This is a genomic window from Lysinibacillus sp. FSL W8-0992, from assembly GCF_038008685.1.
In the GTDB taxonomy this organism is placed as follows: Bacteria; Bacillota; Bacilli; order Bacillales_A; family Planococcaceae; genus Lysinibacillus.
This window is the reverse complement of the sequence record NZ_JBBOZQ010000001.1, coordinates 1-115,343: the sequence shown is the minus strand read 5'-3', so window position 1 is coordinate 115,343 and position 115,343 is coordinate 1. Positions and strand designations below refer to the sequence as shown.

Sequence of the window (115,343 nt, the reverse complement as noted above, 5' to 3'; positions counted from 1 at the left end):
TCCAATCGAAAGCCCAGCTTTCGGTGTAATGGCTCGTAAATCAGTACACGAACCACTACAAACTGGTATCAAAGCGATTGACGCACTTGTACCAATCGGTCGTGGTCAACGTGAATTAATCATTGGTGACCGCCAAGTTGGTAAAACATCTGTAGCAATCGATACAATCCTTAACCAAAATGACCAAAACATGATCTGTATCTATGTTGCAATTGGTCAAAAAGAATCTACTGTACGTGGTGTAGTAGAAACTTTCCGTAAACATGGCGCTTTAGATTACACAATCGTTGTGACAGCTTCAGCTTCTCAACCAGCTCCATTATTATTCTTAGCACCATTCGCTGGTGTATCTATGGCAGAGGAATTCATGTTACAAGGTAAACACGTATTAATCGTGTATGATGATCTTTCTAAACAAGCATCAGCTTACCGTGAACTTTCACTTCTTCTTCGCCGTCCTCCAGGTCGTGAAGCATACCCTGGTGACGTTTTCTACTTACACAGCCGCTTATTAGAACGTGCTGCGAAGTTAAATGAAACATATCAAAATGGTTCAATCACAGCTCTTCCATTCGTTGAGACACAAGCTGGGGATATCTCTGCATACATCCCAACTAACGTTATCTCAATCACTGATGGACAAATTTTCTTACAATCTGACTTATTCAACTCAGGTGTACGTCCAGCGATTAACGCCGGTCTTTCTGTATCACGTGTAGGTGGATCTGCTCAAATTAAAGCGATGAAAAAAGTTGCGGGTACACTACGTCTTGACTTAGCTGCATTCCGTGAGCTTGAATCTTTCGCTCAATTCGGTTCAGATTTAGATAAAATCACACTTGCTAAACTTGAGCGTGGTAAACGTACGGTTGAAGTTCTTAAACAAGACCTAAACAAACCACTTAAAGTTGAAAAACAAGTTGCGATCCTTTATGCATTAACTAAAGGTCATTTAGATGATATTCCAGTTCAAGATATCGTTCGTTTTGAATCTGAATTCTTAAGCTGGTTAGATACAAACCACACAAACGTTTTAGATCATGTTCGTACTACTAAAGAACTTGCTCCTGACGCGGAATACGTAGCAGCTTTAAATGCATTCAAAAAAACTTTCGCTAAATCAGAATAAGCAAGAAAAATAGTCGCTTGATTAAAAAACAAAAGGTGGTGAAATACCAGTGGTAAACTTACGCGAAATAAAAGGTCGTATTAATTCAACAAAGAGTACGAAACAAATTACGAAAGCGATGCAGATGGTTTCTTCTTCAAAGTTACGTCGTGCAGAGCAAAACGCTAAAGCTTACGTTCCTTACATGGAAAAAATTCAGGACGTAGTAGGCGCTATCGCTTCAGGTACAAAAGACAGTGGACATCCAATGTTAACTGCACGTCCTGTTAAGAAAACAGCTTACTTAGTCATTGGTTCTGATCGTGGTCTTGCAGGTGCTTACAACTCAAGTATCCTTCGTCAAGTGCAACGTACAATCAACGAGCGTCATAAATCAAAAGACGAATACGTGATTTTAGCAGTAGGTCGTGTTGTTCGTGATTACTTTGTGAAACGTGATCATAATGTTATTAGCAGTGTAGTTGCTCTTCCTGACCAACCAACATTCGCTGATATTAAAGAAATCGCTCGTAATGCTGTTGGTATGTTCATTGACGGTACGTATGATGAACTTTATATGTACTACAATCACTTTGTTAGCGCTATCGCTAACGAAGTGACAGAGAAAAAACTTCTTCCATTAACTGATATTGCAACTGTAAGCAGTAAAGCTTCTTATGAATTCGAGCCATCTGGTGAAGCAATTCTTGAAGTATTACTTCCACAATATGCGGAAAGCCTAGTTTACGGCGCATTATTAGACGGAAAAGCAAGTGAACATGCTTCTCGTATGACTGCTATGAAAAATGCAACTGATAACGCATCTGATCTTATCGGAGATCTTTCATTGCAATATAACCGTGCACGTCAAGCAGCAATTACACAAGAAATTACAGAAATCGTTGGTGGGGCTGCAGCCTTAGAATAGGCTTCAGCTCACCAATGTCGTATAAGAATACGATAGGAGGGTACACAGTAATGAATAAAGGACATGTTATTCAAGTAATGGGTCCGGTTGTTGACGTAAAATTCAACAATGGCCAATTACCAGCAATCTATAACTCATTAACAGTTAAGATTGAACGTCCTAATGAAGAACCAACAACTCTTGCATTAGAAGTTGCACTTCATTTAGGTGATGATTCTGTTCGTACAATTGCAATGTCATCTACTGATGGCTTACAACGTGGAGCAGAAGTAACAGACTCAGGAAAAGCTATCTCAGTACCAGTTGGTGAAGTGACTCTTGGTCGTGTATTCAACGTATTAGGAGAAGTAATCGACTTAGGTGAAGAAATTCCAGCTGATGCTCGTCGTGATTCAATTCACCGCGAAGCACCAACTTTCGATGAGCTTTCAACTTCAGTTGAAATCCTTGAAACAGGTATCAAAGTAGTAGACTTATTAGCACCATACATCAAAGGTGGTAAAATCGGTCTATTCGGTGGTGCCGGTGTAGGTAAAACTGTATTAATCCAAGAATTAATCAATAACATTGCACAAGAGCACTCAGGTATCTCTGTATTCGCTGGTGTAGGTGAGCGTACTCGTGAAGGGAACGACTTATTCTTCGAGATGAGCGATTCAGGCGTTATCAAGCAAACAGCGATGGTATTCGGTCAAATGAACGAGCCACCAGGTGCACGTATGCGTGTAGCTTTAACTGGTCTTACAATGGCAGAATACTTCCGTGATGAGCAAGGTGCAGACGTACTTTTATTCATCGACAATATCTTCCGTTTCACACAAGCAGGTTCTGAGGTTTCTGCCCTATTAGGTCGTATGCCTTCTGCGGTAGGTTACCAACCAACACTTGCAACTGAAATGGGTAAATTACAAGAACGTATCACATCTACTAACAAAGGATCTGTAACTTCTATTCAAGCGATCTATGTACCAGCCGATGACTATACTGACCCGGCTCCAGCTACAACTTTCGCCCACTTAGATGCAACTACTAACCTTGAGCGTAAATTATCTGAAATGGGTATCTACCCTGCGGTTGACCCATTAGCTTCGACTTCTCGTGCATTATCACCAGAAATCGTAGGCGCTGAGCACTACGCAGTAGCAACTGGCGTACAACGTACAATCCAACGTTACCGTGAATTACAAGATATCATTGCTATCTTAGGTATGGATGAGTTATCTGATGAAGATAAACAAACAGTTGAACGTGCTCGTCGTATTCAATTCTTCTTATCTCAAAACTTCCACGTTGCGGAACAATTCACTGGTCAAAAAGGTTCTTACGTTCCTGTTAAAGAAACGGTTCGTTCATTCAAGGAAATCCTTGATGGTAAACACGATCACCTACCAGAAGATGCTTTCCGTTTAGTTGGATCTATTGAAGAAGTAGTTGAAAAAGCGAAAAGCATGGGCGTAGAGGTTTAATACTAGGGACGAGGAGGAAAAAATATGAAGACAGTTACAGTCAATATTGTCACTCCCGACGGCCCAGTATACGATTCTGAAGTATCAATGGTAATCGCGAAAACAACTTCAGGTGAGATCGGTGTTCTTGCTGGCCATATTCCAATGGTTGCTCCACTTGCAATTGGTGCAGTGAAGCTGAAAAAAGAAGACGGTTCAACAGAAGTTGTAGCTGTAAGCGGTGGTTTCATTGAAGTTCGTCCAGAAAAGATCTCAATTTTAGCACCTTCTGCTGAAATTGCTGAAAACATCGATGTTCAACGTGCTAAAGAAGCCGTTAAACGCGCTGAAGGACGAATTCAAAGCAAACAAGATAACATTGATTTCAAACGTGCTGACCTAGCATTAAAACGTGCGTTGAATCGTATCAACGTTCATGAGGGTAATATCTAATTCAATTTTTAACGGGCAGATTCAATATCTGCCCGTTTTTTAAATGGAGGAACACGATGTGGAAATTTATGAAGCAGTAGGGCAAGAAGCTTTAATGGGGATTCTATCGCATCTATTTTTTATTGCTATCACATTTTACGCTTTGCAGGCCTTCATGCTAGAAAAACTATTTAAGAAAAATAAAGTTTTTCAAATACAGTTGATTTATATTTTGTTGAGCATTGCGATAGGCACAGCAGTTTCTAATTTCTTTCTTCAAATTTCAGGATGGTCTGGAAAACTTCCGTACTTATTTTAAATTTAGCGAAGTTAACATAATATATAGACGGAAGCATAATTTTATAGGTACATATTTCGAAGGGCTCCATAAGATAACTTATGTGGTCCTTTGAAATATGTACAAAAGAGGTTTAACAATCCATATAAACGGATATATTTTAGTCACGAACTTTCGTTATGTATAAGAGAATTACATTTTTTTCCGTGTTATTGGTCATTCACAAAAAAAAAAATAATGCGTACAATAAATAAATAGCAAAATATCAATAAATGCATTAAAATAGTGATTTGGACGCTTGAACGAGCGTGTGAAAAGTTGTACTATAAAGTTGTTTGTTTACTGATTATGACATTATACATCTTTTTTTAAAATAAATTTTCGATAGGTTAAGAGATTGAATTCGGAGGGACGTAGGGTGGATAAAATTATAGTGACTGGCGGCCAAAAGCTACAGGGAAAAGTTCGTGTAGAGGGCGCAAAAAATGCAGTGTTACCAATCCTGGCAGCAGCTTTACTTGCTTCAAAAGGAGAAAATGTAATTAAAGAAGTCCCTAACTTAGCAGATGTTTATACCATAAATGAAGTACTTAAAAGTCTAAACGCTGATGTTACATATATACCAGAAGACAATATAGTATATATAGACGCAACAAAGGATCTTTCAAGTGAAGCTCAATTTGAATTTGTGAGTAAAATGCGTGCATCTATTTTAGTGATGGGTTCTTTACTTGCTCGAAATGGCTTTGCACGTGTAGCTTTACCGGGTGGTTGTGCAATCGGTTCACGACCAATAGAATTACATTTAAAAGGCTTTGAGGCAATGGGCGCAAAAATTTCATTTGGGCACGGGTATGTGGAAGCGAAGGTAGAGGGTCGTTTACAAGGTGCGAATGTGTATTTGGATTTCCCAAGTGTTGGAGCTACAGAAAATATTATGACGGCTGCATCTTTAGCAAAAGGAACGACTGTCATTGAAAATGCAGCAAAAGAACCAGAAATTGTAGATCTTGCTAACTTCATTAATAGTATGGGTGGGCGTGTTATCGGTGCAGGTACGAATACGATTCGTATAGAAGGCGTTGACACATTATATGGAATAGAACATCATATTATTCCAGACCGTATTGAAGCAGGTACATTTATGGTAGCCGCAGCGATAACAAAAGGTGATGTAACGATAGAAAACGCTGTGCCAGAGCATATGACGGCTTTAATAGCTAAAATGCGAGAAATGGGCGTTGAAATTACAGAGCTAGATGAAGGTATACGCGTACATGTACCGCAAACATTAAAAGCCGTGGATATTAAAACAATGCCACATCCAGGATTCCCAACGGATATGCAATCACAAATGATGGCCTTAATGTTAACTGCTGAAGGTACGAGTATTATTACTGAAACTGTTTTTGAAAACCGTTTTATGCACGTAGAAGAGTTTCGTCGCATGAATGCAGGTGCAAAAATTGAAGGCCGCTCTGTCTTTATCGAAGGGCCAGTAGACCTACAGGGAGCTGAGGTTATGGCAACAGATTTACGAGCTGCCGCTGCACTAATTTTAGCTGGTCTTGTGTCAGAGGGTATTACGAGAGTTACAAAGCTTCACCATTTAGATCGTGGTTATGTAGACTTTCATGGGAAATTAGCGTCACTTGGCGCTAATATTGAACGTGTAACAACGATGGAAGTTGTACAAAAGGAAAAAGCTTCATTGGAATTACCAACAAACTAATGATATTGAAATCTCTTTGCTTATAATAAGCAAAGAGATTTTTTGTTGTTAAATCAAAATCTACTCTTCAAAACAAGATAATAAGTCTTTTACGTTTAGTAGAACGCTCATATATTAAAGAGTTCTCGCATATTATTCCATATGAAAAAATGGATAATGAGTATTGGTGTTATTTGTTTAATTGGCGCATTATATATGCTTCCTTTAGCATTCAGTGAGAGACGAACGGAAGACAATTTTAACAATTCTCCACAAACGACGGAAAAAGCCTGTGAAATATTCATAGAAGTGGAGGGACAGCAGGAAAAAATTCCTTTAGAAACGTATATAGTGGGTGTAGTTGCTGCGGAAATGCCCGTTTCTTTTAATAAAGAAGCTTTAAAAGCACAAGCAATTGCAGCAAGGACATATGCTCTGAAAACGACAAATTACGGCAAGAATACCATTGCACCTACAGTTGCAAGGCAAGTTTACTATAATAAGGAACAAAGAAAAGCAAATTGGACTAGCAATTTCCCGGGAAATGAAAAGAAAATTGTCGAAGCCATTACAGAAACACAAGGACAAGTACTTCTATATGATAATGAATTAATAACGGCAATGTTTCATTCAACGAGTAATGGGAAAACGGAGAGTGCTTATGGCTACAGCGGTAATGACTTACCATATTTACAAAGCGTTACAAGTATGTCCGATCAAGCATCTCCAAAGTTTGCAACAATAGAAGAATGGACGTTAGCCGAATGGAATGCCTTGTGGCCGGTTAAATGGCAGGCGACAGACTTTGGCCGTATACAATTGTTCCTTAATGATTCAGGACGTGTTGAACGGTTACAGATGGGGAAAAACGTCTGGTCAGGTAGAGAGGTTAGAACACTCTTACAATTACCGTCAACAGATTTTAAGATTTCATATAGTAGAGATACTGGAAAAGTTCAAGTAGCAACGAAGGGATATGGTCACGGAGTTGGTATGAGTCAGTATGGTGCAAATGCGATGGCAGGTGAAGGAAAGACCGCCTCAGAAATTTTACACTATTATTATCAAGAAGTTGAGATAAAAAAAATAGATGCATGTTTAAAATAGCTTCTAGTTGTTCACACTGCAACTAGAGGTGATGAAAATGAGAGAGGATAAAAATAGTAAAACTTCTCAAAATGAAAAAGGACAATTGCAGAAAAAACCTTGGTTTTGGCCGGTAGTATACGGTGGGGGTGCGTTAGTGTTAGCAGGTTTGTTATTTGGTTACAATAGTCTCGTATCAAAAGAAGAGGCGCCTTTACCAGATTTAGCACAGGTAGACCCAGGTCCAGTAGTTGAAACAAATGCACGAACAGAAAACATGAAGTATCCATTCAAAGAAGCTGACTTTAGTAAAGTACAAGTTTCACAGGAATTTTATGAGTTAGAAGCCAATGAAGAGTCACGTGAGAATGCTTTAATGGTATTCAATCAAACTTTTACAACTTCATCAGGCATTTCTCTTTCTATGAATGGAGAGGAATTTGAAGTAGTTGCTGCGTTGAGTGGTAAAGTACTAGAAGTAAAACTAGATGCATTCACAGGCAATAAAATCGTTCTAGAGCATGCAAATGGTATGCAAACACATTACAGCTCTGTGAAGGATATTGTCGTAAAAGAAGGCGATGAAGTTACACAAGGTCAGGCACTTGGAAAAGCGACTGACAATGAGTGGAATCAAGCAGCTGGCGTACACATGCATTTTGAAGTACTAGAAAACGGGAAATATATCAATCCTAAAAAATTACTAGCATTTTAAAAAAATCAGCATTTTAACGAGAAAGTGCCAAACGTGTTCTGAATAGCTTTGTCCTCACATAAGGTGAAGAAATGCGCAGACGTGCATCTGATGCCAAAGCCATTTTGTGAAATTGTGTGGAAAGGACGAAGAACGTGCACGAGCACATTCGGAAGCGCTGCATACGCCTCGGTGAATTATTGATTGAGACGCGTGAAACTGTGCGTGTCCTCGCGAAAATGACAGGTTACTCAAAAAGTACGGTGCATAAAGATTTAACAGAGCGATTACCAACAATTCATGAAGGATTAGCTGATCAAGTGAAAGAGATTCTCGCCTACCATAAAGCCGTACGTCATATTCGTGGAGGAGAGGCAACGAAAAACAAGTGGAAAGAAAGAGCGAGTCAATAATGATTCGTTCTTTTTTTGTACTTTGCTACTTGTGTACATATAATTGTAGGAAAACAAGCGGAATAACTAAATTTAGGTGAAATTACCAATGGGGTGTGATAAAATATTCTAGATAAATAGACAATAGGAACGTTATGTAGTTTGAACTGGCGGGAAGGAGAAATTTAAAATGTTTTCGAAGGATATAGGCATTGACTTAGGAACTGCGAACGTATTAATTCACGTAAAAGGTAAAGGAATCGTCCTTAATGAACCTTCAGTGGTAGCAATAGATAAAAAGACAAACAAAGTTTTAGCTGTAGGAGAAGAAGCTCGTCAAATGGTGGGTCGCACGCCCGGTAATATAACTGCAATTCGGCCATTACGCGATGGAGTGATTGCAGATTTTGATGTTACTGAAGCGATGCTTAGACATTTCATCAATAAATTAAATTTAAAAGGATTTTTATCTAAACCACGTATCTTGATTTGCTGTCCTACAAATATTACAAGTGTAGAGCAAAAAGCTATTCGTGAAGCCGCTGAAAAATCTGGTGGTAAAAAAGTATATTTAGAGGAAGAGCCGAAAGTTGCGGCAATCGGTGCAGGTATGGATATTTTCCAACCAAGCGGCAATATGGTAGTTGATATCGGTGGTGGAACTACAGATATTGCAGTACTTTCAATGGGTGACATTGTAACAAGTGAGTCTATTAAGGTAGCGGGCGACGTTTTTGATAATGATATTTTGCAATATATTAAAAAGGAATATAAATTGCTAATTGGTGAGCGTACAGCAGAAGCAATCAAAATGACAATCGGCACAGTTTTCAAAGGTGGACGTAGCGATTCAATGGATATTCGCGGTCGTGATATGGTAACAGGCTTACCTCGTACAATTACGATCCATTCTGAAGAAATTGAACGTGCATTACATGAATCGGTAGCAATGATCGTACAATCGGCTAAAAACGTGTTGGAAAAAACTCCGCCTGAGCTATCAGCTGATATTATTGATCGCGGTGTAATTATTACTGGTGGTGGCGCATTGCTGCACGGTATGGACCAACTGTTAATTGAAGAGTTAAAAGTACCAGTCTTTATTGCTGAATATCCAATGGACTGTGTGGCAATTGGCACTGGCATTATGCTAGAAAATATTGATCGTGTTCCAGCATCCCTATAAAAATACAATGAGGTGATTCCTTTGTTCAAAGGGTTTTATACAGTAGCAACAGGTATGATAGCACAACAAAGACGAACAGAATTACTGACAAACAACTTATCAAATGCAAGTACACCTGGATTTAAAGCTGATCAATCTACAATTCGTTCATTTCCAGATATGCTAATGTCGAGCGTAGGTAAAACAAATGCACCTGCCAATCAGCAATCCGGCTCGCAGTATATGAGCCAAGTTGGTGCATTAAATACAGGAATTTATATGCAAGAAACATTGCCAAATTACATACAAGGTCAAATCTACAGCACTGATTTAACGACAGATATGGCCCTTATTGATGGATACTTACCGCAAAATGAAGATGGTGTTACTGGCTCAATTTTCTTCCGTCTGGCACATCCAGACGGCGGAGAAGCCTATACACGTAACGGGAATTTTACATTAGATGGTCAAGGCTATTTAGTCAATGCGCAAGGTCTTTACGTATTATCAGACAGTGGACAACGCATCCAGCTACCAAATGATGATTTCCGTCTTGATCAGGATGGTACAATTTTTGTAAATAACCAGCAAGTAGCGCGTGTAGGTGTATCATTTGCTGCCAATCCGAACATGCTAGTTAAACAAGACAATGGCTTAATTCGTACAGAAAATGGAGACGCTTTACCTACTGCTTACGGTGCGAATGGCGTATCGTTTACATTAGGTCAAAATTATTTAGAGCGCTCTAACGTAGACTCTGGTCGCACAATGACAGACTTAATGACAGCGTATCGAGCTTTCGAAGCAAACCAAAAAGTGTTACAGGCTTATGATCGCAGTATGGAAAAGGCTGTTAACGAAATCGGCAAACTATAATAAGCGAACAGGAGGCGTTTTCCCATGCTACGAACAATGATTACGGCAACGAATACAATGGGCCAATTGCAAAATAAACTAGATACAATTAGTAATAACATCGCTAATAGTGGTACGCATGGCTATAAGACTCAGCAAGCTACTTTCAATGAACTAATGTATCAGCAATTTAATACTGATAAACAGGACCCTACTGTGCGCCAATCACCAGTAGGTATACGCTATGGCTCTGGCGCAATGCTTGGCCAAGTTCAAACGAATCATAAGCAAGGTTCCCTTCAAACAACAGATCGTGACCTTGATTTTGCTTTTACAAAGCCAAAACAATATTTCAACATTTTAATGCCAGATGGTGAAAATGGTACAAAAACAGTGTATACTCGTCAAGGTGACTTTTATTTATCACCTTTAAATAATGGGACGGTAATGCTTGTTAATACAGATGGCTATCCAGTAGCTGATGCAAATGGACAGCCTATAACATTACCTGATAACGTAAAAGGATTCGCTGTTCGCGATGGAGGCTCGTTAGAAGCAACATATCCAAATGGAGATATTATTCGGACGGATTTAGCTGTAACAGAATTCCAAAAGCCACAGCTAATGGAGCATGTATCTGGCACATATTTAGGCTTACCAAATAACTTAGCAGAGCTAGGATTTACACAAGCTGAAGTTGTAACAGATTTACAAGGCGCAAATCGTCAGCAAATCGGCATGCAAAATGGTACACTCGAATTATCGAATGTAAACTTGTCGAAGGAAATGACAGATTTAATTGAAACACAACGTGCTTATCAATTTAATGCAAGAGCCGTAACACTAGCTGACCAAATGCTAGGGCTAATTAATGGCATAAGATAAGTTACGTTTGAGTAAGTAATGAAGGGGTACAATATCTATGACAAACGATTCACGTCGACGTTCTGTGCCGACACAAAAAACCGATACGCCACCAGAAGAGAAGGGACGTCGCTCAAATGGAGAGCAACGCGAGGTTCGATGGGTGCAAATACGGCTGATTCCGATTTGGTTACGTGTTGTACTTGTTATTGTTTTAATCATTGTTGCTGCTATTTTAGGTACGATGGTCGGCTACAGTGTGATTGGTCAAGGAAAAGCAATGGATGTCTTTAATTTAGAAACATGGCGGCATATATTTGACATAATGAATGGTAAAGAATAATAATATTCTTTACCATACTTTGTGTTATCACATAAAAAGGTTTAATACTGCAATCTGTATATCAAATGCGCGCTTTTGGATTAGAACAAAGGCGAATTGTATTTGAGACCTTCATTCTGTTGTCCGAGCTGGCTCGTTGCTTGCTAAATGGAGAGGATTCGGAATTGGAGGTTTAGTACGTATTTTATGTAAAAAGCCAACTTACATACTTAAGAGGGGGAAAAGAAATGTTAACAGCAGAACAAATTCAAGCAATTTTACCACACCGTTATCCTTTTTTATTCGTAGATCGTATTGTGGAATTAGAGGAAGGCAAGCGTGCGGTAGGTTTCAAAAATGTATCAATTAATGAGGATTTCTTTAATGGACATTTTCCAGGATATCCAGTTATGCCAGGTGTTCTAATTGTTGAAGCATTAGCACAAGTTGGTGGTGTAGCCTTATTAAAATCTGAGCAATATCAAGGACGTTTAGTGTTTTTAACGGGCATTGATAATGCACGCTTTAAGCGTCAAGTAGTACCAGGCGATCAGCTTCGATTAGAAGTGGAATTCATTAAATTGCGCGGTTCTATGGGTAAAGGACACGGAATTGCGACTGTTGATGGCGAGCTTGTTTGTGAGGCAGATATTTTATTTGCAATAGGGCCAGAACAACCAAAACAGCCTTAATTTGCAATTATAGGCTAAAAGTTATAAAATAATCTTGTCGAATAGTGTTCTTATTGTCAATTTTTTTTGACAGATATTAGTATAGTTTTAATAATACGATGGAATTGTATTGAAATACATGAGATTTTAGGTTTTTTAAAAAGTAGGAGGATTATATAGATGTATAAGGAATTGTCTTCAGGTGTTAAAATTAGCATTACGCGTTCGATTTCAACATCTTTCGAATCATACTTAGCAAGTATTGGTTGGGAAGAAGAGCGCTTTTCTATGGAAGACTTCATTGCTAGCTGGCAGTCTTATTTTCAGGAAAATGCCGCTTGGATCGAAAAAATCCCAGCCGATGTTTTGATGAGTACTGAATTCCATGAAGAAATGGCAAAAAAAATCGATGAAGTAATTGCAAAAATTTTAAATGAAGAACCAACCGCTAAACAGATCGAAACAATTGATGCATTACAAAAAGAGTTAGGTACAAACTATTCTTATAATTGTAAAGCAGAAGCAGCTTATATTGAGCAGTTGCTAAAAGAAAAACAAAAATAGTTTTTGTACAAAAAATCGGATAGTTCCCTCCTTTCCCGGGCAATCTATGTAGGATCACAAATGCACAAGTTGTATTTGATGACATAGTACTCAAGAAAGGAGGTTTTTTAATATGTGGAAAATGTCATTTTTAACCATTATTCTTGCTACCGTATTCCTTGGAGGTTGTAACTGGGGTAACAATGCGGCTAATGAAACCCCAATGGAAAATGTGAAGAACGACGTTCGAGAAGGTGTTAACGATGTTGAAGATGTTGTTGATCCAAATAAGAATCATGATGTCTATGATCGCAACGTAAACAACAACACTCGTGGCACTGTGAACGACGGTACAGTAAACGAAGGCACAGTAAATGAAAACACTGTAATGCCTGAAGCGACTACACCAGGATCAAATGCGGATGTAAATGGCTCAAATGGCTATGATAACGTTCCTAATGCAAATGGTGTAAACGGTGTTGAAAGAAACAACAATGCTGTTAATGAACGTAATACCATGACTACTCCATAAATACAAAAAGTGATTCCGTCAATCGGAATCACTTTTTTTATATTGAGCTGGGTGAATCCTGCTGTGCGGAAGGTAGGTGATGAATTCCACGGAAGTGAGGAGTGATTCCGCGAAAGAAGAGTGTGATTCCGCGGAGCAGAGATATGATTCCGCGAAAGCAAGGAGTGATTCCGCGGAGCAGAGGAAGAATTCCGCGAAAGAAGAGTGTGATTCCGCGAAAGCGAGGAGTGATTCCGCGGAGCAGAGGTGTGATTCCGCGAAAAAGAGGAGTGATTCCGCGGAGCAGAGGTAGGATTCCGCGAAAGGTAGGTGATGGATTCCGCGAAAGCGAGGAGTGAGATTCCGCGGAGCAGAGGAAGAATTCCGCGAAAGCGAGGAGTGATTCCGCGGAACAGAGGAAAAATCCCGCGGAAGCGAGGTGCAATTCCGCGGAGCAGAGGTAGGATTCCGCGAAAAAGAGGTGTGATTCCGCGAAAGCGAGGAGATTCCGCGGAGCAGAGGTAGGATTCCGCGAAAGAGGGGTTTAATTTCGCGGAGTAGAGGAAGAATTCCGCGGAGCGGAGGAGGAATTCCGCGAAAGTGAGGTATGATTCCGCGAAAGCGAGGAGTAATTCCGCGGAGCAGAGGAAGAATTCCGCGGAACAGAGGAAGAATCCCGCGAATCACGCAACAAGCAGTCCTCAAAAAAATCTTATGCGGAAGTCCGCATAAGATTTGATCAAAAGAACTGCTTCATATAATCTGTTAAATTTTCAGGGAGATGGTAAACGCGATTTTTAGTCGTACCGATACTAGGAAAATTAAATTTTCGCAATAAGCGATTTGCTGCATCACTTGATTCAATGCCGAAGAATTTGCGCAATTGACTATTGGTTATAGTCCGATTCACAAGCAATTGATAATCCTGTAGTGCTTCTGCAAATATCTCCTTGCTTGTGTGGTGGCATACAGAACATTTCCAAATGCCTCGATAATAAAACATTTGATTTTTGTATTTGCATTTTGGACAAAGTACTCCATGGCGGAAGCGCGAGGAATCTAAGCGAGTTAATAATTCTTGTGGTTGATGTTGAGTTCGAATTAGTTGCACAAAACGGGTTAGTTGTTCATCCGTTAATATTGGTTTGGAGTATTTTTTATAAAGACTTTGAATATGACTCTGCAGTCCGGATACATGGAAAATAGGAACTGTATTCGGATGATTTTCAATGATAGCGGATGGATTAGAAAAAATAACTGCGCCTTCTATAGGGAGAGAATAATTTTTAGATATAATTTTAATGAATTGAATATGCCGTTGGATTTGAGTAATAGCATTTGGAAAGCCTTTAACTGTTCCATCAGGTTTTGTCCGAGTGCATTGATATGTAAGGCCATCGAAATCTAGCTTTCCACTTATATTCTTTATTTCCACAACTAACATGAAATGATTACAAATAAAGAGTGTATCGAGTTGATGAGAATGCTTAGCTGCATTCGCAAGCACAATATTATGCAATACAAAAAAAGTATTTGGACATATTATTTCATACCATTCTTTATCGACTCTTTGTTCACCGGCGAAACCAGCATCGAGCCTCCGAAATTGTTCAATAAAATAGCTAGCCTCAGGATCTCGCTCCCGTAACCGTTTCAATAAAGCTTCGAGCCATAATAATTTTAACGGTTTCTTACGAATGACAAAATTCATTTGAGTTCACCCCTTTTTTACACCATATTTTATTCAAAAATGACAACTTGTCCAGCACAAAAAAACGATACGTTATACAACGCATCGCTAAAATTAATCATTTTTAAGTTTTGGTCGTTCTTTCATACCTTTTGAGAAGCGGTCTAGTAACTCTACTTGCGAAACACCCTCTGTTAGGAGATCAGCGAGTAATTGTTCAGCGTATTTTGAACGCTTAATTTTTAAAGTACCTTTTAATAGCACAGAGATATGCTCGCCAATTTCTTGCACAGTATGAACGACAACTCGAAATGGCGCTGGTTCATTATCTGGAAATGAAATAACTGCTCGCACATTAAATACTGTAGCATTCGCTAATAACTCATCAAAAATCGGTCGATATTGTCGATCGATAAACAGTTCAAGAATCCACGATTGATGGCTGTTTTCCTGGTTAATAATAATGCCATCGACTAAAGGAAATGCTTGCATGCCCTCTTGAGTGACAAGGTCAAAGGAAAGCATTTTAAATGTTTTCATTATGTATCCTCCTAAGTCGGTCATTCATTTTAGTATAACATAATCAATTACAGCTTGTTGCTGATGAGTCTGTTACTTCAATTCTCCATTAAATATGCAAAATTTAATTTTTGTGGAAAGTACTATTTTACTTACAGCCATCAAGACTCTAAACGGAAAAAAATCAATACTATAAAAAATAAACGGATGAAAAAACGATTTTTCGGATTGAATAACGCCTTAAATATTAAAAATCGACTTTTGCCAATATGGACTGCCATCTTGTAAGATGAGAGCAATTAAAAGCAAAGGAGGTGAATTGATGAACCAAGTCGGACTGGTTGGAAGACTTACGAAGGATCCTGTGTTAAGGCAACTATCTAGAAATCGAGTGCAATCTCATTTTTCCCTCGCCATTAATCGCAATTACAAAAACAGTCGTGGGGAAGTAGAAACTGACTTTATACTTTGTACAGTATGGGGAAAGCTGGCAGAGCATATCGTTAGATTTTGCGGAAAAGGCTCATTGATTGGGATTAATGGCCGCATTCAGTCCAGATCATTTATGAATGAAGAAAGCACAAAAATTTATATTACTGAAGTGGTTGTAGAAGATGTCCGCTTTTATAGGCTGAAGCCGCCAGATAGTGACGGGAGCAAAGTACCACCATCTTCATCCGTCAATCAGGAGATTCTTAAGGATTTTGTATTACCAGAGAAAGAGTTGCAATTACCAGTAGTATAACCGACTATCGCAATACATACGGAGCAATGCTAAAACATTTTCTAAATTCGCCATTCTCCTATAAGAATGCTAAGCACTTGCGCCGTAATAAATTAATTAGAAGGGATTGATGTGTTCTTTAAATAATACTTGTCATTGCTGAAGACCGCACAGCAATGAACATTTCACACAACTAAATATTAGAAGTAAGTAGGAAAGAAGAAAAACATTGTTCACTGAAATGTTGTTAATGAAAAGAGCGCCAAGAACGTTAAGCTCTTGGCGCATTTTTAAGATAAATTATAATCCAGTGACATTAGATCACGAAGTTCATCATCATCTAGCTCTGTTAACCACTGGCTCGATTGAATGAGTTCCTCTGATAATGCAGATTTCTGTGCCAGCATTTTATCAATTTTTTCCTCAATGGTCCCTATGGTCACAAACTTATGCACCTGCACAAATTGTGTTTGCCCAATTCGGTAGGCACGGTCTGTTGCTTGATTTTCAACAGCAGGGTTCCACCAACGATCGGCATGCAATACATGGTTTGCAGCAGTTAAGTTTAACCCTGTTCCTCCTGCCTTTAATGAGAGAATGAATATAGGGAATTCACCTGCTTGAAAAGCCTCTACTAAACGGTCACGTTGCTGTTTAGGCATAGCACCGGTTAAAAATGGTGCATCAACATTATAAATTTCGCTGAAACAATGCTGTAGTAATTGTCCCATTCCAATATATTGTGTGAAAATAAGACATTGTTCACCATTGTCCACGATTTCCGCTGCCATGTTTACAATACGCTCTAGCTTGACGGAACGTGTAAGCATCGTTGAAGCATCCTCGAAAGGTTCCTTTAAATAAAGTGCAGGGTGATTACATAATTGCTTTAATTTACTAAGCATCTTTAAAACACGGCCTTTCTTTTGAAAGCCTGTTAGTTGCTCTAGCTGATCAAGCGTTTCTAAAATATAACCTTCATACAGTGATGCTTGTTCTGCGGTTAATGCACAATAGGCATGTGACTCTTGCTTATCAGGTAAATTAAGCTGTAAATTCGGATCTCGCTTTGTACGACGAAGTAAAAACGGTTGAATTTTCGCACGTAGCTTTTGCTTATGTGACTCTGATTCATCGCGTTCAATAGGTAATATAAATTCTTCGTTAAAGCGTCCAAAGCTTCCTAAATAACCTTTATGAATAAAATCAAAAATAGCCCAAAGCTCCGATAATCGATTTTCAACAGGTGTCCCTGTTAGAGCTATATGGTGGCTACCATGTAATTTTCGTATCGAACGAGATTGTAATGTCTGCATATTTTTTATATTTTGTGCCTCGTCTAGTACAACAGTTGCCCAATTAATTTCTTGTAAAAATTCTGCATCCTGTGACACTGTACCATAAGTAGATAAAATAACATGCGGTTTTTCTTGTTCGATAAGTCTTACAAATGCATCTTCTTTCGTTCGATTTGCTTGATAATGCGTATGCACGACCAACGATGGAGCAAAGCGGGCAAGCTCTTTTTGCCAGTTACCAAGTACTGAAGTCGGACAAATAATAATGGTTGGCTCTTTGGCATCCGTTGTTTCATAGACATGCAGTAAATAACAAATAAGCTGCACGGTTTTGCCAAGTCCCATGTCATCAGCTAGACAGGCTCCAAAACCTTGTTCGCGCATAAAGATAAGCCATTCAAATCCTTCTTGCTGATAGGGACGTAAGCTAGCATTTAATGAAAGGGGCACTGGTACTGGTGGAAGACCTTTCTTTTCCTGAAGCTGCTCCATATAAGATTTTAAAGATTGCTGTAACTCAAAGGCGAAAAGTGGATCGTCACGCATTGCATCATCGGCATCTTCTTCTTCCTCAGGCACAGATAAATCTTCAGGTAGCTCGCGGAATAAAAGCTCACGAACAGTCCAACTTTCATCTTCAGCCTGTTGCATTAAAGCACGCATTTCTTGCATCCAATTGGCATCCACTCGGAACCATTCTGTACCAATGCGAATGAATTCTCGTTTTTCATCGACAAGCTTTTTAAATTGCTCGGCTGATATCGATTCACCATTCATTGAAAATTGCCATTTAAACGTCAAAATATCATCAAGCCCAGCAACTTTTTTCGTTGATATATTTCCTGTACTAACACGTACGCGAATTTTTGATTGTTTTAAATCTTTTAGCCACGCTGGTAGCACAACATCAAAACCGAGTGCCTGTAACCGTGCTAAGTCTTCACGTAAAAATTTGCGAACTTCTAAATCGTCTAGCGTAACATGAATAAAGACATCAGGTTGTAAATCTTCAATTGATAGCAGCTCTACAATCTGTGTTTGTTGTTGTTTAATATCAAGCGCAAATGCTTGCCATTTAGTCGGTAATGCATCTGCTAATGGTAATAATTTTTTACGAACAGCGGGTGTCCAGTAATTTTTTGTTGAAACAGTACTTAAAACAGTTTCCAAAAGCCAAACTTCCGAATCTTCCTCAGGCTCACTTAAACGTAGAGAAACAGTAACAGCGCCAGCTTGGCGATCCTGCTCTAGTGGCCAGCCACCACGTTCGAAAAATGGGAGTAGCTTAGGCACATCAGACACAAGTAATCCAGCGTGAGCGAGTTTTTGTTGCACGGCTATTTCAAGTAATTCTGTATCTTCACCTTCTATAGAAAATGACAGTGAAGAAAAATCATCTGCAATTACTGCATGGGACCAAAGTGAAGGTTCCTGCCAGTATTGCTGTAATTTTTGTGCTTGTTCTATCATCGTACTACTTTCAGCATTAATCCCTTGCCAATGGATAAATGGGTGACTGTAGCGCGAAGAAAAGATATCGAGTAATTCGGCAGTAGAAATATCGATGGAAAGCTCTGTACGATTGGTCATTAAGCCATAAGTATTTGCCTCATAGGTGAAAAATAATGAAGAAATAAGTGTCTCTACCTCTATTGCGGTACCACTTGCAGTAAAGCCCTGCACCGTATAATTGCCATTCTGAGCTGATTCAATGCGTAGCTGTAGTCTTTTCGTAAACGGAGAGGGAGCATTTAATGTCATCATACTAAGTTTCCTTTCTCAATCTCTTCCTGTAGTGCACGAAGTCTTTTATATTCTGCACGGATTGTTTGCATGTATGTTTCAAAATAAGCAACTTTTCCTGCTCGTTTTGCTGCGCTTCGCATACTTTTCCATATACGTACAGCTTGCTTATAATTCATACGTGATTTTTGTGTAATCTCTGCCATCGCATAGACATGATACAAAGGTAATACTGCTGCAGGAGCTATGTGTAATACATCCTTTAGACCACACATTTCCAAATAAGAAAATGAGGAAACATTTAACTGATGTAAAGCCGCCCATTCACGGTAGCGTTCTTTTCGAATAAGGAAGAAAGAATATGGCTGTAATCCGTATACACCGAACGCACTATATAACGTAGTTTCTTCCTCCTCAGTCAATTGTATATCTTCATATAAAAGTTGGAATTGTCGCACGTATTGCGCTCGCTGTACGACGGGCACAGTTTCTTGTAAAAAAGCTTCAGCAAATGGGAGCATAGCACGCAAAATTAATGCTTGTGAATGTGACTCGCCAGCTCGCTTTGCAAAAGTAGCTAATTCGAACAAGTCTTGCATCTGTGGTAAGGCAACGTGTGCAATGCTTTCCTGTAATAATTGTTCTTTTTGTAATAGCACATAAAATATAAGCTTTAATGATTGTAAAGAAATCTCGGGTGACAGATTGTCGAGGTTGCTAATAAGTATAAGCTCCTGTTCGCGTCTAGGCTTCTCATAAAAAAGCACTGCCCACAGCAGCATGTAGATTTGCAGTCGATTGGCAAACAGCCCTTCGCGTTCAAGTAAAAAGTTTCGGACGATTTGCTGAAGTGCATCATAAAATGGATCGGTTGCAAAAAGCCGAGAGCGATTCGTTAATTCTGTCAGTATACTTTCAAATGATTGCACACTTTGGTCGATAAAGTATTTCATATAGGGTGAATCTAATGAATGCCCCTGTGTATTGTTTAAATGACGCCAAATCACATTAAAAATGGACAGCTCTATAAATAGCTTATAGATAGGCTGCCATTCACGTTCAAATGGCATATGTTTGCGTAGTCGCTCCAATGCATCAGAACGAATTGCCGAAAGTCCGTAGCCTTCTAAAATGCGACCAGACGGTAACAGACGTTTCATTACTTCATCGACCATCAACTGCCAGCTTTCAGGACTACGTTCATCAGCCAATGATTTTAACTGCACTGATTTTTGGGAACGCCAAGCACTAGACCAGTTTTGTACCGAATCAAAGTACTGATAGAGAGCAAGTAGTGCGCCAACCTGATGTCGACACCATTTTTGTTGGGGACAGTTACAGCTTAAAGTCCCGTGAGCAAAATCAATTTCTACAGTTGCAGGTCTCACATCCTGTACGCTTGCATATAATATAGAACTTGCTCCATTAAAACGATCAAATACGATAGATTTGTTACGTACAGAAAAAACTGCACGACGCATAAGTTCCTCGTCTTCGCTAGAGGACGGATGTAAATCCTGCTCAGCTTCTTTTAATTTAGCAAGTATAAATTGTTGATATTCCTTAGCTAGTTGCGAAATAGACAAAGCCATAACCTCACTCCTCTCAATTGCATTGGCCAATGACTTTAGCTTTAATTTGGATGACAAAAAATGTCATACGTAGTATTAAGGAAAAAAGACTGTCTTTCCATTATACGATTAAAATGCGGACATGATAAGCTGAATGATCAGAAAGAAAAAATTTGAACATAAGATGGTTAACAAGTACGTTTATTTGTGTTAAAATCTGAATAATCAGATAACGAGGAGGGATGAAGGATGATGCAGGTTCAGTACATGAAGCCGTTCTACACGAAAATTTCTGGAGATAAATTGCGTCTCGTATTTGCTTATCAATATTTCTCAATATTAAAAGAGAATGAGATTTTTCATTTCATTCCAATTGAAGGGAAAGAAATGATTATCAACTTGCATACACAACAAATCGAAAATTTATCTGAGGTATTTGTTTTCCAAAAAGGGAATCGTTTTATTCGATTACCACTTTATCAACTATTACTCATTACAAATGTTCATGAACATTTAACGCCAATTCTTGAAAGCGCTACACCAAAGCCACAGTTACCCCTTGTCTCTTCCGCAACTGTTGGTGAGATAGATCAGCTTATTACAGAAATTGAGCAAAGAAATATTGATTATTTAATAGATCAAGCGTTATTAGATTACAATGAAGCGCTCTTTTTTGAGCTATTACATCAAAAGAGCACACAATTCGGAGGTTAACAAAAATTGAATACTAGGTACAGCAAATGAGCACCCACTTTTCATGAAGAAGAAGCGGGTGCTTTAACAGTTTAATTGAGAAAGTTTTAATCGTTCCACCTTCAATTATTTGGATATATTACCAATAGTACTTAAAAGCGATTGGCTGACACCGATATAAATAAAAATACTGTTCGCAAGGGGGTGGGGAGATGCTAGGAAAGTGGTCTGCTACGGGAATGTCGATATTAAATAATATGAATAACCATTATAGTGCAATGAGCAAGGCGATGTTGCGAATTTCTTCGGGCTATCGCATTAATAGTGCAGCCGATGATCCGGCGGGTCTTGCGATATCTGAAAAGATGCGCGCCCAAATCCGTGGATTGAATATGGCATCGAAAAATATTCAAGATGGAATTTCACTTGTGCAAACAGCTGAAGGTGCGCTTAATGAAACGCATGCAATGATACAAAGAATGCGAGAGCTAGCAGTAGAAGCGTCCAATGATACACTAACCGATAGTGATCGTCAGCAACTCGATAAGGAATTTCAAGAGCTAAAAAAAGAAATTCAGCGCCTTTCAAAAGATACTGAGTTTAATACGAAAACATTACTGAATGGTGATTATTCGACGAATGGTCTCAAAATTCAAGCAGGTGCAAATGCGGGGCAAAGCATTGAGTTGTTCATTAATGATATGGGAGCTGGGGCACTCGGTTTAGATGACACTACTTCTATTGCAACACGCGATGATGCAAACAAGGCAATTTCAACGATGGACGAGGCATTAAAGCGAGTATCATCTGAGCGTTCGCGTCTAGGTGCATATCAAAATCGACTAGAACATGCATATAATGCGAATATGAATACAGCAGAAAACTTAACCGCTGCGGAATCACGAATTCGCGATGCTGATATTGCGAAGGAAATGATGAATATGGTGAAATCACAAATTTTGCTACAAGCCAGCCAATATGTACTGGCACTTCACATGCAACAGGCACAATCAATTTTAAAATTGCTAGAAAGCGGAACAATAAGGAATCCCAGATACTAATGGCGATTCCTTATTGTTTTTTGTTTTAGATGGAATCGCCGATAGAATTGCACGAATCGCCGGTAACCCGGAAGAAATCGCCGATAGAAGCCCATGAATCGCCGATAAACCATTTGATTTAACAAATTTAGTACCTGTAAACCACAGTAAATTTTTAATTTCCAACACCCTATTTTTCTACAACTTTTATGCTGTTATAGTAAAAAGAAAAGGAGTGAAGTTATTGATTGTTAAACCTTTTGCACCATCATCGCTGACATTGGGATTGCAAGCGCTTGTTCGACGATTGCATCCTTCACATCCACAGTTAACACTCTTACAACAGGAGCTGAAAAATAAGGAAGCGGGCGATTTTGCAGAACATTATATTTTGAAAGAGCTAGAAAAGTTACCACAGCTCAGTGACTGTCACATCTTCCACAATGTTATGCTTCCTACGGTACTCCCCATGCAAATCGACATTTTAGTCATTACATCAAGCGGTGTTATTATATTAGAAATTAAAAATATACGTGGTACTGTTCATTTCAAAAATGACCCGCGCCAGTTAATTCGTACTTTAGATACAGGAGAAATTCAAGTTTTTACGCATCCTGAAATTCAACTGGAACAGTATATTCAGGCAATGCACCATGTTCTTAACAAGCATGATATTATGATACCGATATATGGAGCAATTGTTTTTCCTTTTAATAATGTAGAAATACATCGTGAGGGTCAAGGGCTGCCAATATTAATGGGAAGAGAACTCCCAATGTATTTGCATAAGTTATTAGCAGGGAATTGCTACGACTGAAATAACAAACATTATTTTGTCACAATTACAACACAGAAAGCCTTATCCGCTTTGCCGATATTATCAAATTGAGGTCAGTGCTTTACAAAGAGGCGTTTTTTGCGAAAATTGTGGGCACTATGAGATGGAAAAGCTGAAAAGAACTTGGTTATGTCAGAGATGCCAGCACCGATGTACTGATGCACATGTACAAGCACTAAAAGATTATTACATGCTTGTTGGAGATACGATAACGAACAGGGACTGTCGTGAGTTTTTGAAAATTGATAGTGAGTATATCGCTAAACGATTATTGCAAAAATCGTTGCCAACACGATGTAACACAGGCAAATATACGAAGTACTACTTGTCTAGATTGTTGGAATCGCCGATAAGAGTCTCGAAATAGCCGGTAAACCAGTATAAATCGCCGATAGAAGTCGATGAATCGCCGTTAACCCGGAAGGAATCGCCGATAGAAGCCCGCGAATCGCCGATAAACCAATCCAATCACTTCCAAAAAGCTACGATAAACCCAACAAAATGTAAAAAGCGCATAGAAAATACTGCAAAATAACAAATTGATTCACACTTTCCCTTGAAAGATGTATACTATAATGCAGAACAAAAATGTGAAAATGCATTTTATTGACCATATAAAAATTTACTACTCGTTTTTGAAACGGAAGGAAGAATAGAGAATGACGAAATCAATTTGTGTCGTTGGACTTGGCTATATCGGATTACCAACGGCTGTAATGTTTGCCAACCACGGCATAAAAGTACATGGGGTTGACGTAAACCCAGCAGCAGTAAAAAGTATTCAAGAGAAAAAACTTCATATTGAAGAAAATGGTTTACAAGAACGCCTAAATAAAGCAGTAGATGAAGGATTCTTAACAGCGTCAACGACACCACAAGAAGCAGATGTTTTCATTGTGGCAGTACCATCGCCAATTAACCCTGACAATACAGCGAATTTAGAATATGTACGTCAAGCAACGGCATCAATTGTGCCTTATGTGAAAAAAGGAAATTTAGTAATTCTTGAATCAACAGTACCACCGAAAACAGTAGAGCACGTTATGCTACCTGAGCTAATCAAAGCAAACCTAGAGTTCGGCATTGATTTATTTGTAGCACATTCACCAGAGCGCGTAATTCCTGGTCGTATTTTTGAAGAATTAGTGAACAACGACCGTATCGTTGGTGGGATTGATGAAAAATCATCTCAAATGACAAAAGAGCTTTACCAAACATTTGTAAATGGCACAATCCATTTAACTGATGCAACAACAGCTGAATTAGTAAAAGTTATGGAAAACACATACCGTGATGTCAATATTGCTTTTGCCAATGAGCTTGCAAAAATGGCTGAAAAATTAGACGTAAACATTTGGGAAGCAATTAAATTTGCTAACTATCACCCACGTGTGAATGTACACTTCCCAGGTCCTGGTGTAGGTGGACACTGTATCGCAGTAGACCCATGGTTCCTAGTTGAGCTAGGTGGCGAGCAAGCACAAATTATTCATATGTCACGTAATACAAATGACAGCATGCCAAGATTTACAGCACAAAAAACACAAGCGATTTTAAATGAAAACAAAATCGCAGGTGGCAAAGTAGCAGTGCTTGGACTAGCCTTCAAAGGAAACGTTGATGATATGCGTGAAAGCCCATCAACAATCGTTATTGATGAGCTACAAAATTTAGGCTTAGAAGTGATTTCTTATGATCCACACATTAAAGAAAACAAACATGCAACACAAACACAAAGCTTAGAAGAAGCAACAAAAGATGCTGACATCATCGTTGTGTTAACAGATCACAATGAGTTTAAAGCATATAACGCTGCGGATATTACTGTAAAAACAAAAATCGTCTTTGATACGAAAAACTGCTTAAACCGTGAAAAATGGCAAGAGGCTGGCTTCCAGTTCCACTTACTAGGGGATGCGAAAAACCGATGAAAGAAACAGTACTTGGCATCAACGTCAATACGGAAGGCTACGATGAATTAATGGATATGGCATTTGAGCGCATTGAAAACAAACAAAAAGCGCTCGTCGTTGCCATCAATCCAGAAAAAATTATCAAGGCAAAAGAAGACCCAGCACTAAAGAAGCTATTAAATGAAGCAGAATTTCAAATTCCAGATGGTATTGGTGTCATTCTTGCTTCGAAAATTCAAAAAGGGCAAATACGTGAACGTGTTACAGGCGTCGATATGATGATGAAGCTTTGTGAAGAAGCGGCAAAAAGAAGCAAGCCAATTTTCCTTTATGGAGGCAAACCTGGTGTTGCCGATGCTGCAAAAGCAAAGCTAGAATCACTATTTCCTTCTATTAAAATAGTTGGCGTACAGGACGGCTATGAAAAGGACGAACAAAAGGTCATCGATCGTATTAATGAAGCACAACCGGATTTACTATTTGTCGCGATGGGCAGTCCAAAACAGGAAAATTGGATTAACACTAATCGAGACCGATTGCACCCAACGATTTATCAAGGTGTTGGTGGATCGTTCGATGTGCTGGCAGGTACAGTAAAACGTGCTCCGGAAATTTTCCAAAAGTTTGGTCTTGAATGGTTTTACCGATTAATGAAAGAACCTAAGCGCATCAAGCGTCAGATCGCACTACCACTTTTCTTATTGGAAGTGGCAAGGCAAAAACGTCAATAATTTTTAAAAATTGGTATTGTCGTTTTAAATTGAAAGTGTTAGACTGTAGGTGTATAGGAATTTCCTCTATGAAATAATAGAATTCCCTGCAAGGAAACAACGGTTGGTAGCCCAAGCGAAAAAAGCTCAAGCATTTATATGCTTGAGCTTTTTTCGTTTTATCAAATAACTTAATTATCCAATATTTTATATCATTCTAGAAAATATGAACAACAGAATGGTAGAAAATTAGATTTTGTTGGAAAAGTTGCATATTTTCACTTGAAAAAAAACGCTTAATAGCCGACAATGGTAAAAGAGAGTTCGATGTCCACTATTTTCCGGAAGTGAATTAGTAATTTTCCCAAAATATGATTGACAACTTTTAGGGATACAACTATACTTTTATGTGTAGTTGTTTATTTACTACATAACTATGTAGTAGAGACATAATTTTTTAACTTAGAGGAGGAAATTTTTCTATGGCTAACCAACCAAAGAAATACAAAAAATTCGTAGCTACGGCTGCAACGGCTACTTTAGTAGCTTCTGCTATCGTACCAGTGGCTTCTGCAGCAGGATTCTCAGATGTAGCAGGTAACGACCACGAGGTAGCAATCAACGCACTTGCTGATGCAGGTATCATCAATGGATACGCTGACGGCTCATTCAAACCAAACCAAACAATTAACCGCGGTCAAGTGGTTAAATTATTAGGTCGTTATTTAGAAGCACAAGGCCAAGAAATTCCAGCTGACTGGAATACAAAACAACGCTTCAACGATCTACCAACAACAGCTGAAGCTGAACTAGTTAAATATGCTGCACTTGCAAAAGATGCAGGCGTATTCAACGGTTCAAACGGCAACTTAAACGCTGCTCAAACTATGCAACGTCAACAAATGGCAGTAGTTTTAGTACGTGCTATTAAAGAAATCGCTGGCGTAGACTTAGTTGCTGACTACAAAAAAGCTGGTTTCGTAACTGAAATCTCTGACCTAGAAAAAGCTTACTCTGCTGAACAACGCAATGCTATCGTTGCTTTAGAATACGCTGGTATCACTAACGTATCTAACTTCAACCCAGGTAACAGCGTAACTCGCGGACAATTCGCTTCATTCTTATACCGCACAATCGAAAACGTTATTAACACTCCTGAAGCTGGTGTTGCTGCAGTTAAAGCTATCAACAACACAACTGTTGAAGTGACATTCGACGAAGAAGTGGACAACGTACAAGCTCTTAACTTCTTAATCTCTGATCTTGAAGTTAAAAACGCTGCTGTTAAACAAACAAACAAAAAAGTTGTTGTTTTAACAACTGCTGCTCAAACAGCTGACAAAGAGTACACTGTATCTCTTGGCGAAGACAAAATCGGTACATTCAAAGGTATCGCTGCTGTAATCCCAACTAAAGTTGATTTAGTTGAAAAATCAGTACAAGGTAAACTAGGCCAACAAGTAACTGTTAAAGCTCAAGTAACTGTTGCTGAAGGTCAAACTAAAGCTGGTATCCCAGTAACGTTTAATGTTCCTGGTAACAATAACGACGCAGTTAACCCAACGCTTACTGGTGAAGCTGTAACTAACGATGAAGGTATCGCTACTTACACTTACACTCGTTACTCTGCAAAAGATGATACTGTTACTGCATATGCTACAGGTGACCGTTCTAAATTCTCAATCGGTTATGTATTCTGGGGCGTAGAGCAAATCTTAACAGTTGATGAAGTAACAGAAGGTACAACAATCAATAATGGTGCAAATAAAACTTATAAAGTGACTTATAAAAACCCAACAACTGGTAAACCAGAAGCGAACAAAACGTTTAACGTTGGATTCTTAGAAAATATGAATGTAACTACAGATAAAGTTGCAAATGCTACTGTTAATGGAGTTCAAGCTTTACAATTAAGTAATGGTACTCTATTAGATGCTGCTCAAATTACTACAGATTCAAAAGGTGAAGCAACATTTACAGTTTCAGGTTCAAACGCTGAAGCAACTCCAGTAGTTTATGAATTACATTCAACTACAGGTGGAACTTCAAGCAAAACTTACGTAGCTTCAGCTTTACAATCGGCAGCTAAAAAAGTTACATTCTCAGCAATCCAATCTGCATACACTATTGAACTTACTCGTGATGGTGGAGAAGTAGCTGCAACTGGTTGGCAAAATGGTCGAGTTTACAAAGTTCTTGTTAAAGACAAAGACGGTAAAATTGCTGCTAATGAAGTGGTGAATGTTGCTTTAAATGAAGATGTGGATGGAATTATTGCTACTGATTCAAAAAATGCTGAATTCATAACTTTTGATAATGATGGCGAACAAACTGGATATGCTGGTAAACAAATTACAGTTAAAACTAATGCTAAAGGTGAAGCAACGTTTGCAATTTCTAGTCCTTATTCAAACCAATATGCAACGCCAGTAGCATGGATTGATATTAATACTTCTAATGCTGTAAATGGAAAATTAGACAAAGGTGAACCAACAACTGTTGCTACAATTTCTTACTTTGCTGATGAGTACTTAGATGGCGCATCTCTAACTGTTTATAAAGGCACTAAAAAAGCAACTAAATTTGAAGGTTTAGAAGTTGCAGAGTTTAAATCAGATTTAGTAAACCAGAGTGGTCAAACATTTGGTGGAATTGCTCCTATTACTAAAGCATCTTATACTGTATTCAATACAGGTGCTAATAACGTATTAGTATATGATGAAAATGGTGCTAATCCAGTAGTTGTATCACCAAACCGTAGTTTAACAATTACTTATAACAATGGTGCAAACTTAAAAGTTCGTGCTGAAGAAAACAAATCAAGTGCTGTACGTGTTGTAGCAACAGGTGTTGCAAGATATAATGGTAAAGACTTTGCATTTACTGCTAAAGAAGCGACTGCAACATTTACTTCAACAACTGCAGTAGCTGATACTTTCACTGGTGAAGTAGCAGCAATTACAACTGAAGGCTTAACATATGTTGGCAAAGCAATTGAAAAATTCTCATCAACTACTAAATTCTTTGGTGGTAACGGTGCTGAAATCTTCGGTGCTCAAAACTTCATTAATGAAATTCAAAATTTAACTGCTGGTGGTACTAAATCAGTAAACGTTACTTTAATTAAAGATGCTGATGGCAACAAAACATTTAAAGTTGTAAGTACTGGTAGTGGAACTGCTCCTGTAACTTCTAACGAAATTTACGTTACAGATGTAGCTGTTGCTCCAGTAGGAGACACTTTCAAAATTGGCGATACTGTTTCAGTAACATTAACATTCTCTGGTAATGTTAATATCGCTAATGGTCAAACGGTTGCTTATGGTGGTCAAACACTTGCAACAACTGGTGCTACAAATTCAAAAACAGCTGTATTCACTGCAACTTTAACAGCAGGTACTGATATTGCAGCGACTGCTATTGCAGCGACATCACTTGTTGCTACAGATGCTGTTGGTACAAAAACATTTACTACTAACTTAAAAGCTGCAACAAATGCTGATGTGAAAAAAGCATTTGATTTAACAGCTCCGACTGTAACATCTGTATTACCGAAAGATGGAGCACTTTTAGGAAGTACTACTCTTGTATTTAGTGAAGCATTAAGCCCAGCTAGCCGTACAGCAGTAGAAAATTTAGTAAAAACTGCAGTAACACCTAATGCAGATACAAATGTTGCAGTTGCTTTTGCTGCTGATAACAAAACATTAAATGTTACATTAACTTTAAAAGTAGCTGGAACAGGTACTTTAGGTGCTACATTAGCACCATTAGCACCAGTAGCAAACTTTACAGTTACAGATGTAGCTGGTAACTCTTCTGCTGTATTAGTTGCTGGAGATTTACAAACTCCTTAATAAAACTAAACGAAACGTTACTCTATAAACTGACTAGTTCAGTGAAATGAGTGGAAATGAAAACCCAGGTCTTGTTAATAGCAATTCACTGGGTTTTCTTTCTAACTACAACTACTAATTGAAAGGTGAAAATCCTTTCCTTGTAAACAGTCAATATACAAGTACCTAATCCTCCTGCATCCAATGATGTGCTGATACACAAAAGGGATGAAGTCAGGTGAAGTCGTACTCGGTGAACCGAGGCGGGGTTCTTTAAAAGATTTCTATGGTTAGGCAAACGAATCCATGTAGGCAGGGTAAGCTAGTGTACGGTGCGAAATTAAGCTAGGAGTTCACTGTACATCCTTATAGATGTAATACTATAGTGGCGATTGATGAATTGACTGTTAAACCAGTCGTTCTTACACCTGGATAGTGGAAACCTAAGGAAATCAAAAAGAGGGATGGCAGTTGTGGAACGTTTGAAGTCTTATTAGGTTAGGTGTGTCAGCACCAATGAAACTAATAAGATGGCAGCAGGTTCATAGTAGTGTTGATTGCTAGCCGTTTGGACTTGTATGGTAACATACGAGAAGGGTAAAACTAGCAGGAGCGAAGGAACCTAGTCAGTAGTAGTTCAATAAGAAACTTATTTCCCCAAAAAATTTGTTTCTTACAATCAGTAATTCCATAGGAGTAATCACATATATGTGGTTACTCCTTTTTTTAAGTTATAAATACTGAATAGTCAGACTATTATTGACAGCACGCCGTATGCGGTTAAAGCCGCTTGTCCGGTGTAGGCTCGAATCGAAAGCCATTGTACATGGTATAAGACGAGAATAGCGCAACCACTTTCAATGTAAATAATGCACTATCATTGTCTACAGCAATCTCAACTGTTAAAGATGGAGACACTATTAAATTAACAGCTTCTTTCTCTACTAGCCCCATCACTATTAGTAAATTAGCACACTTAAATTTAAATGGTTATACTTTGACAGGTGATGTAATAATCTCTAGCAATACAGCAGGAACGCTAAATATCTCTGCAGGAAATATTGGTGGTAATTTAACAGTAAATACTGCTAATGCTACTGTAAATAATGCTGCAACTGCTACTGGAACTATCACAATCAATAATGTAAGTGGAAACACATGGAATGAGAATGTATCATGGAATAACTTAATATTCAATGATCCAGATGCAGGTACAAAACTTGTATTAGGTGCAACTGCACGTGTGGCAAGTATTACATTAAATAGACCTGCTGTAGTAACAATTCCTACTGCTGCTTCTGTTGGGGCATTAATAGTGAATACCGCAGGATCAACAGTGAATAATGCTGGAGCGATTATCGAAGTAGAAAAAAATGCGGATGTTGTAATTAACGGAAATGCACCTGAAACGGTTAAGCCAGGTCCAGGTATTGTTACATCGGTAGGAACTCAAGCCGAATTAGAAAGTGCTCTAAACAATACAGCAGTTCACAACATTAAATTCACTAAAGATATTGCAACTTCATCACAAATTCTTGTAAAACAAGCAAATCAAAAGATTGATGGTGGAAACTTTCAGTTAATTGCTAAGCAAGGTATGACTTACACAAATCCAAACAAATCAGTGTTAACGGTTCTAGATGCAACAGGTGTTTCAATTTCAAACCTTACTGTAGACGCATCGGCTGTAAATACTGCCAACAAGTGGGATGGACTCTACGCTCTTCAAGTGTATAATGCAACTGGCGTCAACCTTGATGGTGTCACAGTTAAAAATGCAGATGCAGGGCTGTTAGTAAATGGTTCACAAGTGAAGGTCAATGCCATCACGACATCTGGTAACGAGTTTGGGGGTATTGAAGTATCACAAGGAAAAGATGTTACTTCATCTTCTACATTAACTGTTGCTGGAAACAGTACACATACGAATGAAAATATCTCCATTTGGACAGTTGGTAATAATGCAACTGTAGTAGATTTAGCGAACCAATATAAATTTGCTAAAGATATTAGACCAGGCAAAGAGTTATATACAAACTATATTCTTGCTTCAGAAAATAGAGATATACCTTTTACAATAATAGAGACGCCAAAGAGTTTTACAAGTAAAACACTAACAAATCTAGATTTTTCTACTGTACAAGCAACACAAGCACAACTAGTTAGTAAACCCGTTACAGTAGGTGATTTTACTGGTAGTAAAAAAGATTTTATGATTCGTGTGCAAAAAGGAGCACGAGTGGATGATATTCCTGTAACTGTTTCTTGGAAGTTATCAACTGATTTCTCAAAAGGATTAGCGATGGGAAGTGTAGTAGAAAGTGCAATTCAACAATTTTATGTTGATAAAGACGTGGCGAATGGCGATTCACAATATACGGAGTTAATGTCTCGCCCAGTAATGGCGACAGGGAATTATGAAAATGACCAATTTTATATAGGGACATTTTCTACAGGTTCTCAGGCAACAATTACATTACTAGGAAACGATTGGGCGTATTTCTTTGATAATAATCAAGCGCATGGAACAGATGTCGATACATCTAAAAATCGTACATTTACAATTAGTGATGAAACAAATACAGTAACAATTAATTTGGCTTCTAATTTTGCGACGATTGATGACTTAGTAAAATATATAAATAATCGTCTGAAAAATGCAGATGTAAAAGCAAATGCAGAAAAAGTAGGTACTGCACAATTTAAAATTACATGTACATCAAATCAAGGAAACTTAATAATTGATGGTTTAAACAAAAATGATTTCTTTGAATAAATATTAATATATTTAGTGCCTAAGTAAATATATTTACATTAATAGATATTGATATATTAAGCCCTAACATCTACTACAGATGTTAGGGCTTTTTGTATGTCATGAAGTGAATGTTAATGCCTAGTAGTGAAGCCTGAAACTGCTGAACGGCAGGTATTAATTTATTAATAGGTTATAAAATGATTAATGGCGAAACACGAATATCACTTTTCCAGCTAAATAACCAAGTCTTCACTTGAAGGTGAGATTATACTATTGATGGAATGTAGTGTATACCCGAAAGTCGCCTGTACTGTGTAGGTCAGATTCGAAATCTATATGAGAAAATGTAGTATAAGCAGGGCCAAAATTAAGCTTACAAGATAATGAATCTTTTTATTACCAATGTATAGATAAATTTTTGACCAGGAAATAAATCATGTTTTGTATGTTATGAATCTCCTTGCTGTGTAGGGGGAAGGAAAGCTTTTAGCAATGGACAAAAAAAAAACTCCAATCGTACAATAAAATCAGGTCTAGTCAGCCGACTTTGTACGAAAGGAGCTCCAAATGGATATTAAGAGTTTAGAACATACAACATGGAATTGTAAGTATCATATCGTCTTTGTACCGAAGTATAGAAGACAAGTAATTTATCGTCAAATTAAAGCGGAAATAGGAAGGATACTACGTCAGTTATGTGAAAGAAAAGGTGTAGAAATTGTAGAAGCAGCAGCGTGTGCGGATCATATATATATGTTTGTAAATATTCCTCCGAAATTAAGTATTTCCGCTTTCATGGGTTATTTAAAAGGGAAAAGTAGCGTAATGATTTTCGACCGGCATGCCAGTTTAAAATACCAATTGGAGAATCGTCAATTTTGGTGTCGAGGATACTTAGTGGATACAGTCGGTCGAAATCAAAAAGTGATTTCTAAGTATATTAAAAGACAATTACAAGAAGATATACGCTATGATCAGATTACAATGAATGAAATTATTAATCCCTATAAATTTGAATAGAGTCAGCCGCTTTAGCGGTTTTATTAAAAAAGTAGTACGGTTGGCGGACCTTTCAGAATGTCGTGAGACATGGGGTAGTAAGCGAGCGTTTCACGCGTTGTGAACCCACCAGTTTTACTGGTGGGTTTCTAAGCTTTGATTCTGTTATATTTATTGTTATATTTGAATAAATATTCGCTGTTTTATTCTCATTTCAACTTTTTCATAGCTGATCTCAAATCATCTACTTTCAAATGTTGATATCGTGCAGTGGAGCGAGAGTCAGTATGTCCAAGCAAAGTAGCAATATAATGTTGATCTACACCGAGTAGTGTTAAATGTGTTGCGGTACAGTGACGGATGACATGGGGTGTTAAGCGTTTTGTAATATTGCATTGTGAACCGATTTTTTTTAATTTGATGCGTATTTCTACACCGCTTATTGGCATGTTACGGCTTACGGGAGATGGGAATAAATAGTCTGATCCGTTGTCTTTTGTATTGTGTAAATAATCTTTCAATATTTGATGCAATTTAGGATGTAATGGTAAATGAAGATCTCTTCCGCCTTTAATCCGTGGGAAGTATATTTTATTATTTTTTATATCAACATTTTCCTTTAACAATGTTCGAGCAGCAGTTATTCTTGAACCCGTATAGTAAAGTAAACTGATTAATACATGGTAAAACTCAGAGTATTCTTTTGCTGTAGACATTACTAATGCCATTTCATCCATATCTAATATTTCTGGTAAAGGGACGTAAACAATTCGAGTAGATATGCCAATTGTTGGATCCACCCTAAAGTCTAACTCGATAACAAGATATTTGAAAAATGCCTTCACACCATAAAAATATCGACTAATCGAGCTAGGTTTATAATCTTGATTACCTAAAAAATCTAGATATTCTAGGATGTCATCTTTCGATATTTCTTCTGTTAATATGTGACCATCATATAATTGGTAAATAAAAGAGGAGAATTTTTTTATATCATTTTCATAGCCAATAATGGTTTCTTCTGAATAGTACTTTCTTTTTAGATGTTGAAGAAACTTTTTTGAGTACTTAGGTAAGTCAAAGTCTGAATGGAAAATCAAAGAGAGATCAGCTCCTTAGCTAATGTTTTCTTATATGTCTTGCAGTGAATTATGCTGATCGTAATTATGAACAAACCAATTTAGTTTTGCATCGCAATAATTTAACTCCAAAGAAAGTAGCTCTTTTGTTACTAAATATTCATGTTGTTGTCGATAGGACATATTAGGACTTAGCCATAGTATATTTAATATTTTCTGAGGTTCACTAATGTGCTGCAAATTTTCCTCAGTCTGATAGGAAAAGGAGCAATCACCTAACCAACATTCAAAAAGCGTTCGTTGTTTTCTATCGCTATATAATAACTGAATATGCAGTACACTGTGCTCTACATATAATTGAAAATATAATTGCTCACTCGATAAGGCAATATAGCCCGTGTAGTTTTTCATTTCTATTTGTGGTTCGTCACTTTCAGAAAACCAATCATTTTTTATTTTAGTAATATGTTTTTTTATATCAGAAATATCATACGGGGTCAGAAGGTTATAAAGCGTCTGTTGAATTTGCTCCTTAAAGTCTTCGATAATTGAAGAGCGAAATTCTTCATTTAATTTCATTAATAAACTGTTTAATTCCAATATCTCATCTGTTAAAGGGAGAGGATTTTCTCTCTGGGTAGGGTTTTCTATTTGTAACTGTAATTCAACTAATTCTTCATAAGACACTTCAAAAAAATCCGCATACTTTTTCAATACTTTTTCAGATGCATTTCTTGAGCCCTTTTCGATAAAACCTACATAACTATGCGAAATTCCTAATAAATCAGCTAACCCTGCAATCGTTAAGTGATGCTTATGGCGGAGCCTTTTTAAGCGATTTCCAAGAGCAATGGCTTGTCCTTTTTTGGGCACCATTTCTTCACTCCTTAACCTTCGAATTAAAATTATCTTCCTTTTGTACATTTTCTATTAAAAGATTAGTTAAAATGAATGTTGGAACTATGCAATATATTGCGAGGGAAAAGAAGATAAATTGATGGGTTATTAGAATATGCACTATATTGGATAATTTCAATAAAAGGATTTATTATACTTTACTGGTGTTTATATTAAGAAAGAAAACCCATGTTTTGCTGAAAACATGGGTTTATCTATCAACTCATTTCACTGAACTTCTCAACTTAAAAAGTAAGATCTGGTTCAGGAGTTGGTGCTGGGGGTGGGGTTACTTTCACCGCCGTAGTACGGTTACCCAAAATATCAATTGTAATAGTTGCTGTAAAGTTTTCTTTAATGTAACCAGTAGCTTGAGCTTCGAAGTGAATTTTTAAAGTTCTATTCTTTATATTAGCAGGTTCTTCAGTAGCCTTATTTTCGCCAGTACCACCAAGCGCTTTAGAAACAGTAATTAGCGTATTATTATATTCTGTCGTAATATCAAGTGCATCGTCAATACTTGGTCTGACATTAGCAATTGTGAAACCAGCAAGTGTAGACACGATACCAAGATCTAAATTGTGGCCATTCACAGCAATTGTAGAAGTAATAAAATCAGCAGTTAATTTTTGGCCAAATTGTGGTGTAACAGATACTGTAGCTGTACTTGACCCTTTTGATAATGTAACTGTATAAGTTCCAGTAATAGAAGTTTCTACTACCGCTACATTTATTGAAGAATCATTTACTTCTTTTGTTACATATTCTTTTACAGCTGTAAGTTTATATTCGGCAGTATCTGTAGCAGCAACTGTAGCTAAAGAAGGTGCTACTGTAACTTTGCCTTTTGCTGTATTAACAGCAGCCACATTATTTGCATTTCCTCCAACAGTATCAATCGGCTTAGTTCCACCAGCATTAATAGAAAGAACAAAGAATGATACAGTATTATCTTTTACTTCATATGTTACTTTTACGCCTGTAATTGCTTCCTTAAGAATATTTACAAACTGATTTTTAGAAATTGGTGCACCATTAACGTTTCTGTATACATATGTTTTATCAGTTTCACCCGCATATTTCACAGCATTTTTTAGAATAGAACCATCAGTAAATACGACAGTCTCTTTATCTGTATCGAATGAATGAATGTCACCAGTAAATAGATTTGTTATTTCAGATGTAGAAGTGAATGTTGCAGTTGCTTCTTTTGAAGTAAATGCGAATTCTTTGTTACCGTTAACTTCTTTAGCTACACCAGTAGCAAGAACCTTCACAGAAGAAGTTTTACCATCTACTGAAGTAACAGCGATTTCACCAGTCGGCGCAACTACTGTATACACACGGTTTGGAGCGATTTCTACATCGCCAACTTTTAGATTGTTTGCACCGGTGTTGTAAACAGTGTACGTAACATCCTTAGTTGTGTAACCAGAATTCGGTACTACTTTACCACTTTGGTTTGTAAGTTGTACTTTGAATGTTGCAGTATCACCACCAGCAAACTTGTCAGTTTCAGTAGTTGTATTACCTTTGTAAGATACTAACTTAGAACCATCTAAATATGGTGCTTGGAAGTATGAAATTGGTGCAATTGCAGAAGGTTCTCCTTTGTCCAAGTTTGCATCTTTACCGCTTTGGTTATTAATGTCAATCCAAGCAATTGGTGTAGCATAAGAGTTTACAGCATCACTTGAGATTACAAAGCTAGCTTCACCTTTAGCGTTTGTTTTAACAGTAATTTTTTTACCACCGTAGCCAACTTGTTTACCGTTCTCGATTTTTACGAATTGTGCAGAAGTAACTGTAGAAATTACTCCGTCAAGATCTTCATTAAATGCAATGTTAACTATTTCGTTAGCAGCTAGTTTACCATCTTTATCTTTCACTACTAGGTTATATTTACGGCCGTTTAAAACACCAGTAGCCGAAACTTCGCCACCATCACGAGTTAATTCAAGAGAATAAGCAGCTTGCACAGCACCGAATGTCACCTTAGCAGCAGAAGCTTGTAATGTATCTGCAGTGTATTTTTGAGTGTAACCAGTTGTTGTAACTGTTCCATTTGCATTAGTCACTGTTACTGGAGTCGCTTCAAATACTACTGGAGTTACTTCAGCGTTAGAACCTGAAACTGTGAATGTAGCTTCACCTTTAGAATCAGTTGTGATTTGTGCAGCTCTAGTGTTGTTATCGCTAGTTTGAACTACAGCAAGACCGTTAACAGTAACATTTTGTAATTTATCAACAGTTACGTCAATGTTTTCTTTTACAGAAACGTTAAGTACTTTACCTGATACTGGTTTACCAGTTTCTGGGTGTTTGTAAGTTACTTTGTAAGTTTTGTTCGCACCGTTGTTGATAGTAGAACCAGTAGTAACTTCAGTAATTTCTAAAGTTGTGTCAACTGCCCAGAATACATAACCAGTTGAGAATTTAGAACGGTCACCGTTAGCGTATACAGTTACAGTGTCGTTCGTTGCAGCATAACGAGTGTAAGTATAAGAAGCGATACCTTCGTCGTTTGTTAAAGCTTCAACTGTTACTGGAGTTTTCACGCCATTAGCAGAACCTGGGATAAAGAACGTTACTGGGATACCAGCTTTAGTTTGACCTTCAGCAACAGTTACTTGAGCTTTAACAGTTACTTGTTGGCCTAGTTTACCTTGTACTGATTTTTCAACTAAATCAACTTTAGTTGGGATTACAGCAGCGATACCTTTGAATGTACCGATTTTGTCTTCGCCAAGAGATACAGTGTACTCTTTGTCAGCTGTTTGAGCAGCAGTTGTTAAAACAACAACTTTTTTGTTTGTTTGTTTAACAGCAGCGTTTTTAACTTCAAGATCAGAGATTAAGAAGTTAAGAGCTTGTACGTTGTCCACTTCTTCGTCGAATGTCACTTCAACAGTTGTGTTGTTGATAGCTTTAACTGCAGCAACACCAGCTTCAGGAGTGTTAATAACGTTTTCGATTGTGCGGTATAAGAATGAAGCGAATTGTCCGCGAGTTACGCTGTTACCTGGGTTGAAGTTAGATACGTTAGTGATACCAGCGTATTCTAAAGCAACGATAGCATTGCGTTGTTCAGCAGAGTAAGCTTTTTCTAGGTCAGAGATTTCAGTTACGAAACCAGCTTTTTTGTAGTCAGCAACTAAGTCTACGCCAGCGATTTCTTTAATAGCACGTACTAAAACTACTGCCATTTGTTGACGTTGCATAGTTTGAGCAGCGTTTAAGTTGCCGTTTGAACCGTTGAATACGCCTGCATCTTTTGCAAGTGCAGCATATTTAACTAGTTCAGCTTCAGCTGTTGTTGGTAGATCGTTGAAGTGTTGTTTTGTATTCCAGTCAGCTGGAATTTCTTGGCCTTGTGCTTCTAAATAACGACCTAATAATTTAACCACTTGACCGCGGTTAATTGTTTGGTTTGGTTTGAATGAGCCGTCAGCGTATCCATTGATGATACCTGCATCAGCAAGTGCGTTGATTGCTACCTCGTGGTCGTTACCTGCTACATCTGAGAATCCTGCTGCAGAAGCCACTGGTACGATAGCAGAAGCTACTAAAGTAGCCGTTGCAGCCGTAGCTACGAATTTTTGGTATTTCTTTGGTTGGTTAGCCATAGAAAAATTTCCTCCTCTAAGTTAAAAAATTATGTCTCTACTACATAGTTATGTAGTAAATAAACAACTACACATAATTGATGGTTTAAAAGGTCGTACTATTTTCTGTAGTTAACTTATGTATGGAATATAGGGGAGGTCTAGCGGCGGATTTCTGATGAAATTCTAATAAGGTATCTTTAATTTAACAAAAGGAATAAAGTTTCCGATTGCTTCTAAGACAAAATTAAGGAGCAATGATTCAATGTAGGATGTTTGACAACATTATATAAGTGCTAGTTGGAGGTAGCGAAAAAGCTAAATCGTTACCTACTTATTATTTAGGAAAAGTGAAGCTACCGTTAACAATTGCACTATTTTTACATAATCATGTATTACTAAAAATAGTATAAATTTACAACTAATAAATATTTTTTAAATAGTGCATTAACACTAATATGGTTTCATATATATGTACTGGGGAAATAAGTTTTACTACTATTGATGGCACGCCGTATGCGATGAAAGTCGCTTGTACGGTGTAGGCCCAAACCGAAAGCCAGATAGAGAGATAGAGAGATGGTACAAGGTGGGAATAGCAAAGGTAATTTTAATTTGTCGTTAATGCATTCTAACGACACGCATGCGAATTTAACTAATATTGCTAGAAAGGTGACAGCAGTCAAGGAGGTTAGAGCGAAAAAACCAAATGCATTACTAGTTGATGCTGGAGATGTATTCTCTGGATCTTTATACTTCAATGAATTTAAAGGACAAGCTGATTTGGCGTTTATGAACTTAATGGGTTATGACGTGATGACATTTGGTAACCATGAGTTTGATTTAGGCTCCAGTTCTGAAGGGCATCAAGCGTTAGTAGACTTTATCGAAGGCGCTCAATTCCCATTTGTTTCAGCTAACGTTGATTTTTCTAAAGATGGTAAATTTACTGGGTTGTTCTCAGATTTAATTTCAAGTGATCCGAAAAACGGCAAAATCTACAATGGAATCATTAAAGAAATTAACGGAGAAAAAGTAGGTATTTTTGGTTTAACTACTGCTGAGACAAAAGATATTTCTTCTCCTGGTAGTATCGAGTTTGAAAACTATATTAAAGAAGCTGAAAAAGCAGTTAAAGCTTTTGAGGATAAAGGCGTTAATAAAATCATTGCCCTAACGCATATCGGGTACGACGATAATCCTGCATATGATAACGACCTTATGCTAGCGAAATCAGTAGCAGGCATCGATGTGATTGTCGGCGGTCATAGCCATACGCAACTTGATAAACCTGTTGTAGTCGATAAGAATATGGGTGGACAAGCGAAAGATAAGACAATTATTGTACAAGCGTATCAATACAATGATTACTTAGGGACATTGGATGTTACCTTTAACCCACAAGGTGTAGTCATTGCACATAATGGGGCTTTATTAAAAGTGGCAGACTATGCAGAGGATGCAAATGCTGTGGCGACATTAAAGCCATATAAAGATGTAGTTGATGCAGTTTCTAAATCTGAAACAGGTGCAACTGCAACAGTAGCTCTGGAAAATCCACGTGATAATGGTGATAAGACAAAGCCGAGTGTTCGTAAAAATGAAACGCCGTTAGGGAATGTTATTACAGATGGCATGCTCGCAAAAGCAAAAAAATATAATCCAGATGTAATTATGGCGCTACAAAATGGCGGAGGTATTCGTACAGCAATTAATCAAGGTCCAATAACGGTAGGTGAAGTTATTTCCGTTCTACCATTTGGTAATACATTAGCAACGGTGACTTTAACTGGAGCGGAATTAAAACAAACACTTGAAAAAAGTGTGAGCCTATATCCACTTGAAAATGGTGGTTTCCTACATGTTTCAGGTGCAAAGGTAGAATTTGATTCTTCTAAACCAGCAGGTCAACGAATTGTTAAAATCTCTTACAAAGATGCTCAAAATAACTACATCGAAATTCAGGATAATAAAACGTATACAATCGCTACAAATGCATTTACTGCAAAAGGCGGAGATGGCTTTGATGTTTTGAAAAAGGCATATGAAGATGGACGCGTAACGGATTTAGGTTTATCGGACTGGGAAAATCTCGCTGAGCATTTAAAATCTTTAGTGAATGTCAATCCGAAAGTTGAAGGTAGAATCGTAGACGTCGCTAATAGTCAACAGCCTGAAAAAGTTGATGGAGCTGATTTCTCTGGAACTGCTGGACAACCAAAAGTTTACGAAGGAAATGTAACAGTAAGTATCTCAAATATTGCTTCTTTAGCAAATGCAGTTGTGAAAGGGAATTTAATTTTAACTGGGACTGTGCCAGCGCAATTCTCATTTAACAATCTACAAGTCGGAGGCAATCTTGATCTTTCACAATTAACGGGAGACCTATTTAATTTTGATGGGGTCGATGTTACAGGAGATACAATTCTATAAGTATTGCAAAGCCTTCTTCTAGTGGGATGGAGGCTTTGTATTTTAATGTTAACTACACTCGTTTGTCCATATTGAAAGGGGAACTTTTTGGATGTATAAAAAGAACTGGAGAAAACCAATACATGCTTTTTTAGCGACAAGTCTAATTGCGAGCGCTGTTGTTCCTACAGCAGCACCCTTAAATGCCAAAGCCGCTACGTTAGCAACTGATTTAATTATTTCGGAATACATTGAAGGCAGCGGTTTTAATAAGGCGATTGAAATCTATAATGGTACTGGCGCAACAATCGATTTAGCAAATTATACGTTAGAGCTGCATACAAATGGCTTAGCAACTGCTGATAAAACATTGAAGTTATCAGGGACAATAGAACATGGAGCTACTTATGTGTTGTACCATAAAGATGCAGATTTGGCCATTAAGCAAGTTGGCGATAAAGATGATTCTACTGTTATTAATTTCAATGGAGACGATCCAGTCGTATTAAGGAAAAATGGGGCAGTTATTGATTCTATTGGGCAAGCAGGCATTAAAGCAGATTTTGCTAAAGATGTCACATTAGTACGTAAAAGCTCTGTCACATCTGGAGATACAATAATTGATGATGCATTTAATGCAAGTGAATGGGAAAAATACCCTATTAATGACTTTACACATTTAGGCAGTCATTCTATGGACGGCGGAGAAGTAGGGCCGATTGTTAAGGTAGGTGCAGTAACAGCTTCTACACCTTCTGGAACGATAGCGACTGGTACTGCAATTGCATTAGCTTCAGCAACGGAAGGCGCAACGATTTATTACACAACTGATGGTACAGAGCCGACTTCGAACAGCACTTTATATTCGCAACCAATTGTTATTGATAAAACAACAACAATAAAAGCAATTGCTGTAGCAGAGGGATTAGATAATAGTGATGTACAAACTTTCAATTATACAGTAGTTGGACAAGAAGATATTCTTTCTATCGCTGATGCAAGAGCAAAAGCTAACGGAACATCAGTAACAATCAAAGGTGTTGTGGCAGGGAAACTGAAAAATACAATCTCTGTGCAAGATGCAACTGGAGGTATTGCAGTTCGTCCGACTAGCTTAAATGCGAATGTTGGTGATGAAGTAACGCTCAAAGGTACGTTAGCTGATTACAGAGGTTTATTGCAATTAGATAGTGCTCAACTCATCGATAAAGTAGCAGGCGTTGGTGAACCAACTGCAAAACTGGTAACAGGAGCAGAGGTAAAGGAAGCCAATGAATCAAAACTTATTACTGTAAAAAATGTCACGCTTACAAATGTTCAAGAAGGAAGCGGCTGGGCAAACTTCACAGCTAGTGATGGTAGCAATTTCTTAGTACGAGATGAAACAGCTACGCTTGGTTTAACTGTAGGCACAACATATGAATCGATTACAGGTATTGTGCAACAGTTCGATAATGATTACCAACTGATTCCTCGTTCTGCATCGGATATTGTAGTGGATAGTACAGCGTTAAAGCCTGCCATTGCATCTCCTGGAAGTGGGACATTTGTGAATAAAACAGCAGTTACTTTATCTACATCGACAGCAAATGCAGAAATCTACTACACAGTAGATGGCTCAGATCCAACTGTAGGTGGTACGAAATATACAACGCCAATCGAGATTACTCAAAATACAACATTAAAAGCAGTTGTAAAAGCGAGTGATGGTAAATTTAGTGAAATTATGACCTATGACTATACTATTACAGATGCCTTGCAGATTCATAATATTCAAGGGGAGGGGCATACTTCTCCGTTTGCGGGTAAAACAGTTGAAGGTATTCAAGGAATCGTGACGTATTCATTTGCTTTAAACGGTAGTACGTATTATACGATTCAAACGCCTGATGAATTGGCGGATAATAATCCAAATACATCTGAAGCAATCTTACTTTATAGTGGGAAAAATGCTTGGCCGATTCAAGTAGGTGATTTAGTATCTGTAACAGGTAAAGTAGATGAATTTGCGTACGATGGCTATAGTGACGCCAACCAAACAGATTTAAAAACAACGCAAATCAATGTTCGTAATGATCAAGGTGGCAAAGTAGAAAAAATAAAGAGTAGCGTAGCATTACCGAAAGCCATTCAAATTGATAAATTAAAAATGTCATTTAGCAAAATTGATAGTGACAATCTTCAAATATTCAACCCGACAATTGATGCCATTGATTTTTGGGAAAGTATTGAAGGTATGCGTGTGGAAGTAGGCGATGTCAAAGCTGTCTCTCCACAGGAACATGGGGATTTAGTGACGGTTTTAGAAAGTGAACCAACGAATACACTTCATGGTGGCGTCTTGTATGAGGAAGGGAAGACAAACCCAAATCGTATTCAATTCAGATTAGAACCAAACGGAACTGCTCGTGATTTCGAAGTTGCAACAGGTGATAAGTTTAAGGGACCTATTACGGGTATCGTTGGCTACTCTTATCAAAACTTTAAAATCTATGTGCCATTAGATGAGATGAAACAAGCACATGTAAAAGGGAATGCAAAACCTGAGACAACAAAGATTGTTAAAGCGGATGATAAGTTAACAATTGCATCCTATAACCTAGAAAACTTCTCGAATAATAAAACGTCGACGTCAGATGATAAAGCACGTAAATTAGCACGCGCAATCGGTGTCGATATGAAAACGCCGGATATTGTAGGGGTTACGGAAGTACAAGATAATAACGGCGAATCGACTGGTGATTCGAAAGCAGATCAAAGTTATAAACGATTGATTGATGCCATTAAAGCTGCAAGTGGCGTTGAGTATAAGTATGTCAATATTGACCCGGTGAATAATGCAGACGGTGGTGCACCAAACGCAAATATTCGTGTTGGATTCCTTTACAATCCAGAAAGAGTGAAGTTGAAGGAAGGTATCCCAGCAGGCGATGCGACTACTGCCGTTAGTTATCAAAACGGTAAATTAACGCTAAATCCAGGTCGAATTGATCCTACGAATGAAGCATTTAATAGTAGCCGTAAACCGTTAGCTGCACAATTTGAATTCCAAGGTGAAGATGTGGTCGTTATCGCTAACCACTGGAATTCTAAATCTGGTGACACGCCATTATTCGGAGCAAAACAGCCACCGGTTTATGGAAGTGAAGTGCAACGTAAAAAAATCGCAACGATTGTAAATAACTTTGTTAAAGACATTAAATCAAAAAATGCAGATGCAAACATTGTATCTTTAGGTGATTTTAACGACTATCAATTTGCTGAAGCTCTTAAGATTCATGAAGGTGCTGAGATGACAAATATGATCAATAAAGCAGAAGACGCTGATCGTTACACGTATTTATATCAAGGGAATTCGCAAGTATTAGATCATATTTTAGTTTCTAATAACCTTAAAGACAATACAATCATTGATATTCTTCATATTAATGCGGACTTTACAGATATGGCAGGACGTGCAAGTGACCATGACCCTGTAATGGTGCAAATTGACTTGAAAAAAGGTTCTACTGTTGAACCGATTGAAGCTGAGATCACTTATAATTTAACAAACTTTAAAACAAACAAATTAACAATCACAAAGCCTAGTGTGGCATTACATTTAGATGCTAAATCTGTTATTTCTGAAGGCGTATTCCTGAAAGGGAACTATACTGAGCTTCACGGTGAGGGCTTTAAAACGACAAATGTTATCATCAATCCAGATCAATCAGGTGCCATTGTTGACTTAAAAGGCAATACCTTTAAAAAGATCACGATTGACGGTAAAAATGTAAGTGAAATTAGAGGCGCCGACAATATCGACTTAAAATTGATTGAACTGAAGAATGGTGCAACGCTTGAACAAATTAAATTTACGAATTCTAAAGGGGATCCCATTGTGGATCCTTCTTTACCTTCTGAAAACAAGCAACCCGTCGTTAAAAATCCTATTCCAAATAAAACAGTAGCTATAGGAACGGCAATTACAATTGATTTAACGGAACATTTCGCTGATCCGGATAATGACACACTGACATTTACAGCTACAAAAGGTACTGTAAACGGTAAAATATTAACGCTGAATTTAGAAGAAGGTAGTCACATTGTTGGCGTTACGGCATCCGATGGTAAGAAAAGTGTCACTGCCATTTTTAGTGTTACAGTAAACGCTAACGACTATTATGCAGCTGCCTATGACAAAGAAGGTCAAGCGCTAAAAAAAGCCCTTCACGATATCATTTCTAAACAAAAGGTACTGTCATATGATGATGCTTGGGAGGCATTAAGATATACAGATGAAGATCCAAATAATTTAAATAATGTACTGTTATTTTACTCTGGGAAATCAAGCCCTAAATCAAACAATGGCGGTAAAGTAGGAAACTGGAACAGAGAGCATACGTGGGCAAAATCACATGGTAATTTTGGAACGAGCAATGGACCAGGAACAGATATTCATCATTTACGCCCTACAGATGTTTCAGTGAATAGCTCGAGAGGAAATTTAGATTTTGACAATGGTGGTAGTCCAGTGTCGGGTTGTAATGGTTGCTTGAAAGATTCGGATTCATTCGAGCCGCCTAATAATGTAAAAGGTGATGTAGCACGTATCTTATTTTATATGGCAACTCGTTATGAGCCAGGCGATAAAGTTGACCTTGAATTAAATGAAAAAGTTAATAATGGGACAGCCCCTAACCATGGTAAACTTTCTGTCCTTTTACAATGGCATCTACAAGATCCCGTAGATGAATTTGAAAAACGAAGAAACGACAGAATCTATGAAGTTCAAGGTAATCGCAATCCATTTATCGACCACCCGGAATGGGTAGAAACGATTTATGGTAAAAAAACGGCATTACAGATGGCGAATTAATCAGAATAATATATTGGTAGCCCACTTCAATTGGATGTGAAGTGGGCTTTTAGTTTTTTAGGACAAGTACCTGACTGTTATATGGGTAAAAAATTATAAATCCAAATCTTTTGGAAGATATGGAGAGACTCAAATTTTTTCATATTTGCTATCCTAAACGAAAACATTGGGAAATGAGTTAAAAAGCTTGCTGTAGTAGATGCCAAGTACGACCATTGCATTAATCGACATTCTATGACATGCTTAATAGAGATATAAAGTACTAGGAGAATGTTGTAGTGATTAAAGAGTGGGATTTACTACGTGTGGTGGCATGTCTATCCATTTTACTATTGCATACATCATCGTGGGTTATTATGGAGGTTGGGGCAGAACCTGAGCAACCGTTGTATTTGTTTTTACGAATTGCGCTTTGCTATGCAACACCGACGTTTATTGTGTTATCCATTTTAATATTGTCGAATCGTTATCGTGAAAAGCTACCGACTAATTTTTGGTCGAGTCGCATTCAATATATTTTTGTGCCTTTTTTAGTGTGGGCTTTTTTAGATGCGTTATTGGTTGAGTCAATTTACCAGAAGGGCTTGCTATGGGATAAGTATTATCACAATGTTGTGTCTGGCGAGTTTGTTGGCTGGTTTGTCGTAGTCATTATGCAGCTGTATATGGTGATTGCGCTGATGAAGCGTTTCAAGTGGTCAATTGCGTGGTTTTTACCCATTAGTGTATTGATTACACTTGTGCATCATGCAATCATTTTATTGCCGTATCCAATATTTGAGGACAATGTGATGGTTATACGCTTACTGTTTACGGGTTGGCTCGGTTATTTTGCTGTAGCATATGCGATAGGTGTTTATTATGAACAATTAGCCGTGCTGGCAAAGAAGTATCGCGGAGCGACCGTTGTTTTTGTCATACTATCTGCGCTGTTCTTATATATTCGTGTGCAACTTGGTTACATAGATGTACACTCGAGACGGCTCGATTTAGTGCCACTTGTCGTAAGTGTTGTACTTTGTGTGATTGCTTGGGGACAGTTAATACCATCGACGAAAGTTGTACGGATAATTAGTCAATATGCATTTATGATTTACCTCATCCATTGGGAGGTTTTACGCCTTTCAACAAGCTGGTTCGTGGCGCATTTTGATAGCACACTGATGCGTGTTCCACTGCTTATGCTGTGGACGCTTGTTGTTTGTATTGGGCTGACAAAGCTACTGTCATACCTACCATTTAGTCAATGGATTGTCGGAAAACTAAAGAAACGGTAAAAGCAGTGATTTCTATAGTAGAAATCACTGCTTTTTTGTTTGTAGGGGAGAGAAACCCCGGTAGCCTCAAGTGAAACGCCTGTAGCTTCGAGTAAATCGCCTGTAGACTCGAGTGAAACGCCGGTAGCCTCGAGTAAATCGCCGGTAGACCTGAGTGAAACGCCGGTAGCCTCGAGTAAATCGCCGGTAGACCCGAGTAAAACGCCGGTAGCCTCGAGTGAAACGCCGGTAGCCTCAAGTGAAACGCCGGTAGCCCTGTGAGAAACGCCGGTAGAATCGAGTGAAACGCCAACACCCCTGCGCGAATCGCCACTAAACTAGAGTGAAACGCCAACAACCCTGTGTGAATCGCCACTAAACTCATGCAAATTCGCCATTAAACCCCGAGCAAGCACTGAAACATTATTGTATTCGCAAAATCGGTTTAATTGCCTCGCCACTTTTTGATGCTAAAAATGCTTCATTGATTTGGTCAAAGTCATAGAACTTCACCAATTTATCGAATGGGAATTGGCCAGCTTTATAGTAGTCCACTAATTGAGGGATAAATACATTTGGTACGGAATCACCTTCAATGACACCCATCATTGTTTTACCTTCAGCCATGATATCATTGTGCACATCGATAGTCATTTCTGGTGTTACACCAACTACTGCTGCTACGCCTAGGGGACGTAGCGCTTGTAAACATTGGCGAACTACTGGAGGAACGCCTGTTGTATCGACTGCGTATTTTGAACCGCCATTTGTTAATTGTTTAATTTCTTTTACAACATCTACTTTTGTTCCGTTAAATGTATGTGTTGCACCTAGCTCATTAGCTAATTCTAAGCGTGAATCGTGTACATCGACAGCAATAATTGTTTTACAGCCTACTATTTTTGCAGCCATAATCGCACTTAAACCTACAGGACCAGCACCATAAATAGCAATTGTTGAGCCAAACTCTGGTTTGATTTTATTTAAAACAGTACCTGCACCTGTTTGAATACCGCAGCCTAAAGGTCCGAGTAATGCTAAATCCACATCTTTATCTACTTTGACAACATTACGCTCATGTGAGATTGCATAAGTACCGAACGAAGATTGACCGAAAAATGTTGAAAGTGGCTGGCCATCTTTAGATAAACGATGTGTGTAATCATCATGTGTACCGCCGAAGTTTAAATCGTTGAATGTTTCACAAACTGTTGGGTGACCTGTTAAACAGTTATCACAATGTCCACAATGCGCAAATGAAAGTACAACGTGATCACCTTTTTCTAAACGAGTTACACCTTCACCGACTTCTTCAATAATTCCTGCTCCTTCATGTCCAAGAACAGCAGGTAGTGGGGCGATTGCGGCATCACGTGCAACAGCATCTGTATGGCAAACACCTGTACTAACAATTTTCACTAACACTTCATTCGCTTTTGGACCTGCTAGTTCTACTTCTTCAATAATAAAATCTTGCCCTTGACCAGGCGTAACTGCTGCTTTAATTTTCATATATTCATTCTCCCTTTAGTACAGATTATTGAAATTCGCTATCATTGTAATCGTTTGCAAATATCGCTACAATATATTCAAATCTATATCTATATTCATTATGATTCATAAGGGGAAATACTATGCAACTTTTACAGTTACAATACTTTTTAGCTGTGGCGAGGACGGAGCATATGTCTCAATCTGCACTTTCTTTAAATATTACACAGTCATCATTAAGTAAAACGATTGCCAAATTAGAAGATGAAGTAGGTGTCCCTTTATTCGATCGAAATGGTAAGAAAATTCGTTTGAATCGTTATGGAAAGTATTATGCGCAGGAAGTAGAGAGAGCATTAAAAATCTTACAAGAGGCACATGAAGAAGTACTAGAAATGGCAGATATAGAGGAAGATCGTGTATCGATTAGTGTGATGAGCTCTACAATCCTACCGCCCATATTTAGAAGTTTCTATGATCGTAGACCGAATATTCGAATTCAGCAATCCATTCTCCCTGATTCAGTAGCAAAGGAACGACTAATTAGTGGGGAAATTGAGTTGTGTGTTTCCAATACACCGATTATAGGAACTGATATTGAATGGCTTCCTGTTTTAAAGGAACGATTAGATTTGATTGTTCCTAAAAATCATAGACTTGCACAATTTGATGAAATTGATTTACTAGAAGCAAAAGACGAACGTTTTATAGGATATAAATCTGGATTAGAATCTATTAGTATGTTTGAAAAATGCTGTTTACAAGCGGGGTTTACACCAAACATAGTATTTGAAGGAACGGAAATGTCGATTGTTTTACAACTTGTTAATGAAGGACAAGGGATTACATTTTATCCGCAGTATTCATTTTTAGGTGAACAACTAGCGAATACTAAAATCATTCGCTTGAAAAATAGCCACTGCTATCAAATGGTAGGTTTCGCTTGGTTAAAAAACAAAAAGTATTCATATGTATCAAAGCAATTCCGTCAACATATGATTCAAGCTTTTATAGAAATTAATAATAAAAATTATAGATAAGAAAAGCCGAATAAAGTATTCGGCTTTTCTTAATTTATATATTCGATAGAACTCGGAGTATCGCCGGTAAACTGGAGGAAATCGCCGATAGAACTTGGAGCATCGCCGGTAGCCCGACAGGAATCGCCGATAGAACTCCATGAATCGCCGGTAACCCAGCAGCAATCGCCGCTATAAATGAGCGAGTCGAACAATGAAGCTTATTCCGGCATTAGTTTTAGATTGCGATCGTTATAGGCAAGGACGACATAATCTGGTTGCATGTTTTGTAAGTATGAAATGATGTCCTTATCCAAATAACGTAAGTCTAAAATTGTTACGGTTTTAAAGTGACTTGCTACGTGAAATTGGATGGTGTTAAAGTATGAATCTTTAATGACGACGAGATGTTTGTCGCTGTCATAATTTTTATTGACGATTGTGAGCTCAGCAAAGTCGCGGCTGTATGCTTCAGCGTAGTTCACGACTGCATCGGGACTCATCTGTTTTGCGCGACCGTATACTGCTTCGTATGGTGCAGTGACCCCACCTTCAATCGTACCGTCGTAAATAGTAAATTGCGTTGCGAACGAAGCGGGCTCGTTGTAGCAAATTTTTTCATTATTATACACGGTCATATACAGTATTTTATTCCAAGAGCCGGCGAATTTATTTGGTAAGCAAACTGTATTGGCCTCATCAAATGGAATTGTTGGTATCGTCTCGCTAAGTCGTTTGCTTAGTGTATTGATAAGTGCTTCGTAGCCAGAGTATGCACCTTGTATTGTCCAGTGATGATCTGTTTTAAAGAAGTTGCGCTCTGCAGAAAAGTCGTCCTTCATTTCATCATATAGACGGATATTGTCTACACCAGCAGTTGTGACAAGTTCGTGCAGTTTGGTGTTGTTGGCAATACCAGCATCTTCAGGCATAAAGCTTGGACTTGGCTCACGAGAGTAGGTTGCCTTAGCTGGTAGTGAGTAAAATGTAAACGGAATATTTTTTTCGGCTAGCCCTTCGCTTAAACGTTTTAAATCGGAGGCAAAGGAAGCTAGCTCTTCTTCAGTTTTTGCTGCGGCTGGTTTAGAAATGATCCAGCCGCTTTTATCATCTACTGCGTACTTATCATTTAAATAAGTTTTGCCCACAACACGTTGAAAGTTAACATAATTGCGCATCCATGTATCTCGAGCAGGAAATTGATCGGAAATATAAGATTCTACCTGTTTGGACCATTGTCCTGAGAAGATTTCCTGTGGACTTGGCGTGATGTTGGCAGATTCTAATGGTCGGTTTTCCATCTCTGATTGTGGACGATCCACTGTTAATACATGCACGACAAAGCCACCGAAAATGATGCAAAAAAATGTAATTGGTAAAAGTAACGTTTGTATTTTTCGCATGATGTCCCACCTAAAATCTAAAGTAAATGAATGGATTATGTGTTGCGTTCACTAAAAACATCGTGATAAATAACAAAAGAGCGCCATAGTAAATTGTTTGCGTAATGCGTAGCCCCCAGTCAAATGATAGGGAAGCGGTAGCTTTTTGTTCGCTCCAATTTTGATAAAGTTTATAGATTGGCATTGCAAATATAATAGCGATAACAAAGTAAATAGCATAATCCTTCGTCAGTAAAATCGTTTCATAGTTATACAATGCTGCGTCTGATAACCCAAATAACGTTTTGATAAATGCAAATGCATATGTAAAGTCATTCGCTCTAAAGAAAACCCAGCCAATCATGACAATAATAAGAATATACATATGTCGGACTACACGTGGAATACGTTCCAACCATTTCAACAATACCCATTTTTCCAAGCAAATTAATATTCCATAGTAAAAGCCCCATGCCATAAAGGTCCAGCTTGCACCATGCCAAAAACCGGTTAGTGTCCAGACAACAAGTAAATTACGATATAACTTCCATTCGTGGCTAACGCGACTTCCACCAAGTGGGAAGTAGACATAGTCTCTAAACCAACTGCTGAGTGAGATGTGCCAGCGACGCCAGAAGTCTGTAACAGATTGAGCTATATATGGATAGTTAAAGTTCTCTTCAAATTTAAAGCCAAAAATACGTGCTAACCCAATTGCCATATCACTATAGCCTGAGAAGTCGAAGTAGATTTGTAGGGAGTACGCTAAAATTCCAATCCATGCAGTACCAGTTGTTAAGTCCCCACCAGATAAGCTAAATACGTGATCGGCTACTTCACCCATTGGATTTGCGATAAGTACCTTTTTCGCTAAGCCTTGTACAAAGCGACGCGTCCCAATCATCCAATCGTCTGCTGTAGAGATACGTTTTTTTATTTGCTCAGCTACCGTTTGATAGCGAACGATAGGGCCTGCAACGAGCTGTGGAAATAATGTAATGAAAAGTGATAAATCCAAAAAGTTGCGCTGTGCCTTTACGTCCTTGCGATAAACATCGATAACATAGCTAAGTGCTTGGAACGTGTAAAATGAAATGCCGATTGGCAGTGGAACAGCCTGCCATTCAATTGGCTGTGCCAAATAATTGTTAATAATGTCCACGAAAAAGCCAGCGTATTTGTAATAGCCTAAGATGGCTAAATTACTAACAATGACTAACCAAAGGAGTGTTTTTCTCTTAGACTGTGAAACTGTATTTTCGATGACAATGCCTAGCACATAGTTGAGCACGATAGACAGCATCATTAAAAGCACATATTTCGGTTCACCCCAAGCGTAAAAGAACAAACTAGCCAACAGTAAAATCGTATTGCGTAGCATCTTCGGAGAGATGAAGTACACAATCATTACTAATGGCAAAAAGACATATAAAAAAATAAGACTACTAAATACCATTTCTGTCAAATCCCCATCTCTGTAAATGATAGAACTTAGCGAATTGCCGAGGTCGCTGTTAAAACCTTGAAGATGCCGGTACCGTGAGCAGAATCGCTAAAAGAAAGTCGTGAATCGACGATAGCCCCAAGTGATTCGCAAATAGAACTGTGGGAGCCCCCGATAGCCCCTAAGTAAATTGCTTGTAAACCCAGTTATACCGCTGATTGAAGCCCATTATTTCTTAATAGAATATAGTGACTATCGCTAGATTCTGGTTTCCATAAAATCTTAATCCAATTTTCCAAGGGAATTAATGAATAAATTACCTATATTATTGTAACGTAAATTCATGATTTGTTCACTATTCCTTTAAGTGAGAAAATTGTCTTAGCTAAAAATATATGGAAGGGAAAAAGTCTCAATACCCATGGGTAAAATGGTATATTTTCCGCATAAAAGCAACGCTTGTCTACTAATTGCTGGATGGTAAAACTCTATATAAAAAACTAAAAAATGTATGTATAACCAATAAAGTATTACTGTTACCACATCTTTCATTCCAGATATTTCACATAGATATGTATGTTCTACTTCTCTTATAATAGAATCGTAGTCATAAAAGTGGCTAATTTATCTAGGAGGTTTTTAGACATGAAACAAAAATATAGCAAATGGGTTGTCGGCGCAGCATCAGCAGCTCTAGTAGCATCAGCAATCGTACCAGTAGCAAGCGCAGCAAGCTTTTCTGATATTGAAACAAGTGATCACAAGGACGCTATCTTAGCATTAGCGGACGCTAAAATCGTAGGAGGTTACACTGACGGTACATTCAAACCGAACGCAGTGGTAACACGCGGTAACGTAGCAAAATTCTTAGGTAAATGGTTAATTTCTGAAGGATATGAAATTCCAGCTGATTACAAAACAGAAGCTCGTTTCACTGACCTTCCAACTTCAGCTCCAGACCAAGAATTACTACAATATGCAGCACTTGTTAAAGATGCAGGCGTATTCAAAGGTTCTAACAACCAATTAATGTACACAAACAACATGAACCGTGAACAAATGGCAGTAGTATTAGTACGTGCTATCAACACTGTTTATGGTGTAGATTTAGTAGCAGATTACAAAGAATCTGACTTCAAATCTGCTATCACAGATTTAGACAAAACTACAGCTACAGAAAACCGTGAAGCAATTATCGCTTTAGAATATGCTGGACTTACAAACGTTAAAGCGTTCAACCCTAAAAACTCTTTAACTCGTGGTCAATTCGCATCATTCTTACACCGTACAATCACAAACGTTGGTGAAGCAGTTTTAACTGTTAAAGAAGCTAAAGTTGTTGACGCAACTACATTAGAAGTAACTCTTTCTGATGACACTAAACACACTGTAAAATTAGAAACTCCACTTGTAGAAAACAAAGAAACTAAAGTAGAGTTCGAAATTGACGGTAAAACTTATTCAGCTGTAGTTACATATGAAGTAACTGAAGTTAAATTAGAATCAGTAAAAGCTGTTAACGCTAAAACAATCGAAGTACAATTCAACAAAGCAGTAGAAGATACTACTAAAGCTAAAGTTGAATTACTACGTGGTACTTTCAAACAAAACGTAACTCTAGTTTGGTCTGAAGACAAAAAATCAGTTCAATTAGTAGGAGCTACAAACTTCCAAGCAGCTGATTACACTGTAAACATTGCTGGTTTAACTGAAAATGTATTAACTAGCACAGTTAAAATCGAAGCTCAAAAAGTAACTTCAATTGAAGTTTTAGACGAAGTAGCTGTAGTTGACAAAGCAGTTAAAGCTGACGGCACTTTCGATGCTGGTACAACTGCAACTGTTGGTTATGTAGTTAAAGACCAATATGGTACAGATATTACAAAAACAACTTCTTTAAAAACAAATGATAATGCTAATACAACTGTTGTTGCTGATTCAGCTAAAGGTGTAATTAAATTATCAGGTGCTGTTGTAGAAGGTAAAAAAATCGGTGATATCGTACCAGTAGTATTATTCGATGCTGCTACAGGTACTTCAGTTTCTAAAACTGTAAAATTATCTGCTGAATCTACAGTTTCTTCTATTGAAGTAGCTGGTGTTTATAACGCTAAAGGTGAAGAAGTAGCTTTAAATGATTCTTCTAAAGCTTCTGATGCTTATATCGTATTAAATCTTAAAGATCAATATGGTAAAGAAATTACTGATGCTGCTAAAGCAACAGGTTTAGTTATCACAAACACAAACACTACAAACTTAACAATTGCTAACACTGTTTCTAAAGTGAAAATTGGCGATAAAGATAAATTAGTAGTTGCATTATCTTCAATCTTAAAAGCTGGCGACACTGATGTGTTATTAATTTCAACAACTAACGGTCAAACAGCTAAATATACTGTTAAAGTTGCAGAAACTTCTACAACTAATGCAATCTCTGTTTCTCAACCAGAAATCGCTGTTGCTGAAGAATCTACATTAATCCCATTAACAGTTACTGATAAAGAAGGCAACGTAATCACTAACAAAAAAGTATTAGCTGATGCTAACAAAGGTATTAAAGTTGGCGGTACTACAGTTGCTGAATCAGCTCTTGAAGTGAAAGATGGTCAAGTTTACTACAAAACTACATTCAACACTGCTGGAACACAAGCATTAGTATTCCAAACTTCAACTTACAAAGTTGCTACTATCACTGTAGATGTTAAAGCTAAAGCAGTTCCAACTGTAGTTCGTGGACTTAAAACTCCTTTAGTACTTTCAACTGCTCAAGCTCCAGTAACAATTACAGCTAAAGATCACTTAATCATCGAAGACCAATATGGTCGTGAAATGAAAAACTCTGCTGAACCTGTAACAGTTACATTAGTTGGAACTTCTGACGTAGTTTCTGTAAGTGGTAATCAAGTAAAAGCTCTTAAAAACGGAACTGCAACATTAAATGTGGCACTTACAACTCCAAATGGCACAATTGATTCTGCTGTTGAAGTAAAAGTACAAGTTACTGATGGTACTGAATACAACGGTTATGAAATTGCTGAAATTGGTAAAACTAAAGTAGCAACAGACAAAAACATCACTATTAACGGTTTACTAAACGGTGGTAAAGTTGCTCTTGAAGCGAACGAATATACTGCAACAGTAACTGGCGGTAAATTAGCTGCACCTCAAGATGTAACTACTGGTAAAGTAAACATTGCTGATACAGCTTTAAACACTGATTCAGCAACACCAGCTAACAAAATTGACACAGAATTCACATTAAAAGTAACAATTAATGCAACTGGTCAAGTGTTAGAACAAAAATTCGTTGTTTCTGCTGACGCTGAAAAAACACAAGATTTCTTCTTCACAGCATCTGCTGCATCAGTTAATTTAGCTGATTACAACGCTGCTAAAGCTATTACAGAAGCTACATTAGTATCTGGTTCAACTGTAGCAAACTTAAAATCTACAGGTGATGCACCAGTAGTAGTAAACGTTGCAACTGTTGACCAATATGGTAACAAAGCAATTTCTGCACTTGTAGCAGAAACAGTTACAATCGTACCTGAAAAAGTAACAGATGTTAAAATTTCTGGTAACGGTACTGCAGCTGCAACAGCTACATTAAATGCAGATGTTAAAGAAGCTAAAGTAACTTTAAAAATTAAAGTTGGTAACGCAACAAAAGAATTAAAAGTAACAATCGTTGCTGCATCTTAATAAATAGCGTAAAGCTATAAACTAGTTTACTAGTAACTAGCCTTGTGATTAGATGAAACTTTTTGTTTCATCATGGTCACAAGGCTTTTTTGATGGAGAGAAATCTCTGTAAATGAAGCAATACCTCTAGCATTGGGGGTATTGCTATTTATAGTAAGTACAGCATCAAAATACATAACTATAGAAGAATATGAAACTTTTACTATTACCTCCACGTATTATCAAGTATGATAGATAAAATGTGTAGGGAGATGAGCGGATGAAGCGTAACAGTTTATTTCAAGGAGCAATCGTTGCGGCATTAGCAACAAGTGCCATTGTCGTGGTACCGACAGCGCAGGCAGCAGAAGGTTTTAGCGATGTTGATCTGTCGAAAGAATATGGAGCAGCGGTTAAAGATTTAGCAGCAAGAGGTATTATCAATGGATATTCAGATGGTACATTCAAGCCATTTGCTGATGTTACGCGTGGACAAGTTGCGAAAATTTTAGCTAACTTATTGGCGTTAGATACGCAAAACGTGATAGATCCACACTTTACGGATGTTCAGCAAAGTGATGAATACTATGGCGCAATTGCTGCTTTAGCAAATGAAGGAATTACGTCGGGCTTTGCGAACGGTAGCTTCGGTGTGAATCAAGCTATTACTCGCGAACAGTTAGCGAGTATGTTAACGTCTGCCTACCAATTAGTCAATAATGCAGAAGATTGGACACTGCCATTTACAGATGTTGTGAAATACTCCGATGCGTATTATGCAATTGGACCTTTGTTTGAACACAACATTACAAAGGGGATTACAGCGACTACATTTGGTTTAAAAGAAACAGTGAAGCGTTCGCAGCTCGCATTGTTTATTAAACGTATAGAGGCGATGCAAGCGAATCGTGTTTTACAGAAATTTTCTGCAAGCGAACTTGGTGCAAGTCAACTTGATGCCTACTCTTATGACAATATTGCGACTGATGGTGAGCATGAATTTTTCAAAATTCACCAAACAACAAATGGTGTAACAGTAGAGGCATTGCGAGAAGGCTCGGGTTACTTCGTGTTAATTGGCTACAATATGGATAAGGAAGAAAATTATGAGGTCGTCGAGACACAAAAATATAAGATTGTTGTTACAGAAGTAGACGGCAAACTCCAGCTCAATTGCCAGCAAACAGATGAAATAACACCTGGTGTAGCACTGCTTTTTGAGGAAGAGTTAGGTTTTAATCCGGCTCACATTCAGCTAACAACTGCAAACGGATATGAGGTAAGTGATAAAGTTTATGTGTATCAACCATTTAATTTTGACGGTTGGGAGGAAGAAAGCATTCCGAAAGGCGGCAATTACGAGTTAAGGCTACTTCAGGCAGGAGATTATATTGCTACATTATCTGATGGTAAAGGTCAATCTGTACGCGTCGGCATTCGCGCTGAAACGGATGGTTTTGATATGTATACTTCTGCAGCTGTTGAAATAAGTAGCGAATTCATTCCAACAAGTGAAATAGGCTTTACTGTTAAGGATGTTAACATCGAGCAATATACAGGAGCAACGATTGATCACAAAATTGTTGAGGTTGAAAATTCAGCAGATGGTGTAACAATTAAACGAGTTGGAAAAGGAGAGGCCCTTTTTGCCATTCGCCTAAACGGCACAAATGGTGAGAAACTTTACGTACACGGCATGATGTACGAAGTAAGTGGTATAGCATCTATGTACTACGAGCTAGCAACGCAACAAGATATGGAAAATTCATGGTGAACCGCCGATAGACTGCCGGAAACCGCCGATAAAACAACTGGAATCGCCGATAAACTAAGGTGAACCGCTGATAGAACCTTTGGAATCGCCGATTAAATCCAGAAAATCGCCGTTACCCTAGGTAAATGGAGCTCTCTTATGTGATAATAAGTCAATTGTCGTTGACTTTTGCATCATATAAGAGGGCTTTTCTGATTTCATGCCCACGTAAAACCTTCATTACTGTAACAATTCAAGTGAAATATGAATATTGATATAACTATGACCATTGTTCCTAATTCACTTTAGTACAAAATAAATTGTTAGCATTATGTTTTCCTAAAGGATCTAATGAAGGAGGATTACATGAAACCTCATATTTTAATTGCCAGCCCTGTGCGACAAAAACCATATATTTTGGCGTATTTTTTAACTTCACTGCAATCGTTAAATCAAGATGAACTTGTAGTGGATTTTTTATTTATAGATGATAATGACGATAAACAATCGACAGAACTTTTAGCGTCATTTCAATCAAAAAACGAGCGTGTAAAAATTATTAAAAATGATCAACAAAATGATATTTATATGAAAGATGATAAAACACATTATTGGACAGATTCATTAATAGAAAAAGTGGCAAAAATGAAAGACTCTATTATAGAGCATGCTATCGAATTCAACTATGATGGATTATTCCTTATCGACTCAGATTTAATGCTGTATCCGAGTACACTACAAAATTTATGGGATGAACAAAAAGACATCATTTCAAATGTTTTCTGGACCGAATGGCAAAAGGATATAGAAGCATTACCTCAAGTTTGGATGATGGATGAATACACATTATATGAAATAAAAAATGGAGAAAAATTGGAACCAATAGAAATCGCAAATAGAACTGCTGCTTTCATAAAGCAATTAAAAGTACCAGGGGTATATGAAGTGGGCGGGTTGGGTGCATGCACATTAATAAGTAGAAAAGCACTTTTAAAAGGCGTTCGTTTTAAACAGATGAAGAACTTATCTTTTTGGGGCGAAGATCGACATTTTTGCATAAGAGCAGCTGCATTGGATTTACAGTTATTTGTAGATACGCGTTTTCCTGCATTTCATATTTATCGTGATTCCGACTTACTTGGTGCTCAAAAATTTAATGATGAAATCCTCACTGAAAAAAAGGAAAAAGCAACAGTTAGCTTATGTATGATAGTTAAAAATGAAGAACAAGTTTTAGCACGTTGTTTATCTTCCGTTCAAGGACTTGTTGATGAAATCATCATTGTAGATACTGGTTCATCAGATAAAACGAAAGAAATCGCAAGGCAATACACAAACGATATTTATGATTTTGAATGGATAGACGACTTTTCAAAAGCACGTAATTTTTCATTTAGCAAAGCAACAAAAGACTATATTTTATGGTTAGATGCAGATGATATTTTACACGAAAGCGAAAGACTACATTTTTCGAGCTTAGCAAAAGAACTAAGCTTTAAAGAAGTGGACAGTGTAATGATGGATTATCATTTAGCATTCAATCATAATGGGGAGCCGACATACAGCCTTAAAAGAAACAGACTAGTAAAACGTTCGTGCAATTTTACTTGGATTGGAGCAGTCCATGAATACTTATCTGTTCATGGCAATATAATACAGCGTAATATAGCGATTACTCATCGTAAAGAGAAAGCATATACAGACCGAAATATAAAAATCTATAAACAAAGAGAAGATCAGGGAATGGAATTTTCGGCGCGTGATTTATTTTACTATGGAAATGAATTAAAAGATCACGCTATGTACGAAGAAGCGGTAGAAAAATATAATCAATTTTTATTAACAAAACAAGGTTGGATAGAAGATGAAATAGCAGCTTGCTTAAAGGTAGCCGAATGTTATGAAATGCTACATGCTCCTGATAAACAATTGCAATATTTATTTAAAACATTGTCATATAGCCTGCCTCGTCCAGAATGTTGTTGTCGCTTAGGTGCAAGGTTTTTAGTAGATGAGCAATATGATCAAGCTATCTATTGGTATGAGCAAGCAATAATAGTAAAAAACCAACCGAAGCAAGGCAATTTAATCGACCATGCAGCTTGGACTTGGCTACCGTATGTTCAATTAGCTGTCTGTTATGAGCGATTAGGACAATATCAAAAAGCTCAAGAATATAAAGAACTAGCACTACAATACAATGCTACAAAATAAGAAGTGCGTAGGAGTCGCAAAATTGTTTGAGTGCCTGGCACTTCGTATAGATACTTTCCATTATGCTTTCCACGGACACAGTGTAAGCCGCAACCTTCACTGTCGTTCGTTTGTTGATGCTTACAACTTGTGCTGTTCCCGCAGGAGTCTACGTGGATTTAATATAGTAAATTGTTTGAGTGCCTGGCACTTCTCGTGGACACTTCAAGCGACAAAAAAGGTAACAAGAGTGAACACCTCTTGTTACCTTTTTAGGTTGAAGCTAGGTCTGGCTAGCTTCCTTAATTTTGTTTTAGAAAATAATGTATTTGACGTAGTCTTTCCAGCCAATTTCTTTGAAGTTTTGCCATTCTATTTTTTTAACAGGCATTGAGCAGAAGGAGCGTGCTAAAATGTTGCGTTGTTCATTAGCTAAAATCGGTGTGCCTTCATCGAAGTAACTTGTGAAAATCGTTGAATTTGCAGTTGAAAAGTCAACGTCAATATCTTCAAGTCGGATTTTCCCGTTTTCATCGATAATATATACGCTCTTGGCACCTTTTGCTTTTTTAACCCAAGAAGACTTTACTTTATAAGCATCGAGCGATTCGTTAACAACAATTGAAGCTTGACCGACTGTTGAAAATGGAATATTTTCTAACACATCGTCCTGCTGTAACGTTACTTCATAATTAGTTGGTTTCGGCAGTTTCGCCGATTTTGCTAATTCATTTGCCCATGTAGAGTCATGATTTGTTGCGATCATCTGTTTTTCAAGTACTACACCAGATAAATCATCTTTAAAATGTTGTAAATCAAAATTTACCGTTTGTCCCGCTAAAACCTTTTGCCATTCATCCTCCGATAAGTAAGCAAGCAATGCTTTTTCAGTTGAATAAATTTCAAATGTCACCGTACCAGCTTCTTCGATAATGTTGGAAATAACGCCATCAACAGGGCTAATTACTCCTTGCCGTGCTTGGATTTGTGCAATTTGAGCATCCATTACGGAAATTTGACGTGTCGCTTCCGCAATATGACGGTTTAAAATAGCGACAGCTGTTGATGGTGAATTTTGTTGGCCTAATTCTAATTTAACTGTGACATTTAATTTATCACTAATTTGGTCTGTATTGATTGAACTTTTCGGATTCGTTTTGTCTCCGAATTCAGATTCTACTTGTGATAAAGCAGATTCTAAATCACTTAATTCGGTTTCATACGCATCCCGTTCAGCTTCTAACTTCGTTAATTCATCGTCGACTTCCTCAGTTTTATAGGTAGCTAGAAGATCGGTTGCTTTAATATCCTGCCCACGCTTTACATTTACAGCTGATAAAGTTTTTGCATCTGCAGAAATTGTATACGTTTCTGCTGGCGCAACAATTGCATCCTTTTTCACCGTTTCTACACGGTCACCAGCGGTAGCTCGTTGAAATTCATCAACAAAATAGGAACGCGCTACTTTACTATTATCCTTGAAAACGAAGAAGGCATTCACGCCAACTAATAGCGCTATCACGATGATACTAAGGCTTGTCCAAGGTCTGGATTTAATAATACGCATCATCCTAACCCCCTTGTAATCCATTCTTGTAGTGGTAACACGCTAATCATTCCAACAATAACAGCCATTATTACCTGGAGCACGATAATTTTTGCTAATAGTACTTTACGATCTGACGCTTCCTCCCATTTTGAAAGGAAAGTAAAGTGCACAATAATCGTCAGCACAGTAGTTACCGTTAACTGATTAATAATGAATAACACAACATCCTTATCCAATACTTGCTGTATAACAGGAGCAAGTGAAAAGAAGGAGAACGATGTAGAATAGCCAACTGCATAGAACACTGCAAATAAAATGGCCTTTTCAATAAGCAAAAATGCTACCACGTATAACTGCACTTTTTGAATCCATTTGTAAGGAATGTCCGTTAATAGATGTAATATATATGTAACGCCATAATAGTGGAAGCAAAAATAAATGATTCCCCAAACAATGGCTCCGACCATTGATAGCAAACGGGCTGTATAGTATTCATCCTGGTGATTCATTGCAAATAAAGCTGTTAAGTTTTCAGTGCCCATACCCCAAAACTCGCGTATCACAAAAAGGAGCAAAAAGAGTATGAAAACCGTGAATGATCGTTTTTTATAGCCCCTTATTTCTCCTGACTCAATAGCCTGTGTAAAGTTCGTGGGGTGCGTTAAGCTATGCCAAAACTTGTAGTGATAAAACATATCTAGCTCCCTTTCTAGTAAATTAAATATTAAAGATGTAGTATACACCTAGTTACTGGTAAATGACATAGTATAAATGCTAGTTTTTTTAAGGAATTTTCTCGATATGGTGGGACTTTCATTAGGCTCAATTCCGTATAATCGATGCGGGATAAATGCGTCTAATACAATTATATAGTATCCTAACAATAACTTCCTTTAAAAAGTCTATTCTATCTAAAAATAGCAATTATCTGTAAGTTAGTAAAGGAAGTACGTGAGTTTACTAGATTAGCTTGAAATCAAGTTACAAATACCGATACTTAAGATAGTAGATTCGCGATAAATGATACATATCTATGTTCCTATATAACGTAATAAGAAAGGATGAGCAAGTTGAAGAAACCTTTAAAAGTGGGTGTCCTAACAAGCCTTTTATTAACACCGACTGCACTTGCAAATGCGCAAGAAGCACAACCACAAACAGGATCACAAACTGAGCAAATAGCTTATGTGAATACCGTTGCTGCAACTGATTCGAGAAGTAAAACAATTGAACAATTCGGTAAGCTTTCAGAAACATCAACAGCAAATGACATGGTCATTGCAGACGGAGATGTAAAAGTATTAAGCACTACTGATTTCAATGAAAATGAACGAGCATTTATTGAAGCGAAGTATGATTATGTAGTAGCACAACGAGAGTTCGTTAAGAAATTAACTGATATTGGTAAAAATATCAATGCATTATCTTATACAAGTAAAACATTTATAGCGGATGTTGCAAAAGTTCAGAAAGACTATGAAACATTTTTAGGATCAGATTCAGATGCCAACTCCTATCTTGCTGTTCAACAAGATTTTAAGGATGCCGTGAATACAGCATTAGAAGCTGAGGATGCAAAGGGCATTGTATCGGCTGTTCGTGGTACCTCTCTCCAATATGGCTATGACGAGTCCGAGCGTAACAATTATTTTAAAAAGAACGGTGCAGATATCGCAAAGCTTGTAAAAATGAATGACGATGCAAATGCGGCGAAAGTAACAACTGCTAAATTAGATGCTTTTGTTAGCGTACTAGAAAATACGTCATCAACTTCTACTCAAATCGCTGAAGCAGCAACTGAAGTAACGACAAGTTACAGCACACTGACAGCTGATCAAAAGAAAATTATTACTGCCTATAATCCAAACAATACAACAGCTACGCCATATAAAAAATATACAGATGTGTTAACGAACTTATCATCAGCAGATAAGATTGTCGCAAGTATTACCCAACTGATAGCAAAAAAACCAGAAGATTTCCCAACGGCTGCAAGCTTTATTAGTGCTGTAACAGCGATAGAAACAGCATACATTAATTTAAAGGATGCAGATACAAAGCGCTTAGTATCGAATTACAATGACCTTCAGCCATATCAAGCAGCTGTCAATGTTTCTAAGCAAATTACTGCGTTACGTATTTCCAACACGGATGCGTATCGTACTTCAGTAACTGCGGCAAAAGCGGAATACGATCAGCTAACGAAAAAAGATTTTGTGAAAAATGTGACTGATTTACAATTGGCTGAAGCTAATATTGCAGCTGCAAAAGCAATTGAAACACTTATTTCTGACATTGCTACAGCGCCAGATGTAATCACTAAAATCGAAGAAGCACGTGCAGCCTATAATACGCCTGTAGCACCCGATGGTCAAAAAATCGATGCAGCCAGTGTTAAAAAAATCGTTAACAATTTGGCAGAGTTAACGAGCTGGGAAAGTTCAAATAAAGCAGTGTTAAATGTCATCACGCTTGTTGAAAAACTAGATCCAGCAGCGAAGGATTATACAAAAAAGGCAAAGGCAGCTAACACCGCATATTTAAAATTGGATACATCAAAGCGTGAGTTCGTAAAAAGCTATAAAGCTAATAAATTAAAAGACCAAGTAGATGCGATGAGCCTCATCGATCCTATATTGGCTTTAAATACTTCACGTAAAGATTTCAAAGAAACCGTTGCCGCCTTGAAAGCAGAATATAATAAACTATCACCTGAAGCACAAAAATTAGTAACGAACTATCCAGCTCTATTAACAGCAGAAAGTTACATCACTACAGCTCAACAGTTTGATGATAAAGTAATAGCGTTAGCTAATGAATCAGATGCTACATTTGTCGCAAAAGTAGTGGAGTTGTCTGCAGAATATAAAGCCATGGACAAAAATGCGAAAAAATTAGTGACGCAATATAAAACATTAACGACGTACGAGAAAAACAATGCCAATGTTGTGAAAGTTATTAATTTAATCGCTGCTTTAAATCCAACGAATAAAGACTATACGAAAAAGGTAGTAGCAGCTCGTAAAGCTTTTAATGCATTAGATACAGCATCCCAAAAGCGTGTGACAAACTATGAACAGTTAACAGCTGTTGAAGATGTGGCATCTTTAATTGGCTTAATAGAAACATTGAAGCCAACGAGTAAGACATTTTTAAACGATTTAAAAACCGCTCGTGCAAATTATGACGCACTGCCTCAAGAAAAACAGCAAGCAATCATCAACTATGAAAAGCTTGTGACAGCAGAAACAGAGCTAACTTCTGCGAGTACAGTCATTGCTTTAATCGATGCGGCAGTTCCTGGAGAAGAAAATTATTTAACGAAATTAATGAATGCCCGTGTTGCTTATGACAAATTAACAACAGGACAAAAAAAGCTTGTCTCAAACGTAAAGTTATTAACGGATCGTGAAAAACAAGTAAAACCAATTTTAAATGTCATGGTGCAAATAGATAACTTAGACCCAAGCTCAAATAGCTTTGTTAGTAAAGTCAATGCAGCACAAAAAGCGTATGAAAAATTGACAAAAGACCAAAAGGCGTATGTCAGCAATATGGCAACGCTACAAAGCTATGAACCGTTAGCAAAGGTTATAGAATTAATTGGCAAGCTAAAAGCTTCGAGTAAAACATTCCATAATGATACTGTACAAGCACGCGCATTATATGATGCACTAAGTAAGGAAATGCAGCAGTATGTTACAAACTATAAGCAGTTACAAGCTGCTGAAACAAGTATTTTAGGTGCAGGAAATGTTCAACGTATGATTGAGGAATTACCATATATTGAGCCACATCAATATGTAAAACGCATTGAGGAAATTCGTGCAGCCTATAATGCATTACCTAAAGAGCAACAAATGGCAGTCGAAAATTACAAAGCATTACAAGATCAAGAAAAAATTATTAAGCCAGTTATTAGCGTTATCAATGAGATTGATAAGCTAATGACATCGAAAAATATGGACAGTCAATATCAAAAGATTTTAAAGGCGTATGATAATTTAAACGCTACACAACGCAAATACGTTTATAATGAGCAGTTGCTTCTGTCATTAGATAATGTCATTAAAGTGTACAAGAGTATTGCGGCTTTAAAACCAAGCGATAAAATGTACTTTGGTATGATTGAGTCAGTACGTAAAGATTACGATAGTTTAAATACAACAGATAAACAAAGAGTATCGAATTATTCCATCTTGCTAGAAGCAGAGAAAAACATGAGCGAAGTGAAAAAAGTTGTGGAGCTTATCGCTAGCCTTTCTCCAACATCAAGCACGTATATCCAAGATGTAGCGAACGCAGTAGCAGCATATAAGGCACTAGACTCCAAAGTAAGAGGACAGGTTATCAACTACGATAAGTTGAAAAATGCTGAAAAAGATATAGCTGCAGTTCTCAAAGTAGTAGATGCTATTGCAGAACTAGATCCTGATGCAAAGACATTTGAAAAGAAAGTGATTGCTGCACAAAAACTATATAGTTCACTATCACTGGAACAACAAGATTTAGTTTATAACTATCGTATTTTACAAGAGCATATAAAGGAATTAGGGCTGTAATAAAGAATGAAGAGAGGGCATGACCCTCTTTTCGTTATTTTTTTATAGAGGTCAATCAATTTAAAAGGGGCGAAAGACAGTGGAAATAAAGCAAAAATACGCATGGGCGTTTGCTACGGCTTTAGTTGTGGCACCTTGTGTTGCAGTCATCCCTACTCAAGCAGCTGCAATGCCATTTGTAGATATTAAAAAAAGCGATAGTGAGATGGAGCTATATAATGCAGTTAGCGAACTGTATAGCAAAGGAATCGTATTTGGTACAACGTCTACAACGTTTAGCCCTTATCAACAATTAACACGTGGAGAAGCAGCTTATTTTTTAGCGCAAGCACTTCATTTACAAACGAGCAATGTTGATAATCCTGGCTTTAGTGATGTCCCAACTTCACATCAATATTATGGACCAATTGCAGCGCTTGCAGCTAATGGTATTATCCAAAAAGGGACGCACTATAATCCAAATGCTTCAATTAAACGTAGTCAAATGGCCAAAATGTTGACATTGGGCTTTCATTTAAAACAAGCGACATCATTAACTGCTCCCTTTACAGATTTTACAAAGGATGCTGAAACCAATCATTATATTCAAACGTTATTAGATTATGGGATTACACAAGGTACAAGCTCTACGACATTCTCACCATATACGGATGTTCGACGTGGTCAAATGGCTTTATTCCTTTATCGCATATTACAAAAAAATGACGATGACTTATACATTATTGGAGTTGAATAGAAAGACAAACATCACTCTTAGGAAAGCAAAATCTTTAGAGTGATTTTTTTAAAATCATTGTAGGAAAAAACAGGTAATAATGGTATGTTTATATATAAGGCTTATGGGTAAAGAAAATCAATTATCCGATTCTCGATGGGAAGCCGGAACTTTAAAAAAACGGACGCCATACATATAAATAGGAGGTAGCTATGTTAAAAAAAGTATCTAGTATTGTCGGAATGTCGCTTATTTTGCTGGCTACTCCATTTGCCTTACCTCTACCAAATAGCTCAGACGTTGCATTAGCGGCAGAGACGGCAAAGGATGTTTCGCCTTCACATTGGGCGAATAGCTCGATTCAGCATATGTTAGATAAGCAATATATGACAACGTATCAGGATGGTACGTTTAAGCCAGAGCAAGCGATTACAAGAGCGGAGGCAGCAGCTGCCATAGCCCGTTCTATGCAACTGAAGTTGGATGTGCCTGCTGAGCCCAAATTTGTAGATTTAACAGCAGATCATCCTTATTATAAGGAGATTTGCGCACTAGTAGAATTAGGGATATTGCAAAATGGTGATTGCTTTAACCCAGATGCACCTTTGAAGCGCATGCAAATCGCTAAAATGTTAACGCTCGCATATAAAATTGAGGTAGATTCTCAAAATAATAGTAAGTATAGTGATATTAATGAAGGCCATTGGGCGAAAGACTATATTGAATCACTTGCAGATGTCGGTATTATTAAAGGGGTCAACGCGAAACAATTTGCACCTAATCTATTAGTAACACGTGCGCAATTTGCCTCCTTAGTGGAACGAAGCTTGGACTTTACAACGACGCTAACAAATTATGAAATAGCCTATGACTATTTATCAAAAACTTATATTCCGACAAAAAACTACTCAGCGACAATGGCTAACGATGTGTTAAATTTAGTTAACATCGAAAGACAAAAAAGAAAGCTCCCGTTGCTTACCTATGATGGAGCTTTAACACAAGTCGCCGTTATTAAGGCACAGGATATGGTGAATCGACATTATTTTGAGCACGAATCACCTTACTATGGCATGCCCTGGGATTTAGCTACTTTATTCGATTATCCATATACTAGTTTAGGAGAAAATATAGGTAGAAATATTCCAAGCCCTGAGGCGGCTGTTAAAGCATGGATGGCATCGCCATCTCATCGAGAAAATATTTTGCGAGAACATTATACAAATACCGGGGTAGCGATTGCAGTAGATAGCAAAGGAATTTACTATTGGGTCCAGCTATTTTCTAGTCAATGACTTGTGAATGGGTAATCGTCTGAGGCAAAACAAAAGACCACACTATGTGGCTACTAAACGAAGCTCTACCAAAAATGGTAGGGCTTTTCTATTGTACTAAGGAGTGGGGTGAATATATCTATGAAATTTAATAAAACATATATTGATAACTTCTTTAACAATATCAATGATTATAATTCAATGGCTGAATTGTTTATTATTGCATATGGCGAATTAAAAGAACAAAGCAACTTGCCTGATTGGTATGTTGAATTAAGAGAGATGATAAATTGGCAATCACAGTCCAATAGGTCGGGAGTTTGGACATATTATGAAATAGTAAATGATTCTTCAGCTACCACACTTATAGGTAGACTGAAAGCAAAAGGAGAAAATGAAATCCTTACTATGTATATGATGGGGATAAATAAATATAGAGATGAAACCCTAATGGAGCATATTGATAAATGGATTTGGGAAAATGAAGAGAGGATTTACCGATATGTCACTGACGTATTTATAAGCAATAAAGATTGGTTTTATCGTATCTAACTCATAAAGAATATGTTAATCGAACTTCTACAGAAAGTGAAAATCGCAAAGTACTTCACAAATGTGGGAGTTATATTTTTTCCACATCATTACCCCTCTAATTCAAAATTAAAATAACTATTTCTGATAATATTCGACTTCGAATGTCTGTATTTGTTGAACGATTTTTAAAGGAACGGCCCTTTTTTTGCTGAATGTATGTATATATTAGAGATGAATGTCATGTCTAAAATAGCCGTATTAAGCGTTCCCACCAGTGAATGTAGAATTATAAAGTTAAGGATATTTTCGTGTAAAATTCCACTGACTCAATTTACTTCTGAGAGGGTGATGTTATGTTAAATGGTGAAAAGTTAGTACAATCTATAATTATTTTATATGGAGACTTGTTACAAGTGGAAGTAGCTTATTTTACTGCGAAAGGTAAAATTTTAGCAACGGATGAATATAGAAAAAGAAAAGGAGAGCAAGTACATTTACCCTTTTTCCAAAAGTACTATTCTGAGCCATTTCAATACGTGCAGAGACCTGGAAAAATGAAAACATGTTCTGGGTGTAGGTTCCAAAATAATTGTCCTTCCAAAGTAGAAATACTGATGAACTTAGTGAAAGATGATCGGCATTTTGGGTATTTAACATTTGTAAGTTTTACAGATGAAGGTGAAAAGAAATTATCTACTGAACAAAAGAAATATCAATACTGGTTAGCTCGTTTAGGTGAAATTGTTATTAATGTTCTAAATAATGAGGGATCTTATTTATTATTTGAAACAAAAAACGGATTTGATACAAAATATGTACTCGGGGATGCACCTTATTTTCAATTTATTAAAACAAAGCTAAACAGCATTGCGAATAGTTCATCGTCAGTTGTCATCACGGGAGAAACGGGGACTGGAAAAAGTTTGTTAGCTAATCATATTCATTCAAACAGTATTACGCATAAAGGGGAATTTGTAGAGTTAAACTGTGCTAGTATTCCAGAAACTTTATTTGAAAGTGAATTATTTGGCTATGAAGAAGGGGCATTTACTGGCGCTAGAAGAAAAGGAAAACAAGGATATTTTGAGATTGCAGATAAAGGTACGTTATTCCTTGATGAAATTACGGAATTACCATTGCACCTTCAAGCTAAACTATTATCGGTTTTACAGAATGGTCTTATTTATAGAGTGGGAGCAATTGAACCTAGAAAGGTAAACGTAAGAATTATTGCTGCAACAAATAGACCTTTAGAGGAAATGGTGAAAAGAGGAGAGTTTCGTGCAGATTTATACTATCGATTAAATGTTATTCCTTTAACTTTGCCACCATTAAAAGAAAGAAAAGGTGAAATGGAATACTTAATTTTTACGTTACTAGAAAAGATTCAACATAAAACAGGTAAATATATTAAAGATTTTACAGACGAATTTTTAGCTGAATTGAATGCTTATTATTGGCCAGGCAACATACGAGAATTAGAAAATGTTTTAGAATACAGTATGGTAATGGAAGATTCTTTGCAATTAACGAAAGATAGTTTACCAAGCTATATTATTGAATATAATAGAATGCAAAATACTCACATCAGGCCTCCTAAACTGTTAAGAAATATGGAAATGGAATTAATTAATCAAAAACTATCTGAATACGGAAATGATGCTGCAGGTAAGGAACGTCTTGCAGAAGAGTTAGGTATCAGTACAAGGACTCTTTATAGAAAATTAAAAAGTAATTAAGAGGGCAGTTGATTTCTGCTACGGACGGGCGCTTTCCACAGGCACGTATTGCGCTATTCCCGCAGGAGTCGCCGTGGATTTTTCCTTGGCAAGTGAAATTGTTTGAGTGCCTGGCACTCAGTAACTTTGTAAGTCACAAATAATCTAAAGCAAATGGGATATATGTAAGAATCATTCTTTGATTTTGTGTATATACTATGTATACACAAAAGAGAGGAGGCTTGTTATAATGGATGAAACACCGAAGAAGCCTGCATCGCCCAATAAACCGTCATTGAACAACAACAATGAACGTATCTATGACCAAAGTCTAACGAACAAAAGCGACCCACCAAAGGATGATAAAATGACAACACATAAATTAGATAAATTTATAGTAGGTAATGAATTAGCCGTGCGAACAGTAACTTCATCAGTGCAAAAATGGGGTAATAGCCTTGCTGTTAGAATCCCAAAAGACATGGCAGAAAATAAAGCATTCGAGCAGGGAACAGCGGTTGAAATTATTGAAACAGTCGATGGTTTAAAAATAGTACTCAAGAAGAAAAAAATAGAGTATCAACTTGCTGACTTATTAAGCCAATGTAAACCGGAAAACTGCCATGAAACAATAGACTTCGGTGTAGCTGGGAAGGAACTGATTTAATGAGCACCGTTCCAGACAAAGGAGATTTAGTTTTTCTAGATTTCAATCCCCAAACAGGGCACGAACAGGCAGGCAGCCGTCCAGGTATCGTACTATCACCAAAAGCATTTAATGAAATAACTGGATTCGCTACTATTTGTCCAATTACGAATACAAAAAAAGGATGGGGATTTGAAGTAGAGATTCCGGAAAACCAAGTTTTTACGGGCGTAATTTTAACTGACCAATTGAAAAATCTCGATTGGAAAGCTCGGAAATTATCTGTTCGTGGTCAAGCACCTATTGAAGTAGTAGAGGAATGTATGGCAAAAATTAAAGCATTCCTTTACTAGTAGCCTGTCGCGTACAGGCTTTTTTTTTGTTTAAAAATCAACATACAACAATTGAAGTAGGGTAATGGAACAAGCTTGCTATTTTAGCTAGGTTTGTTATGTTCCTTATAAAATAAGAAGAAACCCAATTTTGAAAGTAAATAAATGAGTAGTAAATTCTTACATATTACATATCCCTCAATTGCTAATTCATAGCCTCTTGGTATTTTTGGATTACACTTATATTATTGAAAGTCTATCATTCTATGTGATGTATGGTGTAGTCCGTATGTCTGCTGATAAGCACAGCAATATTTTGGTGCTTGTGGCCTCCCCCTTCCTGAGCGGCACTATTTAAGAAAGAAGACCAACTAGGAAAAGCATGTAGTGAGCCGTCTTTCAATATTTTGTTCGTTTCCATATTCTACTTCTAAACAGACATTCCTCTAAATTTGAAGTTTCGTGCAAATTCCCTTTGTAAACGCCTTCCTTAATTATCAACTCAATAATAATTCAAATATTATGACAAAAACGGCATTTGAAATGACAGCTGTGTCAAAAAATAATGATTTATTATTTATGAATCTCGTATTATCAGCTTTTTAAAGTTGGCATGATTTTTGCATTATATAAAATGAGAAACAAAAAAGGGGGTACATTTATTTGCTAGATTACTTTGAATTAGGTGGGAAGATTGCAGTAGTAACAGGGGGAGCTTCAGGAATAGGTCTTGCAACCGCTAAATTACTAAGTGAGGTGGGGACTAAAACGATTATTCTTGATATCGATCAGCAGAAGGGCAAGGAAACAGAAGAAACACTGCGGGCTGAGGGCTTAAATATTGAGTTTGTAAAGTGTGATGTAACGAACTCGCAAGATTGCCAGCGTGTGGCGGAGTTAATAGAAGAAAAGCATGGAAAAGTCGATGTGCTCTTTAATAATGCAGGCATTATTCGTAGAAAAACAGTGGTGGACTTAGAAGAATCGGATTGGGATGCGGTAATTAATGTTTCTTTAAAAGGCGTTTATCTTCTTTCAAAATATTTAATTCCCCTTATGCGAAACCATGGCGGCGGCAGCAGTATTATCAATACCGGTTCTGGTTGGGGATTAAAAGGTGGAGACAAAGCTGCATCTTACTGCGCTGCGAAAGCAGGGGTTGTAAATTTAACAAAAGCTATGGCTATTGACCATGGATCAGAGAACATTCGTGTAAATTGTATTTGCCCTGGAGATACAGATACGCCGCTACTTCGAGGTGAGGCAAAACAATTAAATATAGAAGAATCTAGTTTTCTTCGTAGTTCAGCGGTTGATAGACCATTGGCAAGGTTGGGAACACCTGAAGATATTGCGAAGGGGGTACTATTCCTTGCAAGTGGTTTGTCCGCTTGGGTTACAGGAACTACATTAACCGTTGATGGTGGCGGCTTAGCATAAAAAATTATAGGAGGTATTTTATATGAGTAAAAAAGTTCATCCATACATTCCAAATATGGTACCTGAAGTAAAACAAGAAATGTTAGACGAAATTGGTGTGCATTCTATTAAAGAACTCTATTCTTGCATTCCTGACGACTTACAGTATAAAGGAACAATGAATATCCCGAAAGCATTGAATGAATTGGAGCTACGACGACATATTGAAGGGCTATTAAATAAAAATATAAGCACTAATGAATATCTTAACTTTTTAGGGGCTGGTTGTTGGCAACATTTTATTCCGGCAGTATGTGATGAGGTGAATCAAAGAGCTGAATTTTTAACTGCTTATGCGGGTGAACCATACGAAGATCATGGTCGTTTCCAAGCTTTATTTGAATACCAAAGTCTTATGGCAGAACTTGTCGATATGGAAGTAGTGAATGTACCAACATTTGATTGGGCACAGGCTGCAGCTACTTCGATTCGTATGGCTAGTCGTATTACTAAACGTACTAAAGTTTTACTTGCTAGTACAGTTTCACCTGAGAGAAAAAAGATTATTACAAACTATGGAACACCTCAATTAGCATTTGAAGATGTGCATTTTAATCTTAATACAGGATTAATGGATTTAGCAGATTTAGAAAGAAAATTATCTAATGATGTTGCGGCGATCTATTTCGAAAATCCATCCTATTTAGGATTTATTGAATCACAAGGGCAAGAGATTTCAAATCTTGCAAAAAAATACGGAGCAATAATCGTAGTTGGGGTTGATCCAATTTCACTTGGAATACTGGCACCACCAAGTCAATATGGAGCTGATATTGTATGTGGAGACCTTCAACCACTAGGAATGCATATGAATTTTAGTGGAGGGCAGGCAGGTTTTATTGCGACACATAATGATCCGAAATTCGTAAATGAATATCCATCACGATTATTTGGCATTATTCCGACTGTAAAACAAGGAGAGTATGGTTTTGGTGATATTGCATATGACCGTACATCTTTTGCAGATAGAGAAAACGGTAAAGAATCTGTCGGTACGCAAACAGCTCTTTGGGGCATTACAGCAGGTGTTTATTTATCGTTAATGGGACCAAACGGGATGTACGAATTAGGTCAAGCAATTATGCAAAATAGTCAGTACGCAGTAATGCAACTTAATAAAATTCAGAACATTAGAGGTTCGAGAATTACATCGCCATTTTTCAAGGAATTTATTATCGACTTTAATGATACAGGCTTAACTGTCGAAGAAATCAATGCACAATTATTAGAGCACAAGATTTTTGGAGGGAAGGACCTTTCGAAAGAGTTTCCTCAATATGGTCAGTCGGCACTTTGTTGTGTAACTGAAGTGCATACGAAAGAAGATATCGACAAACTAGTAAGTGTTTTATCAAAAATTGTGACGAAATAATGAGGTAGAAAGGAGTATTAGCATGTTAGAAATTCAAAGACAGTCTGTCAATATAGATTTTCATCAAGCCAAGTGGAATGAGCCTATTATTTTCGAGCTACATCAACCAGGTGAAGTTGGAGTCGAAGTACCGCAAGCTTCACAAGAAGTTGTAGATGTAGTGGGTGATGGCGTTTCAGTTCTACCGAAAAATATAAAGCGAGCAAGTAAGCCGAACTTACCAGAAATCGGCCAAGCCCGTGTATTACGCCATTATGTTCGTCTTTCACAAGAAACATTAGGGTCGGATTTTAATGTAGAAATTGGTCAAGGTACTTGTACGATGAAGTACATTCCGAAAATTAACGAGTTACTAATTCGTAATTCTAAAATAATGGAACTACATCCGCTGCAAGATGTTAGTACTGTTCAAGGAATGTTAGAAATCATTCATAACATGGATTTAGCAATGCGTGACATTTCAGGTATGGATGCATTCTCGTTCCAACCGAGTGGTGGCACACAAGCACTATTTGCGATGGCATCGATTGTACGTAAGTATTTTGAAGTTAAAGGTGAGGCAGATCAACGTAATGAAATTATTACAACCATTTTCTCTCATCCATCTCAAGCAGCAACGGCAGTTGTGAAGGGATATAAAATTATTACTTTACATCCAGACGAAAATGGATTCCCTAATATTGAAAAGTTAAAAGAAGTTGTATCCGAACGAACAGCTGGCTTTGTTGTAGCTAACCCAGAAGATACGGGAATTTACAATTCAAAAATTAAAGAATTTACAAAGATTGTACATGATGCAGGTGGTATTTGTTACTACGATCAAGCGAATGCAAATGGTTTATTAGGCATTACACGTGCTAAAGAGGCAGGCTTCGATATGTGTTTCTTTAATTTACACAAAACATTCGCAGCGCCACATATGTGTGGGGGACCAGCTACAGGTGCATTAGGCGTAACAGCGGAATTAAAACCATATTTACCTGGACCGATTGTCGAAAAAAGTGGTGATCAATATATATTAAATGATCAATTAGAGCATTCAATTGGGAAAGTACGCGCTTTCCACGGCGTTGCACAAACTATTTTACGTTCTTATGCATGGATTCGAGCATTAGGACAAGAAGGACTTAAAGCAGTTGCAGAAACTGCTGTGCTAAATAATAACTATTTATACAGTAAAGTATCGAAAATTCGTGGCGCAAGTGTACCTTATGTACAAGGGCAACGACTGGAACAGGTGCGTTATAGCTGGGAGCAGTTGGAGAAGGAAACAGGTGTCACAACAGAGGATGTACAGCGTCGTATGACAGACTTTGGTTTACATTACTGGACAAGTCATCATCCATACATTGTGCCACAACCATTCACACTAGAACCAACAGAATCCTACTCTAAAGCAGATTTAGATGAATATATCCAGGCACTTGAACAAATTTCAAAGGAAGCATATGAAAATCCAGAGGTAGTGAAAAATGCACCGCAAAATAGTACCATTCATCAATTAATCGAAGCAGATTATTTAGATAATCCCGCAAAATGGTGTACTTCATGGCGGGTATATCAAGAAAAGGTGAAAAATGAAGCGGAATTAACAAGTAATAACCGTTAGGGGGTAATTTGATGACAACAAGGCATAGTAGTTTAAAAAAGAAGAGAGTAGTCATTACAGGAGGAGCAAGTGGTATAGGATTAGCCACAGCACAACGCTTTGTAGAAGAAGGTTCTGTCGTCGCTATTTTAGATATTAATGAAGAAAGTATTGAAAAGTCTATAAAAGAAAACAAAGGAATTGCCAAAGGATATGTAGTGGATGTTAGTAACCCTGCAAGTGTAAACGCTGTCTTTAAAAAAATTAAAGAGGATTTAGGGGGAGTGGACGTTTTTATTGCAAATGCAGGGATTAGCGTTCGCTCTAAATTCCTTGATATTAATCCAGAACAATGGAATAAAGTTTTAAACATTAATTTAAATGGTGTGTTTTATACATCTCAAGCCGCTGCAAAAATCATGGTTGAACAGGGGAAAGGCGTTATACTCATGACAGCCTCTACAAATGGTGTTACGGGACATCCATTCTATGCAGACTATAACGCTTCAAAAGCAGGCGTTAATCTTTTAGCAAAAACGATGGCATTAGAATTGGCTCCAATCATTCGAGTGAACACAATATGTCCAGGGTATGTATTAACACCGATGCAAATGGCTGAGTATACTCCTGAAATGTTAGAGGTTGTAAATGAAGGTATTCCTTTAAAACGGCATGCAGATCCAAAAGAAATAGGGGCGTTGTATGCCTTCCTTGCTTCAGATGAATCTGCTTATATTACAGGGCAAACAATTGCCATTGATGGTGGAGAATTAGCTTAATCATAAAACGAGGGGGATTGGTATTTTATGAAGAAAAGTCTATTCTATTTTTTATTGGTGTTAGTTGCTTCATTGATGGTTGCGTGTTCAGAAAAAGATTCGAATGTACAAATTGAAACATCTGCAAGTAGTGAAGGAGAAACGAAAGCAGGCGAAGAAAAAAGCACAACATCAGATATGAAATTAGTGAATGATGGAAAGTTAACTTTTGCAATGAGTGGCTTACTAAAGCCATTAAATTATAAGGAAAATGAAAAATTAGTTGGTTTTGATGTAGAAATTGGCAATGAAATTGCAAAGAGAATTGGCCTTGAACCAAACCCTGTTACAAATCCATGGGAAACGATCCTCCAAGGGTTACGAGGAGAGAAATATGATGCAATTATAGGGAGTATGACAGCTACTGAGGAGAGAGCAAAACAGGTTGATTTCTCAGATCCATATTATATTTCGGGCGCTACAGTATTTATTTCAAGTAAAAATAAAGATATTAAATCGTTAGATGACTTAAAGGGAAAGACAATCGGTGTTATGCAAGCTAGTACTTATGTTGAAGATGCAAAAAAATATACAGATAAAATTAAAGAATTTCCTAGTGAGATATATGCATTACAAGACCTTCCTCCAGGACGTTTAGACGCAGTAATTACAGATAAAATAGTAGGGATTTCCGCGATGAAAGAATCAGGTTTAGAAATTCAAACAGTAGGAGAAGAAATTAAAAGAGAAGAAATTGCAGTAGCTATTAAAAAGGACAATCAAGTGTTATTAGAAGCAATTAATAAAGCAATTGCAGATATGGTTGCAGATGGAACGTATAAAGACATAAGTACAAAATGGTTTGGCAAAGATCTATTAGAGTAATCCAATCCTAAATTATTTTACCTAGTATTATAGATTAATTCTAGGTAAAATAATTTGAATATTCAAAAAACATTAATCTTCTATACCAATACACTTAAAGAGGTTAGGTGATTTATATGGAGTTTTTAACGAATATAGCATCGATATTCCAAAAACATGGCATTGAATTTTTAAAAGCAACTATTTTGACAGTTGAGTTAACAGTAGTTTCTTTATTAATTGCTTGTGTTATTGGTCTAATTTTTGCCTTCTTCAAAGTTTCGAATATCAAGATATTAGAGAAGATAGCAAACGCTTATATTTTTATTATTCGGGGTATGCCACTTATCGTACAACTTATGTTCCTATACTACGGTATTTCTAGTATTTTTGTTCTTTCCGATTTTGCAGCAGGTGCTATTGCACTTGGTATTCATTCTGGTGCCTATATTGCAGAAATCTTTCGAGGATCGATTCAATCAATCGATAAAGGACAAATGGAAGCTGGCCGCTCATTAGGTATGACGTATTTTAAAACAATGAGACGAATTATTTTACCACAGAGCTTTAAGCGAGCTATACCTTCATTGGCTAATCAATTCATTATTGGATTAAAAGACTCTTCTTTAGTAGCCTATATCGCCGTTTCAGAATTATTTAACCATGCATTATCTGCCCAAGCGTATAACTACATGCCTTTAGAAACCTACTTTGTCGTAGGCGTATATTACTTGATTTTAGTTCTAATATTCACACTGTTGTTCAATAAACTGGAAAGCAGAATGGATGTTGGAAAGGAGAAAAAGCATGATAAAGTTGAAGTCGCTTTCTAAATCATTTGGTAAATTAAAAGTTTTAAAAGACATTAACCTTGAGATCAATAAATCAGAAGTAGTTGTTTTAATTGGAGCAAGTGGTTCGGGAAAAAGTACGTTGTTACGTTGTATGAATTTTTTAGAGTTATTAGATGAGGGTACTATAAGTATTAACGATGAGATTATTGATATCGAAAAAACAAACTTAAATAAAGTCAGAGAAAATATGGGTATGGTATTTCAACACTTCAATTTATTTCCGCATTTAAGCGTTTTACAAAACATAACTGAAGCACCCATACAGGTGAAAAAGCAAAGTAAAGAGGAAGCGAATAAAAAAGCAATGGAATTATTAACGAGAGTTGGGCTTGCTGATAAAGCTAACTACTATCCTGAGCAGTTATCTGGAGGACAAAAGCAACGGGTTGCTATTGCAAGAGCACTTGCGATGAACCCAAACGTTATGCTGTTTGATGAACCAACATCGGCGCTAGATCCTGAATTAGTTGGCGAAGTATTAGAAACAATGAAAAGTTTAGCAAGAGATGGTATGACAATGGTCATTGTAACGCATGAAATGGGCTTTGCAAGAGAGGTTGCGGATAGAGTAATTATGTTAGCTGATGGAAAAATAATTGAAGAAGGCCCTCCTTCAGAATTTTTTAAAACGCCGAAGGAAGAGAGAACAGCGAAGTTTTTACAGCAAGTTTTATAATCATTCACTTAAGTTAGGGGTTGTTATTTATGTTGAAAACGTATGAAGAAGTATTAAAAGTGACAAATGATCTTGTAAATATTGAAAGTATCGTAAATACCGAAGGCGAAATTGATATTTCAAAATCACTTGCTAAAACAATTGCTAACCTTCCTTACTTTCAAAAAAATCCAGACTATGTGTTTACTTCACAAACGGTCGATGATGAGATTGAGCGATATAACGTATTTGCTTTTGTAAGAGGGACAAAAGAAAGTAGCGCTAAAACAGTCGTATTAATGGGCCATACCGATACGGTTGGAATAGATGATTATAATAGCTTGAAAGAGAAAGCATGTTTTCCGAATCATCTTCAAGAAGCATTAAAAAACGAAAAGGTTCCTCCGTTAGTTAAGGAGCATTTAGAATCCAATGAATGGTTATTTGGCAGAGGAACATTAGATATGAAAAGCGGTGTGGCAAGTAATTACTATCTATTAAATTATTATTCAGAGCATCCTGAAGAATTAAAAGGAAATATTGTATTTTTTGCTGAGTGTGATGAGGAAGATAGCTCGCACGGGGTATTGTCAGGTTTAAATGATTTAAAAAAACTGAGAGAAGCGTATGGATTTGAATATGAGGCGTTAATAAACTCTGATTTTGTAGCTCCTAGGTATGAAGGCGATGAAAATAGATATATTTATAAAGGTAGTGTCGGGAAGCTACTTCCTTCATTTTATATAACTGGAGCTGAAAGTCATGTGGGATCTAGCTTTGAAGGACTTGATCCTAACTATATCGCAGCAGAGTTAACTAGACAAATTGCATATAATCCTGAGCTATGCGATAAATCATTAGGCGAAACGCCTATGCCACCAGTAACGTTGAAGCAAACAGATTTTAAAGAAACGTATACTGTTCAAACAGCACTTGCTTCATATGTATATTATAATTTCTTTGTTCAATCATGGTCGCCTAAAGATGTTCTTGAAAAGCTAAAAAATCAAGCAGAAATTGCCTTTAATAATGTAGTTAATAATTTAAATAGTCACTATAAGAGATATTGTGAAATTAGTGAACAGGAATATACAAAATTGCCTTGGGAAACGAGGGTGGTATTTTATGAAGAACTAGAGCAATCGATTATTTCACAATCTGGTGAACGTTATAAAGAGCATATGAAGAAATTTAAAGAAGACTTACTAGAAAATAAAGAATTAGATGTACGTATGTTTTCTGCGAGAGTCGTAGAAGAAACATGGAAATGGGCAAAGGATAAGAGCCCTGCTATTATTATTTTTTATTCCTCACTTTATTCACCACGCGTAGAGGTGACTGGAAAAGATCAAAAAGAAAAAAATCTACTAATAGCTTTAGATCATGCTATCGAAAAAGTTCAACCACATTATAATAAGCCAATTGTACAAAGAAATTATTTTCCTTATATTTGTGACATGAGCTGTGTAGCGATAAATGACGATGAAGATAGCATTCAATCCGTTATTAACAATAATCCAAGTTGGGGAACAAAACATTTTGTCGATTATAATACTATTAGGGATTTAAATATTCCAGCAATTAATATTGGACCGTATGGTTATGATGCACATAACAGATACGAAAGAACTGAATTAAAATATACAATGGAAATTATGCCTAATTTAACGAAACACGTAATAGATAAGCTACTTGATTAATGTCTACAGTTATAACCGTTGATATTGCATTTAGAAGAGCCCTAAGACTATAGACAAACTCGAACAATTTCAAGTTTGTCTATAGTCTTATTAAATTGTGTGAAAATTGTTTGAGTGCCTGGCACATAAAGGTTGTGATTTTCAAGATTATTTATTCTATATACTATAAGAATAGGGGGGATGAAGAATGACTATGTGCTTCTAAAAGAAATTGTGTAAATAATCTATGTTAACGAGTAAAACGTTAAAATAATTATTAGATGGGGAAACTAGGTTAAGTGCAAATAGTTTATTTTTGAAAAAAGAACGTACACTCTTTTTTTTTACCTAAAATAAGAACATATGCTCTATTTATTATTAGGAAGTGAATGTATGCTTCTTACAAAGGAGTGCTTTGAGTGTTGGAAAATAAATGGGATGAAGATAGAATTGAAAAATTTGAATGTGAAAATCGACAGCTATTAAAAAATGATTTGGTAATTTCTTTTTTGAAAATACCAACTAACAAAGAAAAGTACATGGAAACAATATCAAACCCTACTCCAGAGAATATGAAAGAATTAGATATATTATTTAAACATTTCTATTTCAAAATCCGCTTTATTTCTCATATTTCTTCAACTCTAAAGTTTAATTCAATTAATTTCGACAAAAGATTGAGGCTTATACAATCCAGATTTTCTCTTACTTTAGATGCCACCATTAATACTAGTGAAGGACAAGGAACATTTCTCGATTTAGTAGCGGACGAACAAGCAGAAGACCATTTTAGTGGGATAATTTTAAATAATGATTTACATGAATATGTAATAAACCCAATATTGTATGATGCATTAAATTCGTTGACTAAAAAGCAAAAGGAGATCATTAGTCTAGCTTATGCAGAAGGATTAAGCGATACGGAAATTGGACGAAGATTAAATAAAACGCAGCAAGCTGTCTCTAAAACCCATAAGAAAGCTTTGGAAAATATGCTGATTTACATTGAAAGGCAAAAGAAGAATGGGGAAAAAAGGGGGATTTCTGATGATAACAGAACCAACTGATTGGATTATGATAATCGGAAATTTTGGCTTTCCGATTGCAATAACAGTATATCTATTTATTAGATTTGAAAAGAAATTAGAAAACCTTGAACTAAGTATTCATAAGTTATCGGAACGTATTAAAAATTCAAGAAGGGACTGAAGGGAGATGTCACAAGAATTAATTGCCCTAGTAAAAAAATCGAAACATGACGATAAAGCTTTATTAACTGTAATAAATTATTTTGAGCCTATCTTGAAACAGTGCCTTTATCAAACGCATCCACATTTTAGAGAGGATTTACGTCAGGATTTACTTATTAAACTCATCCATACTATAAGAAAATATGATGTCAATTCCGTCCCAGGATTCTGGGATTTGAAGAAACGATATAATGGCCAATAAAATTAGGATGATTACAATTAGTTCTAAAGCGGTCAAATGGGTAAAAATTTTTGATCGTTTTAGTTCTAAACAGTTGTATGCATATTCAATAAATAAAATCGTGGTGGTATAGCCAAGTGGTAATGAACCAGTTTGTCCTCGGTTTAAATCCGAGTGCCCCCTAAAATTGTTGAAAATTGTTTGAGTGCCTGGCACTTTAAAGCACGCTCTATTGTAACAAAGCGTGGCTAATATTACAGGAATGTTACAAAAAGCCGGAATACCCATTAATTAATACCCATATTTTAGCGTTGGTAAACCACAAAACGTTGGTATATCAGCTTTTTTTTTACTTTTAAAACCGTTACACAATTGAAAAATTAAAATACCATCATTTGTGATAGTCTATGTATAGGCAAAAAAGTTCCTTGAGAGGGGTATAACAAACTTATGAAGAAAAAATGGTTATTACCGATTTTTGCATCTTTTATGTTATTTTCAACAATTCAAATAGATAACGCTGAAGCGGCAACTGCAAATGAAGTTACTGAAACAGCGACGAAATATTTAGGTATTCCTTATGCTTATGGTGGTACAACTACTAGTGGATTAGATTGCTCTGGCTTTACTTCTAAAGTCTTCAATGATTTAGGCATTAAATTGAACCGTACATCAAGCTCACAATATCAGCAAGGTACAGCGGTTGCGAAGAGTGACCTAAAAATTGGCGACTTACTTTTCTTTAACACGAGTGGTAGTGGTATCTCACATGTAGCGATATACATAGGTGATGGTAAAATGATTCACTCTCAAACAGGTAAAGGTGTTAGCTATTCTAGTGTAAACGATCCATATTATTGGAGTTCTCGTTACGTTGGAGCAAAACGCGTAGCGGATTTTGACGCTGAACAACAAGCTGAAGTGACAAAAGTAGCGACTGCTGAAGTTAAGGACGCTGCAATTGACTTTACAGTATATGCTTCACGTGCAGAAGTTGCTGTACAAATAGCAAAAGCTTTAAACTTAGATACAACAGATAAAAATACATCATTTGCTGACGTAAAACCTACTTATGCACATGCTGGTGCAATTGCTGCAGTAGCGAAGTTAGGTATTTTTACAGGTGATGATCACGGCAAATTTAATCCTTCTTCTCCAATGACTCGTGCACAAATTGCAAAAGTTTTAGTAGTAGCTTTTGGTCTTGAGCATAAAGGTGATGTGGTGACATTTGCAGATGTTCCTGAAAATTATTGGGCAACAGAATATATTTCAATACTAGCATCAAACGGTATTACAGCAGGTAAAGATAACGGTAATTTCGGTTATGATGAAATGTTAAAAATTTCTCAACTTGAAACATTTATCGAGCGTGCTAAGCAAGTGAATAAGTAATCAATTTCTACTTCGCTTCGGACAAGGGCTACGTTTGAAGTGAAGCAATGCATGGAAGTTCTTTTAAATAATGTATAAATGGGGAGAGTTTGCACTTGCAGGCTCTCTTCTTTTTATGAATCCATATGAAATGGGGTGATATAAAAAAATGTCGAATAGTTACAATCTATGATAGTTTTATATGTGAATTTTTGTTAAAATGGACACAATAACACGAGAACATGAAGGGAGGAAATAAGACATTGTACTTTAAAAAAATCAGTCTTATATTATGCGTCTTATTCATTTCAGCTTCTATGTTTACGATACATAGTGCAAATGCAAGTGGTGGTTTTGAAGATGTTACCCCAAAGCATGAAGCTTATGAAGAGATCAATTATTTAATTAGTTTAGGTGTTATAAAAGGGTATACGGAAAATGGTAAAACGTATTATAAGCCTTATAATAGCGTAACGCGCGGACAAGTTGCAAAAATGGCTGTTGTTGCTTCTGGTAACAGACCATTAGTTGTCAATAAATCTAACTTTTCAGATGTAACGGTTGGTACCGAGCTTTCGGGTTACGTTGAACGTGCCATACAGTTAGGTTACTTTAAAACAAATACAACTGGACAGTTTTTACCGAACAAGCCTTTAACTCGTGATGAAATGAGTTATGTATTAACAAAGGCATTTAAGCTTGATGCAAGTGAATACGAAAATATGGATTCTCCCTTTGTTGATGTAGGTATTACACATCCTTACGTTCAATATGTAAATACGATTTACTATAATGGTATTACAAAGGGAAGCGGTCAAAATTATAATCCAAATAGCCAAGTGACACGTGCGCAGTTCGCATTATTTGTTGCTCGTGCAAAAAGTGAAAAATATCGTTTAGAGCTACCTGTAAAAGGTGTTACTGTTCCAGATACAACACAGGTTATTGGTTTAATTCAAGTGACAACAGATGGCTTGAATATTCGTAAATCAAAAGACTCGGTATCTAGTTCGAACATAGTAGGTACAGTCGATAAAGGTGGAAAACTATCAGTCTATGCAGTTGAAGGTGACTGGTTAAAAGTAACATATAAAGGTGCATTTGCTTATATTTATAAAACGTACGCACAGTTTTTAGATGCGGACGGTAATGCATTAGGGAATATTCAAAAAGAAGTTAAAACAACACAAGGTATCAATCTCTACGTGAAGGCTAGTTCGTCTTCTAAAACAATTTCAACAATTAATAGTAATGTCAAACTGCCTGTCTACAAAACGGTTAATGGCTATTATTTAACAGTAGTAAATGGCTTGCCAGGATATATTGTTGCAAATAGCACAGAGGATGTGGAAGTAGAACAACCTTCAAAACCAGATCCAACTCCTCCGCCAGTTGCAGGAGACTTACTAGGTCGTGCAACTGTTGGTAGTCTAAATGTGCGCAAAGAAGCGAACTCAACTTCTACAGTATTAGGTAAATTAAATAAGGGCGACTATGTGCATGTTAATAGCATTAGTGGCTATTGGGCTCAAATTACTTTTGATGGACAAACGGGCTATGTGCATAAATCTTATTTAAAACTATTAAACCAAAGTGGTAATGGACTGAAAAATCGTATTATCATTCTTGACCCTGGTCATGGTGGTAAAGATCCAGGAGCTGTAGTAGGTTCCAATTCAGAAAAGGCTATTACTTTAAAAGTTAGCACACTTGTAAAACAGAAACTTGAAGCAGCTGGAGCAAAAGTGTTAATGACACGAACAGGTGACACATATCCTTCGTTGCAAGACCGTGTTGACTTTACCGATGCAAACTATGGCGAAATCTTTGTTAGTATACATGTCAACTCAGCAACTAGCACCTCTGCACAAGGTACTGAAACATATTATGCTGTGACAACTGGAGATATGTATCAAGAAGATATTGATCTAGCTACTTTTGTAAATAACCAAATTGTTAATAACTTAAACATGAAAAATCGCGGTGTTAAAGAGCAACAATATTATGTTATTCGCAACACATTAATTCCAGCGATTCTAGTAGAGCTAGGTTTCCTTACAAATAGTGAAGACCGCGGCAAAATGACAGATGATCAATATATCGAATTATTTGCTGAAGCTATTTATAAAGGGATTTCACAATACTACGCTAAACAATAAAAATAAAGAGCTACATCGTTTCTATTTAGAACGACGTAGCTCTTTTTTTATTGGATGAAAAGTGAGATTCCAGATAATCTATTAGCGCCATCCAAAAGTTATTTAGCGTTCGCGTGAAGTGTGCGATTAACAAATTGGGCAAAGTTTTGACGAGTTACCGTGTTGTTTGGTTTAAATGTTTGATCTGCATAGCCTGTAGTAATATCTAGTGCATAGAGAGCCTGGATATCTTTAAAATAGACATGAGATGTAGGGACATCGATGAATGTATGTTTAGTATAGCCTTGAAGCTTAAAGCCCTTTACAAGTGCATGTGCCATTGCGGCACGCGTCATCGGTTGATGGGCGTTAATTTTGCCATCTTCTAAAGAAATTATTCCATAGCGAACGCCTGTAGCTAGGACTGCATAGCCATAATCACCAGCTTTCATATCGTTGGCGTTCAAGGTAGCTGAGCTTGAAGGGGTGATACCAAGTGCACGTAATACCATTTCAGTAGCTTGTATTCGTGTGAGTGTGCCTTGAGGGTTGAATTTGCCATTACTCCCTTTCACAATACCTAATGCATGTAAGTTTTTAATATCATAATAAGCTCCGTTTGTTGCTAATATATCTTGAAAGAATGGGGCAACCTCAATAGAAGCCTTGTTGGAACCTTTTGTACGTGTGAGCGTTTTAATTTCTGCAATGGTTGCAAATTTTTCGTCAACATTTTTACGATCATCGCGACCTTCTATGAAGGAAGTACGTATCGTATATGTTCCAGCGGCTAAATTTCCGGGCATGAAAATTTGATATTTTTCCGAGTGGGTACTAATATCTTTGCGGTCAGCATTAGTTGTTGTCGCATCGGCAGCAAGACCTGGTAAATAACGATCATGCCCTTTACCGACAACCTGATCGTTCGCATCAAGAATCTCTACTTTTAACGTACCACGAGCTGGCACATTGCCATTGTTCTTTACCGTTACTGTGGAGTAGAAGACGAATTTACCAGACGGCGCTACATAACTTTGCACACTGTCAGAGTATAGCGAAAGATTATAGCGACGTGGCACATCACCATTGTGATTTTCGGCAACCCAACGTAAAGCGTGCTTCATAAATACTTGAGCGTCTAAGTCGCCTTGTGTTGTAGAGTAAGCAACACCGTTTTCGTTATCTTGCCAATTTGCTTTGGCATTAATAGTAATGTAATCATAAATTTTGAATCCGATTTGTACGACTCTACCTTTGCCGTATTGAATGGCATGTGCTGCTCCAAATTCATTTTTCTTCATTGTTTGTGGCTTGTCAGTATAATCGTAATTCGAGAAATATAATAGCGGTGAGGCGGAGCCACCTTGCCAAGGTTTAATGATTTCAACCCACTCTTGATCAGATTTTGTAAGATTTAATTTGCTTTTGCCGAGCTCATTAGTCGCGTTTTGGATAATTGAATGTACTGAATTACTATTGCTAATTGTTGCGTTACCCAATACTATATCGTCGATAAAGCGTGAGTTGAAAACTTCTGATAGGTTATCCCACTCCATGACCCAAGAGTCGACATCATAGATTAATGGGGAGAGATCCATTTGACCAGCCTTTGGAAATTTTGCGGATTCGTTACGAGCTGTTTGGAACGCAAAAATAGCACCGCCACCGTTGCGTACGTACATTTTGACATTTTCGCGTTGTAGATGATTCATCATGACCGTATAAGGAAAGACGATTGCATCATATTGGCTTAAACTTTCTAAACTATTTAAGTCCTTTTCGTAAATTTTCTCTACATTGAAGCCCTGTTGCTGATATAAAAGGAAAGCTTTTAGCTCCTTGTTGTATGTAGAGCTATAATCGACCTTTGGAGATACTGTTTGTCCCTCATATGTACCACCAGGGTGTGTGGAGTTGGCATATTTCTCACTACTTTCAGAGAAAACGATGCCGATTCTTTGAGTTGTAGCTTGGGCTTGTGTCGGTAATAGGAATACAACAAGCGTACAAGCACAGAAAGTAATTAGTGAAATGAATCTCTTCAATAAATCCACATCCTTGTTTTGTTTTTTTCTCAAAAATGGTATTACTTATTTTCATCATACACCCAAATAATGACTGAATCGTAGAGATTTAGGTGAAAATGAAATTTTTGAGCTTTTTTATGTAAAATCCATAGAATACTTTCTATAAGTCTATCCGTATTTATGATATAATAACCTTTGTTTTTGTAGGGAAAACTAAAGAATGTAATAGTGAACAACAACTATTGATTCATGATAGAGGAGGGCAATAACATCTATTTAGATGTATTACATGTATGAATAAACTGAAGCAAGTTTTCACAAAGGTCAATAAGATTGATACGTTTTCACCGTATTTCTTTTTACCTTTTATATTAGTGCTATATTTCTTTACAAGTCTATTCGATTTCCATCGATTTGAATTATTTAATGTTCGAGTATCAATTTTGCCAGCGGTACTAGTAGCACTTATTTGCTATTATATCGGTGTTTATATTATTGATAAATTACAATGGACAATCCCATCATTCGGGTTATCGTTCTTAGGAAAATATATTATTCACATTGTTGTGTTACTAACAATAATCGGTTTAGCTTCTTATTTAATGATGATTTTTGGTGGAGGTTTAGGAATTTCTGATGAATCTAATCGTCGTAATCTCGATCCAAAACTAAACTTCTTTAGCCAATTATTATGGTACGGAATTTTACTGTTATTATCTTACAAAATGATTTTAGAAAAGCATATGACATGGAAAAAGGCATTAGTATACGGCACGATTTTTGCTGTTGTTATGTTCTTGTTCCTATTAATGGGCTATCGTACACCATTAATTATTATGCTATTTACTGGAATTATTATTTTCCACTATGTTGTGAAACGTGTGAAATTAACTTGGTTCCTGACAGCGTTATTTGTAATCGGTGTTGCATTCTCGATGTTTGGTTTCTTACGAGTGGTGACAGAAGATACAACTAAAGAATTCAATAATCGCGATCAACCCGATGTTGAATTGACAGAAACAGAAAAAGAAAAACTGTTAACAGTTGAACAAAAAGTAAATTTAACACCTAAATGGATGCGTTCAATAAATGGTGAAAGTGTTACAGGTCATATCGTATTAAGTAAAATTATCGAATACACGCAAGAAGAGGGCTACTTAAAAGGCGAAATTCATAAAGGTATCTTTAATACGGTTCTTCCTGGTGAGCAAATTTCACCTCGTATGAAGGTAACGGAAGTTGTAAACTCATTGAGCGTGGAAGAAGGTAAATATATTACACGTCCAACAAGAACAACAACGCCTACCTTTATCGGACAATTATTCCTAGATGGTGGCTATGCACTTGTAGCGATTGGCTTCTTACTATATGGTGTATTAATTTCATTAATTTATAATAAAGTAAAACAAGGTGGCATCCGTAGCTTCCACTCAGTAGCATACGCATTTGTCATTACATTGTTTACAGTGTCGATGCACACAGGCTTACTTGATTTAATCTTTATTTTAATGTTAGGTTTTGTAGTAATTGCGTCAGCAATTATAAAAACAGAGCAAAGAAAACTTCGATACTAACAGTAAAGGGCTGTCCTCAATAGGGCAGCTCTTTTATATCGCTTGCAAACCATGCATGTGGGAAGCCCGAAGTGAATCGGGGGATTCCTCCGCTATATCGCGGAAAAAAGGTAATGAATTGCGGAATTCTTCCGCTATATCGCAGAAAAAAGGTAATGAATCGCGGAATTCCTCCGCTATAACGCGGAAAAAAGGTAGTGAATCGCGGAATTCCTAGGACATACCGCGGGAAAAAGGTCTTGAATCGGGGGATTCCTCCGCTATACCGCGGAAAAAAGGTAGTGAATCGCGGAATTTCTCCGCCATACCGCGGAAAAAAGGTAATGAACCGCGGAATTCCTCCGCCATACCGCGGAAAAAAGGTAATGAACCGCGAAATTCCTCCGCCATACCGCGGAATAAAGGTAATGAATCGCGGAATTCCCACGCCATACCGCGGAATAAAGGTAATGAATCGTGGAATTCCTCCGCTATACCGCGGAAAAAAGGTAGTGAATCGCGGAATTCCTCCGCCATACCGCGGAATAAAGGTAATCTACCGCGGAATCCCTAAGACATTCAACGCGAAACCCCGGCTGCACAACGCTGTGTTGTAGGGAATAAAAAGGGACCCTCCAATAAAGTGGAGGGTCCTTTTTTTTATTTCACTGTATCTATAAACTGAATATAGTCTTTACTAATGTAAGCTGAACCTGGGTGGAGCTTATCAGATAGTACTTCATGCCAGCCATTAATGTTTGTATTGATAACAATGACAGGCATACCACTTCTAGCATATGTGAAGAGAGGGCTATTGCTAGTAGAAGTGTCTGTACGTACATTTAAACCTGTAGTTGTTGTTAGGCCGATTGTATAAGGATTTTTTGCATCTTTAAAACCTAACGCTTTTTCAGCACGATAGTAGTGTCCAGCGATTTTAGCTCCCCAGTACGGGTCAGATGCATATTTTACGTTAAAGCCAAGTGCTTTCGAACCAACTACTGCACCGTTTGCATAGTTTTTCCCAGGGGCACCACCTGGTGTAATGTAGTTTGGTTGTAGGAACTTATCAACAAGTTCGTTAATATTAGCAGCTACACTGTCGAATTTTTTATTAAGTGGGTTAGTGTCATAAACATATAAACCAAATAGGTTGTTTAAGTTTTGTGCATGGTCACTCATACCATAAGCACTTTCATGCTGAGCAAGTGACAAAATTAACATTGCGTTAATATGTGAATTTGCCTCAACCTCTTTTAACGTTTGTCCTAAGCCGATGAGCTTACTTTTCGTTGTGGCATCTTTATAAAGTGTAATACCTGTACTTTCCATTTCCGCAAGCTTATTCATAATGTAAGCATCGATTTCTTCTGCTGTATATTGTGTTGTTGCACGAGCAGGTAAAAATTGATAATAGTTATAAGCTTCCCCTTTAGAAGAGCCATTCCCATTTGTGAAGTAAATACCATTCCAGCTATAGTATTTTTCACCCTGCTTCATGAAGGCAGGTGCTTTTCCGTAAACATAGCTTGAAGAATATTTATTTGTTGCGTAATCGTATAGTGTATGTTTAATTTCGCCATTTTCGTTTGAATAGTAAGAACGTCCCTTACTTAATGAAAAGGGAATTAACGTTACATCCGCTTGTTTTAAATAGCCAACTTGACCAGCTAATCGAACTTTCACTTGAGCTGCATCACTGCTGATATATTCCATTTCTGTATTACCAGCAACAGCGATTTGATCTTTAATCGTTTCAGAATAAAGGGCAACATAATTATTCGTCACAACATAGCCAGAAGTCATTTTTACAATTTTATCTTTTTGGACGATAACTTGCGTATTTTTTGTTAATGCTTTATCAGCAGCTTCGAAGCTTGTGAAGCCTTGATTGCCGACTAGTGTACCATTTGAAATTTCTTTAATCGCATAAGTAGAGAAGTCAGCATCAGCATCACCTGCAAGCAGCATTAAACGTTGAATAAACGTTGCAGCTTGTCCAATTGTTGCATTTTTTTCAGGCATAAAGTAGCCATCAGAACCGATAATGATTCCTAAATGAGCACCGATTGCTACGGCAGAGCGGTATTCTTTAATAATGGATGCATTATCTTTAAATGTAATGGATGAAGTACCTTTAGGAATCTTTAAATAATCAATAGCTCTCTCCAGCATAATTGCCATATGCTGTCTTGAAATGGCGGCATCAGGTTTAAATGAACCGTCTGTGTATCCTGTTATAATTCCAGCTGTAGCAGCCAATTGAATTTCCTTTGCATACACATATGTATCTGGAACATCTGTAAATGCCATACCGTTATTTGCTTCGAGATTCATTACCTTTGCTAAATAAGAAGCAAATTCTCCACGTGTGACATTGTCATTTGGTCGATAACTGCCGTTAGCATTCGTTACTAAAGCGTTTTTCGAAATTAAGTAGCGCAGACCATTTTCATGGGCATGCCCTGAAAGTTCATCAGCAGAGGCCATTTGGGGTTGCCAAAAGAGCAAGCTAACTACTGCCATAACCAATGCAATGATTGATAGTTTTTTCATTTTTTTCCCTCCTAAACTTTAACATCATTTTACCAAAGTTAGAGAGTCGCGATAAGGTCAAATATAAGTATTCTCTTAAAATGCGTCAATATAAATAGTTTTTTTACCAATTATATGTAAATGGAAAATAGCTTAAATGTTCCATAGCTATTTTGGCATATTTTTGATAATCTTATAGAAGTAAAACAAAGAAGGGAAGGTGAGGGCTCTACATTTCCTGAGGAGCGCGAAAAAATGAAAAGAATAGCAAAAATTTTACTGATTTTAGTTGTAATGATGTCGATCGTTGTTAGTCCACTAAATGCCTACGCATTTCAAACAGTAAAGAAGGATTACCCACTTTCAAAAGGTGTACAGTATAAACAATATACATACAGTAATACCTATACAAACTCTATTAATCATTTATCGATTAATGTTGGAGATCCGACGACAGAAGTACAATTAGGGATGCCCGCAGCAGTCAATGGAAAAGAATCGACAGTAGCAAATGCGAATCGTCTTTCTCGTGAGGGAAATAGAGTAGTTGGTGCTATTAATGCAAGTTTTTTTAATATGTCAGAAGGTTATCCATTATTTTTACTAGCTAAAAATAATGTTATTTTGAACGGTGGAACAGTTTCCAGCGGTTCCGACCAATATATGAATGTTCCGACGGCATTTGGGATGACATCTGATGGTCGCGGTGTTATTGATTATTTTGATTTTGACGTGACACTTTCCCATAACGGAACGAATTATGAAATGTCAGGCTTAAATCGTGTACGTAATATATATGAAGCTATTATTTACACACCACAGTTTTATAGTAAAACAACAGATACAAATGAATACGGTTTTGAAATAGTGGTAGACACTGGTTCACCGATAACAGAAAACACATTTGGACAAACGTTAACTGGTAAGGTAACACAAATTAAGCCTTATGGATCGAAAGAAAAATTAACGATCCCATCTACAGGCTTTGTTGTATCTTTACAGGGCGGTGAATGGCACAATAAATTAAGCCAAGTAGCTGTTGGTGATGAAATGAGTGTTAATTTTTCAATTGATCAGCTTTGGCAAAATGCACAATTTATATTGGCGAGCGGTCCTTATTTAGTTAAGGATGGTAAACCTTATATTATGATGAGCACTTCAAGCTCACGTGCAAAAGAAGTTGCACCACGTACAGTAGTAGCTACAAGTAATAATGGACAAACAGTGCATTTCATTACAGTAGATGGTCGTCAAAGCCATAGTAAGGGCATGAATATGGTGCAGCTTGCTAATTATTTAGTGGCACTTGGTGTCGACAGAGCTATTAACTTAGATGGCGGTGGCTCTACGACAATGGCTGTTCGAAACTACGGCAGTAATAATGTTGTATTAGCGAATTTGCCATCCAACTCAGGTAATACGCAGCGTCTTGTATCTGCCACACTACAAGCAGTAAGTACGGCACCAACTGGCAAGGCAACACATATTAAATTTACGAATAGTACAAACTACGCTACATTATTAGTAGGTGCTTCGTCGAGTGTAGCTGTTCAATACGTTTTAGATGATAACTATACGACACTACCACTAGATGGTCATTTATCGTTAGCATCTCAAAACCAAAATTTACAAATTAATGGCTTGAACTATACAGCAACGCAAGCTGGGGATGACCGAATCTACATCGGCTATGACGGCGCTGCTGTGCAATCATACCAAGTCAAGGTTGTAGATGCCCCTACAACAATGGCTGTTGCACCAAGCTCTAAAACGGTAGGTGCAGGTGAATCTGTTAGCTTTACGATTGATGCTAAAGACGACGCAGGTAAGCCTATTGTTTATAATCCATCTCAAGTGAAATGGTCTGTAGAAGGTAATATAGGTACAGTTACGAGCGATGGTAAGTTTACAGCGCAAAATCCAGGGGCAACTGGTAAGGTAATCGCTACTTTAGGAACGAAGAGTGTAGCAGCTACAGTTACTGTAGCGAAACCAGCGTTGTTTAAGGACATTCCAAATAATTATGTCTACTATAAAGAGATTGAATATTTAACAACTCACAATATTATTACAGGTCAGGCTGATGGTACATTTAGACCGAATGACAAGCTAACACGTGCACATGCAGCAGTCATTATTAGCCGAGCATTAGATTTAGATACAAAAAATGTGAAAAACCCAAGCTTCAAAGATATTCAGGCAAATCACATATACTATAAGGAAATTGCAGCTGTTGTAGAAGCGGGTATTATGAGTGGACGTGAAGACAATACTTTTGACCCGAGTGCAACATTGACACGAGCGCAGATGGCGAAAATTGTGGCAATTGCATATAAATTAAAAGGAACAAGTAGTATTGCATTTAAAGATGTTCCAAAAGATCATTGGGCTTACACTTATGTGCAACAACTAGCAGCTAACAACATTACGACTGGCTACGACGGTAACATTTATAAACCGAACGAAGCAATCAGTCGAGCACACTTTGGTCTGTTCCTTTACAGAACGATTAATAAGTAAAAGATTTCAAGCCTCGGCATAATAGCGTCCAGATTTTTTCGAGCCTGCTCGAAAAGCACCTCTTAAAACTGTGACCTCGCCGGGGCTTTTAACTTGATTCAGCTAGTGAGTGGACTTGTGATAAAGACAGTAAAAAATGAAGTAGTACTTTTCTGCTGTTTTATGCTATGAATAATGGCTATAAGACGCTAGAAACAGGGAGAATCTCGTAGATATTCGAGGCTCCCTTTTTTTTTACTATTTTTAAAAAGAACGAATAAGTGCAATTGTGGTATAATCTCTGTATTAAAAAGTAAAAGGATGTTTTTTAATGAAAATAGGCATTGTGGGGAATTACGGCAATGATAATAATGGTGATGAATCAATATTATACGGCATTCTTCAACAAGTAAAACAAACATTTTCGGTAACGAGTGACGACATTACCGTTTTTAGCAATAACACAAAACAAACATCCGAGCGTTATGGGGTACATAGCTATCCATTGTATTATAAAAAGGGCAATCTATATAAAACGTTTATCCATACGTATAAAAATAACAAACAGTATGTATCGAACTTTGACCTCCTCATCATTGGTGGCGGTGGTATTTTAATGGATTTTTATAAACGTGAGGCTCATCTTTATGGAACATACGCAATGATGGCAAAACAAAGTAATATTCCCTACATTATTTACGGATGTGGCGCAGGACCACTAGATACAATTTCTGGTAAAATTAGTATTCGTATTATGTGTCGTTATGCAGCAAATATCTCTGTTCGTGATCCTCAGTCTAAAAAACTATTACAAAGTATCGGTGTCAAGAAACCGATTGAAGTGATAGGTGATCCTGCATTTACGTTAAAAGGTGATCGCAAAGATTATGCTGAAAAGCCAAGGAAAATTGGTGTTTCGGCCGTTCCATATTATAATGCAAACTATTGGCCGGAAGGTAATGTAGCAAAATACGATGCATATGTAACAGGTATGGCGAAAAATTTAGATCAAGTAATCTCTGAGCAAAATGCTCACATTACATTTTTTGCAACGAAATTTCCTCAAGATGTAACAGTGACACAAGATATTCAGAAGAAAATGCAGCATCGTGCACATACAGAAATAATTGAGGGAAATCTTGTGCCTGAGCGTTTATTAGAAGTTACAGGAGAGCAAGATATAATAATTGGTACGCGTTTACATTCGCTTATTTTGGCGACCAATTCAGAGACTCCCATTATTGCTGTATCCTATCATACAAAAGTACAAGATTTTATGTCCTTTGTTGGTGCATCAGATCGTTGCTTACAGATGCAGGATATAGAAGATGATGAGAATGCTCTTTCTAAATTAGTTGGTAAACTAAGTAGCAATTGGGAACAGTCAATTGCAGAGACGAAACAAATTGCTACACATATTCATAAAGAGGCCATGTATGGTCAGGAATTAATGAAAAAGGCAGTGACACGTCTATGAAAAAAATACTCGTCATTAGTAATATGTATCCAACATCTGAACATTTATCATTCGGTATTTTTGTAAAAAATCAAGTTACAGCTCTTGAAAAAGCTGGACTAGACGTTGAAATAGCAGTGAATACAAACCCAGCTACAGGCAAGAAAAATACCATTGTAAAATATGCTAAATGGGGATTTTCTACTTTAATGAAGGGTTTGAAAAATCGAAAATCAATCGATATCACACATGCGCACTATGTGTTTCCTTCAGGGATGTTATCGCTACTTTTAAAGAAAATGTTTCGTATACCGTACATTGTTACTGCTCATGGTGGAGACATTGAACGTATGGCAAAGAAAAGTGCGAGAATTCGCAACTGGACAGCGAGTATTTTACGTGAAAGTGAGCATGTCATTGCAGTAGGTCCTGTGTTAGCACAACAAATTGAGCAAGACTTTGATATAGCTCCCGACAAAATCTCAGTAGTTAGCATGGGCGTGAATCGTGAAGTATTTTCACAAGGTAGACAAGCAGAAGTACGTCAACAATTGCAATTAGCCAAAGAGCCTTTTGTTTTTCTATTTGTAGGAAATGTCATTAAGCAAAAGGGTGTTGAAGAGTTACTGCAGGCATTCCAAATGTTAAAAACGAAAGTGGAGCGTCCTATAGAGCTAATTATTGTAGGTTCTAGAAGAGATGAGGGATTTTTCCAATCTTTGCAACCATTCTTCAGTGAAGACGTCAAATTTATAGACCCACTAAAACAACAGGAACTTGTAAAGTGGTTCCAGGCAAGTGATGTCTTCGTTTTACCATCACATTTAGAAGGATTCGGACTTGTAGCATTAGAGGCATTAGCGACAGACACACCTGTTATCGCTTCTAAAGTAGGTGGCCTCGTATCACTACTTGGTGAAGGTGCAGGGCATTTAGTGGAGCCTGAAGACGCAATCGCTTTATCTGAGGAGATGCTGCGTGCAGTGAACACCCCGAAAGAACAATATATGAATCGTGAAGCGGTCGAAAAAGTATTAGACGTTCACGATGAAAAAAATATAACAGCAAGATGTATTGCCATTTATAAGTCGGCCATTAAAGGTAGGGATGACTTATGAATAAATTTATAAAAGTTGTAGGGGCCGTTGCGATCATTAATATCGTTGCCCGTGTATTCGGCTTTTTACGTGAAATGATTATCGGTTACCAATATGGTAGTACACATATTGCAGATAGCATCTTCACAGCTTATACCATTCCGAATTTTTTATATTTAGTAGTAGGTGGGGCTTTTACAACGGCCGTTATCTCGATTTATAATCGGGAAACGACAGACCGAGCATTATTTGTAAAACAGTCCTTTACGATTGTATTGTTAACAGTTACCATTATGACTGTCATCTTGTTAGCTTTTACAAACCCAATTATGGACATATTTAACCAAGATAAAAATACGAATGATTATACTCCAGGTGAATTAGGCTTATTAAAAAACTTGTATTTCTGGATGATGCCGTCATCTATATTACTTGTTTTATCTTCTTGGTATAGCGGCTTACTGAATGTGAATGAAAAATTTCACTTATCAAGCTTTGCCATTTTAATTTACAACGCCATTTTCTTAGTAATTGCTGTTGGATTATCTCTTTGGATAGGACCAATTGGGTACGGTATTAGTGCTTTAGCTAGTGCGGCGATTATGGTGTATTTCTTAATAGTCGGCTATCGTAAATTAGATTCCCATAAAGTTGGGTTTTCATTTGAACAGAATATGTCCTCAAAGCAACTTTGGCTTATGGTTTTACCAATTATGCTCGGAGGAGCGACGATTCAACTTTATGCATTATTACAGCGTGTATTTGCAGGAATGCTTTCAGAAGGGGCAGTTGCAGCTGTGAACTATTCTTCCAAGCTGATGCAATTCCCGCAAGCTATTTTAATTACAGCTGTTACAACGGTAATTTATCCAATTCTGAGCCAAAAAGAAGCCAACAATGACCTTGCTTCTATTAAGAACCTGTATTCAAAAGGTTTACATTATCTATTGTTGCTACTTATACCAGTAACAATATATTCTTACTTCTACTCAGAAAACCTTATACAAGTTATATTCCAATATGGTAAATTCAATGCTGACTCGACTGCCATTACAGCACCTGTCTTAGCAATATTCGTATTATCCATGTATTTCTTAGCTGCGAATACGTACATTACGCGTTTTTACTATGCAAAAGGCGACTCGATAGCACCAGTTATTTTCAGCTTAATTAATGTCTTTGGTGTCAATATTGCCGTCATTATGCTAATGGTGGACAATTACGGTGCTGAAGCAATTGCTTGGGGTACATTAATTAGTTCCATTACAAACTATATTATGTTAGTTATTTATGCGATACCTAAGTATGACTTAAAAATGGGTATATTCAGCAAAGAGCTGCATTTTTTCAGAGCGATGCCGCCAATGATTATCATTACAATAGTTATGTATTTCTCAAGCCATTATTTAGTGTTTGAATACAAGTGGCTAACATTCATTGTAGGACTAGCTATTTTTATCGCTGTCTTTGTTGGCTCTTACTTAGTATTTGGCATTACTGAAGTAAAAGAATATATAGATAAACTAAAAAAGAAGTTATTAAAACAATAAAAAATGATAAGGCTGTGTAAACAGTCAGATAATAAAAATTACCATTTTTTATTTATTAAAAATATGCTTATTTTAGACAGATTATTTTTTAAAAAGCATGCCGAAAATACTTCCGGCATGCTTTTTATATTGTATTTAAAGCCTGTGAAAGTACATTTGTAAAGGGTTTTAATGATGATTGGGTTAAATCTATTAATCGATTGTATTTATTTTCAAAAGGCAAGAAAAGTACCAAACATCATATTATTGCTAAAAATGCATAGTGTAATTTTTTGAATTGTATTATAATTAACATTATTCAGGTAGTGAAAAGGAAAATGATAGGTTGCTATATGGTATTAACTATTATAAATACCATAATTAAACAAAATAATGAATATTTATTAATAGAGTAAGGTGACAATTATGGCAAGAGGTAGAAAGATTAATTCGAATGGTGAAAGAAGTAAACAATTATTACTTGAAAAAGCTGTGGAGCTTTTCTCTGAAAGGGGATATTATGCTACGAAAATAAGCGATATAGTGAAAGCGGCAGATGTAACGCAGCCGACATTTTATTTATATTTTAAAAGTAAAGAATCGCTCTATAATGATTTGAACATAAGATTTCAGCAGGGATTTAATGAAATCATGTGCAATCAAAATGAAGAAGTAGAAAAGGGCATAGAGGGCTTTATTCAAATGCTAGAGCATAAGTTATATATGTTGTTCCTTTATATAATTGAGAATCCAAAGCTAACGAAAATAGGCTTTTTTGAATCGAAACAATCGTCATGCGTTAAATCTCAATTGACACAGCAATTGATTGAGCTAGTTTATCGTCATGATTGTGCATGTCTGTTTCAATTACAAAATATCGATATAAAAATCGTAGCAGATAGTTTAGTTGGCTCATTTGAACGTTTAATATTGACAAATTTACTAGAACAAAAAAGCAAGCCGTGTGAACTTGCTCGAAATTTAGTGCATGTATTTTTTCTCCTAAAAGAATCTCCCAGTCTTGATAGTGGATGTAGCTATACTAAATAATATTAAAACCCCTCTCCACATAGCTTGGAGAGGGGTATTGTGCTTTCCCGTAGGTAGTCACTGTCTTCGCTCCATTCAAATTGTTTGAGTGCCTGACACTTATAAAACTCCACTCCGATTTTCGCAGGCATGGCTCCAACTATTTTTAACTACGAACGTCCACTAAAAAGAAAAGCGTTTGATTTTCGCAGCAAGCATCCACTTGAAGCAAAGATCAAACGCAATCTATTATGGGGTAGCCCCATTTTTATTTAGTTACTGTTATATGGAGATAAATCCCCTTTTGTAGTTTGCCACCTGTAGGTTTTTGAATAGTTGGATGAACAAGTAGCATATATTCTTGCCCTTCAACTAAAGGATCAGTAGGTGTAATCATTAAGGAATTATCTTTTTCTACCTTTGTTGTAAATGAAATTTCGTCTCCGCCTAAAGCCACTAGCTGTACGCTGCCTTCAGGGATTGGTGTAGTGAAAGCTTGTGAAAACTTAACAGTAAACGTTTTAGTAGTAGGCACATTTTTTAAGCTAACTAGTTCTTGATAATCTTTGTATTGCGCTTTAATAGCATCATAGTGAGCTTGGAAAATTGGTGCAGTCTTCGTTTCGATGTTTGGTTTCACACCTACTTCATTGATAGTGTGACCTGCAGGGCCAGTAAATTTACCGACAGTAAGCTTTAAATAACTACCGTCATGCAATTCATAAAAGCCTTGCATTGCTCCTTTGCCGTAAGTAGTTTCACCATACAGAATTGCGGATTGTTGATCTTGTAACGAAGCCGCTAGCATTTCAGATGCACTTGCACTATAGCGATTTACTAATATACGAGTATCTGCTGGGAATTTAACGTTTTGTTGTTTAGCACGAACTTCGTAAGAATCATGTGCTTCTTGCAATAAATAAGCGATTTTTGCCTTTGGGAATAAACCAGTAAGCTGTTCTGCTGTTGCAACATAGCCACCGCCATTATTTTGTAAATCCAAAATAAAAGAAGTAGCGCCACGCTGTTTAAGCTGAATCATTGCCTCTTTTACTAGTTGCGCACCATCCTCAGAGAAAGAAGACATTGCTATGTAGCCAACATTACCAAATAATAAAGCAGACTCTACGTTTGGTAGTGTGAATTTTTTACGTGTAATTGTTTTCGTGGAAGTGGAACCGTTCTCGTGTAATAGCTTAACCTGTACTTGTGTACCTTCATTACCGATTAGTAGGGAAGAGGCTTCTTCTATAGAGTTACCTACAATGGATTGACCGTTAATGGCAATAATGATATCTCCAGCCACAACACCTGCCTCAGAGGCTCCACCTTCGTCGATTACTTGTAAAATATGAATACCATCCTCATGCTCCTCAATTACGACACCAATACCAATCGTGGATAGATTGATGCTATTCATAAATTCCTCAAATTCTTGTTTAGAAAAATAGGTTGAATAGGGGTCTAACATATTAATAATGTCAGGAATGGTTGTTGCCTTTTGTAGGTCTCCATTAATTTTACCAACATAATTTTCCGTAATAATTTCTTTTATCTCTTCAACAAGTTGCTGGTCATTATTTGCAGCAGAAGCGTTTGATAATGGAAAAATGACAAAGCTCAATATGAACAAGAAGGACCATAATACTTTTTTCATAAGACACCTCTTTTCAGAATTATTTACATATATTATACATGAATTTCCATATTGACGTCGAATAAAAACAGACACGTCTATAAATAGAACGTGTCTGTAAGCGATTCATATTTAGTTTTTCTTGAAAAGCTTATGAATAATGAAACCTAAAATTGCTCCTATCATTGCAGGTACAAGCCATCCAAGACTTTGCTCGTACAGCGGTAATGCTTTTAGGATATTTTCATAGGAAGAAACTTTAATTTCCATTTGTTTTAAGCCATCGTAAAAACTAACAAAGAATGTCGGGATTAACGCTAAAATATAAACAATTCGTCCACCTTTAAAGAAATGATCGGCAAGCGATAACACCATTAATACCATAGCTAGTGGATAAATAATCAATAGTACAGGAAGTGATGTGCTAATGATTGTTGATAACCCAACATTTGTAATGGCTACACTTAATAACGTAAATACGATTAAGAACGTTTTATATGAAATTTGCGGGAATAGCTTATTAAAAAACTGTGCATTGGCTGTCAATAAGCCGACAGCAGTAGAAATACATGCTAATAAAATGGTAAGCGATAAAATAATACTACCGAAGCTGCCGAAAAGGTATTCTGCAGATTTGGCGATGATGACGCCACCATTATCGGATGTACCAATTGCTCCTATACTTGTATTGCCGATATAGCCAAGTGAAATATATACGAAGGCTAAACCAATTGCAGCTACAATTCCTGCAAAAATTGTTGTTTTAACTTGTTTTTTAGTGTCTTTCATTCCCATATCGCTTAAGGCTTGTAAAATTACAATACCGAAAACGAGTGCACTTAGAACATCCATCGTTAAATAACCTTGAACAAAGCCCTCGGAAAATGGCGAAATATTGTATTTGCCAACAGCCATTCCTGATTCACCCATAGGTGTAATAAAGCTTTTAACAGCAAGTAGTAAAATAACGATTAAGAGTGCAGGGGTTAAAATCTTTCCTACACGATCTACTAGTTTAGAAGGATTGAATGCTAAATAAAGTATAAACGCAAAGAATACTACAGATGTAATGAATAGTGGAGCCCAATGTTCTTGTGCTGCCTCTGAAAGAAATGGTGCAATGCCAATTTCATAAGACACAGAGCCAGTACGCGGAACTGCGAAAAATGGCCCGATTGCTAAATAGACAATTGACGTGAATATGATTCCGAAAACAGGGTGAACACGACTTGAAAGTAGCTGTAAGTCGCCACCTGCTTTTGCAACGGCGACAATAGCAAGTAAAGGTAAACCGACACCCGTTATTAAAAATCCAATCATCGCTATTGTAATATGTTCACCGGCTTGTTGGCCAAGTAACGGTGGAAAGATAATATTGCCTGCCCCTAGGAACAATGCAAAAAGTAGTAAGCCTACTGCTAAATTCTCTTTGATGAAAATCAAGATGCTTCTCATAAATACTAAAAACTCCTTTATAATTGAAAAAATAAAACTTTCTAAAAATTTTAAATACAGTCATGTATGTTATCATAGGACTATAAAACTTGCAATTATTATACTAATAGTAGATAGTCGGATTCTGTAGTATTCTATAGGATTCATAAATTGTTTGAAAAATAGTCAGTTTTTCCGATTTTTGTTTAGTCACTTCTTTAGTATGATAGACACACAAGGAAATATTCTACCATGAACGGAGGCTATTTGATATGCTAAAATCACAAAAGTGGAGAATTCTCGCTTTAAGCACTATTGCTACTTCATTTTTCGCAATACAGACCGCAGAAGCTGCAACATATACAGTGCAAAAAGGCGATACATTATCCAAAATCGCACAAACACATCAAGTGACAATACAAGACATAAAAAAATGGAATAATCTATCGAAGGATACGATTTATGTAGCCCAAAAACTAGAGATTACGAAACAGGCGGCAACCGAAACAGTAAAACCGTCAAAACCTACAACGGATACAGTAAAACCGTCAAATCCAACAACAACGACACCTTCTAAGCCATCGACTGCCGTTCATACAGTTATTAAAGGTGATACACTTTCAAAAATAGCAAAGCAATACAATGTGACATTAAAAGAGCTTAAAGACTGGAACGGAATAGAGAACGACACGATTTATATTGGACAAGTGTTAAAAATTTCTCCAGTAGCTGTTATACCCGAGGGTGATACAATACATAACAATGTGACTTCAGATACGGGGACGCCATCAAAAGTAACGAATCAAGATCCTACAGCGAATGGACAAGCTATATACAAAAAAACGGTGGAAATGGCTAATAAATTAATTGGAACACCGTATCTTTATGGCGGAAACACACCAGAAGGTCTTGATTGCAGTGGATTTATTTTTTATGCTTTCAATCAAGGCGGTTTGAAAATAGGGAGAGATAGCAGCGAGGGCTATTTCAGTAGCAGTACAACGCAAGTAAAAAATCCTGTGCCAGGAGATTTAGTATTTTTTGAAAATACGTATAAAGAAGGCATTTCTCATATGGGTATTTACCTTGGTAACAATAAATTTATCCACGCAGGTACGGATGGTGTAGAACTTTCGGATGTTACCTACTCTTATTGGTCAACTAGATTAGTAGCTTATAAACGATTCGATTCAGTGAAATAATAACGAGGCGATTTTTGCATTGCGCAAAAATCGCTTTTTTAGATAGAATGACGGTTTGTTTACACTAAAAAATCCTTCTTTCTATTAGAAAGAAGGATTTTATTAATATTATTGAGTTACTCGTGCTGTCCAGCGAGAAAGATCAGCTTGTTGAGCATCAACAAGTTCAGCTGGGAAGATGAATGTCCAAGGTTTTGTTGAGTTCGGTTGGACAGTCAGGATTGGATCCATTGTAAAGGAACCTTTTGCGATTTGTTTACCTGTTGCATCGATAATTTCTAACGGTAATTGCTCTAAATTAATCGCTTTATTGTGACCATTACGGATAAAGATTGAAACATTTAGGTTACCATTATCAGCAAGTTTTGCTTGTAGACCAGTGAAGTTAACTTCCGTTTCGCCTAACTTTGGTAATGTATTCACGATTTTTGCAAGCTCTTCTTTTTGCGCTGCTGGTAATTGTTGCTCCCATGAAGGGTCTAATTCTAATTGGTGACCACGTAATGAGACAAGGTTAAAGGCGATTTTCCAACCGTCTTCTGGTACTTCGTCTACTTTAATAGTTGATTTTTCAAATTCAAATACCCATGGACGTGCACTCTCAGCTGGAATTGTGCCAAGTGCTTTAAAATCGAATTTTTTAGATGCTATTAGCTCATCATTTTTATCCATAATGAATAATTCGATTTCACCAAGCTCAATCGCTTCAGCTAATGAAGAACGGAAAAATGCGCGAACAAGCCATTTGCCTGTGCGTGGCTCATCTTCAATACTAATAGAAGATAGCGATAATTGATTTGGTTTTAATGGCTCTAGCTCATTTGCTAGGAAATTAAAAATGTATTTTTGCTCTTGTGGTACATCCCATTCAGGGTGGAATGAAAGTTTTGTTACAACATCACGATTGTCACCTTTATTAGTAGAAACTTTCCCTAGTAAATCTTTAGAGTCAATTGTGTTCTCTTGTACGATTTTGTCTGATTTCTTAAAAAATGAAAATAAGCCCATTATTGTACCTCCTGTTGTCCTTCAACCATTTTCATGAAGCCTGTAATTTCGATAATAATAGAACGGCGTAATTCTTGGAAGTTCCTTCCGAATAATTCAAGTCCTTCACGTTGATAAATGCGCATTGGATCTTCCTGTTGGTAATGACGTAAGCCAATACCTTCTTTTAAGTGAGCCATTGCTTCTAAATGTTTCACCCAACCACTATCTATATAACTCAACATAACTTGTGGAATAACAGCCATTACTTGCTCATTTTCTGCGAATTTCTGCATATGATCAAGAAGTTCTTGTTCAGAAGGCTGTATATCAGCTAAAATTTGTTTCACTTTGCCTACTTCACGATCAATCGTGACAGGAGTGATGAATAATGAATTAAGTGACTTTTCCATTTGGTCATAAGCCCATTCTACAGAAGGGAGCTCTTCAGGCGCAGCATCGCGCACTGCGAAATCGACCGTTTCGCTTAACATTTTTTTCAGCTCACTCATTAAATCCTCGCCAGCTAAAATTTTGTCACGTAAACCATAAATAACAGTACGTTGATCATTAATAACATCGTCTAATTTTAAATTGTACTCGCGCATGCCATATTGTGAGCCTTCAACAATGCGCTGTGTACGATTGATTAGCTCTTGTACATCTTTGTTTTGAATGACATCATTTTCATCCACAACCATTTTTGCAGAGAATTTTTCAACCTCTTCTTTTGCATAGCGGCGGAACATATCATCTTCAATAGAGAGAATGAAGCGGCTTTCGCCTACGTCACCTTGACGGCCAGAACGACCTCGCAGCTGATTATCAACGCGTCGGCTTTCATGCTTCTCGGTACCGATAACATAAAGTCCACCAAGTTCATGGACATCGTCGCCTAGCACGATATCTGTACCACGACCAGCCATATTTGTAGCAACGGTAATACGACCTTTTTGACCTGCTTGAGAGATAAGCTCAACTTCTTGTTCAACCGTTTTAGCATTTAACAATTGGAACTTTAATCCCTCTTTTTTCAAATGATCTGCAACCGTTTCGGATTGTAGAATGGATGTTGTTCCAATTAACACTGGCTGTCCTGTTGCATGGCGTCGCTTTGCTTCAGCAGCAACGAATTTATATTTGGCTGTTTGCGTTTTGAAAATCATATCAGGCTGGTCAATACGTTGACGTGGACGGTTTGTTGGAATTTGAATTACTTCCATACCATACACTTCACGAATTTCCTTTTCCTGTGTTTTCGCTGTACCTGTCATCCCAGAAAGCTTCGGATACATACGGAAATAGTTTTGAATAGTAATTTGCGCTTGTGCTTTATTTTCTTCGGTAATCGTTACGCCTTCTTTTGCTTCGATTGCTTGGTGCAAGCCATCAGAAAGAGAACGACCTTCTAAAATACGACCTGTGAACATGTCTACAAGCTCGATTTTATCTTCTTTAACGATATAATCAACATCACGCTGGAACATGACATGTGCACGTACAGCTTGGATCACATAGTGATAAAGCGTTTGATGTTCTAAATCGTATAAATTATCAACATCGAATGCAGCCTCTACTTTTTCAATGCCTTTATCTGTTAATGAAGTAGCCTTTGTTTCATCATCGAAATCGTAGTCTTCTTCAGCTTTAAAACGTTTTGCTAACATTGCTGCAATGCGGTGTAATTCATCATTTGCAGGCATTTTACCAGCAATAATTAACGGTGTTTTTGCTTCGTCAATAAGTACACTATCGACTTCATCGATGATGGCGAAATGATATACACGTTGCACTTTATCGGCTAAGCTATGTGCCATGTTGTCACGTAAATAGTCGAAACCAAATTCTGTACCAACACCGTACGTAATATCTGCGTTATACGCTTGCTTTTTTTCAGTTGGTTCCATCATCGGAATATTTAACCCGACTGTTAAACCTAGGAAACGGTGAATTTGACCAACAAGCTCAAAGTCACGTTTAGCTAGATAGTCGTTTACTGTAATGACATGAACACCTTTACCTTCTAATGCACGTACATAAGAGGGCAGTGAAGCGACAAGTGTTTTACCTTCACCTGTAGGCATTTCAGCAATATTGCCTTCTGTTAATACAAGGCCACCAATCAGTTGTACATCAAAATGACGCATACCTAAAACACGCTTTGAGGCTTCGCGTACAACAGCAAATGCGTCTGGGATAATTGATGTTATTAGTTCGCCTTGTTCTAAGCGATCCTTGAAAATAAAAGTCATTTCTCTTAATTCAGCATCTGACTTGTTGACATATTTTTCTTCTAAATTATTAATTTGCTCTACTATTTTATAGTAGCGTTTTAATTGACGAGCACTTGTTTGCTCGTTGTTGCGTTTAAAAATTGAGAACATGAATTTACGCTCCTTTAAAGTTGTCTAAATGCTAGACACCTCATTATTCTATCAAATTTTACGAATGATGACTACATTTGACATTAAGTAATACAAGTAGAATAATAGAGAAAAATGTAAATTGTGAAAAGGTGGAAAATGAATAGAAAAAGTATATTTCAGAGCTTGTTCATGCTATAATCAAATTGGATTCAAATGTAGATTATTTTTTTGAGGGGGAGAGACATGCTTTACGTGTCTTTAATAGCAGCATTCGTTGCTTCCATTTTGTTAACTCCACTAGTTAAACGTTTAGCGTTTAGAATTGGTGCCGTTGACGCGCCAAACTATCGAAAAGTACATGCACGCATAATGCCAAGGCTTGGTGGTCTTGCGATTTTCCTTGCGTTTTTAATAGGGTTGGCGTTCATACAGCCACAAGGTGAAAATAGTTTAGCGATTATTATCGGAGCTTGTATCATTGTAGCAACTGGTGTCATTGATGATATGCGCGAAATTTCCGCAAAGGCAAAAATGCTTGGCCAAGTTGTTGCTGCCCTTGTCGTTATTTTTGTAGGCGGTATTCAAATTGACTTTATTAACTTGCCATTTGGTGGGCAATTAGATTTTGGTTTCTTAAGTATTCCATTTACTATATTATGGATTGTTGGTATTACAAATGCGATTAACTTAATTGATGGCTTAGACGGTTTAGCTGCAGGTGTTTCTTCTATTGCACTAATCACATTATCAGGTATGGCTTTTATAATGGGCGATATGTTCGTATTAGCCTTTGCAGCAATTTTAGCTGCAGCAACAATTGGTTTCCTATTTTATAACTTCCATCCAGCAAAAATCTTCATGGGTGATACTGGGGCATTATTTTTAGGATTTATGATTTCTGTATTAGCATTATTAGGATATAAAAACTTTACAATCATTTCGTTAATTATCCCAGTTATTATGCTAGGTGTACCGATTTCTGATACATTCTTTGCAATTGTTCGTCGTTTACGTATGAAGAAAAAATGGTCAGATCCAGATAAATCGCATTTACATCATCGATTATTGGATATGGGCTTTACTCATCGTCAAACAGTACTTATTATTTATGGCATTGCGATGATGTTCGGCTTAGCTGCCATTATCTTCTCAATGGCTAAATTATGGGGAGCAATTTTGCTTATTACGGTTATTTTAATCGCCATTGAAATTTTCGTTGAGATTATTGGCCTTGCAGGTAAAAACTATAAACCGCTATTAAATTTCATGCGGATTTTTAATAAATAACATTAGAACCAACCATACTGTGTGGTTGCTCAGACTGAAGACAAACTCAAAGGGATTTTGAGTTTGTCTTCAGTCTTTTTTTGCGGAGATTTTTCCATGTATCGCTATCTCGGAAAGCTTGGCTTCGCGGAAATATGGATCTAAAGCGCGGAAATAATCCCTTGAAACGCGGAAAAACGATGCCGAAGCGCGGAATCAGTACCATGAAGCGCGGAATCAACTCCTTGTATCGTATGACTATCAAAGGCAATAATAAAAGGAACTACCATGAGCAGACAAAAAAACAACCAGTCACCGGTTAAATACCGGCAACTGGTTGTTTTGAAAAGATTTATTGTGCTGACTCGTTAGTCGAACTGTCGTCGCCAGCTGCATTATCTTTATCTGTATTATTATTTGTTAAAGTAGAAGATGATTTTAAAGCAAGATGGTTTTTAAGAATTTGTGACACATCATCAACTGATTGTTGGTCTAATTGATAATAGTAAACGCCTGTAGACATATCATCGCTACCATCTAAAGTTAACGAATCGATGCGTGGTTTACCTTGTTTTAAATAAGACAGGAATGATTTCATTTCACTAAATGTCATATTTGTTTTCATATTATCGCCAATCGCCTTTATGACATCGTCATACTTTGTAATCGAACCGACTGAAGCTACTTTATTTGTAATTGCTGTTAAAATTTCTTGTTGTCGAATACCACGTTGGATATCATTATCTTGTTTACGTGTACGTGCTAGTGCAAGTGCTTGACTACCACTTAAATGTTGTAAACCTGGTTTTAAATTAATCGTATTACGATCAAATTCATCTTTTTCATGTAGAGCATATGGTACTTCAGCTTCAATGCCACCTAATGCGTCGACAACATCAATAAATGCATTGAAGTTCATGCGCACATAGTAGTCGATTGGAATATCTAGCAGTCCTTCAACCGTTTCAATTGTTGCCAGCGTACCACCTAAAGCATGTGCATGCGTGATTTTATCTTTATATCCTACTGAAGGAATATTAACGTAAGAATCACGAGGAATACTTAACATTTTAATCGTTTTTGTATTGTTGTTTAATGTAGCTAAAATCAGTGCATCTGAACGTGAGTGATCAGAACCTTGCCCACGATTTTCACTATCATCAACACCTACAAATAAAATAGAAACATTATCATGAACCGGTTCTACTTTTTCTTCTCTTAGTGTAGAAACATCGCGACCTTCTAATTCTTCATGTGCTGAGTTTGCAGCGTGTTCGGCTTGCTTTGTAATATAGACTCCGTAGGCCGTAACGCAAATTAGGAAACTAGCAACAAGTAGTAATGCTACTTTTATTATTAAAGAAGCTTTAGAAGTCCTCTTTTTCCTTTTTACATTCGTTCTTTTCATGTCTGGTATATTCTCCTCTTGATTTTGGGAATAATTACGTGATTGAACTAAAATTTATTCAAATTAGCACAGTGGCGTAACTGAGTAAGTTAGCTCAATATTAAAATTATACTATGGACCTTCAGCATTAGACAATTAAAACTATTTATTTCACAATAAATTCGATAAATTGCGCGCTCTCGAATGAGATGGATGCTTGTCCATTTGTAAGTTCTGTAATCCAATTTATAAATTGATTTTCTTCCTCTTTTAACACGGAAACAATGATTTCGACACCTTCCAAGTAGCGAATTTCCTCTAATGCATAAGCGGAGTTACGAATCTCATTTTCTACTTTTCCGAGCCAAGTGTAGTCGATTACAATTTTCATTAGATGGTGTAGCTTGCGTTCGACAACTTGTGCAGCGAGTAATCCCTCTGTTGTTGCTTTACCGTACGCACGAATAAGACCGCCACCGCCCAATTTAATGCCACCAAAGTAGCGTGTGACGACAACGACCGTATCTTTTAAGCCTTGTTTTTTTAATACCTCTAACATTGGGACGCCTGCCGTGCCACTAGGTTCCCCATCATCATTTGCCTTTTGAATATGATCATGCTCCCCAATTATATAAGCTGAGCAATTATGTGTCGCATTATGATGCATTTTTTTTATGCGCTCAATAAACATCATTGCATCCTCTTCGCTTTCAGCGCGTTCTATATAAGTGAGAAAGCGAGATTTAGAAATTATGATTTCACTTTCTCCATAGCCTTTTACAGTTAAATAGTTATCTCTCATATGTGTCATTCTCCTTTAAAGTAGGGTTGTATGCTATAAATTTCATAAAGAAAAAGCATTAATTTTTATCATTGTGATGCTATAATAGGTTTAGACTTAGATTCTATGAAATTGGTCTTTCAAAATACTATGTGGTAATAAGGACATTAGACTGGGGAGTACACTATGTTTTCAAATGATACCTTCGATTTAAAGTCGCTTGATGACGTATTCAATCGAATGTTAGAAACAATAATGAGCTCTAAAGACGATATTTTCATTATAAGTGAACAAAGCCGTAGAAGCTTTGAAGATATGCAACAAGAGCTAGAAATTGTTCGAAAACAGATTTCAACTGTCATCGATGAAGGCGATGCTTTAGAAAAAAGCACGCAACTTGCTAAGCAAAGACTTGTGTTAGTGAGTAAAGCTTTTGATAATTATACCGAAGAACAAGTTAGAGATGCATATGAAACGGCCCATGATTTTCAATTGAAGCTCTCCGTCATTAGAACACAAGAAAAGCAACTTCGCGACAAAAGAGATGATTTAGAGCGACGTCTAAGAGGATTACTCGATACAATTGAACGTGCTGATCATATTGTCAATCAAGTAAATGTTATTTTAAATTATTTAACTTCTGATTTAAAAAATGTTGGGTTAGCGCTTGAACAAGCGAAAATGAAACAAGATTTTGGTATACGAATAATCGCAGCGCAAGAAGAAGAGCGAAAACGTTTATCAAGAGAAATTCATGATGGACCTGCCCAAATGTTGGCCAATGTCTTAATGCGTACGGACTTAATTGAAAGAACGTATCGTGAGAAGGGCATTGAATATGCTTTGGCTGAAATTGCTGATTTGAAGAAAACAGTGCGCAATGCGCTATCAGAAGTGCGACGTATTATTTATGATTTACGTCCTATGGCACTAGATGATTTGGGAATTGTGCCGACATTAAAGAAATATTTGTCGACTGTGACCGAATATAATCCTGGTGTTGAAATCCATTTTCAGTCAAGAAGCACAGAGCAACGGATTCCATCAAATTATGAGGTATCCATTTTCCGATTAGTGCAGGAATGTGTAACAAATGCTATGAAACACGGGAAATGTAAGGATATTTGGGTAAAACTTGAATGGTTGAACAATGCGGTAAATATTGTCGTAAAAGATGATGGCGTTGGATTCGACCAGAAAGTCGTAAAAGATCATTCCTTTGGTATTTTAGGAATGCGAGAAAGAATAGAAATATTAAATGGTACAATCTCAATTGAAAGTGAGATAAATCGTGGCACCACGGTATTATTTAAAATTCCGTTAGAAGTAGATTAAAGAAAGAAATGTGTTGCAGAATTTTAGGGGGTAAAGACTAATGACGAAGATTATTATTGTAGACGATCACCAGCTATTCCGAGAAGGAGTTAAACGCATCTTAGATTTTGAAGATACGTTTGATGTAATTGCAGAAGGTGACGATGGCACAGATGTCGTGAACTTATACGCGGAAAATCAACCAGATGTTGTTTTAATGGATATCAATATGCCAGGAAAAAATGGTGTTGAGGCAACAGCTGATTTAATTGCAGAATATCCAGATGCAAAAGTAATTATGCTATCTATCCATGATGACGAAACATATGTAACACATGCACTAAAATCAGGTGCACTTGGCTATATGCTAAAAGAGATGGATGCTGACGAAATCGTAGAAGCGATTAAAGTAGTAGCTAATGGCGGCTCATATTTACATCCAAAAGTAACAAAAAATTTAGTAGCAGAATTCCGTCGCCTTTCTGAACATGAAAACAAAGGTAATTTCCACCAAACAGAGATTCGTCGTCCATTCCATTTACTAACAAAACGTGAATGTGAAGTTTTACAATTACTAACAGATGGCCAATCTAACCGTACAATCGGTGAGACACTATTTATTTCGGAAAAAACAGTTAAAAACCACGTTTCAAGCATTTTACAAAAAATGAACGTAAACGACCGTACGCAAGCTGTAGTAACAGCCATCAAAAATGGTTGGGTTGAAGTACGATAACTGCATAGTATAGAATTGAAGGCTGTTTTTAAAAGCTACTTTGACAGATAAAGTAGTTTTTAAGGCAGTTTTTTTGTTGTGCAACATTTTAAATTAAAAGACGTCTTAAGAATGATATAAGCACCTAAAAGTAGAAAATGCGCAACAAAATTCCTACTAATGCATTTATATGCTACAATATTGCGCGGGAGGTTTTATGATGTTAAAGAAAAGTATTCTAGCAGTTTTAACCTTATTAGTGTTAACTGCCTGTGGCAATAAAGAAGATGATTTAACTGCAAAAGAGCGTGAAAAGGTTATTGAAGATGGTACAGTAGGCTTTGAAATGATGGGTGGAGAAGTCGAAAAAGCAACGAATGTACCAGCTAATGAGGAAAAAGCAATTATAGCGGCGTTTGATGAATATATTGCCGCATTCAATGATAAAGACATCCATCGATATATGAATACGATATCTAAGAACCCAAAAGGATTTAATTATGATGAAGATAAAGTATTTGCAGAGAAAGTATTTGATCAATCCGATACGAAACGCGATGTTGCAAATGTGACTATTGCGAAGTATGAACAGGAAGAAGCTCAAGTATTTGCCAATGTGACAACGCACTCACTCCAACTTGAGACCAATGTAGAACACGAAAGTGCCGGGCGTCAAGTTACGGTGTTTGTGAAAGAGGATGGAGCTTGGAAAGTGACGAGCGTCTTTTACATTGGCGATGACACAAAGTCTAGCACCGGCAATCAATAAGGGGAAATCTTTCCCTTTACTATACATAGAAAATGAATGTGAAGTGGACGTCATCGTTTGAACAGCGATTCAATCCTGATGCAATTACGTTAGGTCGTAATTCAATTCACATTCATTTCTTTTTGAGGTAAACTTGGAACATAGGAGAGTGGACATGAATGAGGACGGCAATCGTAACAGATAGTACTGCATACATTACGCCAGAAGAACGCGCGCGCTTAAACATTCGTATGATTCCGTTAAGTGTAAACATCGCAGGTGAATTATTCGCAGAGGAAGTAGATATTACTGCTTCTGAGTTTTATGATAAAGTACGTGGGGCAAAAGAATTCCCTAAAACAACACAGCCACCGATTGGTGAATTTGCTTCTCTCTTTGAAGAGTTGGCAAATGATTATGACGAAGTAATTTCCATTCATTTATCGAGTGGTATAAGTGGTACATATCAAGGAGCTGTCCAAGCAGGAGAAATGGTGGAAGGTATTGATGTGTACGCATTTGACAGCGAGATTTCTTGCGCTGTTCAAGGCTTTTACGTGCTACGTGCAGCTGAAATGGCGGCAGAAGGTTGCTCGGCACAAGAAATATTAGCAGCATTAGCGGACATGAAGCAGTATATTCGTGCTTACTTCATTGTAGATGACTTAGCGCACTTACAACGTGGGGGACGTCTATCTTCAGCAGCAGCTTTAATCGGAGGCTTATTACAAGTAAAGCCTGTTTTGCATTTTGTAGATAAGGTAATCGTACCATTTGAAAAAATTCGCACACGTAAAAAAGCACTAAAGCGTGCAGAAGACTTACTAGCTGAAGATGCAAACAAGTATGACAAGATGGATGCAGTAGTCATTCACGGCAACTGTCAAAAAGAAGCTGAGGAATGGTTAGCGCAGCTCGCTGCGACATACCCAAACGTAAACTTTAAATTGAGCTATTTCGGCCCAGTTATTGGCACACACTTAGGTGAAGGCGCAATGGGACTAGGCTGGACAAAAAAATAAAATGAAAAAGTCTCTACAACTTGTTGTAGGGACTTTTTTTATTTATTGTAGGCGAGAAATCTCTGATAGCGCGAGCGAATCGCTTGTAAACCTGGTTGAAACCTTAGATAGAAGCGCGTGAATCGCCGGTAAAACACGAGGAATCGCCGATAGAATTGCTTGAATCGCCGGTAAAACACGAGGAATCGCCGATAGAATTGCTTGAATCGCTGGTAAAACACGAGGAATCGCCGATAGAATTGCTTGAATCGCCGGTAGAACACGAGAAATCGCCGATAGAATTGCTTAAAACGCCGATAAACCGGAGTAAAACGCCGATAACCCTGCAGAACCCCCTGCTAGAACCATTATCACAAAAAGAAAGGAGCAAATTAGAATGAAATATAAAGGATGGCTGTTGCCTCCTGCGTTGCGGGACTTTCATGAAGGTCGTATATGGCTAAGGGAACATTCACCTTTTGCCAAACGTGATATACAGCATGCCATTGATAAAAAGTATCTTCATATAATAGGAGGTATTCAAACAACACCACAAATGAGATGTAATCGTTGCTATAATGACAAGCCGCAGTTCTTTACAATGTTTAATTGCTCAAAATGTCAGCAACAATGTGTGTATTGTAGACATTGTCTAAGCATGGGCAGAGTGAGTAGCTGCACGCAATTGCTAATATGGAAAGGGCAGAAAGCGTTTAGAAAAAGACAGCATCCACTCCAATGGACAGGCCAACTGACGGAACTTCAACAACAGGCAGCTGATGAAATACTTGAGAGTGTCAAAGCAGGTCGATGTCATTTAATTTCAGCGGTA

General features: G+C 37.2%; 86 protein-coding genes and 2 pseudogenes (1 of these 88 running past the window's edge). 66 read left to right on the top strand and 22 right to left on the bottom strand.

The features are described 5' to 3' along the window. The 17 genes from atpA to NSQ74_RS00355 all read left to right on the top strand — a co-directional run. A protein-coding gene (gene atpA / locus NSQ74_RS00435; protein WP_340820978.1) for a F0F1 ATP synthase subunit alpha crosses the window boundary here: on the top strand, positions 1 to 1,129 show its 3' portion. 380 nt of this gene lie to the left of the window's left edge; the window shows 1,129 of its 1,509 coding nt (coding positions 381-1,509); the start codon falls outside the window, past its left edge; the stop codon is at positions 1,127 to 1,129. Between the two features lie 49 nt (positions 1,130 to 1,178). Continuing rightward, positions 1,179 to 2,036, top strand: a complete 858-nt coding sequence (gene atpG / locus NSQ74_RS00430; RefSeq protein WP_340820977.1) for an ATP synthase F1 subunit gamma — start codon at positions 1,179 to 1,181, stop codon at positions 2,034 to 2,036. A 50-nt stretch (positions 2,037 to 2,086) separates the two neighbouring features. Next, positions 2,087 to 3,502, top strand: a complete 1,416-nt coding sequence (gene atpD / locus NSQ74_RS00425; RefSeq protein ID WP_340820976.1) for a F0F1 ATP synthase subunit beta — start codon at positions 2,087 to 2,089, stop codon at positions 3,500 to 3,502. A 24-nt stretch (positions 3,503 to 3,526) separates the two neighbouring features. Beyond that, a complete protein-coding gene (locus NSQ74_RS00420; protein ID WP_340820975.1) occupies positions 3,527 to 3,934 on the top strand; it encodes a F0F1 ATP synthase subunit epsilon in 408 nt (135 codons plus the stop codon). Positions 3,935 to 3,992: 58 nt separating this feature from the next. Next, complete coding sequence (locus tag NSQ74_RS00415; RefSeq protein WP_340820974.1) at positions 3,993 to 4,232, top strand: DUF1146 family protein; 240 nt, start codon at positions 3,993 to 3,995, stop codon at positions 4,230 to 4,232. A 397-nt stretch (positions 4,233 to 4,629) separates the two neighbouring features. Next, a complete protein-coding gene (gene murA, locus NSQ74_RS00410; protein ID WP_340820973.1) occupies positions 4,630 to 5,943 on the top strand; it encodes a UDP-N-acetylglucosamine 1-carboxyvinyltransferase in 1,314 nt (437 codons plus the stop codon). Positions 5,944 to 6,084: 141 nt separating this feature from the next. Then, positions 6,085 to 7,029 (top strand): stage II sporulation protein D, encoded by a 945-nt coding sequence (gene spoIID, locus NSQ74_RS00405; RefSeq protein ID WP_340820972.1) that lies wholly within the window; start codon positions 6,085 to 6,087, stop codon positions 7,027 to 7,029. Positions 7,030 to 7,066: 37 nt separating this feature from the next. Further along, the gene (locus tag NSQ74_RS00400; RefSeq protein ID WP_340820971.1) at positions 7,067 to 7,723 is read left to right on the top strand and encodes a M23 family metallopeptidase; all 657 of its coding nucleotides are present in this window, start codon (positions 7,067 to 7,069) and stop codon (positions 7,721 to 7,723) included. Positions 7,724 to 7,857: 134 nt separating this feature from the next. After that, the gene (locus NSQ74_RS00395) at positions 7,858 to 8,115 is read left to right on the top strand and encodes a sporulation transcriptional regulator SpoIIID (RefSeq protein ID WP_340820970.1); all 258 of its coding nucleotides are present in this window, start codon (positions 7,858 to 7,860) and stop codon (positions 8,113 to 8,115) included. Positions 8,116 to 8,284: 169 nt separating this feature from the next. Continuing rightward, complete coding sequence (locus NSQ74_RS00390; protein WP_340820969.1) at positions 8,285 to 9,280, top strand: rod shape-determining protein; 996 nt, start codon at positions 8,285 to 8,287, stop codon at positions 9,278 to 9,280. A gap of 21 nt (positions 9,281 to 9,301) precedes the next feature. Beyond that, the gene (locus tag NSQ74_RS00385; protein ID WP_340820968.1) at positions 9,302 to 10,135 is read left to right on the top strand and encodes a flagellar hook-basal body protein; all 834 of its coding nucleotides are present in this window, start codon (positions 9,302 to 9,304) and stop codon (positions 10,133 to 10,135) included. A gap of 24 nt (positions 10,136 to 10,159) precedes the next feature. Then, entirely contained in the window at positions 10,160 to 10,999 is an 840-nt protein-coding gene (locus NSQ74_RS00380; protein WP_340820967.1) for a flagellar hook-basal body protein, read from the top strand. A 37-nt stretch (positions 11,000 to 11,036) separates the two neighbouring features. After that, positions 11,037 to 11,321 (top strand): DNA-directed RNA polymerase subunit beta, encoded by a 285-nt coding sequence (locus NSQ74_RS00375; protein WP_340820966.1) that lies wholly within the window; start codon positions 11,037 to 11,039, stop codon positions 11,319 to 11,321. Positions 11,322 to 11,548: 227 nt separating this feature from the next. Next, on the top strand, positions 11,549 to 11,992 hold the full coding sequence (gene fabZ, locus NSQ74_RS00370; RefSeq protein WP_340820965.1) for a 3-hydroxyacyl-ACP dehydratase FabZ: 444 nt from the start codon (positions 11,549 to 11,551) through the stop codon (positions 11,990 to 11,992). 159 nt (positions 11,993 to 12,151) lie between these two features. After that, entirely contained in the window at positions 12,152 to 12,535 is a 384-nt protein-coding gene (locus NSQ74_RS00365; protein ID WP_340820964.1) for a hypothetical protein, read from the top strand. 112 nt (positions 12,536 to 12,647) lie between these two features. Further along, positions 12,648 to 13,046: a hypothetical protein gene (locus tag NSQ74_RS00360; RefSeq protein WP_340820963.1), complete on the top strand. Its 399-nt coding sequence runs from the start codon at positions 12,648 to 12,650 to the stop codon at positions 13,044 to 13,046. A gap of 101 nt (positions 13,047 to 13,147) precedes the next feature. After that, the gene (locus tag NSQ74_RS00355) at positions 13,148 to 13,384 is read left to right on the top strand and encodes a hypothetical protein (protein WP_340820962.1); all 237 of its coding nucleotides are present in this window, start codon (positions 13,148 to 13,150) and stop codon (positions 13,382 to 13,384) included. A 380-nt stretch (positions 13,385 to 13,764) separates the two neighbouring features. Here the strand turns inward: NSQ74_RS00355 and NSQ74_RS00350 are convergent, their stop codons facing one another. Together NSQ74_RS00350 and NSQ74_RS00345 are read right to left on the bottom strand one after the other, a co-directional pair. Further along, positions 13,765 to 14,736 carry an NERD domain-containing protein gene (locus NSQ74_RS00350; protein ID WP_340820961.1) on the bottom strand — a complete coding sequence of 324 codons (972 nt, stop codon included), beginning with the start codon at positions 14,734 to 14,736 and terminating at the stop codon, positions 13,765 to 13,767. A gap of 93 nt (positions 14,737 to 14,829) precedes the next feature. Continuing rightward, on the bottom strand, positions 14,830 to 15,255 hold the full coding sequence (locus NSQ74_RS00345; protein ID WP_340820960.1) for a YwpF family protein: 426 nt from the start codon (positions 15,253 to 15,255) through the stop codon (positions 14,830 to 14,832). A gap of 301 nt (positions 15,256 to 15,556) precedes the next feature. Here NSQ74_RS00345 and NSQ74_RS00340 point away from each other — a divergent pair, with 301 nt between their 5' ends. Next, positions 15,557 to 15,979, top strand: coding sequence for a single-stranded DNA-binding protein (locus NSQ74_RS00340; RefSeq protein ID WP_340820959.1), 423 nt, complete (start codon positions 15,557 to 15,559; stop codon positions 15,977 to 15,979). A 269-nt stretch (positions 15,980 to 16,248) separates the two neighbouring features. Here the strand turns inward: NSQ74_RS00340 and NSQ74_RS00335 are convergent, their stop codons facing one another. Together NSQ74_RS00335 and NSQ74_RS00330 are read right to left on the bottom strand one after the other, a co-directional pair. Next, complete coding sequence (locus tag NSQ74_RS00335; protein ID WP_340820958.1) at positions 16,249 to 19,020, bottom strand: DEAD/DEAH box helicase; 2,772 nt, start codon at positions 19,018 to 19,020, stop codon at positions 16,249 to 16,251. Then, positions 19,017 to 20,591, bottom strand: coding sequence for a hypothetical protein (locus NSQ74_RS00330; protein WP_340820957.1), 1,575 nt, complete (start codon positions 20,589 to 20,591; stop codon positions 19,017 to 19,019). The genes NSQ74_RS00335 and NSQ74_RS00330 overlap by 4 nt, the downstream gene beginning before the upstream one ends. A gap of 228 nt (positions 20,592 to 20,819) precedes the next feature. Here NSQ74_RS00330 and NSQ74_RS00325 point away from each other — a divergent pair, with 228 nt between their 5' ends. From NSQ74_RS00325 to tnpA, 8 genes are all read left to right on the top strand, one after another. Further along, positions 20,820 to 21,284 (top strand): transcriptional regulator, encoded by a 465-nt coding sequence (locus NSQ74_RS00325; RefSeq protein ID WP_340820956.1) that lies wholly within the window; start codon positions 20,820 to 20,822, stop codon positions 21,282 to 21,284. A 191-nt stretch (positions 21,285 to 21,475) separates the two neighbouring features. Continuing rightward, on the top strand, positions 21,476 to 22,324 hold the full coding sequence (locus tag NSQ74_RS00320; protein WP_340820955.1) for a flagellin N-terminal helical domain-containing protein: 849 nt from the start codon (positions 21,476 to 21,478) through the stop codon (positions 22,322 to 22,324). Positions 22,325 to 22,547: 223 nt separating this feature from the next. Next, a complete protein-coding gene (locus NSQ74_RS00315) occupies positions 22,548 to 23,120 on the top strand; it encodes a nuclease-related domain-containing protein (protein WP_340820954.1) in 573 nt (190 codons plus the stop codon). A gap of 680 nt (positions 23,121 to 23,800) precedes the next feature. Beyond that, positions 23,801 to 25,072, top strand: coding sequence for a nucleotide sugar dehydrogenase (locus NSQ74_RS00310; protein WP_340820953.1), 1,272 nt, complete (start codon positions 23,801 to 23,803; stop codon positions 25,070 to 25,072). Continuing rightward, positions 25,069 to 25,785 carry a WecB/TagA/CpsF family glycosyltransferase gene (locus NSQ74_RS00305; RefSeq protein WP_340820952.1) on the top strand — a complete coding sequence of 239 codons (717 nt, stop codon included), beginning with the start codon at positions 25,069 to 25,071 and terminating at the stop codon, positions 25,783 to 25,785. The genes NSQ74_RS00310 and NSQ74_RS00305 overlap by 4 nt, the downstream gene beginning before the upstream one ends. A 461-nt stretch (positions 25,786 to 26,246) precedes the next feature. Then, a complete protein-coding gene (locus NSQ74_RS00300) occupies positions 26,247 to 29,621 on the top strand; it encodes an S-layer homology domain-containing protein (protein ID WP_340820951.1) in 3,375 nt (1,124 codons plus the stop codon). Between the two features lie 859 nt (positions 29,622 to 30,480). Next, complete coding sequence (locus tag NSQ74_RS00295; protein WP_340820950.1) at positions 30,481 to 32,376, top strand: pectate lyase-like adhesive domain-containing protein; 1,896 nt, start codon at positions 30,481 to 30,483, stop codon at positions 32,374 to 32,376. A 549-nt stretch (positions 32,377 to 32,925) separates the two neighbouring features. Beyond that, positions 32,926 to 33,378, top strand: coding sequence for an IS200/IS605 family transposase (gene tnpA / locus NSQ74_RS00290; protein WP_340820949.1), 453 nt, complete (start codon positions 32,926 to 32,928; stop codon positions 33,376 to 33,378). Between the two features lie 188 nt (positions 33,379 to 33,566). Here tnpA and NSQ74_RS00285 read toward each other — a convergent pair whose 3' ends face one another. The 3 genes from NSQ74_RS00285 to NSQ74_RS00275 all read right to left on the bottom strand — a co-directional run bounded on the left by NSQ74_RS00285 (position 33,567) and on the right by NSQ74_RS00275 (position 38,959). Next, positions 33,567 to 34,457 carry a tyrosine-type recombinase/integrase gene (locus NSQ74_RS00285; protein ID WP_340820948.1) on the bottom strand — a complete coding sequence of 297 codons (891 nt, stop codon included), beginning with the start codon at positions 34,455 to 34,457 and terminating at the stop codon, positions 33,567 to 33,569. Positions 34,458 to 34,487: 30 nt separating this feature from the next. Beyond that, positions 34,488 to 35,312 (bottom strand): helix-turn-helix domain-containing protein, encoded by an 825-nt coding sequence (locus tag NSQ74_RS00280; RefSeq protein ID WP_340820947.1) that lies wholly within the window; start codon positions 35,310 to 35,312, stop codon positions 34,488 to 34,490. Positions 35,313 to 35,578: 266 nt separating this feature from the next. After that, on the bottom strand, positions 35,579 to 38,959 hold the full coding sequence (locus NSQ74_RS00275) for an S-layer homology domain-containing protein (protein ID WP_340820946.1): 3,381 nt from the start codon (positions 38,957 to 38,959) through the stop codon (positions 35,579 to 35,581). 558 nt (positions 38,960 to 39,517) lie between these two features. Here NSQ74_RS00275 and NSQ74_RS00270 point away from each other — a divergent pair. The 3 genes from NSQ74_RS00270 to NSQ74_RS00260 all read left to right on the top strand — a co-directional run bounded on the left by NSQ74_RS00270 (position 39,518) and on the right by NSQ74_RS00260 (position 47,485). Continuing rightward, positions 39,518 to 41,371: a bifunctional metallophosphatase/5'-nucleotidase gene (locus tag NSQ74_RS00270; RefSeq protein WP_340820945.1), complete on the top strand. Its 1,854-nt coding sequence runs from the start codon at positions 39,518 to 39,520 to the stop codon at positions 41,369 to 41,371. Positions 41,372 to 41,462: 91 nt separating this feature from the next. Next, entirely contained in the window at positions 41,463 to 46,208 is a 4,746-nt protein-coding gene (locus NSQ74_RS00265) for an endonuclease (RefSeq protein WP_340820944.1), read from the top strand. A 278-nt stretch (positions 46,209 to 46,486) separates the two neighbouring features. Beyond that, positions 46,487 to 47,485, top strand: coding sequence for an acyltransferase family protein (locus tag NSQ74_RS00260; RefSeq protein WP_340820943.1), 999 nt, complete (start codon positions 46,487 to 46,489; stop codon positions 47,483 to 47,485). On the opposite strand, the pseudogene NSQ74_RS23390 reads toward NSQ74_RS00260, so the two are convergent. Both NSQ74_RS23390 and NSQ74_RS00255 read right to left on the bottom strand, forming a co-directional pair. Beyond that, positions 47,452 to 47,763, bottom strand: a pseudogene (locus tag NSQ74_RS23390) (hypothetical protein); the annotation flags it as partial. The gene NSQ74_RS00260 and the pseudogene NSQ74_RS23390 sit on opposite strands and share 34 nt — an antisense overlap. Before the next feature lie 124 nt (positions 47,764 to 47,887). Further along, positions 47,888 to 48,976, bottom strand: coding sequence for an NAD(P)-dependent alcohol dehydrogenase (locus NSQ74_RS00255; protein WP_340820942.1), 1,089 nt, complete (start codon positions 48,974 to 48,976; stop codon positions 47,888 to 47,890). Positions 48,977 to 49,098: 122 nt separating this feature from the next. Between NSQ74_RS00255 and NSQ74_RS00250 the strand changes: the two genes are divergently transcribed. Further along, positions 49,099 to 49,995: a LysR family transcriptional regulator gene (locus NSQ74_RS00250; RefSeq protein WP_340820941.1), complete on the top strand. Its 897-nt coding sequence runs from the start codon at positions 49,099 to 49,101 to the stop codon at positions 49,993 to 49,995. Positions 49,996 to 50,195: 200 nt separating this feature from the next. Here the strand turns inward: NSQ74_RS00250 and NSQ74_RS00245 are convergent, their stop codons facing one another. Together NSQ74_RS00245 and NSQ74_RS00240 are read right to left on the bottom strand one after the other, a co-directional pair. Next, the gene (locus tag NSQ74_RS00245) at positions 50,196 to 51,377 is read right to left on the bottom strand and encodes a DHHW family protein (protein ID WP_340820940.1); all 1,182 of its coding nucleotides are present in this window, start codon (positions 51,375 to 51,377) and stop codon (positions 50,196 to 50,198) included. Positions 51,378 to 51,387: 10 nt separating this feature from the next. Next, the gene (locus tag NSQ74_RS00240) at positions 51,388 to 52,812 is read right to left on the bottom strand and encodes an MBOAT family O-acyltransferase (protein WP_340826369.1); all 1,425 of its coding nucleotides are present in this window, start codon (positions 52,810 to 52,812) and stop codon (positions 51,388 to 51,390) included. A gap of 633 nt (positions 52,813 to 53,445) precedes the next feature. Between NSQ74_RS00240 and NSQ74_RS00235 the strand changes: the two genes are divergently transcribed. The 3 genes from NSQ74_RS00235 to NSQ74_RS00225 all read left to right on the top strand — a co-directional run bounded on the left by NSQ74_RS00235 (position 53,446) and on the right by NSQ74_RS00225 (position 60,448). Then, positions 53,446 to 56,502 carry an S-layer homology domain-containing protein gene (locus NSQ74_RS00235; protein ID WP_340820939.1) on the top strand — a complete coding sequence of 1,019 codons (3,057 nt, stop codon included), beginning with the start codon at positions 53,446 to 53,448 and terminating at the stop codon, positions 56,500 to 56,502. A gap of 259 nt (positions 56,503 to 56,761) precedes the next feature. Further along, positions 56,762 to 58,255, top strand: a complete 1,494-nt coding sequence (locus NSQ74_RS00230) for an S-layer homology domain-containing protein (RefSeq protein ID WP_340820938.1) — start codon at positions 56,762 to 56,764, stop codon at positions 58,253 to 58,255. 345 nt (positions 58,256 to 58,600) lie between these two features. Continuing rightward, on the top strand, positions 58,601 to 60,448 hold the full coding sequence (locus tag NSQ74_RS00225) for a tetratricopeptide repeat-containing glycosyltransferase family 2 protein (RefSeq protein WP_340820937.1): 1,848 nt from the start codon (positions 58,601 to 58,603) through the stop codon (positions 60,446 to 60,448). A 292-nt stretch (positions 60,449 to 60,740) separates the two neighbouring features. Here NSQ74_RS00225 and NSQ74_RS00220 read toward each other — a convergent pair whose 3' ends face one another. Next, positions 60,741 to 61,997: an HlyD family secretion protein gene (locus NSQ74_RS00220; protein ID WP_340820936.1), complete on the bottom strand. Its 1,257-nt coding sequence runs from the start codon at positions 61,995 to 61,997 to the stop codon at positions 60,741 to 60,743. Beyond that, positions 61,994 to 62,518: a hypothetical protein gene (locus NSQ74_RS00215; protein ID WP_340820935.1), complete on the bottom strand. Its 525-nt coding sequence runs from the start codon at positions 62,516 to 62,518 to the stop codon at positions 61,994 to 61,996. Before NSQ74_RS00215 ends, NSQ74_RS00220 begins: the two co-directional genes overlap by 4 nt. Before the next feature lie 528 nt (positions 62,519 to 63,046). Here NSQ74_RS00215 and NSQ74_RS00210 point away from each other — a divergent pair. The 20 genes from NSQ74_RS00210 to NSQ74_RS00115 all read left to right on the top strand — a co-directional run bounded on the left by NSQ74_RS00210 (position 63,047) and on the right by NSQ74_RS00115 (position 85,970). Then, positions 63,047 to 66,538 carry a hypothetical protein gene (locus NSQ74_RS00210; RefSeq protein WP_445669049.1) on the top strand — a complete coding sequence of 1,164 codons (3,492 nt, stop codon included), beginning with the start codon at positions 63,047 to 63,049 and terminating at the stop codon, positions 66,536 to 66,538. 79 nt (positions 66,539 to 66,617) lie between these two features. Then, positions 66,618 to 67,274 (top strand): S-layer homology domain-containing protein, encoded by a 657-nt coding sequence (locus NSQ74_RS00205; RefSeq protein ID WP_340820933.1) that lies wholly within the window; start codon positions 66,618 to 66,620, stop codon positions 67,272 to 67,274. Positions 67,275 to 67,465: 191 nt separating this feature from the next. Beyond that, positions 67,466 to 68,548: a CAP and S-layer homology domain-containing protein gene (locus NSQ74_RS00200; RefSeq protein ID WP_340820932.1), complete on the top strand. Its 1,083-nt coding sequence runs from the start codon at positions 67,466 to 67,468 to the stop codon at positions 68,546 to 68,548. A gap of 120 nt (positions 68,549 to 68,668) precedes the next feature. Continuing rightward, positions 68,669 to 69,079 carry a hypothetical protein gene (locus tag NSQ74_RS00195; protein WP_340820931.1) on the top strand — a complete coding sequence of 137 codons (411 nt, stop codon included), beginning with the start codon at positions 68,669 to 68,671 and terminating at the stop codon, positions 69,077 to 69,079. Between the two features lie 335 nt (positions 69,080 to 69,414). After that, entirely contained in the window at positions 69,415 to 70,800 is a 1,386-nt protein-coding gene (locus NSQ74_RS00190; protein ID WP_340820930.1) for a sigma-54 interaction domain-containing protein, read from the top strand. Positions 70,801 to 71,029: 229 nt separating this feature from the next. Continuing rightward, positions 71,030 to 71,446: an AbrB/MazE/SpoVT family DNA-binding domain-containing protein gene (locus NSQ74_RS00185; RefSeq protein WP_340820929.1), complete on the top strand. Its 417-nt coding sequence runs from the start codon at positions 71,030 to 71,032 to the stop codon at positions 71,444 to 71,446. Continuing rightward, the gene (locus tag NSQ74_RS00180) at positions 71,446 to 71,778 is read left to right on the top strand and encodes a type II toxin-antitoxin system PemK/MazF family toxin (RefSeq protein ID WP_340820928.1); all 333 of its coding nucleotides are present in this window, start codon (positions 71,446 to 71,448) and stop codon (positions 71,776 to 71,778) included. The genes NSQ74_RS00185 and NSQ74_RS00180 overlap by 1 nt, the downstream gene beginning before the upstream one ends. A gap of 642 nt (positions 71,779 to 72,420) precedes the next feature. Beyond that, entirely contained in the window at positions 72,421 to 73,197 is a 777-nt protein-coding gene (locus NSQ74_RS00175; RefSeq protein ID WP_340820927.1) for an SDR family NAD(P)-dependent oxidoreductase, read from the top strand. Between the two features lie 22 nt (positions 73,198 to 73,219). Beyond that, positions 73,220 to 74,608 carry an aminomethyl-transferring glycine dehydrogenase subunit GcvPA gene (gene gcvPA / locus NSQ74_RS00170; RefSeq protein ID WP_340820926.1) on the top strand — a complete coding sequence of 463 codons (1,389 nt, stop codon included), beginning with the start codon at positions 73,220 to 73,222 and terminating at the stop codon, positions 74,606 to 74,608. Positions 74,609 to 74,630: 22 nt separating this feature from the next. Further along, positions 74,631 to 76,217, top strand: a complete 1,587-nt coding sequence (gene gcvPB / locus NSQ74_RS00165; protein WP_340820925.1) for an aminomethyl-transferring glycine dehydrogenase subunit GcvPB — start codon at positions 74,631 to 74,633, stop codon at positions 76,215 to 76,217. A gap of 11 nt (positions 76,218 to 76,228) precedes the next feature. Continuing rightward, positions 76,229 to 76,975 (top strand): SDR family NAD(P)-dependent oxidoreductase, encoded by a 747-nt coding sequence (locus NSQ74_RS00160; protein WP_340820924.1) that lies wholly within the window; start codon positions 76,229 to 76,231, stop codon positions 76,973 to 76,975. Positions 76,976 to 77,002: 27 nt separating this feature from the next. Beyond that, positions 77,003 to 77,839, top strand: a complete 837-nt coding sequence (locus NSQ74_RS00155) for a transporter substrate-binding domain-containing protein (protein WP_340820923.1) — start codon at positions 77,003 to 77,005, stop codon at positions 77,837 to 77,839. Between the two features lie 116 nt (positions 77,840 to 77,955). Continuing rightward, positions 77,956 to 78,651 carry an amino acid ABC transporter permease gene (locus NSQ74_RS00150; protein WP_340820922.1) on the top strand — a complete coding sequence of 232 codons (696 nt, stop codon included), beginning with the start codon at positions 77,956 to 77,958 and terminating at the stop codon, positions 78,649 to 78,651. Next, positions 78,626 to 79,348 carry an amino acid ABC transporter ATP-binding protein gene (locus NSQ74_RS00145; protein ID WP_340820921.1) on the top strand — a complete coding sequence of 241 codons (723 nt, stop codon included), beginning with the start codon at positions 78,626 to 78,628 and terminating at the stop codon, positions 79,346 to 79,348. The genes NSQ74_RS00150 and NSQ74_RS00145 overlap by 26 nt, the downstream gene beginning before the upstream one ends. A gap of 29 nt (positions 79,349 to 79,377) precedes the next feature. Beyond that, on the top strand, positions 79,378 to 81,027 hold the full coding sequence (locus NSQ74_RS00140) for a M20/M25/M40 family metallo-hydrolase (RefSeq protein WP_340820920.1): 1,650 nt from the start codon (positions 79,378 to 79,380) through the stop codon (positions 81,025 to 81,027). A 398-nt stretch (positions 81,028 to 81,425) separates the two neighbouring features. Then, positions 81,426 to 82,073, top strand: coding sequence for a sigma factor-like helix-turn-helix DNA-binding protein (locus tag NSQ74_RS00135; RefSeq protein ID WP_340820919.1), 648 nt, complete (start codon positions 81,426 to 81,428; stop codon positions 82,071 to 82,073). Beyond that, complete coding sequence (locus tag NSQ74_RS00130; protein WP_340820918.1) at positions 82,054 to 82,215, top strand: YvrJ family protein; 162 nt, start codon at positions 82,054 to 82,056, stop codon at positions 82,213 to 82,215. Before NSQ74_RS00135 ends, NSQ74_RS00130 begins: the two co-directional genes overlap by 20 nt. A 6-nt stretch (positions 82,216 to 82,221) precedes the next feature. Continuing rightward, positions 82,222 to 82,458 (top strand): helix-turn-helix domain-containing protein, encoded by a 237-nt coding sequence (locus NSQ74_RS00125; protein WP_340820917.1) that lies wholly within the window; start codon positions 82,222 to 82,224, stop codon positions 82,456 to 82,458. A 429-nt stretch (positions 82,459 to 82,887) separates the two neighbouring features. Then, positions 82,888 to 83,832, top strand: coding sequence for a C40 family peptidase (locus NSQ74_RS00120; RefSeq protein WP_340820916.1), 945 nt, complete (start codon positions 82,888 to 82,890; stop codon positions 83,830 to 83,832). A gap of 242 nt (positions 83,833 to 84,074) precedes the next feature. Continuing rightward, entirely contained in the window at positions 84,075 to 85,970 is a 1,896-nt protein-coding gene (locus tag NSQ74_RS00115; protein WP_340820915.1) for an N-acetylmuramoyl-L-alanine amidase, read from the top strand. Positions 85,971 to 86,068: 98 nt separating this feature from the next. Here NSQ74_RS00115 and NSQ74_RS00110 read toward each other — a convergent pair whose 3' ends face one another. Further along, positions 86,069 to 87,994, bottom strand: a complete 1,926-nt coding sequence (locus tag NSQ74_RS00110) for an S-layer homology domain-containing protein (protein ID WP_340820914.1) — start codon at positions 87,992 to 87,994, stop codon at positions 86,069 to 86,071. Positions 87,995 to 88,269: 275 nt separating this feature from the next. Here NSQ74_RS00110 and NSQ74_RS00105 point away from each other — a divergent pair, with 275 nt between their 5' ends. Further along, positions 88,270 to 89,550, top strand: a complete 1,281-nt coding sequence (locus tag NSQ74_RS00105) for an oligosaccharide repeat unit polymerase (protein WP_340820913.1) — start codon at positions 88,270 to 88,272, stop codon at positions 89,548 to 89,550. A gap of 213 nt (positions 89,551 to 89,763) precedes the next feature. Here the strand turns inward: NSQ74_RS00105 and NSQ74_RS00100 are convergent, their stop codons facing one another. Then, positions 89,764 to 90,066 (bottom strand): hypothetical protein, encoded by a 303-nt coding sequence (locus tag NSQ74_RS00100; protein WP_340820912.1) that lies wholly within the window; start codon positions 90,064 to 90,066, stop codon positions 89,764 to 89,766. Between the two features lie 123 nt (positions 90,067 to 90,189). Further along, positions 90,190 to 92,085 carry an S-layer homology domain-containing protein gene (locus tag NSQ74_RS00095; RefSeq protein WP_340820911.1) on the bottom strand — a complete coding sequence of 632 codons (1,896 nt, stop codon included), beginning with the start codon at positions 92,083 to 92,085 and terminating at the stop codon, positions 90,190 to 90,192. A 234-nt stretch (positions 92,086 to 92,319) separates the two neighbouring features. Here NSQ74_RS00095 and NSQ74_RS00090 point away from each other — a divergent pair, with 234 nt between their 5' ends. From NSQ74_RS00090 to NSQ74_RS00070, 5 genes are all read left to right on the top strand, one after another. After that, positions 92,320 to 94,584 carry an S-layer homology domain-containing protein gene (locus tag NSQ74_RS00090; protein WP_340820910.1) on the top strand — a complete coding sequence of 755 codons (2,265 nt, stop codon included), beginning with the start codon at positions 92,320 to 92,322 and terminating at the stop codon, positions 94,582 to 94,584. A gap of 310 nt (positions 94,585 to 94,894) precedes the next feature. Next, on the top strand, positions 94,895 to 96,040 hold the full coding sequence (locus NSQ74_RS00085; RefSeq protein WP_340820908.1) for a polysaccharide pyruvyl transferase family protein: 1,146 nt from the start codon (positions 94,895 to 94,897) through the stop codon (positions 96,038 to 96,040). After that, positions 96,037 to 97,137 (top strand): glycosyltransferase, encoded by a 1,101-nt coding sequence (locus tag NSQ74_RS00080; protein WP_340820907.1) that lies wholly within the window; start codon positions 96,037 to 96,039, stop codon positions 97,135 to 97,137. Before NSQ74_RS00085 ends, NSQ74_RS00080 begins: the two co-directional genes overlap by 4 nt. Next, complete coding sequence (murJ, locus tag NSQ74_RS00075) at positions 97,134 to 98,666, top strand: murein biosynthesis integral membrane protein MurJ (protein WP_340820906.1); 1,533 nt, start codon at positions 97,134 to 97,136, stop codon at positions 98,664 to 98,666. The genes NSQ74_RS00080 and murJ overlap by 4 nt, the downstream gene beginning before the upstream one ends. A 405-nt stretch (positions 98,667 to 99,071) precedes the next feature. Continuing rightward, positions 99,072 to 99,695, top strand: a complete 624-nt coding sequence (locus NSQ74_RS00070) for a TetR/AcrR family transcriptional regulator (protein WP_340820905.1) — start codon at positions 99,072 to 99,074, stop codon at positions 99,693 to 99,695. 247 nt (positions 99,696 to 99,942) lie between these two features. Here NSQ74_RS00070 and NSQ74_RS00065 read toward each other — a convergent pair whose 3' ends face one another. Then, positions 99,943 to 101,331, bottom strand: a complete 1,389-nt coding sequence (locus NSQ74_RS00065) for a S41 family peptidase (RefSeq protein WP_340820904.1) — start codon at positions 101,329 to 101,331, stop codon at positions 99,943 to 99,945. Between the two features lie 111 nt (positions 101,332 to 101,442). Then, positions 101,443 to 102,765 (bottom strand): branched-chain amino acid transport system II carrier protein, encoded by a 1,323-nt coding sequence (gene brnQ / locus NSQ74_RS00060; RefSeq protein WP_340820903.1) that lies wholly within the window; start codon positions 102,763 to 102,765, stop codon positions 101,443 to 101,445. 251 nt (positions 102,766 to 103,016) lie between these two features. On the opposite strand from brnQ, the gene NSQ74_RS00055 reads away from it, so the two are divergent. Beyond that, a complete protein-coding gene (locus NSQ74_RS00055) occupies positions 103,017 to 103,946 on the top strand; it encodes a C40 family peptidase (RefSeq protein ID WP_340820902.1) in 930 nt (309 codons plus the stop codon). Positions 103,947 to 104,054: 108 nt separating this feature from the next. On the opposite strand, the gene NSQ74_RS00050 is transcribed toward NSQ74_RS00055, so the two are convergent. Both NSQ74_RS00050 and secA2 read right to left on the bottom strand, forming a co-directional pair. Further along, positions 104,055 to 104,954 carry an accessory Sec system S-layer assembly protein gene (locus NSQ74_RS00050; RefSeq protein WP_340820901.1) on the bottom strand — a complete coding sequence of 300 codons (900 nt, stop codon included), beginning with the start codon at positions 104,952 to 104,954 and terminating at the stop codon, positions 104,055 to 104,057. Then, positions 104,954 to 107,317: an accessory Sec system translocase SecA2 gene (gene secA2, locus NSQ74_RS00045; RefSeq protein WP_340820900.1), complete on the bottom strand. Its 2,364-nt coding sequence runs from the start codon at positions 107,315 to 107,317 to the stop codon at positions 104,954 to 104,956. The genes NSQ74_RS00050 and secA2 overlap by 1 nt, the downstream gene beginning before the upstream one ends. A gap of 225 nt (positions 107,318 to 107,542) precedes the next feature. Between secA2 and NSQ74_RS00040 the strand changes: the two genes are divergently transcribed. Further along, positions 107,543 to 108,586 (top strand): glycosyltransferase family 4 protein, encoded by a 1,044-nt coding sequence (locus tag NSQ74_RS00040; RefSeq protein ID WP_340820899.1) that lies wholly within the window; start codon positions 107,543 to 107,545, stop codon positions 108,584 to 108,586. A 331-nt stretch (positions 108,587 to 108,917) separates the two neighbouring features. Here the strand turns inward: NSQ74_RS00040 and NSQ74_RS00035 are convergent, their stop codons facing one another. Together NSQ74_RS00035 and NSQ74_RS00030 are read right to left on the bottom strand one after the other, a co-directional pair. Next, on the bottom strand, positions 108,918 to 109,973 hold the full coding sequence (locus NSQ74_RS00035) for an LCP family protein (protein WP_340820898.1): 1,056 nt from the start codon (positions 109,971 to 109,973) through the stop codon (positions 108,918 to 108,920). A 145-nt stretch (positions 109,974 to 110,118) separates the two neighbouring features. Next, the gene (locus NSQ74_RS00030; RefSeq protein ID WP_340820897.1) at positions 110,119 to 110,754 is read right to left on the bottom strand and encodes a YigZ family protein; all 636 of its coding nucleotides are present in this window, start codon (positions 110,752 to 110,754) and stop codon (positions 110,119 to 110,121) included. A gap of 165 nt (positions 110,755 to 110,919) precedes the next feature. Between NSQ74_RS00030 and NSQ74_RS00025 the strand changes: the two genes are divergently transcribed. The 5 genes and pseudogenes from NSQ74_RS00025 to NSQ74_RS00005 form a co-directional block, all read left to right on the top strand. Beyond that, positions 110,920 to 112,068, top strand: coding sequence for a sensor histidine kinase (locus NSQ74_RS00025; RefSeq protein WP_340820896.1), 1,149 nt, complete (start codon positions 110,920 to 110,922; stop codon positions 112,066 to 112,068). A gap of 40 nt (positions 112,069 to 112,108) precedes the next feature. Beyond that, entirely contained in the window at positions 112,109 to 112,783 is a 675-nt protein-coding gene (locus NSQ74_RS00020; protein WP_340820895.1) for a response regulator transcription factor, read from the top strand. A gap of 199 nt (positions 112,784 to 112,982) precedes the next feature. Next, positions 112,983 to 113,531 (top strand): nuclear transport factor 2 family protein, encoded by a 549-nt coding sequence (locus tag NSQ74_RS00015; RefSeq protein WP_340820894.1) that lies wholly within the window; start codon positions 112,983 to 112,985, stop codon positions 113,529 to 113,531. Between the two features lie 158 nt (positions 113,532 to 113,689). Next, complete coding sequence (locus tag NSQ74_RS00010; RefSeq protein ID WP_340820893.1) at positions 113,690 to 114,532, top strand: DegV family protein; 843 nt, start codon at positions 113,690 to 113,692, stop codon at positions 114,530 to 114,532. A gap of 376 nt (positions 114,533 to 114,908) precedes the next feature. Further along, a pseudogene (locus NSQ74_RS00005) lies at positions 114,909 to 115,343 on the top strand (DNA/RNA helicase); the annotation flags it as partial.

Excerpts from the sequence above, each read along its gene's own strand:
- NSQ74_RS00025 (WP_340820896.1), top strand. The coding sequence starts at position 110,920 with ATGTTTTCAAATGATACCTTCGATTTAAAGTCGCTTGATGACGTATTC.
- NSQ74_RS00320 (WP_340820955.1), top strand. The coding sequence starts at position 21,476 with ATGCTAGGAAAGTGGTCTGCTACGGGAATGTCGATATTAAATAATATG.
- NSQ74_RS00265 (WP_340820944.1), top strand. The coding sequence starts at position 41,463 with ATGTATAAAAAGAACTGGAGAAAACCAATACATGCTTTTTTAGCGACA.
- NSQ74_RS00275 (WP_340820946.1), bottom strand. The coding sequence starts at position 38,959 with ATGGCTAACCAACCAAAGAAATACCAAAAATTCGTAGCTACGGCTGCA.
- NSQ74_RS00375 (WP_340820966.1), top strand. The coding sequence starts at position 11,037 with ATGACAAACGATTCACGTCGACGTTCTGTGCCGACACAAAAAACCGAT.
- atpD (WP_340820976.1), top strand. The coding sequence starts at position 2,087 with ATGAATAAAGGACATGTTATTCAAGTAATGGGTCCGGTTGTTGACGTA.
- NSQ74_RS00080 (WP_340820907.1), top strand. The coding sequence starts at position 96,037 with ATGAAAAAAATACTCGTCATTAGTAATATGTATCCAACATCTGAACAT.
- NSQ74_RS00020 (WP_340820895.1), top strand. The coding sequence starts at position 112,109 with ATGACGAAGATTATTATTGTAGACGATCACCAGCTATTCCGAGAAGGA.
- NSQ74_RS00230 (WP_340820938.1), top strand. The coding sequence starts at position 56,762 with ATGAAGCGTAACAGTTTATTTCAAGGAGCAATCGTTGCGGCATTAGCA.
- NSQ74_RS00050 (WP_340820901.1), bottom strand. The coding sequence starts at position 104,954 with ATGGGCTTATTTTCATTTTTTAAGAAATCAGACAAAATCGTACAAGAG.
- spoIID (WP_340820972.1), top strand. The coding sequence starts at position 6,085 with ATGAAAAAATGGATAATGAGTATTGGTGTTATTTGTTTAATTGGCGCA.
- NSQ74_RS00245 (WP_340820940.1), bottom strand. The coding sequence starts at position 51,377 with ATGCGAAAAATACAAACGTTACTTTTACCAATTACATTTTTTTGCATC.
- NSQ74_RS00195 (WP_340820931.1), top strand. The coding sequence starts at position 68,669 with ATGAAATTTAATAAAACATATATTGATAACTTCTTTAACAATATCAAT.
- tnpA (WP_340820949.1), top strand. The coding sequence starts at position 32,926 with ATGGATATTAAGAGTTTAGAACATACAACATGGAATTGTAAGTATCAT.
- fabZ (WP_340820965.1), top strand. The coding sequence starts at position 11,549 with ATGTTAACAGCAGAACAAATTCAAGCAATTTTACCACACCGTTATCCT.
- NSQ74_RS00145 (WP_340820921.1), top strand. The coding sequence starts at position 78,626 with ATGATAAAGTTGAAGTCGCTTTCTAAATCATTTGGTAAATTAAAAGTT.
- NSQ74_RS00225 (WP_340820937.1), top strand. The coding sequence starts at position 58,601 with ATGAAACCTCATATTTTAATTGCCAGCCCTGTGCGACAAAAACCATAT.
- NSQ74_RS00240 (WP_340826369.1), bottom strand. The coding sequence starts at position 52,812 with ATGGTATTTAGTAGTCTTATTTTTTTATATGTCTTTTTGCCATTAGTA.
- NSQ74_RS00300 (WP_340820951.1), top strand. The coding sequence starts at position 26,247 with ATGGCTAACCAACCAAAGAAATACAAAAAATTCGTAGCTACGGCTGCA.
- NSQ74_RS00305 (WP_340820952.1), top strand. The coding sequence starts at position 25,069 with ATGAAAGAAACAGTACTTGGCATCAACGTCAATACGGAAGGCTACGAT.
- NSQ74_RS00105 (WP_340820913.1), top strand. The coding sequence starts at position 88,270 with ATGAATAAACTGAAGCAAGTTTTCACAAAGGTCAATAAGATTGATACG.
- NSQ74_RS00180 (WP_340820928.1), top strand. The coding sequence starts at position 71,446 with ATGAGCACCGTTCCAGACAAAGGAGATTTAGTTTTTCTAGATTTCAAT.
- NSQ74_RS00420 (WP_340820975.1), top strand. The coding sequence starts at position 3,527 with ATGAAGACAGTTACAGTCAATATTGTCACTCCCGACGGCCCAGTATAC.
- NSQ74_RS00280 (WP_340820947.1), bottom strand. The coding sequence starts at position 35,312 with ATGGTGCCCAAAAAAGGACAAGCCATTGCTCTTGGAAATCGCTTAAAA.
- NSQ74_RS00220 (WP_340820936.1), bottom strand. The coding sequence starts at position 61,997 with ATGATGCGTATTATTAAATCCAGACCTTGGACAAGCCTTAGTATCATC.
- NSQ74_RS00070 (WP_340820905.1), top strand. The coding sequence starts at position 99,072 with ATGGCAAGAGGTAGAAAGATTAATTCGAATGGTGAAAGAAGTAAACAA.
- NSQ74_RS00140 (WP_340820920.1), top strand. The coding sequence starts at position 79,378 with ATGTTGAAAACGTATGAAGAAGTATTAAAAGTGACAAATGATCTTGTA.
- NSQ74_RS00200 (WP_340820932.1), top strand. The coding sequence starts at position 67,466 with ATGTTAAAAAAAGTATCTAGTATTGTCGGAATGTCGCTTATTTTGCTG.
- NSQ74_RS00365 (WP_340820964.1), top strand. The coding sequence starts at position 12,152 with ATGTATAAGGAATTGTCTTCAGGTGTTAAAATTAGCATTACGCGTTCG.
- NSQ74_RS00235 (WP_340820939.1), top strand. The coding sequence starts at position 53,446 with ATGAAACAAAAATATAGCAAATGGGTTGTCGGCGCAGCATCAGCAGCT.
- NSQ74_RS00015 (WP_340820894.1), top strand. The coding sequence starts at position 112,983 with ATGTTAAAGAAAAGTATTCTAGCAGTTTTAACCTTATTAGTGTTAACT.
- NSQ74_RS00340 (WP_340820959.1), top strand. The coding sequence starts at position 15,557 with ATGAACCAAGTCGGACTGGTTGGAAGACTTACGAAGGATCCTGTGTTA.
- NSQ74_RS00095 (WP_340820911.1), bottom strand. The coding sequence starts at position 92,085 with ATGAAAAAACTATCAATCATTGCATTGGTTATGGCAGTAGTTAGCTTG.
- NSQ74_RS00335 (WP_340820958.1), bottom strand. The coding sequence starts at position 19,020 with ATGATGACATTAAATGCTCCCTCTCCGTTTACGAAAAGACTACAGCTA.
- NSQ74_RS00310 (WP_340820953.1), top strand. The coding sequence starts at position 23,801 with ATGACGAAATCAATTTGTGTCGTTGGACTTGGCTATATCGGATTACCA.
- NSQ74_RS00010 (WP_340820893.1), top strand. The coding sequence starts at position 113,690 with ATGAGGACGGCAATCGTAACAGATAGTACTGCATACATTACGCCAGAA.
- NSQ74_RS00350 (WP_340820961.1), bottom strand. The coding sequence starts at position 14,736 with ATGAATTTTGTCATTCGTAAGAAACCGTTAAAATTATTATGGCTCGAA.
- NSQ74_RS00345 (WP_340820960.1), bottom strand. The coding sequence starts at position 15,255 with ATGAAAACATTTAAAATGCTTTCCTTTGACCTTGTCACTCAAGAGGGC.
- NSQ74_RS00215 (WP_340820935.1), bottom strand. The coding sequence starts at position 62,518 with ATGGGCACTGAAAACTTAACAGCTTTATTTGCAATGAATCACCAGGAT.
- NSQ74_RS00190 (WP_340820930.1), top strand. The coding sequence starts at position 69,415 with ATGTTAAATGGTGAAAAGTTAGTACAATCTATAATTATTTTATATGGA.
- NSQ74_RS00250 (WP_340820941.1), top strand. The coding sequence starts at position 49,099 with ATGCAACTTTTACAGTTACAATACTTTTTAGCTGTGGCGAGGACGGAG.
- NSQ74_RS00040 (WP_340820899.1), top strand. The coding sequence starts at position 107,543 with ATGCTTTACGTGTCTTTAATAGCAGCATTCGTTGCTTCCATTTTGTTA.
- NSQ74_RS00330 (WP_340820957.1), bottom strand. The coding sequence starts at position 20,591 with ATGGCTTTGTCTATTTCGCAACTAGCTAAGGAATATCAACAATTTATA.
- NSQ74_RS00150 (WP_340820922.1), top strand. The coding sequence starts at position 77,956 with ATGGAGTTTTTAACGAATATAGCATCGATATTCCAAAAACATGGCATT.
- NSQ74_RS00325 (WP_340820956.1), top strand. The coding sequence starts at position 20,820 with ATGATGCAGGTTCAGTACATGAAGCCGTTCTACACGAAAATTTCTGGA.
- NSQ74_RS00380 (WP_340820967.1), top strand. The coding sequence starts at position 10,160 with ATGCTACGAACAATGATTACGGCAACGAATACAATGGGCCAATTGCAA.
- NSQ74_RS00035 (WP_340820898.1), bottom strand. The coding sequence starts at position 109,973 with ATGAAAAGAACGAATGTAAAAAGGAAAAAGAGGACTTCTAAAGCTTCT.
- NSQ74_RS00090 (WP_340820910.1), top strand. The coding sequence starts at position 92,320 with ATGAAAAGAATAGCAAAAATTTTACTGATTTTAGTTGTAATGATGTCG.
- NSQ74_RS00120 (WP_340820916.1), top strand. The coding sequence starts at position 82,888 with ATGAAGAAAAAATGGTTATTACCGATTTTTGCATCTTTTATGTTATTT.
- NSQ74_RS00055 (WP_340820902.1), top strand. The coding sequence starts at position 103,017 with ATGCTAAAATCACAAAAGTGGAGAATTCTCGCTTTAAGCACTATTGCT.
- gcvPA (WP_340820926.1), top strand. The coding sequence starts at position 73,220 with ATGAGTAAAAAAGTTCATCCATACATTCCAAATATGGTACCTGAAGTA.
- NSQ74_RS00085 (WP_340820908.1), top strand. The coding sequence starts at position 94,895 with ATGAAAATAGGCATTGTGGGGAATTACGGCAATGATAATAATGGTGAT.
- gcvPB (WP_340820925.1), top strand. The coding sequence starts at position 74,631 with ATGTTAGAAATTCAAAGACAGTCTGTCAATATAGATTTTCATCAAGCC.
- NSQ74_RS00270 (WP_340820945.1), top strand. The coding sequence starts at position 39,518 with ATGGTACAAGGTGGGAATAGCAAAGGTAATTTTAATTTGTCGTTAATG.
- NSQ74_RS00390 (WP_340820969.1), top strand. The coding sequence starts at position 8,285 with ATGTTTTCGAAGGATATAGGCATTGACTTAGGAACTGCGAACGTATTA.
- NSQ74_RS00130 (WP_340820918.1), top strand. The coding sequence starts at position 82,054 with ATGATAACAGAACCAACTGATTGGATTATGATAATCGGAAATTTTGGC.
- murJ (WP_340820906.1), top strand. The coding sequence starts at position 97,134 with ATGAATAAATTTATAAAAGTTGTAGGGGCCGTTGCGATCATTAATATC.
- NSQ74_RS00155 (WP_340820923.1), top strand. The coding sequence starts at position 77,003 with ATGAAGAAAAGTCTATTCTATTTTTTATTGGTGTTAGTTGCTTCATTG.
- secA2 (WP_340820900.1), bottom strand. The coding sequence starts at position 107,317 with ATGTTCTCAATTTTTAAACGCAACAACGAGCAAACAAGTGCTCGTCAA.
- NSQ74_RS00400 (WP_340820971.1), top strand. The coding sequence starts at position 7,067 with ATGAGAGAGGATAAAAATAGTAAAACTTCTCAAAATGAAAAAGGACAA.
- NSQ74_RS00065 (WP_340820904.1), bottom strand. The coding sequence starts at position 101,331 with ATGAAAAAAGTATTATGGTCCTTCTTGTTCATATTGAGCTTTGTCATT.
- NSQ74_RS00185 (WP_340820929.1), top strand. The coding sequence starts at position 71,030 with ATGGATGAAACACCGAAGAAGCCTGCATCGCCCAATAAACCGTCATTG.
- NSQ74_RS00030 (WP_340820897.1), bottom strand. The coding sequence starts at position 110,754 with ATGAGAGATAACTATTTAACTGTAAAAGGCTATGGAGAAAGTGAAATC.
- NSQ74_RS00360 (WP_340820963.1), top strand. The coding sequence starts at position 12,648 with ATGTGGAAAATGTCATTTTTAACCATTATTCTTGCTACCGTATTCCTT.
- NSQ74_RS00160 (WP_340820924.1), top strand. The coding sequence starts at position 76,229 with ATGACAACAAGGCATAGTAGTTTAAAAAAGAAGAGAGTAGTCATTACA.
- brnQ (WP_340820903.1), bottom strand. The coding sequence starts at position 102,765 with ATGAGAAGCATCTTGATTTTCATCAAAGAGAATTTAGCAGTAGGCTTA.
- NSQ74_RS00125 (WP_340820917.1), top strand. The coding sequence starts at position 82,222 with ATGTCACAAGAATTAATTGCCCTAGTAAAAAAATCGAAACATGACGAT.
- NSQ74_RS00255 (WP_340820942.1), bottom strand. The coding sequence starts at position 48,976 with ATGAAAATTAAAGCAGCAGTTACGCCTGGTCAAGGGCAAGATTTTATT.
- NSQ74_RS00100 (WP_340820912.1), bottom strand. The coding sequence starts at position 90,066 with ATGGCGGAGGAATTCCGCGATTCACTACCTTTTTTCCGCGGTATAGCG.